The sequence below is a fragment of the Micromonospora sp. C51 genome (assembly GCF_018070435.1).
Lineage (GTDB): Bacteria > Actinomycetota > Actinomycetes > Mycobacteriales > Micromonosporaceae > Micromonospora > Micromonospora sediminimaris.
The window spans coordinates 54075-169417 of record NZ_JAGPXQ010000007.1 but is presented as its reverse complement, the minus strand read 5'-3'; the positions used below and the strand labels follow the sequence as shown (position 1 = coordinate 169417).

The window sequence follows — 115343 nt, the reverse complement described above, 5'->3', positions numbered from 1 at the left end:
AACGTGACGCAGCCTGGCCAGGCAAGAGTTGATCCGTCAGGTGCGGCCTCCGGTCGCTGAGCGGTCCGTTGGACCCCGCGAACGGTCGAGTGGGCCGAACCGGAGCGCCGTATCATCCGCTTTCGCGGTTTTTTGTGGCCCCGGCCCGTCCGCCCACCGACCCCGCCCGACCGCTCACCGATCGGCCCGTTCGATCAACGGTTCCGAGCGCCTAGCATCCGGACATGGCCGACACCGCATCCACCGCCGCCCCGGTTCGCCGGCGCGTCTTCCACGCCGGCAGTCTCGGCATGATCGTCGGCGGCGTGCTCGCGCTGGTCGGCTCGCTGCTGCCCTGGGTCATCACGCCGTTCGGTTCGCTCTCCGGCGCAGCCGGTCCCGGTCTCTGGACGCTGAGCATGGCGTTCCTGGCCGTCGCCGGTGCCCTGCTGCCGTACCGCAAGGTGGCCATCGCGCACAGCCTGATCCCCGGGCTGGTTGTCGCCGCGATCGTCGGCTGGCAGGTGGCCCGCTTGATCAGCCTCAGCGCCAGCACCGGTGCCTGGGGGCAACTGATGCCCGGCATCGGCCTGATCATGGCCGCCGGTGGCGCGGTGGTCCTGATCCGCACCGGCATGCGCCTGGTCAAACTGAGCTGACCGCCGGCCGCGCCGAGCCGGAGACGAGAGATCCGGCCGAGCCGTGAAACCTTCCGCCGCCCGTGCGCGTCATCCCGCTGAATCGACCGAGGATTGCCCGCCACCCGGCGGCTGACCCCGGTGCCGAACAGCTCGGGAGGAATCGTGTCGCTGGGTAGGTGGCTCGCCGCTGCGGGCCTGGTGGTGCTGACCGGCACCGCCGTCGCGGTGTACAGCATGGGTCCGGCCTCCGGCGACGAGCCGGCGCGCGCGGCGGCGACGCCCGTGGACGCTCCGGCGGAGGTGACAGCGGGACGGACGCCGCCGCCCGGTGACGCCCCGGCGGGCGCGGCGGTGGCAGCACCGCCACCCTCCACGGCGGCGGCGGACCCGCTGCTGTCCGGCAAGCGTCGGATCACCATTGTCCGGGTCGGTGCCTTCGAGTCGGGGCTGGCGCTGCTCGACGGCGGCCGGTTGGCCGAGGTGGACGACGACCGGGGCCGACAGGTGTTCGTGCCGACGCCGGTGGGCTCGGGACAGTTCCTCGTCAAGGCGTACCACGGTGGCGGTACCGGGCAGCCGGTCTGCTGGCAGGTGCGCAACCCGGGCGACAGCCGGCCGCTCCACGTGCGGGGCGCCGCCTGCCGGGCCGACGACCCCGCCCAGCGCTTCGAGATCACCGCGGTGGCCGACGGTGGTCCCCGCGAGTACCTGATCAGCAACCGGTGGGCCTACCTGCGGACCTCCGCACGATCCGGCCTGATCATGGAGGAGTTGGGGGATGCCCCGCCGGCGAGTAGCTTCCGGTTCACCGACACCGGACCGGCACCCCGGAGGTAGGGCGCCGTCACGCCCCCGGGTACCGGTCCCGGGGGTGTCGTCCGGCCACGACCAGCAGCGACAGTACGGGTGGGAACGTGAGTGAAACGCGACGCTGAGGAGTTCGACGCCTTCTACTCGGCGTCGGCGCAGCGGGTGCTGGGTCACCTGGCGGCGATGACCGGCAGCCGGGCCGAGGCCGAGGACGCGGTGGCGGAGGCGTACGCCAGGGCCTGGGACCGCTGGGCGTCGGTGCGGGAGTGCGACAGCCCGGAGGCGTGGGTGCGCCGGGTCGCGTACCGGATTGCGGTGAGCGCCTGGCGCAAGACGGTGAACCGGCTCCGTGCCCACCGCCGGGAGATGGCCGGCCAGCAGGTCGAGCCGACCTCGGTCGATCACGTGGCGGTGGTGTCGGCGCTGCGACGCATCTCCGCCGAGCAGCGGCGGGTGGTGGTCCTGCACCACCTGGTCGGGCTGAGCGTGACCGAGATCGCGGCGGAGATCGGCAGCAACGTGAACACCGTCAAGACGCGGCTCGCCCGGGGGCGTCGGGCCCTCGCCGCGCACCTGAGCGACGACGCATACGAGACCACCGGCGGGGGAGGCAGTCATGGGTCCTGAGCCGCATCTCGACGAGGCGCTGCGGGCGTTGGCCGGGCACGGCCGGCAGGGGAGGGTGCCGGCCGCCGTCGACATCCGACGTCGGGGCGACACCCGACGTCGTCGCCGACGGACCGCTTCCGCCGCCCTGGGCGCCGTACTCGTGGGTCTGCTCGGTGCCGGCGCGGTCCTGGCCCGTCCCGCCGGAGGCCCGGACTCCCTACCCGTCGGCCCGGCCGGCCCGACGACACCGCCGGCCGCCGCGTCGGCCAGTCCCGACCCGGCCGGCACGTCCGGTCCGCCGGGCGGTCCGTCGAGCAACGATCCGCTGCTGTCGGGGCGGCGGCAGCTGACGATCGTCCGAGCGGCCGAGCAGAGCGGCGGGCTCTCCCTGCTCGCCGACGGTCGCCTCGCCGAGGTCGACGGCGACGAGGGTCGCCAGCTGTTCGTGGTCACGCCGCAGGGACCCGACACCTATCTGGTCCGGGCCGCCGAGCGGGGCGACGAACCGACCGACACCTGCTGGGAGGTGCGGTCGTCGGGCAGTCAGCCGTTGCGGGTGGTCGCGGCCGCCTGTGCGCCGGAGGAGCCGAGGCAGCAGTTTGCCATCGTCCGGGACGGGCAACGCGGCGGCGAGCCGACGTACGCGATCAGCAGCCACTCGGCCTACCTGCAGAACTCACCGACCCGTGGCCTGATCCTGGAGGAGTTGGGCGACGCACCACTGACCACGCGGTTCCGGCTGGTCGACAACGGAGCGGCGCCGGGATGACCGGTCGCTGCCCGAGCGGGCAGCGCGGGTACCGGTCGGGCAGGTCGTGCCCCGAAACGGGCACCGCAATTGTGGTGGTTTGCCGTCTGTGACGGTTATGAGCTGCCCGTTCGGCGGTGGAAGCCGGTCACCAAATCCACTGGATTGAACGGCAGGTGACCGGGGTCACCTGCCGTTCATCAGTGTTACAAAAAAGCACCCGAGCCGAACGGAGGTGTGCAGGTGGACCCGACCCAGCGCCGGCAGCACATCCTCACCTTGGCTCGCCGTCAGGGCGACGTCGACGTGCGCAAGCTCGCCGCCGACCTGGGCGTGGCGCCGGAAACCGTTCGACGCGACCTGAGCCTGCTGGCCCAGCAGGGGCTGGTGCGCCGCACCCACGGCGGGGCGTACCCGGTGGAGACGGCCCGCTTCGAGACGACCCTGGAGACCCGGGCCACCCGGATGGTCGTGGAGAAGCGACGGATCGCCGCCGCGGCGGTGGAACATCTCGGCGACGCCGAGTCGGTGTTCATCGACGAGGGCTACACCCCGCAACTGATCGCCGAGGCGTTGCCCACCCACCGCCCACTGACGGTGGTGACCGCCTCCCTGCACACCGCGGCGGCGCTGGCCGCGTACCCGAGCCTCACCGTGCTGTTGCTCGGCGGCCGGGTCCGTGGTCGGACCCTGGCCACCGTCGACCACTGGGCCACCCGGATGCTTGCCGGATTCGTCATCGACCTGGCCTACATCGGGGCCAACGGCATCTCCCGCAAGCACGGGCTGACCACGCCCGACCCGGCGGTGGCCGCCGTCAAGGCCCAGGTGATGTCGGTGTCCCGGCGGGTGGTGTTCGCCGGGGTGCACACCAAGTTCGGTGGGCACAGCTTCTGCCGCTTCGCCGACGTCGCGGACGTCGACACCATCGTCACGGACACGGCACTGCCGGCGTCCGAGGCGCACCGCTACTCACTGCTCGGCCCGGTGGTGCTGCGCGTCTGAGCGCCGCCGTCCGACCCACCTTTCCCTCACCACCACACCCCACCATGGAGGTTCGCTGTGCCTGAAACACGAACTCCTCGTCGACGGCGTGGGCCGGCCGCGCTCGCCGCCGTCCTCGCCGTCACGTTGGTCTCGACCGCCTGTTCCGGAGCGGGCGGTGGTTCCTCCAGCGACGGCACCGCCATCACCGTGCTGATGGTCGGCAACCCGCAGATGGAGGACCTGGCGAAGGTCACCGCCGACAACTTCACCAAGGACACCGGAATCGAGGTGCGGTTCACGATCCTGCCGGAGAACGAGCTGCGCGACCGGGTCACCCAGGACGTCGCCACCCAGGGCGGCCAGTACGACGTGGCGACGATCGGGGCGTACGAGGCGCCGATCTGGGCGCAGAACGACTGGCTGCACGAACTCAGCTCGTACGCGGACGCCGACACCGCGTACGACAAGGGTGACCTGCTGGAGCCGATGGTCGCCTCGCTCTCCGGCACCGACGGCAAGCTCTACGCCGCCCCGTTCTACGGCGAGTCGTCGTTCCTGATGTACAACAAGGAACTCTTCGCCGCCGAGGGCCTGACCATGCCGGAGCGGCCGACCTGGCAGCAGGTGGCCGAATTCGCCGAACAGCTCGACGACGACGCCACCGGCGTCTCCGGGATCTGCCTGCGCGGGCTGCCCGGCTGGGGTGAGCTGTTCGCCCCGCTGACCACTGTGGTGAACACCTTCGGCGGCACCTGGTTCGAGCAGGACTGGACGCCGAAGGTCAACGCGCCCGAGTTCACCGAGGCGACGAAGTTCTACGTCGACCTGCTGCGCGAGCACGGCCAGCCCGGCGCGCCGCAGTCCGGCTTCACCGAGTGCCTCAACACCTTCGGGCAGGGCAAGGCCGCCATGTGGTACGACGCCACCTCCGCCGCCGGCACCCTGGAGGACCCCAACGCCAGCACCGTCGCCGGCAAGGTCGGCTACGCGTACGCGCCGGTCAACAAGACCGAATCGTCCGGCTGGCTGTGGGCGTGGGCTCTGGCCATGCCGAAGACCACGAAGAACGCCGACGCCGCCTGGAAGTTCATCTCCTGGGCCACCGGCAAGGAGTACGAGAAGCTGGTCGGCTCGTCACTCGGCTGGTCCCGGGTGCCGGCGGGCAAGCGTCAGTCCACCTACGAGATCGCCGAATACCGGCAGTCCGCCGAGGCGTTCGCCGACATCACGCTCAAGTCCATCCAGGAGGCCGACCCGGTCAGTCCCGGGGTGCAACCGAGGCCCGCCCTCGGCGTGCAGTTCGTCGGCATCCCGGAGTTCGCCGACCTGGGCACGAAGGTGTCGCAGGAGGTGTCGGCCGCGATCGCCGGCCAGACCACCGTCGACCAGGCGCTCGCCGACGGCCAGCGGTTGGCCGAGGAAGCCGCCAGCAACCACCGGTAGCCGCCCGCCGGGGCCGGTCGACCGGCCGGCCCCGGCCCTGCCCCCGAGGCGGATCGATGACCACCACCAGCACCACCGGTGCGGACGCCCCACCGCGACCCACCGTCCGTCCCACCCGTGACGACCGGCGGCACCGCTGGACCCGTCGGGCCCCGCTGCTGCCCGCCCTGGTCTTCGCCATCGTGGTGACGCAACTGCCCTTCCTGTTCACCCTCTACCTGTCCACCCAGAGCTGGAACGCGCTGCGGCCGGGCAGCCGCGAGTTCATCGGCCTGGCGAACTACGCGACCGTGCTCACCGACGGTCGACTGCGTGCCGCGTTGCTCAACACGGTGGTGCTCACCGCTTCGTCGGTGCTCGCCTCCGTACTGCTCGGCCTCGGCCTGGCCATCCTGCTCGACCGCAAGTTCCCCGGTCGGGGGATCGTCCGCACCCTGCTCATCACCCCGTTCCTGGTGATGCCGATGGCGGCGGCGCTGTTGTGGAAACACGCGATCTACAACCCGTCCTACGGCCTGATCAACGGCATCCTCGGCGGCAGCACCGACTGGGTGTCGCAGTACCCGATGGTCTCCGTGGTCGCCGCGCTGGTCTGGCAGTGGACCCCGTTCATGATGCTGATCATCCTGGCCGGCTTGCAGAGCCAGTCCCTGGAGACGCTGGAGGCGGCCCGGGTCGACGGCGCCGGCCCGTGGCAGACCTTCACCCGGATCACCCTGCCCTACCTGCGGCCCTATCTGGAACTGGGTGCCCTGCTCGGCTCCATCTACCTGGTGCAGACCTTCGACGCGGTCTTCACCATCACCCAGGGCGGCCCGGGTCGGGCCACCACCAACCTGCCGTACGAGATCTACCTGACCACCTTCCGCAAGTTCGAGTACGGCGAGGCCGCCGCGGCCGGCGTCGTGGTGGTGATCGGCACCATCATCGTCGCCACCTTCGCGCTGCGGGTGATCTCCAGCCTGTTCCGGATGGAGGACGCACGATGACCCGTACCGCGAGTCCGGCCCGGCGCAGCGCGGGCCGCACCGGGGCCGCGTGGACCGTACTGGCGTGGCTGGCCGGCCTGTTGTTCTTCCTGCCGGTGGCCTGGATGGTGCTCACCGGCTTCAAACGCGAGGTCGACGCCGCCAGCAACCCGCCGTCCTGGTTCTTCACCCCGGTGCTGGACGGCTACCGGCAGGTCTTCGACCGGGACATCACCCCGTACCTGCTCAACTCGGTGATGGCCAGCGTGCTGTCCACCCTGCTGGTGCTCGTACTGGCCACCCCGGCGGCGTACGCGCTGTCGATCCGGCCGGTCGAACGCTGGCGCGACGTGCTGTTCTTCTTCATCAGCACCAAGATGCTGCCGGTGGTCGCCGCGCTGCTGCCGATCTACCTGCTGGTGCAGGACCTCGGCATGCTTGACAACGTCTGGACCCTGATCGTGCTCTACACCGCCATGAACCTTCCGCTCGCGGTGTGGATGATGCGGTCGTTCCTGCTGGAGGTGCCGGCGGCGCTGATCGAGGCGGCGGCGATGGACGGTGCCGACCTGCTCGTCACCATCCGGCGGATCCTGCTACCGATCGTGGCGCCCGGCCTGGCCGCGACCGCGCTGATCTGCTTCATCTTCAGCTGGAACGAGTTCTTCTTCGCGGTCAACCTGACCGCCACCCGGGCCGGCACCTCGCCGATCTTCCTGGTCGGCTTCATCACGTCCGAAGGGCTGTTCCTGGCCCGGCTCTGCGCGGCGGCGACAATCGTGTCGCTACCGGTCGTGCTGGCCGGCTGGATCGCCCAGAAACAACTCGTCCGAGGACTCTCCATGGGGGCGGTCAAGTGAAGGCAGCAGTCATCGTCACGCCGGGCCAGATCAGCGTCGAGTCGGTACCGGACCCCACGCCCGGCTCCCGGGACGTGGTGGTCGAGGTCGCCGGATGCGGGATCTGCGGCACCGATCTGCACATCATGGACGGCGAGTTCGCGCCCGCGTACCCGATCGTGCCGGGCCACGAGTTCGCCGGCACGGTGGTCGCGGTGGGGCGGGACGTCACCGAGGTGCGCGTCGGTGATCCGGTGGCCGTGGACCCGTCGCTGCACTGCGGCGAGTGCTACCAGTGTCGCCGGGCCCGGGGCAACCTCTGCGAACGGTGGAACGCCATCGGGGTCACCGTCTCCGGTGGGGCGGCCGAGTACGCGCTCGCCCCGGTACGCAACTGCGTGGTGCTGCCGTCCGGTGTCGCCCCGGCCGACGCCGCACTCATCGAACCGCTCTCCTGCGCGGTACGCGGCTTCGACGTGCTGCCCCGCCGGCTGGCCGACCACTATCTCATCTACGGCGCCGGCACCATGGGCCTGATGATGCTGGAGCTGGCCAAACGCTGCGGTGCGGCAACCGTCAGCGTGGTCGACCTCAACCCCGACCGCCTCGCCACCGCCGTCCAGTTGGGCTGCTCGGCGAGCGCCGCCAACGCCGACGAACTGGACCGCCCGCGCGGCTGGGACGTCGTCATCGACTGCACCGGTGTCGAGGCGGCGATCGCCGACGGCCTGACCCGGGTGGCTCCCGCCGGCACGTTCCTCCAGTTCGGCGTCTCCGAGTACGCCACCCGGGTGCCGGTCGAGCCGTACCGCATCTACAACAAGGAGATCACCGTCACCGGCTCGATGGCCGTCCTGCACAGCTTCGACCGTGCCGCCGAGCTGTTCGCGGCCGGCGTGCTGGACCCGCAGGTCTTCATCAGCCACCGTTTCCCCCTGGCCGCCTACGCCGACGCGATGTCGCAGTTCCGCGCCGGCATCGGCCGCAAACTCCTCATCACCTGACCCCACCCGCCCACCCCCCACTGGGAACCTCGCCCCGACGGGGGGAACAGGAAGCAGCAACATCGGTGATGTTGTCCCCTCATGGACGCCCGAGGCAGCAACATCGGGGATGTTGCTGCCTCATGGCGTCCGGGCACGCGGCTGGCGAGGGACGCGGCAGGGCGAGGCAGATGGCATGCGGGCAGGCGGCATGGTCAGCTGTGCGGCATGCTCGGGTGGGTGGCGGGGTACCGGGCCGGGGTGCGGATGGACAAGGCCGAGCGTGCAGAGTTCCGTCGGCTCGTGGCGGACTTCAGACGGTGGGGTCAACTCGCCCAGGAGGTGCGGGACTGGCACCGGGCCGTCCAGCAGAGGGCCAGCAGCGCCGAAGGGGGCCTGCGGGACCGCAGCGTCGTGGTCGATCGCTCCGGCCAGGGGGCGTGGCGGGTGCTCGCGCTGCGGGCGAACGACCGTGACGCCGTCCGGCGACTCCAGGAGCGGGCCGCGCTTCCCGCGACGACATCCGCCGACCACGCTCTGCTGCGCCTGCTCACCGATGACGCCCCGCGCGCCGTCGCCGACCTCGCACCCATGCTCGACGTACGCCGTTACCTCGCTGGACCGGCCAGGAAGCAGGCAGCGGCCAGCGCCGCGATGTTCCTCCGGGCCAGGCACGCGGAGGTCATCGCCGCTGACGGCACCGAGCGCCTGGCGTACCTCGGCGTCCCCACCGCACCGACCGAGCCGACCCGGGACAGCCTCCGGGACCTGCTCGACCCGTCCCTTCGTTTCGCGCTTCTCGCCGAGCGCACCGGCGGGGAGCCCGAACTTGTCGAGCGGACGGGGCAGGAGCGCGGGCCCACGGGCCGGATCGGACCGGAGCGGGAGCCGGCCGGGTGGACCGGTCCAGAGCCGGAGCTGGTGGACCGGTCGGTCTTCGGAGGGCTGCCGGCGGCACTGGCCGCCATCGACAAGGTCGTGGCCGGCGAAGCCGCGTACCGGTCGGCGGCACGTGCGGCGGGTGAGGAGGTCAGACATCTTGAGGTGCAACGCCTCCTGCGGGACATGCCGGTGGAGGCGTTGCGAACCGCCACCCGGGACCGGCTCCGCCTCGGGCCGCTGGCCGACGCCGGAATCGTCACGGTGCAGGACGTGCTGCACCATGGCCCGTCGCTTCAGGCGCTTCCGGGTGTCGGGGAGACCTCGGCGCGTCGCCTGATCGGAGCAGCCCGCACCCTCTGGCAGACCACGTACGACGAGACGCCGGTCCGCATCGACGTCGACCACCGCCACCAGGAGACCACTCTCCTGCTGCGGCGGCTCGCCGAGTGGGACGCGCGCCGGCGTACGCGTGGCGCGGCAGCCGACCTCGAACGCGCCGCGGAACTCGCGTCGCTGGGCGGCGCCATCGACCGCAGGACCACTCACCTGCTGGTGGTGCCGACCCGAGGGCTCGCCGCCAGCGGCCTCTGCGAGAGCATCGAGATCGTCGAACGGCGAGCCGAGCTGCTCGGCAGGTCCTCCGCACCCGGTCGGCGGAACCAGCGTGCCGATCCGTGGGACGACTTTCTCACTCGCCCCGCCGACTACTTCGCGATGCTCTCCGAGCTGGGATTCGCCAGCGGCGACGAGAACGCGGCGCACGGCGATCTCCCGGACGAGATCATCGAGGCGGTACGCGACCAGGCACTCGACGGCGCACACCTGACCGCCTCTCTGCGCGGCTACCAGAGCTTCGCGGCGCGCTTCGCCCTGGTCCAGCGCAAGGTCATCATCGGGGACGAGATGGGCCTCGGTAAGACAGTCGAGGCGCTCGCGGTACTGGCGCACCTGCGCAGCAGGGGAAGCACGCATTTCCTGGTGGTGTGTCCCGCCGCCGTGGTGACCAACTGGGTCCGCGAGATCAGCGGCAAGTCGAGGCTGCGTCCATACCGGGTACACGGCCCGGAACGCGATGCCGCGGCCCGTGCCTGGCTGCGGGACGGGGGCGTGGCGGTCACCACGTACGAGACCCTCGCCTGGTGGGGGCCGCAGCTGCGGGAGTTCCCCGACCTGGCGTGTGTCGTGGTCGACGAGGCCCACTACGTCAAGAACCCACAGGCGCAGCGGTCGATCAGGACGAAGGAGATTGTCGCGCGCGCCGAACGGGCCATCCTGCTCACCGGTACGCCGCTGGAGAACAAGGTCGACGAGTTCCGCAACCTCGCCTCCTACGTACGCCCCGATCTCACCGTCGACGCCACCGACCCGTCACCCGCGCGGTTCCGGCGGCAGATCGCACCCGCGTACCTGCGCCGCAACCAGGACGACGTGCTCGACGAACTGCCCGAACTCATCGAGGTCGAGGAGTGGCTGCCGATGTCCTCGGCGGACACCACCCGTTACCGCGAGGCGGTCGAGCGGGGAAACTTCATGCGGATGCGCCAGGCGGCGATGCTTCAGGCCGCCGATTCCACAAAGGTGCAGCGCCTCGTCGAGATCGTCCGGGAGGCGGCGGAGAACGAGCGCCGAGTCATCGTCTTCTCCCACTTCCGGGAGGTACTCGAACTGGTCGCCCGTACCCTTCCCGGCCCGGTCTTCGGTCCGCTGACCGGCTCGGTGCCCGCCAACCACCGGCAGCGGATGGTGGACGAGTTCTCGGCCGCCCGCCACGGCGCCGTCCTGGTGGCCCAGATCGTGGCCGGTGGCGTCGGGCTCAACATCCAGTCCGCCTCCGTCGTCGTCATCTGTGAACCTCAGCTCAAGCCGACCACCGAGGCGCAGGCCATCGCCCGGGCACACCGGATGGGGCAGGTCCAGTCGGTGCAGGTCCACCGGCTGCTCTCCGAGGAGGGCGTCGACCAGCGGATCACCGAACTGCTGGCGGGCAAGCGCCGCATCTTCGACGACTTCGCCCGGGTCAGCGACACGGCCGACGCGAGCCCGGAGGCGGTGGACCTGTCCGAGTCCGAACTCGTCCAGGAAGTGGTGGCCGCCGAACGCCAACGCCTCCTCGCCCCCGCGCCCGACCTCCCGCCCCAGCACGCGCCGTCGTAACCCGTTGCCGAAGGATCTGTGGCAGTGAAAGCGTCAACCGCCCGGCGTGTCGACTACCGCGACTGCCACGGATCCGAAGTGTCACCGTCCCCGGTCCAGCGGGTCTGCCTGAGGGTGGTGAGGAGGTTGCGGGCGGCGGTGGCCACGGCACAGTCGGGGACGCGGCAGAGCGGGCAGCGGCCGTCGGGCCGGGCTGGTGGTCTCGCAGCGTCCAGCGGGCGGTCAGGGTGAGGCGGTTGAGGATCTGCGCCAGGGTGAGCAACGGTGCGGTCATGCGCGGGTCACCCCGAGGGTGGCGGCCAGCGCGACGATCGTGGCGGGAGCACCCGGATGGCGGACCGTGGCGGCGAGTACGTTCCGGGCGGCGGGTCGGCGGCGTACCTCGGCGGGGGCGGTCCGGTCGGCCTCCAGCAGCACCCGGGACGCGTTCACCGGGTCGGCAACCTGAAGGTACGCACGACCGGCGTCGATCAGGTGGGCGGCCCGATGCTCCGGTGGCAGCCACCGCCAGCCGTCCCGTCCGACAGCTTTCTCGTGTCGGACGATCGCCTCGTCCGGCGTACCCAACTCGATCGCGACAGCGACCCGGGCGAGCGCCACGGCCGTCGGTCCGAAGCTGGTGTGATGATGATCGTTGCCGTCGCCGACCTCGGCGGCCAGGTCGGCGGCCTCGTCGACGCGGGCGGCGGCCCGGTCGTCGCCGTGCCGGGCTGCCGCGAGCGCCGCCTGCACGAGCAACGTCCCGCAGAGCGACATGCGTGCCACGTCGAGGTCGGTCTGCCCGATCCGGTACGCCGCCGCCAGTGTCGCCGTGCCCGCCTCCCGCGCGCGACCAGCCGCCCGCAACACCTGGCCGAGCTGCACGGTGGCGGCGGCGACCAGTAGAGGATCACCGGTCGCGACCGTCATCGCCCGGTCGGCGGCGAGCCAGGCCAACTCGGTCTCGTCGAGTTTCACCAGCAGCGAAGCGGTCACCCGGTACGCCTCCACCAGCGGAACCCGGCCCGCCTGCGGATCGTGGGCGTGACCGCGCTGTGTCCCGGCCAGCAACTCGGGCAGCAGACCGATAAGCGCCGGGTACCGCGCATGCTGAGAACTGGTCCAGGCATGCGCGACGCCCCGCGCCAGCCGAGCCGCGTCCGGCGCGTCCCGGCGCGCCGCGGGCCGATCCAAGGCAATGTCGTACGCGGACAGTGCCGCCCGGATCTGCTCGACGCCCTCGACCCTGGTGGTCGCCTCGGCAGATCGACTGTCCTGGCCGAGCAGCACCGCCTGATCGATCCGCAGCGCGGCAGCGATGTCCCGCAGCGTGGAAACCCTGTCCAGGGCCCGTACCCCGCGCTCGACCTTGTCCACCCAGCTCTTGGACTTGCCGAGCCGGTCGGCGAACACCTGCTGCGACATCCGCCGCCGCGCCCGCCAGTACGCCACCCGCCGCCCGATCGGCACCTCGTCCCTCTTCACGCCGCGCTCCTGTTCAGCTGCGCGTTGACTATCCATGGCATGCCGACCGAGAGCACTTGCAGAGGCCGAACACCGGTTCCCGCCGTTCTCTCCCTGATCGTCCAGGACACTGATCTCGTCCGGAGGTAAGGCGGCATTCGACTGCATGTCAACGGGGTCGACCATGTGGCACCTTCCGCCCGGTGTCGAACAGGTGCCCACTCCGAACGTGGGCGTAGCACTGTCCGAGGTGGGTATGCGGGCCGGAACCGCGGAGTTTGCCGAAGCCAGGGAACCGACGGAGATCGACATGCCGACCGAGAGAGTCGACTACCGCCGCATAGCGAACGAGATCACGAGCAAGATCAAATCTGGCGAACTCGCGCCGGGGGAGAAGCTGCCGTCCACGCGTCAACTCGCCGAGCAGCACGGCGTGCACATCTCCACGATCCACCGTGTCATGTCGTTGCTCAAAGACAGAGAGTTGGTCGAAGGGCATCCCGGGAAAGGCGTGTACGTAGCCGAGCCGGAGCGCGGGTCCGAGTAACGCCAGCCTCCGCCGGGTCGGCAACGTCTCTGTTCCGAAGGTTGAAACAAGATCTTGGACAGTTGTCGTTAACTACTAACGGAATTTTTCCAAGATCTCGTTCCTGGTTGACCGACAGTAAGCGAGGCGCTGGCGGTGCCGACGCAGGTCAGTCGACTCGGAGTGAACGGACGATCGCTTCGGCGACTGCCGGGTTGCTGGACACCGCGACGAGGAGTACCTGTCGGTCGGGGACCACCACCACCTGCCGCGTCCGGCCATCCGGCAGCACGTCGCCGCCCCCCAGGACGGGGTGGCCGAATGCCTCGCCCGCCTCGGTGGCGAGCTGGGCGACCGGGTCGAGATCGAGATTCGCGCGCTTTATCTCGGCGTAGTCGACGCGAGGCTGCGGCAACACGGCGCAGCCCGCGATCACATCGAGGTCCACGATGTAGGTGTCGCGCATCGGCGTACCGCATTTGAGGGCATTGCGTGGCCACTCAGCTGGCACCGAGATCCGTACGCCCTCGCTGGCCACCTCCTGTTGGGGAGTTGGACCTCGATCACGTATGGCCGCAGTCACCACCGTGGCGAGGGCGAGAACCGCCCCGATCGCGACAGCGGCGACCGCCATCCGTAAGCCCGGGCGGCTCCTCAGATCGAGGCTCATCCATGCCCCTCACCAGTTGTCCCGTCACTCATGCGAACTTGGAATCGGCCCGAACCGAATCTATCCGTAGGCCGAGACGAGACCTGTGCTCAGAGGTCGAGCATGCCGACCGTCTCGCCGCCGCTCTGCTCGCCGGTGGGGCGGAAGCCGAGCTTGAGATAGAAGGCTTCCGGGCCGCCGGCCCGAGGCTTCCAGGTCACGTACGCCCGGGTGCCGCCCCTGGCCCGAATCTCCTGGCACACGGCTGACAGGGCGAAGCGACCGTAGCCGCGTCCCTGGGCGTCGGCGGCGATGTTCAGCCGCCAGAGGCCGGACCGTCGGTCGTCGGGATCGCGACCGGCGTTCCACTGGATGTCCAGGAAGGCCATCAGGAACCCGACGAGCGTGTCTCCGTCGTAGATCAGTCTCGGCCAGGCGTTGTCGGCAAAGACGTACGCCTCGGCGAGCGACTTGACCACCGGCCCGACCAGGTCCTCCTGTTCGGGGCGCACGGACAGCGCCAGCGCCGCCTCGTAGTTCTCCGGCGTGATCCTTTCCAACCGCATACGGCGGACCGTAGCGGGCTGGCGACGGCACTGGCGACCCCGTTTCCACCGGCCGTGACCTCCGCCCCGAAAGCCGCTCGCCTCACGATTGGAGCAACGCGCCGGACGAGGAGCCGCGCGGCGACGAGGCCCGAGAAAGGCTGGCGGCGACGAGGGTGGCGGCCAGGACGGAGACGGCGGCGACCGGGCCGATCCAGGCCGGGCCGAGGCCGACCGCGAGCACCGTGCCGCCGAGCGCGGCGCCGAGGGCTCCGGCGGCACCGGCGACGGAGATGTTGACGGCGGCGACCAGGCCGGTGGTGGCCGCGTCGACCTGACCCATCAGCCAGGTCTGGACCAGCGGCACGACCAGGAACGCCGCCGCGCCCAGCAGGGCCAGCCCGGCCAGCGCCAGCGGGGCCACCGGCAGCAGGACTGGCTGCACCAGCAGGATCGCGGTCAGCGCGCCGACGGCGAGGGGCAGCCGGCGGGTGATCGCCTCGGGGCGTACCCGGCCGGCGAGCAGGTTGCCGGCGATGGTGCCGAGGCCGTAGCCGACCAGTCCGACGCTGACCCAGCCGGGACTCAGCCCGGTGACGGTGCGCAGCATCGGCGCGACGTAGGTGAACGCGGCCACGAAGCCGGTCAACGCCAGCAGGGTGACGCCGAGTCCGGCGTAGATGCCGGGGCGCAGCAGCGCACCGACGCTGTCGCGGACGCCGGCCGGCGGCGGGGTGGGAATGCGGGGGCAGAAGACGAGCACGCCGAGCAGCCCCAACGCGGCCATGCCGGCCACGGCCACGAAAGTGACCGGCCAGCCGTACGCCTCACCGATCAGGCTGCCCAGCGGCAGGCCGAGCACGGTGGCCAGGGCGAATCCGCCGAACAGTCGGGCCACCGCGACGGTCTGCCGCTGCGGCGGAACCGAGGCCATCGCCACCTGGGAGGCCACCGCCATGAACAGCGCCTGCGCCAGCGCCGAGCCCAACCGGGCCGACAGCAGCATCGGGTACGAGGTGGCCATGGCGCTGGCCACCGCGGACACCGTGGCCAGCGCCATGGTGCCGGCGAGCAGCTCCCGGCGCGGCAGGCGGCGGGTCAGCACGGTGGCGACCGGGCCGCCCACGGTGACAACGATCATGTACGCGGTGACCAGTTGGCCGGCGGCGGCAACCGACACGTCCAGGTCGGTGGCGACCTGGGGGAGCAGGCCGACCAGCACGAACTCGGCGGTGGCCACGGCGAACGAGCAGACGAAGAGTACGTAGATGATCACAGAGGGGACGCTAAAGCCTCACACCGACGTTAGAGTCAAGTGATGCGGATCGGTGAGTTGAGCGCGCGGACCGGCGCGTCGGTGCGGATGCTGCGGTACTACGAGGAGCAGGGTCTGCTGACGCCGGTACGCACCGAGTCGGGCTACCGGATCTACCAGGAATCCGACGTCGACCGGGTGGCCCGGATCCGGTGCATGCTGTCGGCCGCGCTGCCGTCCGGAGTGGTCGGACAGGCGCTGCGGTTCCTGCTGGACGGCCGGGCCGCGATCCCGGACGAGCCGGCCGACCGGGCCCGCCTGGCCGACACCCTCCAGGGCGAGTTGGACCTGCTGACCGAGAAGATCGAGTCGCTGCGGTCCAGCCGGGACCTGCTCGCCACCATCGTCGCCGACGTACGCGGCGACGTGGTGGGGCCCGGCCATCCCGGTGACCCGGGCGGCGGGGTGGCCCGCCGGTCGGTCCGCAAAGCGGGCCCGGCGCTCGGTCTCGCCCGCTGAGCTGCCGCTCAGGCCCTGCTTGGCGGCGTGGGCAGGCGGAGGCCGTGCATGCCGCCGTCGACGGCGAGCACGCTGCCGGTGGTCGATCCGGACAGCGGACTGGCGAGGTACGCGACGGCCGCAGCGACCTCCTGCGGGGTGGTGAGGCGACCGGTGGGCTGGCGGGCCCGCAACGCGGCCAGTTCCGCCGCCGGATCGTCGGCGGCGTCGAGCAGTCGACGTACCCACGGGGTGTCCGCTGTGCCGGGGTTGACACAGTTCACCCGGATGCCGGCGGTGACGTGGTCGGCGGCCATCGCCAGGGTGAGCGCCTGCACCGCTCCCTTGCTGGCGCTGTAGAGGGCCCGCTGCGGCAGCCCGAGCCAGGCGGCGATGGAACCGATGTTGACGATCGCGGCGTGCGCGGAGGCGCGCAGGTGCGGCAGCGCGGCCCGGGTCACCCGGACGATGCCGACCACGTTGACGTCGAGAACCTGGTGCCATTCGTCAACGGTGCCGGCCTCGATGGTGCCGACCGCACCGACGGCGGCGTTGTTGACCAGGACATCCAAGCCGCCGAACGCGGCATGGGCGGCGGCGATCGCGGCCCGTACCGACGCGTCGTCGGTCACGTCGGCGGCCAGGCCGAGCAACGGCTCGGGTACGTGCTGCGGGTTCAGGTCCAGGCAGGCCACCCGGGCGCCCCGCTCGGCGAGCAGGGTGGCCGTGGCCAGGCCGATGCCGGAGGCGCCGCCGGTGACCACCGCCGCCAACCCGGTGAACTCGCCCCGGCCGGCGACGGGTCCGCCAGCGAACCCCGGCCCGTCGCCGGTCACGCGGCTGCCAGCGTCTGACGTTGCCGGCCCAGGCCGTCGATCTCCAACTCGACCACGTCCCCGGCGACCAGGTACGGCTTGGGCTCCGGCTGCCCGAGGGCGACGCCGGCCGGGGTGCCGGTGTTGATGACGTCGCCGGGGTAGAGCACCATGAACTGGCTCAGGTAGCGGACGATCTCGGCCACCGGGAAGACCATGTCCTTGGTGGCGCCGTCCTGCCGCAGCACGCCGTTGACCCAGAGCCGCAACCGCAGGTCCTGCGGATCGGGAACCTCGTCGGCGGTCACCAGCCACGGGCCGAGCGGGTTGAACGTCTCGCAGGACTTGCCCTTGTCCCACTGGCCGCCCCGGTCGAGCTGGAATTCCCGCTCCGAGACGTCGTGGGAGATGGCGTACCCGGCGACGCAGTCCAGCGCCGCCTCGGTCGACGGCAGGTAGCGCGCCTTGCGGCCGATGACGACGGCGAGTTCGACCTCCCAGTCCGTCCTGGTGCTGCCGCGGGGCACCAGCACGGGGTCGTCGGGACCGACCACCGTGTCCGCCGCCTTGAGGAAGACCACCGGCTCGGTGGGCAGGGCCGCCCCGGTCTCGGCGGCGTGGTCGCGGTAGTTCAGCCCGATGCAGACGATCTTCCCGGGCCGCACTGGGGGGCCGATCCGTAGCCCGGTGCCGTCGATCGGCGGCAGGTCGTGCGGGACGATGTCGGCCAGTCGGGCTAGGCCGTCGGCCGCCAGGAAGGCGGCGTCGACGTCGTCGGTCACGCCGCTGAGGTCACGCAGTTGGGCGGCCTCGTCGAGCAGTGCCGGCGTTTCCCGCCCCGGCGGTCCTACTCGCAGCAGCTTCACCGTCACCCCCAGATACCGCGGCGCGAACGAGCCGCAAGACATGTGATGTCTACCAGGTGATCGTGACGCGTCACAAGGCCCATGATCGACGGCGATCTTCCTCGGGGTTGGGCAACTCGACCGGGCCGCAGGTCCTGCCCGGCCCAGGGCCGTCCGACCCGTCCGGAGGGGACTCCGGCCGCTGGTCCGCGCCACGTCCGGGCGCTGCACTGGAAGCAGGACGGAGAGAGGTGGGAACGATGACTTATCTGATTGTCGTAGGCGTCGATGGTTCGGACGGTGGGCGGCGTGCCCTGCGGTGGGCGGTCGGTGAGGCGGCCGAACGCAACGGCACCGTGCAGGCGGTGACCGCCTGGCGGTGGGACGGCCTGGACGGTGGTGCCATGGTCGCGCCCAACCCGATCGAGGAGGAGGAGCGGGCCACCGCCCTGCTGGCCCGGGAGATCGGCGAGGTCACCCGGGGCACGTCGGCGACACCGGTCTCGGCCGAGGTCGTCGAGGGCCGGCCGGCCGACGTGCTCACCGCCGCCGCCCGTGGCGCCGACCTGCTGGTGCTGGGCAGCCACGGGCACGGCCGGCTGCGGCACACCGTGCTCGGCTCGGTCAGCGAGGAGTGCGTACGCAAGGCGACCTGCCCGGTGGTGGTGCTCCCGGTGCCGGTGCCGGCGCCGAGCGGTCCTGCCGTGCCGGCGGTGCCGGCCTGAGGGCGCCCGACGGGGGTTGCCGGTCTCTGACATGCTCTGGGCCGTGACGACCGGCCACCCCCGTTCCCACCGCCGCGCCCGCCGTACCCGGTTCGGGCTCCTGTTCGGCCTCGGCATCGTGATCGCCCTGGCCGTGGCGGCCGTGATCGTGCTGCGCCCGCCGGGGCCCCGCCCGCTGTTCCAGATGCCGGTCGGCTGCGGTGAGACCTGGCAGGTCGGCACCTACCCGGGGCACGGCGACTACGACGTGGATTTCTTCCCGCTCTCCGGCGACCCGTGGGGACAACCGGTGCTCGCCTCATACGAGGGCACCGTCACCGTGGCCGGGATCAACGGGTCGCTTGGTGGGCGTACCCCGGACAATCCGGACGGCCCGCGGGGTCGTGGCGGTGGTTACTGGGTGAAGATCGACCACGGCGGCCGGTGGGAGACCCAGTACCTGCACCTGTTGGAGCCGCCGCTGGTGCAGGCCGGCCAGCGGGTCGTCCAGGGCCAGCAGATCGGCCGGATCGGCAGCACCGGCAACTCCGGCGCCCCGCACCTGCACTACGAGCAGCGGCGCGGCTGGCAGAAGGTGGAGACCTACTTCGACGGCGCCCCGTCGGGCATCACCCAGGACGACGCCGAGTACACGCTGCGGCTGACCAGCAACAACTGTCCGTAGCGCGAAGTGCTGTCGTACCCACCTGATGGGGTACGTCCCATGGGTGTTCTGTATGACTACTTCCGGGCGGCGGACGACGCCGCCGCGATCGGGCTGATGGCGGAGCTCGACGGCGGTCCGGTCGCCGTGTCCGGGGGCCGCCCCGGGGTGGACGCGATCGACCTCAAGGGCATTGAGCCGGCGGTGACCCTCGGCAAGCTGATCGGCTTCGTGCGCGGGGTGGCCTGGTCCACTGACCTGATCGAGCAGCGGCTGATCTGGAGCGGTGGCGACGAAGGGCCATGGTTGATCGTCCTCGACGACGCCACCAGGGACACCCTGGCGTCGGTCACCGCCGCCCAGTCTCCCGAGCTGTCGGCGCGGTGGGGGCAGATCGAGGAGCTGGCCTGGGGTGAGCCGCTGCCGCCCGGTGAACTGCTGCCGGTGATCGAGGAGATCAGCGCCCTGGCCCGCCGTGCCCAGGCCGCCGGTCACCACCTCTACTGCTGGTGCTGCCTCTGACCGCCCGGGTCACAGCTTGACGGCGAACGTGTCCGCCCGCCGGTCCGAGCCCTGCCGGCCGGCGGATTTGCGGTTAGCGTGGGCGAGCAGGGCAGCGGCGACCAGGGCAATTTGCCACGTTTTGTGTTGACATCGCTAGGTCGGGGGACCAGACTCGCAAGATCTTTCGACTGCCGGGGAAGAATCCAGGGGGAGGACCATGTCCAGGACCAGATTCAGGTTGGCCGGCGCGACGATCGCCCTGATGCTCGCCGCCGTGGCGGGATGCAGTGGGGGCGAGGGCGTCGACGTCGACGGCAACGACACGGCGGGCGCCGGAGGCGTGCTCAACGCCGCGATCGGCGGCGAGCCCGACCAACTCGATCCACACAAGACCTCCGCCTACTACAGCTTCCAGGTGCTGGAGAACGTCTTCGACACGCTCGTCGAGCCGGACGCCAACCTGGAGATGAAGCCTTCCCTGGCGACCGAGTGGACCACCAGCGAGGATCAGCTGACCTGGACGTTCACCCTCCGCGAGGGCGTCAAGTTCTCCGACGGTTCGCCGCTGACCGCCGAGGACGTCGTCTACTCCTACAACCGGATCATCGACGAGAAGCTGAACAACGCGTACAAGTTCGGCACCGTGAAGTCGATCGAGGCCACCGACCCGAAGACCGTGGTGGTGACCCTCAACGCGCCGACCCCGAACCTGCTGGCCAACCTCGGTGGCTTCAAGGGCGTGGCGATCGTCCAGAAGGCCAACGTGGAATCCGGTGAGATCACCACCAAGCCGGTCGGCAGTGGCCCGTTCGCCCTGGAGAACTACAGCTCCGGCGACAGCATCCGGCTGGTCCGCAACGACAACTACTGGGGCGAGAAGCCCAAGCTGGACGGCGTCCGATTCACCTTCGTCAGCGACCCCACCGTCGCCCTGCAGAACCTGCGCGGCGGTGAGGTGCACTGGACCGACAACCTGCCACCGCAGCAGGTGCCGGCGCTGCTCGACGGGGACGACCCGACGGTGCAGTCGGTGCCCTCGACCGACTACTGGTACCTCGCGCTCAACCAGGCGCGCAAGCCGTACGACGACGTCAACGTCCGCCGGGCCATCGCCTTCGCGCTGGATCGTGAGGCGATCACCAAGGCCGCCAAGTTCGGGCTGGCCACGGTCAACCAGACCGCCATCCCCCAGAACAGCGCCTTCTACTACGAGTACGCGCCGTACAGCCACGACGTCAACCAGGCCAAGCAACTGCTCGACCAGGCCGGGGTGAGCGGCCTGACCATGGACCTCATGGTCACCAACGAGTACCCGGAGACGGTCACCGCCGCCCAGGTCATCGCCTCCCAGTTGGAGGCCGTCGGGATCACCGTCGAGATCCGTACGCTGGACTTCGCGCAGTGGCTCGACGAGCAGGGCGCCGGCAAGTTCGACTCGTTCATGCTCGGCTGGCTGGGCAACATCGACCCGGACGAGTTCTACTACGCCCAGCACCACAGCGACGGCACGTTCAACTTCCACGAGTACGCCAACCCGAATGTGGACCGGCTGCTCGACCAGGCCCGGACGGAGACCGACCAGGCCGCCCGCAAGCAGCAGTACGAGCAGGTGGCGAAGCAGATCGTGGACGACGCCAGCTACATCTACCTCTACAACCCGGACGTGGCCCAGGGCTGGTCCAAGCAGGTAAGCGGCTACGAGGTACGCACGGACCGGGCGATCCGGTTCCGCGACGTGGCTCTCGCTCGGTGACCCGGCGGGGGACCTCAGGTGGCCCGCTTCGTCATCCGTCGGCTGTTGCAGTCGGCCGTCGTGCTGCTCGGCGTGACCCTCGTGGTGTTCCTGCTGCTCCAACTGGTGCCGGGTGACCCGGTCCGGGTCGCCCTCGGCACCCGCTTCGACCCGCAGACGTACGAGGCGTTGCGGGCCCGGGCGGGGCTGGACCAGCCACTGGTGGTGCAGTACTTCGACTACCTGCGGCGGGCGCTGACCGGCGACCTCGGGGTCAGCTTCCGCAGTGGACGCCCGGTCACCGCGATCGTGCTGGAGCGGCTGCCGGCGACCCTGTCGCTGGCGGTCACCGCGGTGGTGTTCGCCATGGCGATCGCCTTTCCACTGGGGATCGTCTCGGCGATCCGCAGCGGCTCGCTTGTCGACCACGCGGCCCGGGTGTTCAGCCAGTTCGGTGTCTCGGTGCCGGATTTCTGGATGGGAATCATGGGCATCCTGCTCTTCTCCGGGGTGCTCGGCTGGCTGCCGCCGTCGGGATACGTCGCGCTCACCGAGGATCCGGGGCGCTGGGCGTCCCACGTGGCGCTGCCCGCCGCCACGGTCGGCCTGGTCACCGCCTCGATCCTCACCCGGTTCATCCGCTCGTCGATGCTGGAGGTGCTCTCCGAGGACTACGTGCGCACGGCGGAGGCGAAGGGACTGCGTACCCGGGTGGTGGTGCTGCGGCACGTGCTGCGCAACGCCCTCATTCCGGTGGTGACCGTGGTGGCGGTGCAGTTGGCCAGCCTGCTCGGCGGCGTGATCGTGATCGAGGTGCTGTTCGCCTGGCCCGGCATCGGGCGGCTCACCTACGACGCCGTCGCGGCTCGGGACTATCCGGTCCTCCAAGGGGCGGTGCTGCTGGTGGCGGCGCTGTTCCTCCTGGTCAACCTGTTGGTCGACATTCTCTACGCCCGTCTCGACCCGAGGATCACGGTCAAATGAGCGAGCAGACGGTCAACCGTGAGGGACAGCTGCGCCGGGTGCTCGCGGTGCTGCGCCGCGATCCGCTGGCCCTGACCGGCAGCCTGGTGCTGGTGGTGCTGGTCGTGGTGGGTCTGGGTGGCTCCTGGCTGGCGCCGTCGGGGATCAACGAGGTGAACGTCGACCAGATGCTTCAGCCGCCGAGCTGGGCACATCCGTTCGGCACCGACGAGCTGGGCCGTGACGTGCTCAGCCGGGTCATGGTCGCCGCCCGGGTGTCGTTGCAGGTCGGTCTGGTCAGCGTCGGCATCGCGCTGGTGGTGGGGGCGACCCTCGGGCTGTTCGCCGGCTACTACCGGGGCTGGCTCGACAACGTGCTGATGCGCTGCATGGACGTGCTGTTCGCGTTCCCGGTGCTGCTGCTGGCGGTGGCGATCGTGGCGGTGCTCGGTCCGGGACTGGTCACCGCGATGGTGGCGATCGGCGTGGTCTACACGCCGATCTTCGCCCGGGTGACCCGGGCCGGCGTGCTCTCCGTGCGGGAACAGGTCTTCGTCCGGGCCGCGGTCTCCGTCGGCGCGTCCGACCTGCGGATCATGCGCCGGCACGTGCTGCCGAACATCGCGGCGCCGCTGATCGTGCAGACGTCGCTCTCGCTGGCCTTCGCGATCCTCTCCGAGGCGGCGCTGTCCTTCCTCGGCCTCGGCGTCCAGCCACCCGATCCGGCCTGGGGCCGGATGCTGTTCGACGGGCGCGGGTTCGTCACCGACGCCTGGTGGCTGGGCTTCTTCCCCGGTGCGGCGATCTTCCTCACCGTCCTGGCGTTCAACCTGGTCGGTGACGCCCTGCGGGACGTGCTGGATCCCCGCCAGCTGACCGTCAGCGAAGCCCGGAGGAGCACCGCATGAAGCCCGTACTGGCCGTCGAGGACCTCACCGTCACCATCGGCACCCGGCGTGGGCCGGCCCACGCGGTCGCCGGGGTCGACTGGGCGGTGCAGCCCGGGGAGACGCTGGCGCTGGTCGGCGAGTCCGGCAGCGGCAAGAGCATGAGCGTGCTCGCCGCCACCGGGCTGGCGCCCCGCACCGCGCGGGTGACCGGCCGGGTGCACCTGCTCGGCACGGAACTCACCGGGCTGACCGGGGAACGCCGTCGACGACTGCGGGGGCGGCACATCGGGTTCGTCTTCCAGGATCCGATGACCTCGCTCAACCCGGTGCTCACCGTCGGCCGGCAGGTCACCGAGGCCGCCGAGGAACACCTCGGGCTGACCCGGCGGGCCGCCCGGTCCCGCGCCGTCGAACTGCTGGACATGGTCGGCATCCCGTCCGCCGGGCAGCGGGTGGACGCGTACCCGCACCAGTTCTCCGGCGGCATGCGCCAGCGGGTGGTGATCGCCATGGCGCTGGCCTGCGAGCCGGACCTGCTGATCGCCGACGAACCGACCACGGCCCTCGACGTCACCACCCAGGCCCAGATCGTCGAGCTGGTGGGCGACCTGCAACGGCGGCTCGGCACCGCGGTCGTCTGGATCACCCACGACCTGGGTGTGGTCGCCGGTATCGCCGACACCGTGGCGGTCATGTACGGGGGCCGGATCCTCGAACAGGGGCCGGTCGACGCCGTCTTCGGTGCGCCGTCGCACCCGTACACCGGGGCCCTGCTGGCCGCCCGTCCGGACCCGGCGGCCGGCAGCGCGGAACTGGTCACCATCGCCGGTGCGCCGCCCAGCCCGCTGGATCTGCCGGCGGGCTGCGCGTTCTGGCCCCGTTGCCCGGTGCGGGGTGACGCCCGCTGTGAGCACGAGCTGCCGCCGCTGGTACCGGTCTCGGCCGGGCATCAGGTCCGCACCTTCTACCCGCAGCCGACCGACGGGGAGCGCCGATGAGCGAGCGGCAGCGAGCGGATCATCAGCTCGGCGCGGTCGGGTCCGCGGCCGGCACGGCGCACGGCGGGGTGCCGAAGCAGCGGGAACCGGGCGAGGTGGTGGCCGAACTCGACGATCTGGCGGTGTGGTTCCCGACGCCGGCCGGTGTGGTGCGGGCTGTCGACGGGGTGTCGCTGCGGGTACGGCGGGGGGAGACGCTGGGGTTGGTCGGTGAGTCGGGCAGCGGCAAGTCCACCACCGGGCTGGCGCTGCTCCGGCTGGTGGATCCCACCTCCGGCACGGTCCGGGTGGGCGGCGAGGACGTCACCCGCTGGTCCCGGCGACGGCTGCGGGCGCTGCGTCGCCGGGTGGCCATGGTGTTCCAGGACCCGCAGGCGTCCCTGGACCCCCGGCTCACCATCGGGGCGAGCATCGCCGAGCCGTTGATCGTGCACCGGCTCACCGACGGCGGTGCCGCCCGCCGTCGCCGGGTCGACGAACTGCTCGACATGGTCGGGTTGCGCGGCGAGCTGGCCGACCGGCATCCCCACGAACTCTCCGGCGGCCAGCGGCAGCGGGTCGGTATCGCCCGTGCCCTGGCCGGCGAACCGGACCTGATCGTGCTGGACGAACCGATCGCCTCGCTCGACCTGAGCGTGCAGGCGCAGATCATGAATCTGCTCCGCCGGCTGCAACGGGATCTGGGCCTGACCTACCTGTTCATCGCCCACGACCTGGCCGCTGTGGAACACATGAGCGATCGGATGGCGGTGATGTACCTGGGGCGGATCGTGGAGAGCGGCACCCCGGCGCAGATCTGGCGGGATCCGGCCCACCCGTACACCGCCGCGCTGCTGTCCGCGGTGCCGGTCGCCGACCCGCAGGCCGAGCGGGAACGCCGACGGATCATCCTCAGCGGTGACATTCCCAGCCCGGTGGATCCGCCGGGCGGCTGCCGGTTCCGCACCCGCTGCCCGCAGGCCCGGCCGGAGTGCGCCGAGACCGATCCGGTGCTGGCCGAGGTCGACCCCGACCACCGGGCGGCGTGCCTGTTCGCCAAGGAGGCCGTGCGCGCCATGCGGTCGACGTGACCCCGGTGCCCGCCGGCAGTTGGCGGGTCAGGGCTGTCGCAGCGGCCGGAACGCGGCCTGTACCTCGGCGGCGAAGAGTTCCGGCTCCTCCCAGGCCGCGAAGTGGCCGCCACGGTCGACCTCGTTGAAGTACGCGAGGCCCGGGTAGACGGTCTCGGCCCAGCTGCGGGGCGCGGCCCAGATCTCGCCGGGGAACGCCGTGAAGCCGACCGGTACGGCGACCGGTGGCGGAGGCTGGCCGGCCGCGTCGGCGGCTGCCTGGAAGCGCCCGAACTCCCAGTACCACCGGGCGGACGAGGCGCCGGTTCCGGTCAGCCAGTACAGGGTGATGTTGTCGACGACGGTTTCCCGGCTGAGACCACCCACCGGCTCGCCGTCGACGAAGGCGCGGGAGATCTTGTAGTAGCTGTCCGTGTCGTGGTCAAGCATCCAGGCCGCCAGCCCGACGGGTGAGTCGAGCAGCGAGTAGCCGATCGTCTGGGGTCGGGTGGTCTGTTCCAGGAAGTAGCCGAAACCGTCCATGGTGAACGTGGCGAGCGCCTCGTGCGCCGCGCGTTCCGGCTCCGATTTCGCCGGCAGCTGGTCCTTGAGACCGATCGCCGCGGCGAGCAGGTTGACGTGGATGCCGACCAGCCCGTCGGGTGCCTGACGGCCCATCGCGTCCGTGACGGAGGCGCCCACGTCGCCGCCTTGCGCGACGTAGCGCGGGTAGCCGAGGCGGTTCATCAGCTGTGCCCACGCGCGTGCCATTCGGGCGGAGTCCCAACCGGGCTCGGCCGGCTCGCCGGAGAAGCCGTAACCGGGCAGGGACGGCAGCACCAGATGGAAGGCGTCCTCGGGCCGCCCGCCGTGCGCCGTCGGATCGGTGAGCGGGCCGACCACCCCGAGCAGTTCGACGACCGAGCCCGGCCAGCCGTGCGTCATGATCAGAGGCAGGGCGTTCTCATGCGGGGACCGTACGTGGATGAAATGGATCTCGACGCCGTCGATCTCGGTCGTGTACTGCGGCAGGGCGTTCAACCTGGCCTCGCACGCGCGCCAGTCGTACTCGGTGGTCCAGTAACGGGCCAGTTCCTGGACCGTCGCCAGCTGCACGCCCTGGGAGCGGTCGGCGACCAACTCCCGGGTGGGCCAGCGGGTGGCCGTGATCCGGCGACGCAGATCCGTGAGCGCCTCCTCCGGCGTGTCGAGACGGAAGGGACGCACCTCGTCGTCCTGGGACATGCTCACCACCTGTCGGGTCGGATCGCGCGGCACCGGCCCGGCCGAGCCGTACGCGCTCATCCTCACATCGGGGTGCCGACGGGGGGACCGGAACAGGATTTGTGGATGGCCCCCGCCTTTCGGCATCCCGGGCCCGCACGTCGCACTAGGGTCGATGGCGAAGGACGCCGACCGGACCGGTACGGGGCAGGCAGGGACGAGGTCGGGGAGCGGGGGCGGTGTTGGCCGACGGGTGCGGCGCACAAGATGTACGGCGTGGCCCGCGACCGGTTCCGCGCGGCTGAGTGCCGGGGCTGACGGGGTGGCGGTGGTGGCGGGTACGTCCTACCGGCCGCGACGTGCCGACGGTCACGCCGTTCGAGATCTTCTTCGACCTGGTCTTCGTCTTCACCCTCACCCGGATCGTCGCGTTCATGGGGAAGCCACCGGATCCGGTGGCGATGGGTCGCGGGTTGCTGTTGCTGATGCTGCTCTGGTTCGCCTGGTCGGGGTATCTCTGGCTGGGTAACCAGACCCGGGTCGATCGACCGCCGGTACGCGTACTGGTGCTGGCCGCGATGGCCGGGTTCTTCGTCGCCGCGCTGGTCATGCCGGGCGCCTGGGACAGCGCGTCGGGTCTGGACGGGCCGCTGCTGCTGGCCCTGTCGTACGTGCTGCTGCGCGCGGTCCACCTGGCGCTCTACCACTGGGCGGGCGAGCCGGCGCTGCGGCGGCGGATCCGGCGTTTCGCCGTGGCGAGTGTGCTGGCCTGGTTTCCGCTGCTGGTCGGTGCCGCGCTCGGCGGATGGGCGCAGACCTGGCTGTGGGCCCTGGCCTTCCTGGTCGAGATCGGCGGGCAGCGCGGCGTGGTGCAGAACCGCCTGGGCGGGTGGCCGGTGCGCAGCCCCGAGTACTTCGCCGAACGGCACGGGCTGGTCCTGATCATCGCGCTGGGCGAGTCGTTCCTCGCCGCCGGCGTGGGCGTCGGCACCATGGTCATCAAGCTTCCGGTGCTCGCCGGCGCGGTGATCGGTTTCATCCTGATCGCGTGCCTGTGGGCGGTCCACTTCGACCGGGTCAGTCCGCTCGCGGAGCAGGCGCTGTTGCGGGCCGACGGTGAGCGGCGGGACCGGATCGGCGCGGACGCCTACTCGCTGGGACATTTGCCGCTGATCGCCGGGGTGCTCTATACGGCGCTGGGGTTCGAGGACGTGCTGGCGTTGATCTCCGCCGCCGACACGCCGGGTGGGGAACCCCTCGGCTGGCCGGGAGTGGTGGCGCTCTACGGGGGCACCGCGTTCTATCTGCTGGGCACCCTGCTGGTGCGCTATCTGTCCGGGTGGGGCACCCGGGCGGGCCACCTGGTCGTCGCCGTCGTACCGCTGCTTCTGCTGCCGGTCGGCCGGGCGCTACCGGCCCTGCTCGCCATCGGGCTGCTCGCCGCCTACCTGGTCGGCCTGGTCCTGCTGCCCCGGCTGACACCCGGCGGGCGTCAGCCGGCGTGGTCGCCAGCGGCCCGGTGACACGGTCAGCGGAAGGACCAGGTCACCGGCGCCGGGCCGGCGGACTGATCAGGCGTTTCCGGTACCTGACTCACCGACCGTCACCGCGACCCTGGGGATCAGCCCGACGGCGGGGTCGTAGCGGACCGGAACGGGATCGCTGAGTTCCCCGACGAACTCGCCGTCGGCGTGCTCGACGAAGCCGATGAGGGACCAGCCGTCGCCGTCGGGGACCAGGCGGGGCGCGTACAGGTGCGGTTGCGCGACCGGCCGGGCGGCGGCGATGTCCCAGGGCCCGCGCACCGTGGGTCCGGTGGCGACCCAGAGCCGCGACTCGGGTTCCCGGCCGGCGGCGAAGGCGTTGGTGCAGAACAGCAGCAGCGGCTGTCCGTCGATGACGGCGACCTGTGGCACCTCCAGGTGACCGAAGCCGCCCGGCATGGACAACGGCGGCCGAACCGTCCAGTTGACCAGGTCGGGGGAGGTCGCGTGGCCGACGACACCGCGCGTGTCGCCCGGTCCCTGGTTGGTGCGGGCGGTGATCAGCATGTGCCAACCGTCGCCGTCGGGGTCCGGGAAGACCCATGGGTCGCGCCAGGCCTGCTCGTACCACAGCTCGCGGTCGAGCAGCTCGTACCAGGTCGGGTCGGCTTCGAGCAGCAGCCCGTCGCCGTGCCGCTGCCAGGTGACCAGGTCGTCGGAGACGGCCAGGCCGATGCGCTGCACCAGGCCGTCCTCGGCCCGGGCGACCCCGGTGTAGAAGAGGTACCAACGCTGGTCCGGGCCGCGGACCGTGCAGCCGGTCCAGGTCGCCAGGTCGTCCCAGGCGGGTGCGTCGGCGGGTACGAGCGCGTCGGCGCGCAGTTGCCAGGAGCGCAGGTCGGTGGAGACCGCGTGGCCGATCGAGGCGCGCCGGTGGCGGCGGTGGGGGTCGAGCAGGGCCCGGGAGGCACGCAGGAAGAACGCGTGCCAGTGGCCGTCGTCGTCCTGGGTGTACCAGCTGTCCCACACCCAGTGGTCGGGCAGTCGAAGCATGGCCGGAAACGTACCAGTGAATCGGTTTAGCGACTACAGCGGGTGCGAGGGCGCCGCCGGGGAGACGGTGAAGCTCAGGCGGCGGGGGCGGCCACCGACCGCCGCCGGCGGAGCGGCATCGGCACGAGCGACGCGCCGCCGTCACCCCCGTCGAGCAGCACCTCCACCGCACGGCGGCCCATCTGTTCGTGTGGCAGTGCCGCCGTGGACAGACCCGGCCGCAGCCACGCGGCGATCGGGTCGTCGTCGAAGGAGATCACCGAGAGGTCGCCGGGGATGCTCAGGCCGGCCTCGCCGAGCGCCTGGTACGCGCCGAAGGCGAGTCGGTCGTTCATGCAGATCACCGCAGTGGGCCGGGTCGGGCGGTCCAGCAACGTCCGCATGGCGGCGTAGCCGTGCTCCGGTAGCCACTCGGGGCAGAAGCCCTCGGTGAGCAGTGCGACACCGGCGGCGGCGAGGGTGCTCCGGATGCCGCGCAGCCGGGCGTCGGCGGCCAGCGAGATCTCCGGGTCGATTTCCTTCTGCCGGTTGCGGCCGATCAGGGCGATCCGGTCCCGGTGGCCCTGGGCGAGCAGCGTCTCGGCGATCATCGCGCCGGCGCCCTCGTCGTCGGGCAGCACGCAGGGCAATGGCTCCGGACTGGTCGCGTTGAGCAGCACCACCGGACCGCCGAGGATGGCCGGCGGCACCGCCAGCCGGCGGGTCGCCATGGCCGCGTAGATCACGCCGTCGACCTGACGGTCGAGGATGGCCTCGATGGCGTACCGCTCGAATGTCGCGTCGCCCTGCGTCTCGGTGATCAGCAGGACATGGTCGCGCTCGCGGGCGGCGTCCAGCGCCCCGCGGATGAGGCCACCGGCGAACCGGGTGGTGGCGACGATGTCGGAGACGAACGCGATGGTCGCGGTCTTGCGGGTCCGCAGGCTGCGGGCGGCCACGTTCGGTCGGTAGCCGAGTTCCTCCGCTGCCGCGAAGACCCGCTGGTGCGCCTCGGCGGAGAGCCGGGTGCCCTCGCGCCCGTTCAGCACCATCGACGCGGCGGTCTTGGACAGACCGGCCCGTCGCGCCACGTCGGCCAGTGTCGCTCTCTCACGGCCCATTACGTCCTCCGATCACGGCGGCCATCCCGACGCCGCCGTCGTCCCATCATGCTGGGTCGAGTCACTTCCGTGGTCACCGGCGGTGCGTCCGGCCTGGCCGGGGGCCGGTGAACCAGTTGTTTCCAGACCGTTGCGAACTCGTCCTTGACAGTCCCCGGCGACGCGCGCATGCTCTGCTAAATCAGTTTAGCGACGTGGTTTCGCCTCTGCGGTGGACGCCTTCGCGTCTTCCGACGTCATATTGGGTACCGCGGGCCGCGAGCCGGGGTTCGGCACGCGACGTGCGACACGTGGCGGCCGGCGGGCCGGGCTCGTGGCGGTCGCCACGGACGGCCGGCAGCCGGTCCGGCGCGCGGATGAGTCAAGGAGCATGAGGTGCCGGAGTTCTCGACAAGATTCACCCGACGCCGGTTGGCACTGCTGGTGCCCCTACTGGGCGTCAGCCTGGCCATCACCGCCTGTAGCGCACCGGGTTCGGAGGAGACCCCTGCGGGGGACTCCGACGCTCCGGTGAGCACCGAGCTGGGTACCGACCCGATCACCCTGGAAATGTACGCCGAGACCGGCTTCCCGCTGGCCAAGGCCCTCGCGGACGAGTTCACCAAGCAGCACCCGAACGTCACGTTCAACGTCCGCGAGGACCAGTTCACCGTCATCACGGAGAACGCGCCCCGGGTGCTCGCCTCCGACAACGCGCCCGACATCATCCGCCTGCCCACCATGGTCGACCTGGTCAAGGACGGGCTGCTGAAGAACCTGGACCCGTACTTCGACGCGTACGGCTGGGACAAGTTCCCCGCCTCGTCCCTGATCCAGCTGCGCCTGTCCGACGGCGGTGCGGTGCGGGGCAGTGGCTCGCTGTACGGCATGGGGCTGGGCTACAGCGTGACCGGCGTCTTCTACAACAAGAAGCAGGCCGAGCAGGTCGGCATGACCCAGCCGCCGGCCACCATCGCCGAGTTCGAGGAACTGCTGGCCAAGGCGAAGGCGGCCAACCTCCAGCCGATCATGCAGTTCAACAAGAACACCGCAGGCATCAACTTCCCGCACCAGGCGCTGCAGAACCAGTACGGCGACCCGACCGCCATCGCCGACTGGATCTTCCAGAAGCCGGGCGCGACCTTCGACACGCCGGCGGCGCTCAAGGCCACCCAGACCATCCAGAAGTGGGCGGAGGCCGGCTACTTCCCGAAGGACGCCAACGCCATCGACTACACGGCGATGATGGGCGAGTTCCAGAAGGGCAACGGCCTGTTCATGTTCAACGGCGACTGGGAGTCGGGCAACCTGGACAAGAACATGGCCGGCGAGGTCGGCTTCTTCCTCTTCCCGGGTGAGACCGCCGACGCCAAGCGGGTCGCGATGTCCGCGCCGAACACGTTCGGCGTCGGCGCCAAGGCCAAGAACCCCGACGCCGCGGCCTTCTTCCTCAACTGGGTGCACACCAACGACAAGGCCCGGGAAATCTCGGTCACCATCGGCGGTTCGCACCCGGGCGGCCCGGCCGACCTGGCCCTTCCGCCGGTGTCGGAGGGCACCGTGCTCGCCGAGACGCTCAAGGCGTCCCAGCAACTCGGCGCGGACAACGGCGCGGTCGACTTCACCGCGAACGCCACCGGCGGCATCTTCGCCGCCGCGATCACCCCCGAGATGCAGAAGCTGATCGCCGGCCAGCAGACCCCCGAGGGGTACGTGAAGGCGGTCCAGGCCGAGTACGAGAAGGAATTGTCCCGATGACGTCTGCCCTCGGCAGCGCCCCGGCCGGGTCGGGCACCGCGTCCCGACCCGGCCGGGGGGACACCCGGTCACCCGCGCGGCCCCACCGGAAGCGGTGGGGCCGCACGGTCCGGTGGTCCGGGTGGCTCTGGGTCCTGCCCGCACTGATCATGTACGGCGTCTTCGTGCTGCGTCCGCTCGTGCTGACCATGCAGTACTCGCTGTACCACTGGAACGGCATCGGCGCGGCCCGCTGGGCGGGGCTGGACAACTACCTCACGGTCTTCACCGACCGCGACCTGCTGAAGATCATCTCGAACGCGTTCATTCTGATCATCTTCTTCAGCTTCATCCCGGTCCTGCTCGGCCTGCTGGTGGCCAGCCTGGTCCGGCGGATCACCACCGGCCCGGCCGGCACCATGGTCCGGACCGTGCTGTTCCTGCCCCAGGTGATCCCGCTCGTCGCGGCCGGCATCGCCTGGAGCTGGGTGCTCTCCACCAACGGCCTGGTCAACCAGGCGCTGCGGGCCGTCGGGCTGGACGGCGTCACCCGCGCCTGGCTCGGCGAGTTCGACACCGCGCTGCCGGCGGTGGGCGTCATCGGCACCTGGGTCATGCTCGGTCTCTGCACGATCCTGCTGATCACCGGCATGAGCAAGATCGACCCGTCGCTCTACGAGGCCGCCCGCATCGACGGCGCCGGCCCGGTACGGGAGTTCTTCGCGGTCACCCTGCCCAGCCTGCGCCAGGAGATCGGGATCTGCCTGACCGTGACCATCATCGCGGCGCTGGCCAGCTTCGACATCGTCTACATCTCCACCAGCGGTGGCCCGGGGATCCAGACCACCGTGCCCGGCCTGGAGATCTATCGGCTCGCCTTCTCCCAGCGTCAGGTCGGCCTCGCCTCGGCCCTCGCGGTGGTGCTGATGGCGCTGGTGCTGGTGTGCGTACTGCCGATCCAGCGGCTGACCCGGGGAGAGAAGTGATGAACCTGACCACCCGCAGCGAGCGGCTGACCGGACGGATCTTCCTGATCGCGCTGGTCGTGGTCACCCTGCTGCCGTTCCTGAGCATGCTGTCGGCGGCGTTGCAACCGCGCGGCACCGTGCCCACCGGCCTGGCCTGGCCCACCGATCCGCAGTGGGGCAACTTCGTCGACGCGTTCACCGCCGCGAACATGGGCGCGCTGCTGAAGTCCAGCGCGCTGATCGTTGCCGGGGTGGTGCCGGTCGGCGTACTCATCGCGACCATGGCCGGGTTCGGCCTCGGCCACCTGCGGGTGCCCGGCGGTCACCTCGCCTTCGGGCTGCTGCTGCTCGGCCTGACCCTGCCCTTCGAGGCGGTGGTCACCCCGCTGTACTACCAGATGCGGGACCTGGGCCTGCTCAACACCCGTTGGGCGATCGTCCTGCCGTTGATCGGCCTCTACATGCCGTTCGCGGTCTTCTGGATGCGCGCCCACTTCATAAACGTGCCCCGGGAACTGTCCGAGGCGGCACGGGTGGACGGCAGCAACACCTGGCAGCTGTTCTGGCGGGTGCACGTACCGCTGGCCCGGCCGGCCATCGCCTCGCTGACCATCCTGCTGTTCCTCTGGACCTGGAACCAGTTCCTGCTCGCCATCGTGCTCGTCGACGATGCGACGAAGCGGACGATGGCGGGTGCCCTCGGCGCCTTCCAGGGGCAGTGGGGAACCGATCTGGTGCTGCTCTGCGCTGGCTCGCTGCTCATCCTCACGCCTACCCTGATCGTGTTCCTGATCTTCCAGCGACAGTTCATCAAGGCCCTGCTCCAGGGCTCCGTGAAGGGATAGCGGGTTGAGCGACAGCCAGATCCACGGTGACGTCGACGAGGGCTTCGGCCTGGTCGCCGACGTGTTTCGGGACAACTTCGCCCACCGGCAGGAGGTGGGCGCGGCGGTCGCCGTCTACCTGCGCGGCCGTAAGGTCGTGGACCTGCACGGCGGGCTGGCCGACGTCCGGTCGGGACGCCCCTGGACCGCAGCCACGCCTGCCGTCGTCTTCTCCTGCACCAAGGGGATCATGGCGATCTGCGCGTACCTGCTGGTGCAGGAGGGGCGGTTGGACCTCGACGCGCCGGTCACCCGCTACTGGCCGGAGTTCGGCCAGCACGGCAAGGCGGAGATCCCGGTCCGGTGGCTGCTCACCCACCAGTCCGGCCTGCCGGCGCTGGACAAGCCCTTCTCCCGCGAGGAGGTGCTCGCCTGGGAGCCGGTGATCAAGGCCATCGAGGCGCAGGCTCCCTTGTGGAAGCCGGGCACCGCGCACAGCTACCACGCGATCACCTACGGCTGGCTGATCGGCGAGGTGATCCGGCGGATCACCGGTGAGATGCCCGGTGCCTACTTCGCGCGGGCCCTCGGCGAACCGCTCGGCCTGCGTACCTGGATCGGACTGCCGGCCGCCGAGCGGGATTCGGTCGCCTGGATGCTGGCGCCCATCGGCGAACCTGTCCCGGCCAGCGACCCGGTCGCCGAGCGCGGCATCACCATGGGCGGCGCCTTCGCCTTCCCTGCCGACGAGAACGGCCTGGTCAGCTTCAACGACCCGGCCATTCAGGCCGCCCAGATCCCGGGCGCGGGCGCGGTCAGCACGGCCGAGAGCCTGGCCCGGCTCTACGCCGCCTGCGTCTCCGAGGTGGGTGCCGCGCGGCTGCTCAGCCCGGCGTCCGTCGATGACGCCGTCACGGTCCGGGTGAGTGGTCAACAGGTCTACGGGCTGCCCGATGCGGGACATCGCTGGGGCACCGGTTTCCTGGTGCACTCGGTGCCCCGCCCGATGCTCGGCGTACGCAGCTTCGGGCACGACGGCGCTGGTGGGCACCTGGCCTTCGGCGACGACGCCCACCAGGTCGGCTTCGGCTACGTCGTCAACCAGATGGGCGGCTTCGACGACGAGCGGGCCAACCTGCTCTCCGCTGCCGTCCGGGACTGCCTCGGGCGATAGGTGACCGACGGGGTGGCCCCGGCGAAGCCGCTCGACTGAGCCGGGGCACACCCGCGACCGAATCGCCGTACGGTGGTCGAATGTCGCTTGTCGATGCTGATCTCGCGATCCGGGCGGCGCAGGCCGGTGCCGAGGTGGTGCGCTCGCACCACGGCACAGCGGTGGCCCAGTTCGCGAAGTCGGGCTGGGACTTCGCCACCACCGCCGACGTTGAGGCGGAGCAGGCCATCCTCGGCGTGCTGCGGTCCGCGCGGCCCGACGACGCCGTGCTGGCCGAGGAGAGCGGACGCAGCGGCTCAGGCGGGAACGGGCGCGTCTGGCTTGTCGATCCGCTCTGCGGGACGCTCAACTTCGCCGTACACACCACGCTGGTCTCGGTCAACGTGGCCCTGCGGGTCGGCGCGCAGGTCGTGGTGGCGGCCGTCGTGGACCCGTTCGCCCAGGAGGTCTTCTGGACCGACGGCACCGACGCCCGGGTGCGGCACGCCGACACGGATCTGCAACTCACGCCGTCGACGGCGTCCGGGTTGGTGGACGTCAATCTTGATCCGCCCTATCCGAACGAGCGGGTGTTCCGGGCCGCCCGGCTGTTGGCTGACGAACGGTTCGTCGAGCGCTTCCGGCCCCGGGTCGTGTCGACCACGTTGGCGGTGGCCTGGGTTGCGGCCGGTCGGCGTGCCGCGTACATCACCGATGGCCGACTGCACGACAGCGTGCACTTCGCGGCCGGCATCGCGCTCTGTGAGGCGGCCGGCTGCGTGGTGACCGGGCTCGACGGCCAACCCTGGCGCAGCGGCCTGGGCGGGCTCGTCGCGGCGGCCGACGCGGCTACGCACGCCGACCTGTTGACGCTGGTCGCGGAGCAGGGGGAGTCGGAGTAAGGCCGGCCCGGTCAGTCGAGGCAGAACTCGTTGCCCTCGGGGTCGGTCAGCACGATGAAGCCGGCCTCAAGTGGCGGCGCGGGCTCGACCCGGCGCAGCTGCCTGGCGCCCAACGCGACCAGCCGATCACACTCGGCCTGCAATGCTGCCATCCGGGCCTCGCCGGTGAGCCCGGGCGCGGCCCGTACGTCGAGGTGCACCCGGTTCTTCACGACCTTGTCCTCCGGCACCTGCTGGAAGAACAACCGCGGACCGAGCCCGTCCGGGTCCTCAATTGCCGACCTGGTGTTGCGCTGCTCCGGCGGTACGCCGATCCGGGCGAGGAAGTCGTCCCATGCGGCCAGCGGGTCGGCGCCCTCGGGCAGGTCGACTCCGGGCGGGCCGGGATGTACGTAGCCCAGTACGTCCCGCCAGAACGTGGACAGTGCTGTCGGGTCATGAGCGTCGAAGGTGACCTGGATCTGGCGGCTCATCGGGTGCTCCAATCGGTTCGCGTTCAGGCCAGCCAATGTGCCAGGCAGGACCGACAATCTGGTGCACGACCGTGGCGGGCGGACGGTGACGCCGACGGCTCAGAATCTCCTGATCGCGTCCGCAACAAGCTAGCAATCTCAGCGTCATCGATGTTAGCGTTCGCAGCTAGCGCTTCCGCACCCGGGAAGGTGGCCAAGGTCAGGCCGATGTGATCGCCAACATCGGCGGTCGAGGTCCCCGCTCGATGGCTGTCGCGCGCCGTGTCCGTCGGCCGCTCGCAAGTCGCTGACCCCGGGTGCCCGTGCTGGCGGGCCTTCGGCCGTCTCGTGGCCGGGGTGCTGCTCGTTGGCGTAACCAATCTGATGTCTGAGGCGATTCAGCCTGCACATCTGCGGTGTTTGCGCGATCCCGGGCGTTGACGTCACATGTCTGCAAGCCCTAACGTCTGATGTCTAAGTCACGTGAACTCCACCACCCGCCACCGTGTCTTGGAGGGATCGCCATGTCCCGTACCCCGATCTTTCGTCGCACGCTGTCGGCCGTTCTTGGCGCGGCGGATCACCAGGCGCCCTGGAACGGCGGCGGTCGGCTCGCCTCGGGCCTGATGGTTAATCAGTGCCTCAGGGACGGCGGTACGAAGCTGCGGTGCCCCATCGCCACCACATGAACCCTTCGCACATCACGTCCGACGAGTGCGTCGTCGCGGCCCGACCCGGTCACGGCGCCGCGCTTCGACGCGACGTTCCGGATATGGAGGAACGACCATGAAAAACAGGGCATTGACGAGCGTGGGGCTGACGCTGCTACTCGGCGCGTCGGCCACCTTCGCGGCCGGCTGCGGTGACGGCGCGGCCGACGGGACCGGATCGGGCGGCTCGCAGGTCGTCGGGGTCGACTATCCCCGCTCCGACACGGACTTCTGGAACTCCTACATCAAGTACGTCCCGCAGTTCGCCGACGAGTTGGGCGTCGAGATCAAGACGACGAACTCGCAGAACGACATCGCCAACCTGATCTCGAACACCCAGACCTTCATCAGCCAGGGCGTCAAGGGTGTGGTGATGGCACCGCAGGACACCGCCGCCATCGCGCCGACCCTGTCCCAACTGGACAGCAAGAAGATCCCGGTGGTCACCATCGACACCCGGCCGGACACCGGCAACGTGTTCATGGTCGTTCGCGCCGACAACCGCGCCTACGGCATCAAGGCGTGCCAGTTCCTCGGCACCAAGCTCGGCGGCAAGGGCAAGGTCGTGATGCTCCAGGGCGGCCTCGACTCGATCAACGGCCGGGACCGTACCGAGGCGTTCAACGAGTGCATGCAGCAACAGTTCCCCGACATCACCGTCTTCGGAGAGGCCACCGACTGGAAGGCCGACGTGGCGGCGTCGAAGCTACAGACCCGATTCGCGTCGGACCCGGACATCAAGGGCATCTACATGCAGTCCTCGTTCGCCCTGTCCGGGACCCTTCAGATCCTCAAGCAGCGCGGTCTCCAGGTGCCGCCGAGCGATCCGAAGCACGTCTTCGTGGTCTCCAACGACGGCATTCCCGAGGAGCTGAAGAACATCGGCGAAGGGCTGATCGACGCCACGGTCAGCCAGCCGGCCGACCTCTACGCCAAGTACGGGCTGGAGTACGTGCAGGCGGCGATCGAAGGCAAGACGTTCCAGCCCGGCCCGACCGAGCACGGCAGCAACATCATCCAGGTGCGCGACGGCCTGCTGGAGGATCAACTGCCGGCGCCGCTGGTGACGCTTGACGGTGCGCCGATCGCGGGGGAACCCACCCTGAAGTTCGACGACCCGTCCCTGTGGGGCAACAACGCATGAGCGCCACCCCGCGAGGGTCGACCGACGGGCTGGGCGATGCCGGCCAGCCCGTCGTCGAGGCCGTGCGCATCACCAAACGGTTCGGGTCGACGGTGGCGCTGGCCGACGCGGGGATCGTGGTCCGCCGCGGCGAGACCCACGCCCTGGTCGGGCGTAACGGCGCCGGCAAGTCCACACTGGTCAGCATTCTCACCGGTCTGCAGGCCGCCGACGATGGCGCGGTGGCCTTCGACGGGCGTCCGGCACCGCCGCTCGGCGACCGCGACGCCTGGCGCAAGCGGGTGGCCTGCGTCTACCAGAAGTCCACGATCATCGGCACGCTCACCGTGGCGGAGAACCTCTTCCTCCACCGGCACGCCCGTGGCCGGGCCGGGTTGATCCGCTGGTCGCGGCTGCGCCGCGCGGCCGAGCAGTTGCTGGCGGAGTGGTCGGTGGAGGTCGACGTGCGCCAGCCCGCGTCGACGCTCTCCGTCGAGCAGCGGCAGTTCGTCGAGATCGCCCGGGCGCTCTCCTTCGGCGCCCGGTTCATCATCCTCGACGAGCCGACCGCCCAGCTCGACGGGGCTGGCATCAATCGGCTGTTCACCCGGATCCGGCAGCTGCGAGCGCAGGGCGTGACCTTCCTGTTCATCAGCCATCACCTTCAGGAGATCTACGAGATCTGCGACCAGGTGACGGTCTTCCGCGATGCCCGGCACATCGTCACCGCCCCGGTGGCGCAGCTGAGCCGGCCCGCACTGGTGGCCGCGATGACCGGCGAGGACGTGACCATGCCCGAGGCCGACCACCGGCCGCTGCTCGCCGACGCGCCGGTGCTGCTCGCCGTACGCGACCTGGTCACCACCTCCGGCGCCGAGCTGTCCGTCGAGGCCCGGGCGGGCGAGGTGGTCGGCATCGCGGGCGGCGGTGGCAGCGGCAAGGTCGAGGTGGCCGAAGCGATCGTCGGCCTGGCCCGGCCAGCGGGCGGGACGGTCGTTGTCGACGGGCGTGCGCTGCGGCCCGGCAGCGTGCCCGACGCCCTCGACGCGGGTGTCGGGCTGGTGCCGCAGGACCGGCACCGCGAAGGGCTGGTACCACTGCTGTCCATCGCCGAGAACGTCACCATGACCGTGCCGGATCGGATCGGTCGGCGGGGCCTCATCTCGCCGGCCCGGCGTGACGCCCTGGCCCGGGACACCATCACCGAACTGGCGATCAAGGCCGGCGGGCCACAGGTGCCGGTCTCCGAGCTGTCCGGGGGCAACCAGCAGAAAGTGGTCATGGGTCGGGCACTGGCCAGCGATCCGAAGCTGCTGGTGCTGATCACCCCGACCGCCGGGGTGGACGTGCGCTCCAAACAGACCCTGCTCGGTGTCGTCGAGGAGGTACGCCGTCGCGGTACCAGCGTGCTGGTCGTCTCCGACGAACTCGACGACCTACGGATCTGCGATCGCGTACTGGTGATGTTCCAGGGCCGGGTGGTCCGCGAGATGGCCCACGGCTGGAGCGACAACGAGCTGGTAGCTGCCATGGAAGGGGTGGATCTCCACCATGTCTGAGACGCTCTCCACCACCGCGCGGCCGGCAGAGACGCCACCACCACCCCGGGCCGCCGCATCGCGGAGCCTGGCCATCGCGCGGCTACGGGACCTGGCGCTGGTGCCGGCGATCATCGCGGTCGCGATCGTCGGGTCCATCGTCAGCCCGGTCTTCCTCAGCACCGACAACATCATCAACGTGCTGCAGAGCATGTCGGAGATCGCGATCGTGGTCCTCGCCCAGACCATCGTGCTGATCACCGGCAAGATGGACCTGTCGCTGGAGTCCACCTTCGGCCTCGCCCCGGGTGTCGCCGCCTGGCTGGTGGTGGATCCCGCGTTGACCCGGGGTCTCGGCCTCGACGTGCTACCGGACGCCTGGGCGGTCCCGGTCGTGCTGCTCGTCGGCGCTCTCGTCGGCGCCTTCAACGGGCTGCTCATCGTCCGCTTCGGCCTCAACGGCTTCGTCGTCACGCTGGGCATGCTGATCGTCCTGCGTGGCCTGCTCACCGGGATCTCCGGTGGTCAGACCTTCTTCATGCTGCCCGAGTCGATGACCTATCTCGGCTCCGCGACCTGGGCCGGCGTGCCGGCCTCGATCTGGCTGTCGCTGCTGCTGTTCGCCGCCGGGATCGTCGTTCTCGGTTACACCCGGGCGGGTCGGGCCTTGTACGCGATCGGCGGCAACGCCGACGCGGCCCGGGCGGCGGGTATCCGTACCGACCGGGTGCTCTGGTTGACGCTCATCGTGGCCAGTGTGCTCGCGGCGCTCGCCGGTCTGCTGATCAGCGGCCGGCTCGCGGCGGTGCCGTCGGCCCAGGGCAGCGGCGCCATCTTCCAGGTCTTCGCGGCGGCGGTGATCGGTGGCGTCAGCCTCAACGGCGGTAAGGGCAGCGTCTTCGGCGCCTTCACCGGCGTCCTGCTGCTGTTCATGATCATAAACGTGTTGACCCTGGCCGGGGTGCCTGCGCAGTGGACGAACTTTCTCAACGGCACCGTCATCCTGGTGGCCCTGGTGGTCTCCCGCATCACCGGAGGCAAGGTGCAGACGTGAGGCGGCCTGCCCGTCGGCCGGGCCCAACGCGAGGCAGCCAACAAGGCCCACCTGCTCGACCCTCAGGAGTTACTGGTGAGTGAGCGCATCTCGTCCGTAGAGACCATCGACGTACGGTTCCCCACCTCCCGGCATCGCGACGGGTCGGACGCGATGAACCCGTTCCCCGACTACTCCGCCGCGTACGTGGTGCTGCGGACCTCGGCCGGCGCCGAGGGTCACGGGCTGGTCTTCACCGTGGGCCGGGGCACCGACCTCCAGGTGGCGGCGGTGCAGGCGCTCGCCCCGATGGTGGTCGGCCAGCCGGTCGACGAGCTGATCGCCGATCCGGGCTCGCTGGCCCGCCGGCTCGTCGGCGACAGCCAGATCCGCTGGCTCGGGCCGGAGAAGGGGGTCGTGCACATGGCCGCCGGCGGTCTGGTCAACGCGGTGTGGGACCTCGCGGCCCGGCGGGCGGAGAAGCCACTGTGGCAGCTGCTCGCCGACCTCACCCCGGAGCAACTGGTCGCCCAGGTCGACTTCCGCTACCTGCGCGACGCCCTCACCGAGGACGAGGCGGCGGCGTTGCTGCGGGCCGCCGAGGGTGGGCGGGCCGAGCGCGAGCAGCGGCTACGGGCCGAGGGCTACCCGGCGTACACCACCACCCCCGGCTGGCTGGGCTACGACGACGAGAAGCTGGCCCGGCTCTGCCGGGAGGCGGTCGAGGCCGGCTACCGGCTGATCAAGCTCAAGGTGGGCGGGAACCTGACCGACGACATCCGCCGGATGGGCATCGCGCGTCGGGCCGTCGGCCCGGACATCCGGATCGCGGTCGACGCGAACCAGATCTGGGGTGTGCCCGAGGCGATCCGCTGGATGCGGGAGCTGGCCGAGTTCGACCCGTACTGGATCGAGGAGCCGACCTCGCCGGACGACGTGCTCGGGCACGGTGCCGTCCGCAAGGCGCTCGCCCCGGTCAAGGTGGCCACCGGTGAGCACGTGCACAACGCGGTCATGTTCAAGCAGTTGCTCCAGGCCGACGCCGTCGACGTGGTGCAGATCGACGCCTGTCGCGTCGCCGGGGTCAACGAGAACCTGGCGGTTCTGCTGCTCGCCGCGAAGTTCGGGGTGCCGGTCTGCCCGCACGCCGGGGGAGTGGGGCTGTGCGAGCTGGTGCAGCACCTGGCCATGTTCGACTTTGTCGCGCTCAGCGGCAGCACCGAGAACCGTGCCATCGAGTACGTCGACCACCTGCACGAGCACTTCGTCGATCCGGTACGCGTCAGTGGCGGACGGTACCTCGCGCCCGACGCGCCCGGCATGAGCGCCCGGATCCTGCCCGACTCGCTGGCGCGGTACCGCTTCCCGGACGGCCCGGCGTGGGCGGACGCGTCGCTCATGGCGGGAGCACGGCAGACATGATCAGCGTTGCGGCCGGACTGTACGGCACCGTCCTGGTGCCGGCGGGTCGCTGCCGTCCCGACGAGGCTGCCGAGTTCCTCAGCCACATCACCGTTCAGCGCGGGTCGTCTGATGTCTGGCTGAACCCAGTCGATCCGCCTGATCCGATCCGGCTGACCGAGGATCGTCGGACACCGCCGACGAAGCAGAACCGGCGGGGCGTGCCGGCGGCCGGCCTCCGCCCCGGGCCGGACGACCGCGCCGGGCGGTGCCTACCCGTCCGTCGACGTCGCGGCGAGCACGGTGCGCAGCCACGCCTCGGAGGTGTTGACGTGCAGCAGGGCGCTGGCCTGCGCCAGCAACTGGTCACGCGCGCGCAGCGCGAGGTAGATCGTGTGGTGCTCCTCGATGGTCTGGTGCGCCGCGTTGCCCTCTATCAACCCGCGCCACACCCGGGCCCGCAGCGTGCGGCCGGAGAGCCCGTCCAGCAGCGAGGTGAGGGTCTCGTTGCCGGTGGTGGCGATGACGGTGTGGTGGAAGGCGGCGTCGAACTGGATCAGCTTCTCGGCGTCGTCGGCCGCCGCGCGCATGTCCTCCAGGATCTGGCCCAGCTCGTCGAGGTCGGCGTCGGTCATCCGCAACGCCGCCAGGCCGGTCGCCATCGGCTCCAGCATCCGGCGTACCTCCATGACCTCCAGGAGGGTGTCGTCACGCAGCAGTTCCACCGCGACGCCGAGCCCTTGCAGCAACAGCCGGGGGGCGAGGCTTGTCACGTACGTCCCGTCGCCGCGTCGCACGTCGAGCACCCGAGCCGATTCGAGCACCTTGACGGCTTCCCGGACGCCACTTCGGGAGAGCCCCATCTGGGCGGCCAGTTGCGGCTCCGGTGGCAACCGCGTCCCCGGGGGCAGCTCACCGCTCTGGATCATGCTCCGGATCTTCGCGATCGCGTCGTCGGTCAGTGCCATGCACGCCCCCTTCGGACGGGTCAGCCGGACGCCGGCCGGCACCCGACGCCCGGGACAGGCGCCGGCGACCCTCACCACTATAGAGACATCGGACGTTTGCCGGCGACGCTGCTCGCTCGCCGTGCGGCTGCCGGGACCAGGATCAATCGACCTCACCGGAGGATGTGACGTGCGACGTTACGGCATGGTGATCCGGCTCAGGCCGGAGCACCGGGACACCTACCTACGGCTGCACGCCGCGGTCTGGCCCGCTGTCGAGCAGACGCTGCGCGAGGGGAACATCCGCAACTTCACCATCTTCCTCCACGGCGACCTGTTGTTCGGCTACTACGAGTACGTCGGCGACGATCACGACGCGGACCAGCGTCGGATGGCCGACGACCCGCAGACGCAGGCGTGGTGGAAGCTGACCGACCCGTGCCAGGAGTCGATCGCCGAACCCGGATCGGGGCACTGGTGGGCCCCGATGCAGGAAATCTGGCACCTGACCGAGGAGGTGCCCTGACCTGTCCGACCAGCACCCCTGACCGGTGGCCGGCTGCTCGTGCTCGCCGTGTCGCCTGAGCGCGCCGCAGCGGACCGGCGCTGACGCCGATCCGCCGGTAGCTCCGACTACATCTGATGAATATGGTTAATCGAGCTTCCCGCTCGGTGTGTGGTCCGGTCTGCCCGGGCGGCCGACCGGGTGCGGTAGCGCCTTGCCTTGAGGCCGTCTAACCCCTGATGGAAGCGACATCGACCGGCTGGCGAACACGTCGACCCGGTGCCTGGATCGACCGTTGCCTATCGGCTTGGTCGGCGGTAACCTACGCGAAACACATCAGACGTCTGGGCCGTTCTGGGTCTGCCGGCGATCAGTGAGGCTTCGCATGGCCGGATCGGTCTCGGTTGGAGGATCGATGTCAGACCTGACTCGACGGCAGGCCCTCAAGATCGGTGCGGCGGGTGCGGGCGGCAGCCTGCTGCCGCTGCCGTGGACCGCCGCGGCCCGAGCGGACTCGGCGGCACCGCCACAGGTGTTGGCCGCCGGTGACCTCGCGCTCTGGTACGACGAGGCCGCCGGCACCGACTGGTTGCGGGCGCTGCCGATCGGCAACGGCCGGCTCGGCGCCATGGTCTTCGGCAACGTCGACGCGGAGCGGTTACAGCTCAACGAGGACACCGTCTGGGCCGGCGGACCGCACGACCCGAGCAACCCCCGTGGGCTGGGCGCGCTGGCCGAGATCCGGCGTCTGGTCTTCGCCAACCAGTGGACCCAGGCTCAGAACCTGATCAATCAGAACATGCTCGGCAACCCGGTCGGGCAGTTGGCGTACCAGACCGTCGGCAATCTCCGGCTGGCCGTCCCGACCTCGGGCGGAGCGTCGCAGTACGAGCGGCAGTTGGACCTCACCACCGCGACGACAAGCGTGTCGTACGTGATGAACGGCGTGCGGTACCAGCGGGAGACGTTCGCCAGCGCGCCGGATCAGGTCATCGCGATGCGGCTGACCGCCGACCGGGCCGGCTCGATCACCTTCACCGCCACGTTCGACAGTCCGCAGCGGACCTCCGTCTCCAGCCCGGACGGCAGCACGATCGCCCTCGACGGGGTCTCCGGCAATCAGGAGGGCGTCAACGGCGCGGTGCGTTTCCTGGCGCTGGCCAACGCTACCGTCAGCGGCGGCACCGTGAGCAGTTCCGGTGGCACGTTGCGGGTCACCGGTGCCACCAGCGTGACCCTGCTGGTCTCGATCGGTTCCAGCTACGTCAACTACCGCAACGTCGGCGGCGACTACCAGGGCATCGCGCGGCGGCACCTCTCCGCCGCGCGGGCCAGCAGCTACGACCAGCTGCGCGCTCGGCACGTCGCCGACTACCAGGCGCTGTTCGGGCGGGTCAGCCTCGACCTGGGCCGCACCTCCGCCGCGGACCAGCCGACCGACGTGCGGATAGCGCAGCACAACAGCGTCAACGATCCGCAGTTCTCCGCGCTGCTGTTCCAGTTCGGTCGGTACCTGCTGATCTCGTCCTCCCGGCCGGGCACCCAGCCGGCCAATCTCCAGGGCATCTGGAACGATTCCCTCACGCCGGCCTGGGACTCGAAGTACACCATCAACGCCAACCTGCCGATGAACTACTGGCCGGCCAACACCACGAACCTGTCCGAGTGCCACGCACCGGTCTTCGACATGGTCCGGGATCTCGCGGTGGCCGGGGCCCGCACCGCCCAGGTGCAGTACGGCGCGGGCGGCTGGGTCACCCACCACAACACCGACGCCTGGCGAGCCACCTCGGTGGTCGACGGTGCCTTCTGGGGCATGTGGCAGACCGGCGGCGCCTGGCTGGCCACCCTGATCTGGGACCACTACCTGTTCACCGGGGACGTCGAGTTCCTCCGGGCGAACTACCCGGCGATGAAGGGTGCGGCGCAGTTCTTCCTCGACACCCTGGTGACCGAGCCGAGCCTCGGCTACCTGGTGACCAACCCGTCGAACTCGCCGGAGATCGGGCACCACGCCGACGCCAGCGTGTGCGCCGGGCCCACGATGGACAACCAGATCCTGCGGGATCTCTTCGACGGGTGCGCCCGGGCCAGCGAGATTCTCAACACCGACGCCACCTTCCGGGCGCAGGTCCGGGCCACCCGGGACCGGCTCGCGCCGAACCGCATCGGGTCGCGCGGCAACATCATGGAATGGCTGTACGACTGGGTCGAGACCGAGCGGAACCACCGGCACATCTCGCACCTCTACGGGCTGGCGCCCAGCAACCAGATCACCCGGCGGGGTACCCCTCAGCTGTTCGAGGCGGCCCGGCGCACCCTGGAGATCCGGGGTGACGACGGCACCGGCTGGTCGCTGGCCTGGAAAATCAACTTCTGGGCCCGGATGGAGGAAGGCAACCGCGCCCATGACCTGATCCGCTTCCTCGCCACCCCGGCCCGGCTCGCGCCGAACATGTTCGACCTGCACCCGCCGTTCCAGATCGACGGCAACTTCGGCGCCACCGCCGGCATCGCCGAGATGTTGCTGCACAGCCACGTCGGTGAGCTGCACATCCTGCCGGCCCTGCCGGCGGCCTGGCCCAATGGACGGGTCAGCGGCCTGCGCGGTCGGGGCGGTCACACCGTCGGCATCACCTGGAGCAACGGCCAGGCCACCGAGATCCTCGTCCGGCCGGACCGGGCCGGCACCGTCCGGCTGCGAGGCCGGATGTTCACCGGTAACCACACCGTGGTCGATGCCGCCGACGGCACCCCGGCCCGGACCACGAAGGTCGAGAGTGACCTGATCGAGGTCACCGTCGCGGCGGGGCGCACCTACCGGGCCACCGGGTCCGGCGGCACGCCCACCGCACCGCCGCTGGAGCAGAGCTTCACAAACGTCAGCACCACAAACGACAGCAACACCGGCGTCGGCAACTTCGACGGCAACGGGGCCACCCTCTCCGCGCAGGCCCTGGCCCAGGCCGGGGTGACGCCGGGCAGCACGGTGAGCCGCAACGGGGTCACCTTCCGCTGGCCCAACGTCGCACCGGGCGGTGCGGACAACGCCATCGCCTCTGGGCAGTCGATCGGGCTGACCGGCACTGGCCGTACGCTCGGCTTCCTCGCCACCGGCACCTACGGGGCCGTGTCGGGCACGGCCGCGGTGGTCTACGCCGACGGCACCCGGCAGACGTTCACGCTGAGCACCCCCGACTGGTACGGCGGCCCCCACGCCGGTGGCACCGCGGCGGTCGTGATGGCGTACCAGAACCGGCCCGGCAACCAGCGGCACAACACCGCCGCCTGCGTCTACTACGTCGGGGTGGCGTTGCAGAACAAGCCGGTGGCCCGGGTGGAACTGCCGAACATCAGCGCACGTCCCGCGGCCAACGTACCGACCATGCACATCTTCGCCATCGCGATCGGCAGCTGACGGCCGAGGGCGGGTCTCCGACTCGTCACCGGGCGGCAACAGATCGGGCTCGCCGGCGCGACAGGATGTCGCGACCGGCGAGCCCGGTGTGCTCAGTACCGGCCGGCTACCGGGCCGGCACTCACTTTCGTTGGGCCAGCAGCCACTGCAGGATGCTCTGGTCGTCGTACGTCGGACCGTAGGCCGCGTGGTAGTCGGGCAGCGTGAACGCCTCGTTGCCGTACTCGGTGTAGTGCAGCAACTCGGCGATCTGCTCGGGCGTCTTGCCCTGCGCCTCGTACGCCGATCGCAGCGCCGCCCGCGAGTTGCGGGCCAGCGAGATGTTCAGCAGGTGGTCGTTGACGCCGTGGGTGATCCACAGCGGGATCTCGGCGGCGGCGATGGCCGCCGCCTGGCTGGCGCTGACCTGGAACCCGCCGGTGACCAGGCCGGCGGTGAACAGGTCGGGGCGCTTGGCGTACGCCTCCCACAACAGCCGCGAGCCGTACGAGACGGTGGTGGCGTACACCCGCTCGGTGTCCACCGCGTGGTCCTCGCTGAACTGCTCCACCAGCTTGACCAGCAGCTCCGCCTCGGCCACGTCGCCCACCCGCTGGTTCTGCGGGGCGAGCACGATGACGTCCTCACGGCTGCCGGTGACGCTCGGCTGGAGCCAGGCCGTGGCCGGGATGTCGGCGGCGATCTGCACGCCCGTGTTGTCGCCGTCCCAGCCCATGCCGTGCCCGGGCAGGACGACCATCAGTGGGTACTTCCGGCCGGGCTGGTAGTTCTTCGGCAGGTGGTAGTGGTACGGCAGCACCATGCCGCCACTGAGGTACGAGCCGTAGCGGAACTCGTCGACAAGCAGATTCACCGGTGCCTCGGTGACACCGTGCGAGGTACGCGGCGCGCCCTTGGCCAGCACCGGCCCGGCACCCTTGCCCTTGCCCGGCTGGGCGTGCACGTCCTTGCGCTGGGTCACCCGGGTCGGCAGCTCCGGGTTCACCTTGACCGTGCACAGGAACGTCGGGCACTTGGAGACGATGACCGTCCAGCCGGCGTTCTGGTCCGGGTCCAACTCGACGATGACGTACCGGCCCGGTACGGACCGGCGGTCGGCGCGGACGGTGGCGCTGCTGTTGGTGTAGGTGTGGGTGATCTTCCGCTCGGTCAGCTTGGGCAGATCTTCGATCGGGTTGAAGCGGAAGTTGTAGCTGGTGTCGGAGACCGCGAAGGTCGAGTTGTCGAGCTTGCGGGGGTTGACCGTCGCACCGTACTCGACGGCGACGGCCGAGACCTTCTGGCCGTAGGTGTAGACCGTGGTGATGGGGGTGACGCTACGGATGCCACCGGTGCCGCCGTGATCCCTGGTCGCGGCATAGGCAGCCGTGCCGGACGTGGCCAGCAGCAGCACCGCGGCGACGGAGACGAGCGTCCTGCGCAGTCTCATCGGCCCTCCTCGTTGGACGCGTCCGTCTGGTCCGGCTTCGCGCCGGAGCGGCTCTGTCGAACTCCGAATCAGCGGGCGCTAAACTGATTTAGCAGAGCATCGGCGTCGGTTGGGCTGATGTCAAGGCCGCCTTGGTGACGGCGTCGAAACCGAGTGTTCACCTCACCGGGCGAATCGCCGGCTCGCCGCCGGCCCACCCGACGACCACGGTCGGGTGTGGACGGAACTCGGCCCCCCGGGGTTTTCGCCGCCCCTGGCTTGCCGTATTCTCTGACGTCGATGAGCGTCGTCCGGTCGGTCCGCGCGACGCCCTGGTCGCACCTCGTGATCGCCGCCCTGACCTGCGACGATTCGGCCGGACGGGGGAGCGCGGCGTTCGTTACGAGACCGTGACCGCAGTATTTCCAACCAGGTGTTGACCTAGGCATTGTGAGCGCTAACACTTGGGCCCCAAGTGCGACCCGCGCAGCCGGTGCGACGGCGCGAGTTCCAGATTGGGGAAGCCAGTGAACAGACGAGTCCTGGCCGCTCTCGGTAGCGCCGCCCTGGCGCTGAGCATGGCGGCCTGTAGCGGCGACGGCGCCGGCAGCGGCGGAAACGACAGCGACCAGCCCGGCGACCTGACCATCGGCGTCTCGATGCCGACCCAGACCTCCGAGCGGTGGATCGCGGACGGCAACTCCGTCAAGGAGAAGCTCGAAGCCAAGGGCTACCAGGTCGACCTCCAGTACGCCGGTGACGACATCCCCACCCAGTCCCAGCAGGTCGACCAGATGATCACTCGGGGTGCCGACGTGCTCATCATCGCGGCGATCGACGGCACGGCGCTGAGCGGGCAGTTGCAGGCGGCGGCCGACGCCGACATCCCGGTCATCGCCTACGACCGGCTCATCCGGGACAGCCCGAACGTCGACTTCTACGTCAGCTTCGACAACTACAAGGTCGGTGTCGCCCAGGCGACCGCACTGCTGGTCGGTCTCGGCGTGCAGACCAAGGACGGCGCGCGGGGCGAGGCGAAGGGCCCGTTCAACATCGAGCTGTTCGCCGGATCGCTCGACGACAACAATGCCCACTTCTTCTTCGACGGGGCGATGGACACCCTCAAGCCGTTCATCGACGACGGCACCCTGAAGGTGGCCTCCGGGCAGACCAACATCGAGCAGGTGGCGATCCTGCGCTGGCAGCAGGAGGCCGCGCAGAAGCGGATGGAGGACCTGCTCACCTCCAGCTACACCGGCGGCAAGAAGGTCGACGGCGTGCTGTCGCCGTACGACGGGCTGTCGCGGGGCATCATCACCGCCCTGCAGAACGCCGGCTACAAGGGGGCGGACTTCCCCGTGGTCACCGGCCAGGACGCCGAGATCGCCTCGGTGAAGCTGATCGACGACGGGGTGCAGAGCTCCACCATCTTCAAGGACACCCGGCTGCTGGCCGAGCAGGCCGTCGTCGCCGCTGAGGCGTTCCTGACCGACAAGGCGCCGGAGGCCAACGACACCGAGACGTACAACAACGGCGTCAAGGTCGTTCCGTCGTACCTGCTGCCGGTCCAGACGGTGTTCAAGGACGACATCAAGCCGGTCCTGATCGACTCGGGCTACTTCACCGCCGAGGAGGTCGCCGCCGGCCAGGCCGGCTGACGGCACCGCCGGGCTCGGCGGCGCAACCGCGGCCGAGCCCGGCACCACCGCTGACACCCACGACGATCTGGAGGCTCAGGATGGTGAGCACCGACGACAACATCCTCGAGATGCGTCGCATCACCAAGACCTTCCCGGGCGTGGCCGCGCTCCAGGACGTCACACTCGCCGTACGCCGTGGGGAGATCCACGCCATCTGCGGCGAGAACGGCGCCGGTAAGTCCACCCTGATGAAGGTGCTCTCGGGGGTCTACCCGTCCGGCAGCTACGACGGCGAGATCCTCCTCGACGGCAACCCGGTGCACTTCCGCGGCATCCGCGACAGCGAGCAGCGGGGCATCGTCATCATCCACCAGGAACTCGCCCTGGTGCCGTACCTGTCGATCGCCGAGAACATCTTCCTCGGCAACGAGCAGCGCGGGCCGGGCGGGCTGATCGACTGGAACCGCACCAACGCCGAGGCGGCGAAACTGCTCGCCTCGGTGGGGCTGGCCGAGAATCCGATGACCCCGGTGGTGCAACTCGGCGTCGGCAAGCAGCAGTTGGTGGAGATCGCCAAGGCCATCTCCAAGAAGGTCCGGTTGCTCATCCTCGACGAGCCGACGGCCGCGCTCAACGACGTCGACTCGGCCCACCTGCTCGACCTGATGCGACGCCTGCGTGACGAGGGCATCACCTGCATCATGATCTCGCACAAGCTCAACGAGATCACCGCGATCGCCGACTCCACCACCGTGCTGCGGGACGGGCGGACGGTGGAACGGCTCGAGATGGCCTCCGGCGAGGTCACCCAGGAACGGATCATCCGGGGGATGGTCGGCCGCGACATCGACAGCTTCTATCCCGACCGGGTCTCCACGCCGGGGGAGGAGGTGCTGCGCATCGAGGACTGGTCGGTGCGGCACCCGACCCAGGACCGCCTGGTCGTGGAGGGCGCGAGCCTGAACGTGCGGGCCGGCGAGGTCGTCGGCATCGCCGGACTGATGGGCGCCGGTCGTACCGAACTGGCGATGAGTGTCTTCGGGCGCTCGTACGGTCGGGACATCACCGGTCGACTGTTCGTGCACGGCCGGGAGGTCAGGGCGCGCACCGTGGCGGAGGCCATCGGCAACGGCATCGCGTACGCGACGGAGGACCGCAAGCGCTTCGGCCTGAACCTCATCGAGGACATCCGGCGCAACGTCTCGGCCGCCGGGCTGCGCCGGCTCGCCCGGCTCGGCTGGGTGAACGACAACGAGGAGATCAAGGTCGCCGAGTCCAGTCGGCGCGACATGAACATCAAGGCGCCGAGCGTGATGTCGGTCGTGGGCAAGCTCTCCGGCGGCAACCAGCAGAAGGTCGTGCTGTCGAAGTGGCTGTTCACCGACCCGGAGGTGCTGATCCTGGACGAGCCGACCCGGGGGATCGACGTCGGGGCGAAGTTCGAGATCTACACGATCATCAACCGTTTGGTGGCCGACGGCAAGGCCGTCATCATGATCTCCTCGGAACTGCCGGAGCTGCTCGGCATGTGTGACCGCATCTACACGCTGTCGGCCGGGCGCATCACCGGCGAGGTGCCGGTCGCCGAGGCGACCCAGGAAAAGCTCATGGAACTCATGGCGAAGGACAAGGAAAGCGTCGGATGACCAGCACCAAGCCCTCCTCGACCGACCGGAAGTCGGCCGAGAGCGCCTCCGCCGCCGCACTGCACGTCGGCACCAGCGACCCACGTACGCTGATCCTGAACAATCTGCGGCAGAGCGGCATCTTCGTCGCTCTCGTCGTCATCGTCGCCCTGTTCGCGTTCCTGACCGACGGTCTCTCGCTGAGCCCGGGCAACATCACCAACATCGTCCTTCAGTATTCGTACATCCTGGTGCTCGCCATCGGCATGGTCATCGTGATCATCGGCGGGCACATCGATCTTTCGGTCGGTTCGGTGGTGGCGCTGACCGGCGCGGTCTCCGCCGTGGTCGTGATCCGGCAGGGACAACCATGGTGGGTCGGCGTGCTGGCCGCCCTGGCGGTGGGGCTCGCGGTCGGTGCCTGGCACGGCTTCTGGGTGGCGTACGTCGGCATCCCGGCCTTCATCGTGACCCTCGCCGGCATGCTGCTGTTCCGCGGCCTCACCCTGCGGGTGCTCGACAACATCTCGCTGTCGCCGTTCCCGGCCGAGTACAACCGGATCGCGGCCGGATTCCTCAACGGACTCATCGGTGGCGACGGCTACGACGCCTTCACCCTGCTCATCGGGGGCATCGCGGTGGCCGGGTACGTGGTGAGCGGCTTCCGTACCCGCGCGGCCCGCGTCCGCTACCAGCAGCCCGTCGAGTCCTTCGCGTTGTTCGTCGCACGGCTGGTGCTGGTCGGTGCCGTGGTCATGTGGTTCGCCTGGCAACTGGCCCACGCACGTGGTCTGCCGATCGTGCTGATCATCCTGGCCGCGCTGGTTCTCGTCTACGGGCTGCTCACCCGGCGTACGGTCTTCGGCCGGCAGGTCTACGCGATCGGCGGCAACCTGTCCGCGGCGATGCTGTCGGGCGTCAAGGTTCGCACGGTGAACTTCTGGATCTTCGTGAACATGGGTTTCCTGTCCGCGGTGGCCGGCATCATCTTCTCCTCCCGCTCCAACGGAGCGCAGCCGGCGGCGGGCAACATGTTCGAACTCGACGCGATCGCCGCCGCGTTCATCGGCGGTGCGGCGGTCACCGGCGGTGTCGGTACCGTCGTCGGCGCGATGGTGGGCGGGCTCATCATGGCGGTGATGAGCAACGGGATGCAGCTGATGGGTGTGGACCAGTCGTTGCAGTCGGTGGTCAAGGGCCTCGTGTTGCTGGTCGCCGTGGCCTTCGACGTCTACAACAAGCGCCGCGCCGGCGCGAGCCGCTGAGCGACCGCCAGCTCCGGGTGCGAGCCGGCGCTTGACGTCGGGTCGCGGGTGTGGAAACACTTCCTCGGGCCAGCTCCGCGTCGCTCGGAGCTGGCCTGCGGAGGTCGGATTGGTCCAGGAGGAGATTCGCCGGCGCAACGCCGGCGCGCTGCTGCGGCACGTGCATCTCCGCGGCCCGCTGTCCCGGGCCGAGCTGGGCGAGCGGATGGGCCTGAACCGCAGCACCATCATGGCGTTGACCACCGAGCTGAGCCGGCTCGGTCTCGTCGGTGAGGAGTCGCCGGTGGACACCGGCCGCGCCGGACGCCCGTCACTGGTGGTCCGACCGGCGTCCGAGCGCTGCTACGTCCTGGCCTTCGACGTCGCCGTGGACCGGTTGGTCGCTGCCCGGGTCGGGCTCGGCGGGAGGATCCTGGACCGGCGGGAGGCGGTGCGTCCGCGCGCCGGGCCGGACCTGCACGACGTGGTCGCGGTCCTCGCCCGTTTCGGCCGTCAGCTGCACCGGGCGGCACCGCCGGGCGCCAGCTGCGTCGGCCTGGGCGCGTCGTACTGCGGAATGATCCGGCCGGGCGACGGGATGGTGCGGTACGGGCCCGACCTGGGTTGGGTCGACCAGGCGTTCGGCGACGAACTCGCCCGCCGTCTCGGGCTCGGCCTGCCGGTGTCGGTGGGCAACGAGGCGCACCTCGGTGCGCAGGCGGAACAGCAGCGCGGCGCGGGTGTCGGCCTCGACGATCTCGTGTACCTGCACGGTGACGTCGGCGTCGGCGGCGGAATCATCGTCGGCGGGCGGCTGCTCGGCGGCGACAGCGGCTACGGCTGCGAGTTGGGGCACATGGTGGTCAACCCGTACGACGGCCGGCCCTGTGGTTGCGGCTCGCGCGGCTGCCTGGAGGCGGAGGTCGGGGAGCGGGCCCTGCTCGATGCCGCCGGTCGGCCCGCCGAGCTGTTCGGGCGTGCTGCTGTCCGGACGGTGGCCGACGACGCCGACCGTGGGGATCCGGTGGCGCGGGAGGCGCTGCGCCGGATCGGCGACTGGCTCGGCATCGGGGTCGCGAATCTGATCAATCTGTTCAACCCGGGTGTGGTGGTCTTCGGCGGGATGCTGTGCGACCTCTATCCGGGGGCCGCGGACCAGGTACGCGGTCGCATCGCCCGTCACGTGCTGCCGGTGGCCCGGGAGACGGTCCGGCTGCGCACCGCGGCCCTCGGCGACGACGCCACCCTGGTCGGCGCGGCGGAACTCGGTTTCGCCCGGCTGCTCGACGATCCGTTGGCGGCGCTGACCGCACCGGTGTCGCCGGAGGTCGGCGTGCCGACGTCCGCGCCGGTGCCGGGTTTCCGGCGGCGACAACGGGTCTGAGCAGGGCGGCCGGCGCCGACGACGCGGTCGAGCCGGTGGCATGGGGTAGCCGACCGGTGGGTGGGCCTGCGACCATGCAGTCCGTTACGGAGCTGTTGCCGGGAGGTGTCTTGACGACATCGGATGTGAGCGTTAACACTGAGGTCCGTCATCGGCCGGAGGTGAAGATGAGCGGTGTGGCAGCGGGCGACAAGTACGTCGTCGGCGTCGACTACGGCACCCTGTCGGGGCGGGCCCTGGTGGTCCGCGTCCGCGACGGTGCCGAGCTGGGGACCGCGGTGCACGAGTACCGCAACGCGGTGATCAGCTCAGCGCTGCCGGACGGGGGTACGCCGCTGCCGCCGGACTGGGCGTTGCAGGACCCGGAGGACTACCGCGACGTGCTGCGCCACGCGGTGCCGGCGGCGGTGGCCGCCGCCGGGATCGACCCGGGCGACGTCGTCGGTATCGGCACCGACTTCACCGCCTGCACGGTGCTGCCGACGCTGGCCGACGGTACGCCGTTGTGCGAGGTGCCGGAGCTGCGGCAGCGACCGCACTCCTGGGTGAAGCTCTGGAAGCACCACGCCGCCCAGCCGCACGCCGACCGGATCAACGCGTTGGCCCACGAACGTGGCGAGCCCTGGATCGGTCGCTACGGCGGGAAGATCTCCGCCGAGTGGCAGTTCGCCAAGGGCTTGCAGATCCTGGAGGAGGATCCGGAGGTATACCACCGGGCCGAGCGGTTCATCGAGGCGGCGGACTGGATCATCTGGCAGTTGTGCGGGGTCGAGACCCGCAACGTCTGCACCGCCGGCTACAAGGGCATTCACCAGGACGGCAGCTACCCGTCGGCGGACTACCTCACCGCGCTCAACCCCGGTTTCGGTGACTTCGTGGCCAAACTGGACGGCCCGCTGATGCCCCTCGCCGCCCGGGCCGGTGGACTCACCGCCCGCGCCGCGGCCTGGACGGGGCTGCCGGAGGGGATCGCCGTCGCGGTCGGCAACGTCGACGCGCACGTGACCGCGGCCGCCGCCCAGGCGCTCGATCCGGGCCGACTGGTGGCGATCATGGGCACCTCGACCTGCCACGTGGTCAACGGCACCGATCTCGCCGAGGTGGCCGGGATGTGCGGGGTGGTCGACGGTGGCATCAGCTCCGGTGCGTGGGGCTACGAGGCCGGGCAGAGCGGCGTCGGCGACATCTTCGGCTGGTTCGTCAAACACGCCGCGCCGGCCGGCGTCGACTCGCACGAGCGACTCACCGAACTGGCCGCCGCGCAGCCCGTCGGCGCGCACGGCCTGGTCGCGCTGGACTGGTGGAACGGCAACCGGTCGCTGCTGGTCAACCACGACCTCAGCGGGTTGATCGTCGGGCTGACCCTGGCCACCCGCCCGGAGGACATCTACCGGGCTCTGCTGGAGGCGACGGCGTACGGCACCAGGATGATCATTGAGGCGTTCGTCGACGCCGGCGTGCCGGTCGACGACCTGGTGATCGCCGGCGGCCTCACGTCGAACGAGCTGCTGATGCAGATCTACGCCGACGTCACCAACCGGCCGTTGGGCATCATCGGCTCCGCGCAGGGGCCGGCGCTCGGTTCGGCGATCCACGCCGCCGTGGCCGCTGGCGCCCACCCCTCGATCCATCACGCGTCGCAGGCGATGGGACGGATATCGGCGGCGGTCTACCAACCGGACCCGGACCGGGTCCGCGCCTACGACGCCCTCTACGCCGAGTACCGGGCGTTGCACGACCACTTCGGTCGCGGGGCCAACGACGTGATGCTGCGGCTGCGGGCCATCCGCAACGCGGCCGTGGAGTCGGCGACGTCGCAGCAGGAGGTCTTCGCGTGAACGTCGAAGTGAGCCGACAGATCAGCGAGTTGCGCGAGAGCGTGGCCCGGCTGCACGGCGAACTGACCCGGTACGGTCTGGTCGCCTGGACGGCCGGCAACGTCTCCGCCCGGGTACCCGGTCACGAGCTGATGGTGATCAAGCCGAGCGGCGTCGACTACGACGACCTGTCGGCCGACAACATGGTGCTCTGCGACCTCGACGGCGTGCCGGTCGAGGGAGAACTGTCGCCGTCGAGCGACACCGCGGCGCACGCCTACGTCTACCGCGCCATGCCCGAGGTGGGCGGCGTCGTGCACACCCACAGCACGTACGCCACCGCCTGGGCGGCGCGGGGCGAGTCGATCCCGTGCCACCTCACCGCGCAGGCCGACGAGTTCGGCGGGGAGATCCCCGTGGGCCCGTTCGCCCTGATCGGTGGCGACGACATCGGCAAGGGGATCGTCAGCACCCTCACCGGGCACCGTTCGCCCGCGGTGCTGATGCGCAACCACGGCGTCTTCACCATCGGGCGCAACGCCCGGGCCGCGGTCAAGGCCGCGGTGATGTGTGAGGACGTCGCCCGAACCGCGCACCTGGCGCGCGCGCTCGGGCAACCGGTGCCGATGGCGCAGGCCGACATCGACGCCCTTTACGACCGCTACCAGAACGTCTACGGCCAACGTTCTTCGCCCCCGGCGAACTCCTGACCGGCCCGGTGATCCGGGTCGCCTGGCACCACCTGACGCACAGATTCCGCACCACCAGCGCTGGCTGCTCGTGTACCTCCGTGGCCGGCGTGGACAACCGCACCCCACCCGAGGAGATCCGATGAGGAACATGCGAATGCCCATGGCGCGTCGGCGCGCCATCGCGGTCGTCGCCGCCGTGCTGCTCGCCGGCGGCGTGGCGGCCTGCGGCAACAGCGACACCGGCGGCGGCGACGGCGGCGACGACGGCAAGCTCGTCCTGGGCTTCTCCCAGGTCGGCGCCGAGAGCGGCTGGCGTACGGCCAACACCAACTCCATCAAGGAGGCGGCGGCCGAGGCCGGCATCGAGCTGAAGTTCGACGACGCGCAGCAGAAGCAGGAAAACCAGATCAAGGCCATCCGCAACTACATCCAGCAGAAGGTCGATGTGATCGCCTTCTCGCCGGTGGTGGAGTCGGGCTGGGACACGGTGCTCAAGGAGGCCAAGGACGCCGGCATCCCGGTCATCCTGACCGACCGCGCTGTGGACTCCGCCGACAAGTCGCTCTACAAGACCTTCCTCGGCTCGGACTTCGTCAAGGAGGGCCGGCTCTCCGGTGAGTGGCTGGTGGAGAACAAGAAGGACGCGACCGGCGACGTGAACATCGTCGAGTTGCAGGGCACCACCGGCTCCGCCCCGGCCAATGACCGGAAGAAGGGCTTCGCCGAGGCGATCGCGGCCGACCCCAAGCTGAAGGTCATCGCTTCCCAGTCCGGTGACTTCACCCGCGCGGGCGGCAAGCAGGTGATGGAACAGTTCCTGAAGGCCCACCCGAAGATCGACGTGCTCTTCGCGCACAACGACGACATGGGTCTGGGCGCGCTGGAGGCGATCACCGCGGCGGGCAAGGAGCCGGGCAAGGACATCACCATCATCACCATCGACGCGGTCAAGGACGGCATGCAGGCCCTGGCCGACGGCAAGTTCAACTTCATCGCGGAGTGCAGCCCGCTGCTCGGCCCACAGCTGATGGACCTGGCCAAGAAGGTGCACGCCGGCGAGGAGGTGCCGCCGCGGATCGAGACCGAGGAGACCACCTTCACCCAGGAGCAGGCCAAGGAGGCCCTGCCCAACCGCAAGTACTGATGACGCAGGGGGCCGCCGCACCGACGTGGCGGCCCCGCCGCGTCGCCCATTCCCGACGGACTGGGCGTCCGGCCCGACGTCCCGTGCCACGCCGCCCGGCCGGCCCGCTGGCCGGGCGGGCGGCGTGCCGGGACAACTGGCCCTTCCGCATCGATGAAAATTAGAAGAGGATCGATGGGATGACGGATAGTCGTCCGGTCCTGACGATGACCGGGATCAGCAAGTCCTTTCCCGGGGTGCGCGCACTCCACAATGTCGACTTCCGGCTCCTTCCTGGTGAGGTGCACGCCCTGATGGGCGAGAACGGCGCCGGCAAGTCGACCCTGATCAAGGTGTTGACAGGCGTCTACGGCATCGACGAGGGCAGCGTCACCCTCGACGGCGAGCAGGTGGCCTTCAACGGACCGATGCAGGCCGCCGCAGCCGGGGTCAGCACGGTCTACCAGGAGGTCAATCTCTGCCCGAACCTGTCCGTGGCGGAGAACATCTTCATCGGTCGGGAGCCGCGCCGCCTCGGCGCCGTCCACTGGGGCGAGGTGCGCCGGCGGGCCCGGCAGCTGCTCGCCCGGCTGGACCTCGACATCGACGTCACCGCACCGGTGGCGAGTTACTCGCTGGCCGTGCAGCAGATGGTCGCGATCGCTCGGGCGATCGACGTACAGGCCCGGGTGCTGATCCTGGATGAGCCGACCTCCAGCCTGGACGCCGGCGAGGTGGCGCAGCTGTTCCGGATCATGCGGCAGTTGCGTGACGAGGGCATCGCCATCCTCTTCGTGACCCACTTCCTCGACCAGGTCTACGGCATCGCCGACCGGATCACCGTGCTGCGTAACGGCACGCTGGTGGGGGAGTACCCGATCGACGAGCTGCCGCAGCTGGCGCTGGTGGAGAAGATGATCGGCAAGGAGCTCGACGTCCTCGAACGGATCGACGAGCAGCCTCGGCCGGCGACGGCGGCCATCGAGAGCGGCGCGCCGTTCGTCCAGGTGTCGCAGCTCGGCCGCAGGGGCGCGGTCGCCCCGTTCAGCCTGACCATCCACGCCGGTGAGGTGGTCGGCCTGGCCGGGCTGCTCGGCTCCGGGCGTACCGAGGTGGCGCGGTTGTTGTTCGGTGCCGATCGGGCCGACCGTGGCGAGATCCAGGTGGACGGCGCCCGGACCGGCCTGCGCAACCCGGTGCAGGCGATCGAGCAGGGCATCGGTTTCTGCTCGGAGAACCGCCGGGCGGAGGGGATCATCGGGGATCTGTCGGTCCGGGAGAACATGATCCTGGCCATGCAGGCCGCCCGGGGCTGGCTGCGCCCGATCCCACGTCGCCGCCAGGACGAGCTGGTCGACCGGTACATCAAGGCGTTGAGCATCCGTCCGGCCAACCCGGACATGCCGGTGCGCAACCTTTCCGGCGGCAACCAGCAGAAGGTCCTGCTGGCTCGTTGGCTGATCACCGAGCCGCGACTGCTCATCCTCGACGAGCCGACCCGGGGCATCGACATCGGCGCGAAGGCCGAGATCCAGCGGCTGGTGGTGGAGCTCTCCGACGGTGGCATGGCGGTGCTGTTCATCTCCGCCGAGCTGGAGGAGGTACTGCGCCTCAGCCACAAGATCGCGGTGATGCGCGACCGGGAACTGGTTGCCCAGCTCGACAACGACGACACTGTGGATGCCGACCGCGTCATGCAGACCATCGCCAGCGGGACCGAGCGTGAGGAGGCGAGCCGATGAGCGACGCCGGGAACCGCTTCCGTGCCATGCTCGGCCACCGGCTGTTCTGGCCGGTCGCCGTGCTCGTGGTCATGTTGGCGGCCAACACCATCTACCGTCCGGGGTTCCTGGCCATCGAGGTCAACAACGGGCACCTGTACGGCACCCCGATCGACATCCTGCGGTTGAGCGCCCCGCTGATCCTGGTCGCGCTGGGCATGACCCTGGTGATCTCGACCGGCGGCATCGACCTGTCGGTCGGCTCGCTCTGCGCGATCAGCGGTGCCATCGCCTGCCTCTACATCAGCCGGGCACCGGACCAGAACAACCTCGTCACCGTGCTGACCGCGCTCGCGATGGCGCTCGGGGCCGCGCTGGTGCTCGGTGCCTGGAACGGGATCCTGGTCTCCGTCATCGGCATCCAACCGATCATCGCCACCCTCATCCTGATGGTGGCCGGCCGGGGTCTCGCACAGCTGATCGCCGAGGGCCAGATCATCACCATCAACTCCGGTCCGTACCGGGCGATCGGGCTGGGGCACCTGTTGACCCTGCCCCTGGCGATCTTCATCGCCTTGGCCGCGGCCCTGCTCGTCGCGGCGTTCACCCGCCGTACCGCGCTCGGCATGATCGTCGAGTCGGTCGGCGGCAACCGGGAGGCCAGCCGGCTGGCGGGCATCCGGTCCGGTCGGGTCGTCTTCCTCGTCTACGTGGTGAGCGCCGCCTGCGCCGCGATCGCCGGGTTCATGATGACCGCCAACGTCTCCAGCGCCGACGGCAACAACACTGGCCTGTGGGTGGAGCTGGACGCGATCCTCGCGGTCGTCATCGGCGGTACCTCACTCGCCGGTGGCCGGTTCTACCTCGGCGGCACCATCCTCGGCGCCCTGATCATCCAGACCCTCACCACCACGGTGTACGCCATGAACATCTCACCCCAGACGGCGCTGCTGTTCAAGGCGGTCGTCGTCATCGCCGTCTGCCTCATCCAGGCACCGGCCTTCCGGGCGAAGTTCCGCCGCCGACGGCCTGGAGCACCGCCGCCGCCCCAGCCGTCTCCGCAGCGGCAGAAGGAGCAGGTGCCGGCATGAGTGAGCGTCAGCGAGCGAATCGTCAATGCAGGGTGTTGGTGCCTCATGGCGGCACGGAGCGGAGCGGAGTGCCGGCATGAGTAGTCTCCCGATCTCCGCTCCGAGTTGGGCCAAGCTGCCTCGACGGCACATGCCGGTGCTGGCGACGTTGGCGCTGCTGCTGGTGATGTACGGCATCGGTGTGTCCCAGTACCGGGCGTTCGCCAACGTCCAGGTGGTTTTCAACGTCTTCATCGATAACGGTTTCCTTCTCGTCATCGCCGTCGGGATGACCTTCGTGATCCTCACCGGCGGTATCGACCTGTCGGTCGGCTCGGTGGCGGCGATGACCGCGATGGTCTCGGCCTGGTTGTTGCAGTCCGGGCTGCCCGCGTTGCTGGTGCTGGTGATCGCCCTGCTGATCGGGCCGACGCTCGGCTTCCTGATGGGCTGCGCGATCCACTTCTTCGACATCCAGCCCTTCATCGTCACCCTGGCCGGGATGTTCTTCGCCCGGGGCATGTGCACGTTCATCAGCGACGCGTCGATTCCGATCACCGACGGGTTCTGGACCACGATGTCGCAGTACCGGATCGGCGATCCCCGGGGCAACTTCGTCTCGATCAGCGTGCTGGTGGCGTTCGCGGTGGTCCTGATCGCCGCGTACGTGCTGGCGTACACGCGACTGGGACGCAACGTCTACGCGATCGGCGGCAACCCGCAGTCGGCGCTGCTGATGGGGTTGCCGGTGGGTCGGACCCGGATCGGGGTCTACACCATCAGTGGCCTGTGCGCGGCGATCGGCGGGATTCTGCTCTCCTTCTACACGCTGTCCGGCGCTCCGCTGATCGCCATCGGGATGGAACTCGACGTGATCGCGGCCGTGGTCATCGGTGGCACGGTGCTCACCGGTGGCTCGGGGTACATCTTCGGCACGGTGCTCGGTGTGCTGGTACTCGGCGTGATCCAGACCCTGATCACCTTCGACGGCAGCCTCAACTCCTGGTGGACCAAGATCGTGATCGGAGGCCTGCTCTTCGCGTTCATCCTGCTCCAGCGCCTCATCGGCATCCGCTACAAGTGACCGCCCCTCTCGCGGAAGGCAACTCCCATGGCAACACACCCTGAACCCGAGGTCTGGTTCCTCACCGGAAGCCAGGCAATGTACGGCGAGGACACGCTCCGGCAGGTGGCCGACCAGTCCCGTCAGATCGCCGCTCTGCTCGACGAATCGCCGCACATTCCCGCCCGGGTGGTCTGGAAGCCGGTCCTGACCACCAGCGCCGACATCCTGCGGACCTGCCGGGATGCCGCGTCGCAGGGGGCGGTCGGGGTGATCGCCTGGATGCACACCTTCTCGCCAGCGAAGATGTGGATCTCGGGCCTGGACGCGTTGCAGACGCCGCTGCTGCACCTGCACACCCAGGCCAACGTCCTGCTGCCGTGGGACGAGATCGACATGGATTTCATGAACCTCAACCAGGCCGCGCACGGCGACCGGGAGTTCGGGTACATCCAGACCCGGCTCGGGGTGGCCCGCAAGACGGTCGCCGGGCACGTCTCCGACCCCCGCGTGGTCTCCCGGGTCGGTGCCTGGACCCGGGCGGCGATCGGCTGGTCGGCCATGCGCTCGCTGCGGCTGGCGCGATTCGGCGACAACATGCGCGACGTGGCCGTCACCGAGGGGGACAAGGTCGAGGCGGAGCTGCGCTTCGGCGTCTCGGTGAACACGTACGGGGTCAACGACCTGGTGCGGGTGGTCGACGAGGTGTCCGAGGCGCAGATCGACGACCTGGTCAAGGAGTACGACGACACCTTCCGGGTCGCCGCCGAGCTACGACCCGGCGGTGAGCGGCACGACTCGCTGCGGTACGCCGCCCGGCTGGAACTGGGGCTGCGTACCTTCCTGGACGCCGGTGGCTTCCGCGCCTTCACCACCAACTTCGAGGACCTGGGCGGGCTGCGTCAACTGCCCGGCATCGCGGTGCAGCGACTCATGGCCGACGGTTACGGCTTCGGCGGTGAGGGCGACTGGAAGACCTCGGTGCTGGTGCACACCCTCAAGGCGATGGCCGTCGGCACCGAGGGCGGCACCTCGTTCATGGAGGACTACACCTACGACCTCACCCCGGGCGAGGAACTGGTACTCGGTGCCCACATGCTCGAGGTCTGCCCGACGATCGCCGGTGACGTGCCGAACGTGGAGATCCATCCACTGAGCATCGGCGGTCGTGAGGATCCCGTCCGGCTGGTCTTCGACGCCGCGCCGGGGCCGGCGGTGGTGCTCGGCCTGGCGGACATGGGCGAGCGTTTCCGGCTGGTGGCCAACGAGGTCGACGTGGTCTCCCCGCCGCAACCATTGCGCCGGTTGCCGGTCGCCCGGGCGGTCTGGCGGCCGCGACCGCACCTGCCCGGCTCCGCCGAAGCGTGGATCACCGCCGGCGCTCCCCACCACACCGTGCTGTCCCAGGCGGTAGGTGTGGAGGAGTTGCACGACCTCGCCGAGATGAGCCGTACCGAACTCGTCGTCATCGACGCCGAGACCGATCCCCGGCGGTTCGCCGACGAGCTGCGCTGGAACCAGGCGTACTACCGGCTGGCCCGCGGGTTCTGACCGCCCTCCTCCGACGCTGGCGTGGCGGATCGGCCGTGGTGGCCGCGTAGCCCCGCCAGCGGCTGCCCGCGCCCGCGGGTGGCAGGGTCCCCGGCCGGTGCGCCACCCCGCCGGCCGGGGACCGCGAGCAGGCTTCTGCGAGCCGTACGGCGTCGTTGATGTTACGTCTTGACGAAGGCCGTGTTATCGCTCACAGTCGTAGTGAAGACGGACGATATCTGTGGCCGTCCGGGACGCGCCACGTTGCTCTGAAGCTGGTGGTCACCTGATCCCTCCCTTGGGCAGAGCGGTCATGTTAGCGATCACACGCCGCACCGGATCAGCGACGGCGTAGGCCGCAGAGGAACCGTCCTGTTCGTTCTGCTCGCATCCCGAAGGAGAATCATGATTGCCAATGGTGAGGTCCCACGGACCGCGCCGGGCCGGCGCGGCTGGCTGTCGCGCGCGGCGGCCATCCTGACGGCGATGGTCGTGGGCGGCTCCCTCGCCGCGGTGGCGCCATCGCCCGCGGCCGCGGCCACGGTGGACACCAACGCCTGGTACGTGCTGGTCAACCGGAACAGCGGCAAGGCTCTCGACGTCTACAACCAGGCCACCAACGACGGGGCGCGGATCACCCAGTGGGCGCGCAACGACGGCGCGTGGCAGCAGTGGCAGTTCGTCGACTCCGGTGGCGGCTACTACCGGCTCAAGTCGCGGCATTCCGGCAAGGTGCTCGACGTCTACAACTTCTCCACGGCCAACGGCGCGTCGATCGTGCAGTGGAGCGACCACAACGGGAGCAACCAGCAGTTCCGGCTGGCCGACTCGGCAGGTGGCTACGTGCGGCTGATCAACCGCAACTCCAACAAGGTGATGGAGGTGCAGAACGCCTCGACCGCCGACGGCGGCAACATCGTGCAGTACGACGACTGGGGTGGCGCCAACCAGCAGTGGCAACTCGTCCGCGTCGACGGCGGCGGCAACCCCACCGACCCGCCCCCCGGCGGCAGCTTCACCAACCCCGTCGTCTGGCAGGACTTCGCCGACGTCGAGGTCATCCGGGTCGGCGAGGTGTACTACATGACCGCCTCCACGATGCACTACTCGCCCGGCGCTCCGATCCTGCGCTCGTACGACCTGGTGAACTGGGAGTTCGCCGGGCACTCGGTACCCCGTCTGGACTTCGGCACCAAGTACGACCTGCCCGCCGGGCAGCAGGCGTACGTGGAGGGCATCTGGGCCTCGACGCTGAACTACCGGCCGAGCAACCAGACCTACTACTGGGCCGGGTGCATCAACTTCGCCCAGACCCACATCTACACCGCGACGGCCGTCGACGGCACCTGGAGCCGGCACGCGACCCTGCCGCAGTGCTACTACGACGCCGGGATGCTGATCGACGACAACGACACCATGTACGTGGCGTACGGCAACGGCACCATCAGCGTGGCTCAGCTCTCCGCCGACGGGCGCAGCCAGGTCCGGGCCCAGCAGGTCTACCAGACGCCGTCGAGCATCGGCACCCTGGAGGGCGCGCGCTTCTACAAGCGCAACGGTGCCTACTACATCTGGCTGACCCGCCCGGCCAACGGCCAGTACGTGCTCAAGTCCACGAACGGCCCCTTCGGCCCGTACGAGCAGCGCCAGGTGCTGCTCAACATGCAGGGCCCGATCTCCGGCGGCGGGGTGCCCCACCAGGGCGGGCTGGTGCAGCTGCCGAACGGTTCCTGGTACTACATGGCGTTCACCGACGCGTACCCGGGCGGCCGGATGCCGACCCTCGCGCCGATCACCTGGACCGCGGACGGCTGGCCGCAGGTGCAGACGGTCAACGGCGCCTGGGGGGTCAACTACCCGAACCCGCTGCCGCTGCGCCCGGTCAAGCCGCTCACCGGCGTCGACACGTTCACCGGCACCACCCTCGGTCCGCAGTACGAGTGGAACCACAACCCCGACAACAGCCGGTGGTCGGTGAACAACGGGCTTCGTCTGCAGACCGCCACCGTGACCAACGACCTCTACCGGGCCCGCAACACGATCACCCACCGCATCCAGGGGCCGACCTCGACCGGCACGGTCGAGATCGACTACTCGACGATGCGCGACGGCGATCGCACCGGCCTGGCCATGCTGCGGGACGTCTCGGCGTGGATCGGCGTACGGCGGGACAACGGTGCCACCCGGGTGGTGATGACCAACGGGCTGAACATGAACAGCAACTGGGACACCAGCAGCACCGGTAGTGAGATCGCCAGTGCCGCGGTCTCCGGTGGGCGGATCTGGCTGCGGGCCAACGCCGACATCCGGCCCGGTTCCGGTCGGCAGGCGCGTTTCTCCTACAGCACCGACGGGGTCAACTTCGTCCCGCTGGGCAACGCCCTGACGCTCAACAACAACTGGACGTTCTTCATGGGCTACCGGTTCGCCATCTTCAACTACGCCACCCAGGCGTTGGGCGGATCGGTGACGGTGCGCCGTTTCGAGTTGGCCACGCCATGAGGTGACGGTTGACGGTCCGGCGTCGTACCGATGCCGGGTCGTCACCCACGGACCGGGGCCTGTCGCCTGCCCGCCGAGCGGGCGGCAGGCCCCTCCTCCGGTCCGGCGATTGCCGCCGCCGGCAGCCGGGGGACATGCGGGTGCCGGGTGGGATGTCTCCCACCCGGCACCCGTCCGTCTCGGCTACCTGTGGCTCAGGCGGCGCGGGACCACTGCATGCTCGACGCGGAGCCGCACGTACGCTGCTCCAGGGCGGCACCGGGAGAGGTGGAGCCGCCGGCCACGTTCAGGCACTTGTTGCTGTTGACGTTGACCAGCTGGTGGTACCCGTCGCCGGTCGATCGCCAGGTGAAGACCTGGTTCAGGCCGTCGTGGCAGGTGTACTGGATGATCTGCGCCCCGTCGGCCGTGGAGACGTCGCGCACGTCGACGCACTTGCCGCTGTGCACGCTCTGCAGCCGTACGTTGCCGTTGCCGGCGTCGAGGAAACGCCACTGCTGCCAGGCGTTGCCGTTGCTGCTCCACTGACCGATCACCGCTAGGTTGTCGAGGTTCGGCTGCTGGACGTCGATGACCTGTCCGCTGTTGCGATTGGTGATCCGGTAGGCCGTCGGTGCGCTACCGCCACCGGCGAACTGCCACCAGTTGACGTTGAACAGGCTGCCGCTGCCGCCGACGAAACGCAGGTAGAGATCGCGTGTGCCGGTGGCGCCGCTCACCCCGCAACTGGTGGTCGTCCAGGTCTGCCAGCCGCCGGTACCGGCGACCGTGCAGGTGCCCACGAGCGGGCCGCTGGCGCTGTCCAGCCGTACCTCGATACGGCCGCCGCTGGTGGCCGAGGCGACCCGCGCGGAGAAGGTGGTCGCTCCGGCGCCGAAGGCAACCCCCTTGACCTTGATGTGATCGCCGTTGTCGATCCAGCCGACGTTCATGCCGCCCTCGCTGGCCGGCTCGGTCTCGATCCCGGATCCCCAGGCGATCGTCTCGGCCTCCTGTCGCACGTACGGGTTCAACGTGCCGACCTGGGGTGCCCCGGCGGTGGTCATGTTCATGGTGGGGATGGTTCCGTTGGAGTTGTAGGTGAACTTCTCCACCGCGACCGACCGGGTGTAGCCGCCGCCGCCGGGCAGCGCACCGTTGTGGTAGAAGAAGTACGACCCACCGGCGAAGTCGATCACGCCGGGGTGGTTGGTGAAGCTGGCGCCCTGCCGGGGCATGACCGTTCCCCGGTACGTCCACGGGCCGGTCGGGCCGGGTGCCGTCGAGTAGCCGATGAACTCCGAGCAGCACTCCGCCGCGAACACGTTGTAGTAGAGACCGTTGCGCTTGTAGACCCACGGCCCCTCCTCGTAGAGGGTGGGCCGGCTGGCGTTGCCGGTCCGGGTGCCGAAGCCCGCCGTGGTGAGCGGGATCTGGGTCGGGCCGCCGGAGAACGAGATCATGTCAGGGTTGAGCCGTACGTACCACAGGTTCGGGTTGCCCCAGTACAGGTACGCCTGACCGTCGTCGTCGATGAACGCGTGCGGATCGATCTCGCCGTTGCCGACGAGGGGACGGCCGAGCGCGTCCCGGAACGGCCCGGTCGGGCTGTCCGCGACCCCAACCCCGATGACCATCTGCCCGTTCGAGCGTTGTCGGACCGGCACGTACCAGTAGAACTTCCCGTTACGGGCGATGACGTGCCCGGCCCACGCGTTGGCGTCCGCCCAGGCGAACGTGGCCAGACTCATCGGCGTGCCGTGGTCGGTCCAGTTCACCATGTCGGCCGAGGAGAAGACCCGCCAGTCGCGCATGGTGAAGTAGGTGGAGCCGTCCTCGTCGTGGCCGGTGTAGAGGTAGACCCGACCGTCGTGCAGCATCGGTGCCGGGTCGGCGGTGTAGATGTGCTGGACGATCGGGTTGTCGGCCCGCGCCGCGCCGGGTAGCAGGGCGATCGCGCAGGTCATGCTCACGAGCACGGCGACGACGCGGCGGAGCGCCGTGGTGCTCATGCCCGGCTCCACCGCTGGTTGGCGTTGCCGTGGCAGGACCAGAGGATCACCGCGGTCCCGTTGGCCGTACCGGCGTTGTTGACGTCCAGACACAGTGACGGGAAGCGGCCGTTGCTCACCGTGCCGTTGCCGTTGAACGTCCACTGCTGGTTGGTGCCGCCGTTGCAGTCCCAGACCTGCACCCGGGTGCCGTTTGTCGCGTTCGTCGGGACGTCCAGGCACTTGCCGAGGATCCGCAACGTCTGGCCGTCCTGGGTGATCTGCTGGTTGGGGTTGCTGTGGCAGTCCCAGATCAGGGTGCCGGTGCCGTTGGCCGTGTTCGAGTTGTCGAGATCGAGGCAGCGTCCGGCCGACTCGCTGCGCAGCCGGAAGGTGCTCGGCACCGGCGGGTTGGTGGTGCCGCCGCCGCTGACCCGGTACACCACCGTGCCGTGCGCCGGCACGCTCGCGGAGATGGTCCCGGTGGTCGTGGAGGTGCCACCGGTCCACGCGTTCTGCAACGTGAACGAGCTGCCGGTCTTGCCGATCGCCGCCGCCGTGGTGGAGATCGTCGTGGTGGAGTTGCCCTGGTTGAACAGCGCGACCGCGACGTCACCGTTGGCCAGCCGCTTGGCCAGCACCCGCCGGGTGCCGTCGTGCGAGACCTGCACGGCCTGGAGCCCCAAGGTGTCCTGGTTGATCGCGATCAGGTGCTGGTTACGCAGGATGTCGAGCGTCGCGGCGCTGGCCGAGCGCAGGTCGTTGCCCATCATCAGCGGCGCGGCCATCATCGACCACAGCGCGAAGTGGCTGCGCATCTCGGTGTCGTTCATGCCGCCGTTGCCGACCTCCAACATGTCCGGGTCGTTGAATCCGCCCGGTGCGGCGTAGCCGGCGAGTGGCACGTTCACGTTGACGATGTTCTGGATGCCCATCGGGTAGCCGTTGGTCTGGCCGCTGTCCCAGGTGTTGGTGATGTCCTCGGTGGTCCGCCAGAGATTCGCCACGTCGCTCCAGTTGCGTTGCGGCCCGGTCTTCTCGTGGATGCTGTTCGAGTTGATGCTGTAGACGATCGGCCGGCCGGTGGCCGCCAGCGCGTCGCGCATGATGCTGAACCGCGCCACCTGGTCGTTGATGGTGCCGGTGGGGGAGCACCAGTCGTACTTCAGGTAGTCCACGCCCCAGGCGGCGAACTGCCGGGCGTCCTGGTACTCGTGTCCGAGGCTGCCCGTGGAGCCGGGGAAGGAGTCGAAGTACTGGGCGCAGGTCTGGTCCAGCGGCCCCTGGTAGATGCCGAACAGCAGCCCGCGGGAGTGCAGGTAGTCGCCGAGGGCCTTCATGCCGCTGGGGAACCGCTGCGGATGGGCCTGGAGGTTGCCCTGCGCGTCCCGGTTCGGATCGAACCAGCAGTCGTCGACGACGACGTACTTGTATCCGAGGTCGCGCAGCCCGTGATTGACGATGGCGTCGGCCATCTGGCGGATCAGGGTCTCGCTGATGTTGCAGCCGAACGTGTTCCAGGTGTTCCAGCCCATCGGCGGGGTACGGGCGACGCCGTTGTTCAGCGCCTGCGCCGGCTTGGGGGAGATGACCCCGTCGGCGAAGCTCGCGGTGAGCGTCACCGCCAGGATGCCGAGGGCGGCGGTCAGCCACCTTCTTGCGCTACGCACGTCGAATCCTCCTTGCGTCGGTGTGGTGGTCGGTCCGGTCGCCGGCATCGCGGCGTTCGGCGGGGCGCGGCCCGGGTGGAACTCTGCGGGCGGATCCTGCGCACGCCGCCCAGGTACGCGTGCAGTAGTCCGGGACGCCGATGTGCAAGCCCGGATGTCGCCGGTCGTCACGCTTTTCCGGGCCCGCACGCTTCCCGCCGCGCCGTGTCGGCAGGCACCGTTCCGATGACAGGAATGTTATCGCTATCATCAATGCCTGTAAATTGTCTGTTGCTTGCCCACACAGCCTCGCGGAGCAACAGATCTGCGTCGAACCGAACGGAGTGGAATCCGGGTGTGACCGCTAACAGACAGCGATGAAGGATGCTGTGTGGCGTACGCGGACGGCCCGGCGGCCACCGGGGCGGCTACTGGCGCTAGACTGTGCGTGATCTAGCGCTCTCCACCCGGACGGCACGGGCCGGCGTGGGCACCGCGCGAGGGGATCTTTGTACCTGAGCCGTGCCAGTCATCGCCGACGGGCTGCGGCGAGCGACTGGATTGCGGGGAGTGTGAGATGGCCGTACGCGATCCTGCGATGACGGACGTGGCCCGCCTCGCCGGTGTTTCCCATCAGACGGTCTCGCGGGTGCTCAACGGGCACCCGAACGTACGCGAGCAGACCCGACTGCGCGTCCAGGCGGCCATCGCCGAACTCGGCTACCGGCCGAACCGGGCGGCCCGCGCGCTGGTCACCGGCCGTTCGCAGGTGATCGGGGTGGTCGCGCAGAACACCACTCTCTACGGTCCGGCCTCGCTGTTGGCCGCGCTGGAGCAGACGGCCGCCGAGTCCGGTTTCGCGGTAAGTGTGGGCAGCGTGCGTGACCTCGATCATCGGTCGATCTCGGCGGTGGTGGAGCGGCATCTGGCGCACCGGGTCGCCGGCATCGTGGTGATCGCGCCGGTGGAGTCGGCCGGCGAGGCGTTGGAGCGCCTGCCGAAGGACGTGCCGCTGGTGACCGTTGACGGGGATCCGCATCGACCGATGCCGCTGGTGACGGTGGATCAGGCGGCCGGTGCCCGGGCCGCCACCCAGCACCTGCTCGACGCCGGCCATCGTACGGTCTGGCACGTCTCCGGTCCGTCGGACTGGTTCGACAGCGCCGGCCGGATCGAGGGCTGGCGGGCGGCGCTGACCTCGGCCGGCGCGGAGATCCCGCCACTGGTGCCAGCGGACTGGTCTGCGGCGGCCGGCTACCGGTGCGGGCAGATGCTGGCCCGGATGCCTGACGTCACCGCGGTCTTCACCGCCAACGACCACCTGGCCCTCGGGGTGCTGCGCGCCCTGCACGAGCACGGCCGGCGGGTGCCGGACGACATCAGCGTGGTCGGCTTCGACGACGTGCCGGAGGCCGCCTACTTCATTCCGCCGCTGACCACCGTGCGACCGGATTTCGGCGCGGTGGCCCGGGCGAGCCTGGAGATGCTGCTCACCCAGATCGAGTCGGTGAGCGGTGGTGCCCTGCGCCGGACCATCGCCCCGACCCTGGTCGCCCGCCGAAGCGTAGCCCCCCCACCCCGCCGCTGACCCCACCCCCCGCCCACCCCCCTTAACCCTCCGATGGGTTGATCAAGAAGTTTTGGTCGGCCTTCGCGCTGGACGCGACCAAAACTTCTTGATCAACCGCGATTCCTACCCGGGCCGGGGCACGGGTGGGGGTGGGTCAGGCTGCGGTGCAGGTGGGGGTGCCGGAGGGGCCGACGCCGGTGCCCTGGAAGCCGAACTCGGTGCTACCGCCCGCGCCGACCTGACCGTTGTAGCTGACGTTGCCGAAGCTCACCGTCCCGGTGCTGCCGTTGGCCTGTGCGTTCCAGGTGCCGGTGACCGCTGCGCCGCCGGGCAGCGTGATCCGCACGGTCCAGCCCCGGATCGCGGCGCCGCCGGCGGTGACCCGTACGGTGGCCACGAAGCCGCCGTTCCAGGAGTTCAGCGACACCGAGGCCGAGCAGGCGCCGCCGCCCGGCGGGGGTGCGGTGGTGGTCGGCGGCGCGGTGGTCGGGTTCGGCCCGCTGACGCTGTTCAGCGCGTTGAGCACCGAGGTGTACGCGGGCTTCTTGTTCCCGTTGCCGTCGAACAGCAGCGGGTTGTCGTCTCGCCAGGAGGCGGCGTCCCAGACACCCCAGACCGTGATCCCGGTGCAGCGCGTCACGGCCAGACAGGCCCGGGTCACCCGCTCGTAGATGCTCGCCTGGTTGGCGCCCTGGGCGACGTCCAGCTCGGTGATCTGCACGTCGACGCCGAGGTCGGCGAAGCGTTGCAGGTTGGCCTGGTAGTCGCTGGCGAGGGTGGTGCCGAGGTGGGACTGGAAGCCGACGCAGTCGATGGGGACGCCGCGTTGCTTGAAGTCGCGCACCATGTTGTAGATGCCTGTCGACTTCGCGTTGATGCCGTCGGTGTTGTAGTCGTTGTAGCAGAGCTTGGCGCCGGGGTCGGCCGCGCGGGCGGCCCGGAAGGCGGCCTCGATCCAGTCGTTGCCGGTGCGTTGCAGGTTCGAGTCGCGCCGGGCACCGCTGCCGCCGTCGGCGAACGCCTCGTTCACCACGTCCCAGGAGTGGATCTGCCCCCGGTAGTGGGTGGCTACCCGCGTGACGTGGTTGATCGCCGCGTTACGCAGCGCGGTGCCGGACAGGTTCTGCGCCCAGCCGGGCTGTTGCGCGTGCCAGAGCAGGGTGTGGCCACGGACGGACATCCCATTGGCCCGGGCGTGCGCGACGAGCCGGTCACCCGCGCTGAAGCTGAAGGAGTTCTGCTGGGGCTCGTTGGCGTACCACTTCATCTCGTTCTCGGCCACGATCGAGTTGAACTCACGATTGAGGATCGTGGCGTAGGCGGAGTTGGAGAGCTGGAACGAGTTGGTGGCGGCGCCGAAGTAGCGACCGCTCTGCGCCGCCGCCGCGCCGAGGGTGCTGGCGGCGGCGTGCGCGGATGGCGCGACAAGCGCGGTGGAGACGAGTAGCGCGGCACCGGCCGCGACGGACATCAGCACGGTACGCGGTCGGATGCCCACGACCCTGCCTCCGGTGGTTCTGGGTTTCATCGACGTGCCCTTTCGATGGTGGTGGTGGTTCGGGATGCCACCGCGGATCCGCCTGCGACGGCCGCCTTCCGGCGCGGAGGTGTGGATCCGGGCATGGCGAGGCGACCCGAGCGCGGATCGCACGGGTTGCGCGGTTGGTCGGGATGTGGCGGTCGCCGATGATAGCGGCCGTTTCGAGGTGACGCGACGATCGGTGCCGTCGAGGCGTGCCCTTCCGCGCGGAATGACGGCGCGCGGCGTCTCGCGGATGCCGGCCCGGACAGGCCGCCAGGCGGGGGTCGGCCGGGTGGCCGCCTCGGCCCGGTGGCCGGTGACCTGAACGGGAGCGTGCCCGTGGCTCCCTGCCCCGAAGCTAGCATGTTATCGATAACATGCTCAAGCGATGACGGTGGATGTGATGGCGGTTCGGAGCGACGGCCGAGGCCGCCGGAGACGACCCGTGGTAGATCGCGTCCGGCGGCCTTGGTGACAGCTGTCAGGCTCAGATGAAACGCCAGCGGTGGTCGCCCGCGCCGTTGTCGTCCCAGATCACGATCTGGGTGCCCTGGCTGGACGAGGCGCCGGTGACGCCGAGGACCCGCCCGCCGTTTGCGGACTGGATCCGGAAGTAGCCGTTCGCGGCGTACCGCAACCGCCACCGGTTGCTGGCCGCCCCGTTGTCGGCCCACTGCACCACCCGGGCGCCGTTGCCGCTGCTGCCGTTCTCCACGCCGAGGACCTTGCCGCTGTGGGAGTTGCGCAGCCGCAGGTAGCCGCCACTGTCCACGATCGCGGTCCAGAGGTGGTCGGCGGTGCCGGTGTCGCCCCACTGGATCACCAGGCCGCCGTCAGCGGTGGACATGTTCTGCACGCCCAGCACGAGACCGGTGGCCAGGTTCTGGATCCGGCGGGCACCGTTGGGCACGAACCGCCACTGGTTGTCCGGCGTGCCGTTGTCCGGATCCTGGACGACCCGGGCGCCCTGCGCGGTGGACCCGTTGAGGGTGGCGAGCAGCTTGCCGGTGTGCCCGTTACGGATCTTGTGTGACCCGTCGCCGACGTCCACGATCGTCCACCGGTGGTCGGCCGTGCCGGTGTCGGACCATTGCAGGACCTGGGCGTTGTCGGCGCTCGACATGTTCTGCACCCCGAGCACCTTGGCGCTGTTGGCGTTGCGGAACTTCACCGCGTTGCCGTCGACGACCAGCTGCCAGTCATGGTCGGCGGTGCCGTTGTCGCCCCACTGCAACGCCGGCGCCCCGTCGGCGGTGGACATGTTCTCGATACCGAGCACCAGGCCGCTGGCGGCGTTGGCGAGCCGGAACGTCGCCGTCCCGGTGCCCGGGGACTGGCCGTTGGCGTTCCAGTAGACGGTGTAGTTGTGCCCGTGCGCGTCGTAGAACGGGCCCAGGTTGACCGTGGCGCCGTTGGCGGTGGCGGTGAAGGCCAACGCCGAGGTGCTGGTCCGGTTGACCGAGGTGGTGGCCAGGGCGGGCAGGGCGGAGAGCGCGGTGTTGCCGTAGTTGCCGGAGAGCACCGCGGGCCCGTAGGTCAGTGCCACCACGTTCGGATCGTCGTTGGCCGGCTGCACGATCACGCGCATCGGTAGCCGTACGGTCACCGTGTCGCCCGAGGTCCAGGATCGGGTGAGGGTGGCGTACGTGCCCGGTGTGGTGGTGATGTCCTGCGCGGCGCCGTTGACGCTGACCGTCGCGCCCTGCGTCCAGGCCGGGATGCGGATCCGCATCGTCCACGACCCGCCGACGTCGCCGGTCACGGTGAGGGTCGTGGTGTCGCTGACCGGGTAGGTGGTGCTCTGGGTGACCGTGATGCCGCGCTGCGACCAGGTCAGCACCGAGGGCAGGAACAGGTTCACCGTGAGCGTGGTGTCGTTGTGGAAGTAGATCGAGTTCATCAGCGTGGTGTTGGTTTCCAGTTGCGAGCCCTGGCAGCACCAGAAGGAGTTGTAGTCGGTGCTCCAGGTGCCGCCGCCCCACGCCGGTCCGACGCCTCGCCGCCCGCCGGGATTCAGCGGGGTGAAGTACGTGATGTGGCCGTGGTTGTCGGCCGGATTCTGCGCTCCGATCAGGTGGTTGAGCAGTGCCCGCTCGTAGAAGTCGAAGTACGCGACCCGGTTCGGGTCCAGCAGCCACAGCTCCCGGGTCAGCTTGAGCATGTTGTACGTGTTGCACGCCTCGCAGGTGTCGTTGCGCAGGTAACCGGCGATGGCGTTCGGCGCCCGGAAGTGTTCGGCCTGGCTGTTGCCGCCGATCACATAGGTGTGGGCGTTGACCGTCATGTTCCACGCGTTGCTGGCGATGTCCCGGTACCGGGTGGTGCCGGTGGCCTTGAACTCGCGGGCCGCGCCGATCCACTTCGGTACCTGGGTGTTGGCGTGCAGCCCGTTGAGCTGGTCGGAGTTGGCCGCCAGGGGGTTGAACACGGCGTTGTGGTCGAACCGCTGGGCGGCAGTCAGCCAGCGGGCGTCACCGGTCTGCTGGTACAGATCGGTCAGCACGGCATTCATCCCGCCGAACTCGGTGCCCAGCATCGCCTGCATCTGCGCCGAGCTCAGTCGGCTGGTGCGCCAATCCACCCAGCCGGCGAACGCCAGTAGGACGTCGCGGGCCTGGTTGTTGCCGATGTACCGCCACACGTCGAGCAGCCCGGCCAGGGTCTTGTGGATGGCGTAGTACGGCACGTTGCCGTTGTTGAGCGTGCGGTTCTCCACGGCGGTGAAGTCGGACTCGGGAAAGCCGCTCAGGTAGCCGGTGTTGAAGCCCGCGGCGCCGTTGTTGGCCTGGCACTTGGCCAACTCGGCCACCATGTAGTTGGCCTTGTCCCGGCAGGTGGTGTCGCCGAGCACGGCCCACAGGTACGACCAGGCGCTCAGGAAGTGCCCCTGCGAGTGGGTGCGGAACGGGAAGTTGGGGGCCTCCCAGCCGCCCAGGGCCGCCGCACCGGCGGTGGACAGCCGGTGGTTGGCGCGGAAGTTGTAGAGCAGCCGGTTGACGTCGACGAAGCGCAGGTAGTTGACCGTGCGGTTCTGGTTGTCCAGCCAGCGGCTGGCGGTCAACCGCACCTGGCCCGGCTCGAAGGCGTACGCGGAGACGCCGAGGTCGGGACGCGCCGGGGGAAGCCCCGCACTGGCGGTGCCGTTGGCCAGTGCGGGGCCGACGGCGGCGGCGACGGCGGCCGCGCCGGCGGCCCGGAGCACGTGTCGACGGTTGAGGGACGGGTAGGGCATCACGACCTCCGTGGTGGCATGGGGGAGCGCCGCCCGACCCGGCGGGAGTGGTGGCCGACCGGGCGGCGAGGAGTGGTGCGATGACGTCGATGCGCGGCGCGCGGCGCGCAACGATCGGACCCGGCACGTCTTGCTGCGGTGGCGGCTGCGCCAAGCCCATCAATGTTATCGCTAACATACGCGGCTCTATATGGCGACCGCAAGACGCTGATGACGGGGCTGCGGGGGTGACCGGGATTGACCCTCGACCCGGTCGAGGCCGGAGGGTGCCGAGGGCAGCCGGCCGGCGTCCTCACCGAGACCGGTCGGGCGATCGGCGATGGCAGGGGTGCTGGTGGTGGCAGGTGGTGGCCGGGCGACGATGCCAGGTGCGTACCGGGTGTGGTTGGGCGGTAGCGCGCTGAGTCTGGTCGGCGTACAGGCGATGGCGTTCGCGATGGCCTGGTCGGCGGCCGGGCAGGGGGCTCGGATCGCGGCCCTGGTGCCGACCGCGATCGTGCTGCCCCGGGTGCTGCTGCTGTTGGTGGGCGGTGCGGTGGCCGACCGGTTCGGTGCCTGGCTCGTCCTGCTCGCCTCGAATGCGGCGATGGTGGCGGTCACCGTGGCGTTGGCCGCCGTCACGTGGTCGCCGCTCGACCTGCGGCTGCCGCTGCTGGTCGCCGCGCTGGCGATCGGCACCGTGGACGCCTTTCAGCTGCCGAGTTCGGGCTCGATGCCACGGCGGCTGGTACCGCCGGAGGTGCTGGCCCGCGCGATGTCGGCCCGGCAACTCGTCGGGCAGTTCGCGATGTTCACCGGCCCGCCGCTGGGTGGCGTGCTGCTCGGGATGGCCGGGCTCGCCGGGGCAGCTCTGGCCAACACCGCCACCTTCCTGGCGATGCTCGCGGTCCTGCTGGTCGTCCGGCCCGCCGCCGAGCGACCGCCGAACACCGGGCAGGGCCACGTACCGTCGCTGGACGCCGGGGTGGCTCGCGGGCGGTCGACGATGTCGGCCGCGTTGGACGGGCTGCGCCTTGCCTGGTCGGTGCCGGTGCTGCGGGTGGCGCTGCTGGTGACCGGCGTCGCGGCCGGGTTCCTCCTGCCGGTCGGCACGCTGCTGGTGCCCCTGCTGGCCCGGCAGCGCGACTGGTCGGCGTCGGCCACCGGCGCGGTCGTCGCGGCGATGGCACTGGGCACCGCCGCCGTCGCGGTGGGGGTCCTGCTGCGCGGCGGGTCCTCCCGTCCCGCGGCGGTGGCCGGCATCGGCCTGCTGGTCGCCGCCGCTGGCGTGGTCGCGCTCGCGGTCGCCCGCGCTCCGCTGCCGGCCGTCCTGGCCGGTGTGCTCGTCGGTGTCGGCAGCGGCTGCTTCGCCACGCACGTCGCTCCACTGGTCCTGGCCGCCACGCCGCTCACCCACCTGGCTCGGGTGCAGTCCGTGCTGGTGTTGGCGCAGAGCCTGCCGTTGCTGGTGACGGCCAACGCGTTCGGCCTCGTCGTCGAGATCGTGGACGTCCCGGCGGTGCTGCTCGGCTGCGCGGGCGTACTCGCCGTGACCGGGCTGGCGGCCCTGGCCGCGCCGGCCCTGCGCCGCTCATCGGCCCCGGCGACTGTTCGTCAACCAAATCTCTGACTAAAGTCAGCAATCGTGGATCGTGCACTTGTGGACGTGGTGCGGCGCTTCAACCGCACGGTGACCCAGCGTGTCGGCGCGCTTGACGACGGCTATCTCGCCCGGGATCGGCCCCTGGCGCAATCGCGGCTGCTCTGGGAGATCGGCCCCGACGGTGCCGAGGTCGCGGCCCTGCGGACCCGGCTGGATCTCGACGCCGGCTACCTCAGCCGGCTGCTGCGGACGTTGGAGGGCGCGGGCCTCGTCGTGGTGGGACCCGCTGGGGGAGACGGTCGGGTGCGGACCGTCCGCCTCACCGACGCCGGCCGCGCCGAGTGGCACCTGCTGGACGGTAGGTCCGACGAGCTGGCCTGGTCGGTCCTCGCGCCGCTCACCGCCGGCCAACGCGCCCAGCTCACCTGCGCCATGGCCGAGGTCGAGCGCCTGTTGATGGCGTCGCTGGTGACCATCGAACCCTGCCATCCCGGTGAGCCGCGTGCCCGCGCCTGCCTGCGGGCGTACGCACGGGAACTCGCCGCCCGGTTCGACTCCGGTTTCGAAATGGGTCAGGGCGGCACCGACGAGCAGGAATACGTGCCTCCGGCCGGTCTTTTCCTGGTCGCCACCCTCTCGACCGAGGCGGTGGGCTGTGGTGGGCTGCGGCTGTCCCCGGGCGAGCCCGCCGAGATCAAGCGCCTCTGGGTGTCGGCCTCGGTGCGCGGGCTCGGCGTCGGGCGTCGCCTGCTGGGCGAGTTGGAGCGGCACGCCGTGGCGGCCGGCGCGGCCAGCATCCGCCTCGACACCAACCGCACTCTCACCGAGGCGATGCGGCTCTACCGCGCCGAGGGTTACCAGGAGATCCCGCGCTACAACGACAACCCGTACGCCCACCACTGGTTCGCCAAGCCGCTGCCCTGAGACGCACCCGGCGCGGGCCGTGCCGGGCGGCGGTGCCGGTCGCCGGGCGGGTGCTTGCCGGCAAGAAATGAATGATGGTCCAATCCTTTGGTGGCGTACCGGAGCACGGAGCGGGTGAAGGCGCGGCTGACCGCCTCGCGGGAGCGCATCGTGGCCGCCGCGATCGGCATCCTGGCCGAACACGGCTATGCCGGCTGCTCGGTCGCGGCCGTCGCCGCGCGGGCCGGGGTGGCGACCGGCAGCGTGTACCGTCACTTTCCCGCCAAGGCCGACCTCTTCGCCGAGGTGTTCCGCTCCGCCAGCCAGCGCGAGATCGACGCCGTCATCCGGGCCGCCGCGGCCGAGAGCACGGCCGGAGCGCGGGTCCGCGCGGTCATCGAAACCTTCGCCGGCCGGGCCCTACGGTCGCCACGGCTGGCGTACGCGCTGCTCGCCGAGCCGGTCGATCCTGCGGTGGAGGCGCAGCGGCTGGTATTCCGGCGGGCCCACGCGGCGCTGCTGGCCGGCTACATCGCCGACGGGGTGGCCAGCGGTGAACTGCCGGCGCAGAATCCCGAGCTGACCTCCACCGCCGTGGTCGGCGCGCTGGCTGAGGCGATGGTGGGCCCGTTGGCCGCCGGTGTCGCCGGCCCGGACACCGTCGGCGGCCTGATCGCCTTCATCCACCGCGCGTTGGGAGTCCCGTCGTGAGCACACACGAGGTGTTCAATCAGGTGCCGCCGCTGGTCGGCCACGACACGGCGGACGAGCCCGCGCTGCTCGACGCGCTGGCCCGGGAGGGGGCCGACTGGGCCGCGGCCGAGGTGCACGAACTCGGCCGGTTGGCCGGCACCGAACAAGCGGTCGAGCACGGCCGGCTGGCCAACGAACATCCGCCGGTGCTGCGTACCCACGACCGGTACGGACACCGGGTCGACGAGGTGGAGTTCCACCCCTCCTGGCACGAGTTGATGCGTACCGCCGTGGCGCACGGCCTGCACGCCGCTCCCTGGGCCGACGAGCAACCCGGCGCGCATGTCGCCCGGGCCGCGAAGTTCCACGTTTGGCGACCCGACGCCGGCCACGGTTGCCCGATCTCGATGACGTACGCGGCGGTGCCCGCGTTGCGGCACGCCCCCGACCTGGCCGCTCGCTACGAACCGCTGCTCACCGCCCGCAGTTACGACTTCGGGCTGCGGGCACCGCAGGGCAAGCAAGGGCTGCTCGCGGGCATGTCGATGACCGAGAAGCAGGGCGGGTCGGACGTGCGGGCGAACGCCACCACGGCCCGCCCGACGCCCGACGGCAGCTACCGGCTGGTCGGGCACAAGTGGTTCACCTCGGCGCCGATGTGCGACCTCTTCCTCACCCTCGCCCAGGCGCCGGGCGGGCTCACCTGCTTCCTGGTCCCGCGGGTGCTGCCTGACGGCACCCGGAACCCGATGCGGTTGATGCGGCTGAAGGACAAGCTCGGCAACCGCTCCAACGCCTCCAGCGAGGTGGAGTACGACGAGGCGGTGGCCTGGCGGGTCGGCGACGAGGGCCGGGGCGTCCGCACCATCATCGACATGGTGAACCTGACCCGGCTGGACTGCGTGATCGGTGCGGCCTCCGGCATGCGTCACGGGGTCGTCACCGCCACCCATCACGCCGCCCACCGGCGGGCGTTCGGTCGGTACCTCGTGGATCAGCCCCTGATGCGTAACGTCCTGGCCGACCTGGCGGTGGAGTCCGAGGCCGCCACGGTGTTGATGATGCGCCTGGCCGGGGCGACCGACCGGTCGGCACGTGGTGACGCGGCCGAGACGGCGTTCAAGCGGATCGCCCTCGCGGTGGGCAAGTACTGGGTCTGCAAGCGGTGGCCCGGTCACGCCGCGGAGGCCCTGGAGTGCCTGGGCGGCAACGGCTACGTGGAGGAGTCCGGGATGCCGCGGCTGTTCCGCGAATCGCCGCTGAACTCCATCTGGGAGGGCTCGGGGAACGTCGCCGCGCTGGACGTGCTGCGGGCGCTGGCCGGCCAGCCCGAGGTGATGGCGGCGTTCGAGTCGGAGGTGGACGCCGCCGCGGGCGCCGACGCCCGGCTCGACGCCGCGGTCCGCCAGGTGCGGGCGGCCCTGGCCGATCCGGCCGATCTGGAGGTACGTGCCCGCCGGGTGGTCGAACAGCTGGCGCTGGTGTTGCAGGGGGCGCTGTTGGTGCGTCACGGCCACCCGGCGGTCGCCGACGCCTTCTGCGCGTCCCGGCTCGGCGGCGACCGGGGGCATGCCTACGGCACGTTGCCGGCCGGCGTCGACTTCGCCGCGATCATCGACCGGGCCACCCCGAAGGTGGGCTGACCGGTCCGGCGCCGCCGCGGTGGTCGGCGACGCCGGAGCCGGGGATCAGCAGTAGAGGTTCGCTCCGGCGGGCACCCCGAGGATGCCCACGAACTGCTGGTACCGGGTGACCCGACTCTGCACCTGGGCGGGGTTGCCGCCGTTGCACTCGATCGAGCCGTTGATGCTGCGGATGGTCTGCCCGAAGCCGGCCCCGGTGACCATCGCGGTGTGCGCGGTCATCGTGCCGGGCCCGTGCTGCGTCATCCAGTACCAGATGGCGGTCTTCCAGGCCACGGCGGCGTCGTTCTGCACCAGCCACGGGTTGGTCAGCAGCGGCAGTCCGAGGGCGGCGCCGGCCGCGTTGTAGTTGAAGTTCCAGCTCAGTTGGATCGGCCCCCGCCCGTAGTAGGCGGCCTGGCCGGCCGGGCAGCCGTACGGCTGGCCGCTGTCGCAGTAGTGCGGGTAGTTGGCGGTGTTCTGCTCCACGATGTGCACCAGGCCGCCGGTCTCGTGGTAGACGTTCGCCAGGAAGGCCGCCGCCTCCTGCCGCTGCACGGTGGCACTACCGGTGCGCGCGAACGCCGGGTAGGCGCTCAGCGCGTTGATCAGCCCGGAGTACGTGTAGAAGGAGTTCCGGTTCGGGAACATCTGACGGAACTGGGCCTCGCTGACCACGAAGCCACCCGGGTTGGTCGGCGGCGGGCTGCTGGTGGGCGGCGTGCCCGAGCAGGTGTACGGGTTCCAGTACCAGGTGCTGATGATCGGGTCGTAGCCGGGATTGTCGTGCTCGGCGATGTAGTACTGGCCGTTGGTGTACCGCACGATGCTGCCGGCCGGGTACCAGGTGCCGGCGATCCAGTTCGGATGGTTGCAGGTGCCGCCCGGGGGTGGCGGGGTGCTGCCGCCGCAGGCGCCGAGGTCCTGCCAGACTCCGGTGGTGCCGGGCGGGGCCTCGCTCTGCGTCCACCACTTCGCCTGGTAGTTGCGGCCGTTGTGGGAGACCTGCATGCCTGAGGTGTAGACCGCGGCGGACTGCCACGGGGTGGCGCAGGCTGCGGCGGAGGCGGCGGTCGACGGGATGACCGCCAGCAGCGCGCCGGTGAGCGTCAGTGCCGCGAGCGCGGCCAGGGCGCGCAATCTCGACATGCGATCACTCCTTTCCAGGGGGAGCGGTACGTCGAAAGCCGGAACGGTCATCGACGGCTGTGATGGTAACACCGACTGTTCATAAACCTTACTATTAGTTCCGAGCAGTGAACCGGGCGTTGAGCCAGACCGATTGCTGTGGGATTCTTGGACGCCGATGCGTTGTCGCGCGTGTGAGTGACCGTCGCCCGATGGGCAACCGGGACCGCCACGGTTCCGGGGGACGACGGCCGAAGACGGATTCGTCTCCGATCCACCGGCCCCGAGTCCGGCACGTCGGGCTCGGGGCCGGTGGATCTCCGCGTGACCAACGAAGGAAGATCATGAAACTCTCGGACCGGCACGGGGTTCGCCACCTGGCCCCACCTCGACCATCCGTCCGACGCGCGCACTCCCTCTTCGCGGTCGGCCTGCTGCTCGCCGCGGCCGCACTGGTCGGGATCGACCAACCGAACGCCGTGGCGGCGAGCACGTCGGCGACGGTCACCGTGAATGCCCGGGCCGGGCTGGCCACCGTGCCCGACACCGCGCTCGGCGTCAACCACGCCATCTGGGACTCGCAGCTGGGCACCACCGAGACGTCGGACCTGCTGCGGGCGGCCGGTGTGCAGATGATGCGCTATCCCGGCGGCTCCTACGCCGACATCTACCACTGGGAGGACCACACCGCGCCCGGCGGCTACGTCGCCCCCGGCACCGACTTCGACACCTTCATGGCCGGTGTGCGGCGGGCTGGCGCCCAGCCGATGATCATCGCGAACTACGGCACCGGCACCCCGGAGGAAGCGGCCGAGTGGGTCCGGTACGCCAATGTGACCAAGGGCTACGACGCCCGGTACTGGACGGTCGGCAACGAGAACTACGGCAACGGGCACTACGGATCGGCGTGGGAGGCCGACCACCACCCCGACAAGAGCGCCACCTACTACGCGAACCTGGTGGTCGAGTACGCGGACGCGATGAAGGCCGTGGACCCGAGCATCAAGGTCGGCGCGGTGCTCACCATGCCGGCGAACTGGCCCGACGGGCTGACCGCGGGTGACGATCCGGGCCCGTGGAACCAGACCGTGCTGGACATCGCCGGCCAGAAGATCGACTTCGTCGACGTGCACTGGTACCCGGGTGGCAGCGCCGCCGAATCGCTGCCCCGGACCAGCCACATCACCGACGCCGTCCACCTGCTCCGGGAGCAGATCACCAGGTACGCCGGCCCGGACGCCGGTCGCATCGGCATCAGCCTCACCGAGGTGAACGTCACCTCCCAGGGCATGACCAGCCAGCCGGCCGCGCTGTTCCTCGCCGACGCGTACAGCGGGCTGTTGGCCAACGGTGTGTTCACCGTCCACTGGTGGAACGTGCGCAACGGCATCGGGCAGGTGTCGACAGTGGCCGGGCAGACCGACTACGGAGACTTCGGCATGCTCTCCAGCGGCACCTGCACCTCGGACGGATCGGTCTGCGAGCCGCCGTTGAACACCCCCTTCGCCGCGTACCACGGGCTGTCCATGATGAGCCGCTTCGCCCGCACCGGCGATCAGTTCATCCGGGCGGCCAGCGACGAGCCGATGGTCGCCGCGCACGCGGTACGCCGGGCCAACGGCGAGGTCGCGGTGCTGCTGGTGAACCGGGATCCGGACAACGCCCACGAGGTGACCATCGACTACGCCGGCTTCGCCCCGTCGAGTGGGGAGCCGACGGTCCACACCCACACCAACGGCGCCACCGCCATCACCACCAGCCGGTCGGGCAGCGCGACCAGTCGCACCCTGCCGCCGTACTCGCTGACCACGCTCGTGGTGGAGTCGACCGCTCCGGCCACCGGGCACCCCGGTGCACCGGGGCAGCCCACGGCCACCGAGGTCACCGACCGGACCGCGACGATCTCCTGGCCGGCGGCGACCCGGGGCGCGAGCCCGATCGCCAAGTACGAGGTGCACCGGCAGTACGGCGCGGTCAGTGAGCAGCTCGGCGAGACCTCGGGGACCTCGCTGACCGTGGCCAACCTCGTCCCCGGGCGCAGGTACACGGTCAACGTGCTGACCCGGGACACCGCGGGCCGGGTCTCGTGGGCGTCGCCGCCGCTGACCTTCACCACCGGCGGCCCGGCCACCAGCAGCTGCGGCGTCCGCTTCACCCGCACCACGGACTGGGGCAACGGCTACGTGGCGAACGTCGACATCGTCAACAACGCCGACACCGACATCGACGGCTGGACGCTGACCTGGACCTGGCCGACGACGTGGCAGCGGGTGGGCAGCGGTTGGAGCGCGAACTGGGAGCAGGTCGACACCACCGTCCGGGCCACCAGCACCGACGACAACCATCGGATACCCGCCGGAGGTGGCACGAGTGCCGGCTTTGTCGGAGAGTACAGCGGGCCGAACGTGACACCTACCGCCTTCCGGCTCAACGGCGCCCTCTGCGCCGTCCTGTGAGGCCACCGGCGTCGTCGGTGGCGGCAGTGCGCCCCACCGACGACGCCGGGACTGGTGATTTTGCCGATGCGGGGCCGGTGGGGCGCCCCAAACACTGATCGCAGTCGATACCACTCCAACCCAAGGGAGTATCCGACGTGCGATCTACCACCACCACCCGTCCCCGTTCCCTCTCCCTGCTGGCCCGGCTGGCGATGGCCGCCGTCGTGGCCACCGGTGGCGTCGTCGCCGCCTCGTCCCCGGTCCAGGCCGCCAACCCGTACGAGCGGGGACCGGCGCCGACAAACGCCATCCTGGAGGCCAGCCGCGGCCCCTTCGCCACCTCGTCGACGAGCGTCTCCTCGCTGGTCAGCGGCTTCGGCGGCGGCGTCATCTACTACCCGACGACCACCACGGCGGGCACCTTCGGCGCGGTGGCCATCTCGCCCGGCTACACCGCCTCCTGGTCGAGCCTGGACTGGCTCGGCCCGCGGATCGCCTCGCACGGCTTCGTGGTCATCGGCATCGACACCATCACCCGGTTCGACCAGCCGAGCAGTCGAGGCCGGCAGTTGCTGGCCGCGCTGGACTACCTGACCGAGCGCAGTTCGGTGCGCGGCCGGATCGACGCCAGCCGGCTGGCCGTGGCCGGACACTCGATGGGCGGTGGCGGCAGCCTGGAGGCCGCGGCGAGCCGGCCCTCGTTGCAGGCCGCCGTGCCGCTGGCACCGTGGAATCTGGACAAGAACTGGTCGGGCCTGCGGGTGCCGACGCTCATCGTCGGCGGCGAGTACGACACCGTGGCCTCGGTCTCGTCGCACTCCGAGCCGTTCTACAACAGCATTCCGGCTTCGGCGGAGAAGGCGTACCTCGAACTCAACGGCGAAGGTCACTTCTTCCCCAACACGGTCAACACCCCCACCGCGAAGCAGATGGTGGCCTGGCTGAAGCGGTTCGTCGACGACGACACCCGGTACGAGCAGTTCCTCTGCCCGGGTCCGAGCGGCCTGGCGATCGAGGAGTACCGCGACACCTGCCCGCACTGAGGTCGGCCCGGGGCGGTCGCGTCGCGTCCGCCCCGGCCGTCTGGCCGCCGGTCTTCCGTCCCGTGGACCGGCGGCCTTATATTGCATCAGCAGTGCAATAACATTGGAGGTGGCGAGTGTCCGACCACACGGCCGACGGGCTGCGCGGGCTGGTCGCCGCGTTCCTGCGGACGCACGATCCGAGCGGTGACCGCACCGGTTTCCTGCGCGCCCGCTTCGACGCCGGGCTGGCCTGGGTGCATCACCCACCCGGGCGCGGTGGCCTGGGCGCACCGCCGCATCTTCAGGCGGTGGTGGACGACGCCTTCGCCGAGGCCGGCGCGCCGGACAACCAGCCCCGCCGCAACAGCATCGGGCTCGGCATGGCCGCGCCCACCCTGCTGCGGCACGCCAGCGAGGCCCAGTGCCAGCGCTGGCTGCGACCCCTGTGGACCGGCGAGGAGGTGTGGTGCCAGCTGTTCAGCGAGCCCGATGCCGGCTCCGACCTGGCGAGCCTGCGTACCCGGGCGGTGCCCGACGGCGACGGCTGGGTGGTCGACGGCCAGAAGGTGTGGACGTCGCTGGCCCACGAGGCGCGCTGGGCGATCCTGCTGGCCCGCACCGACCCGGCCGCACCGAAGCATCACGGCCTCACCTACTTCGTCTGTGACATGGCGGTGCCGGGGGTGCAGGTGCGGCCACTGCGGCAGGCGACCGGCGAGGCGGAGTTCAACGAGGTGTTCCTGACCGGCGTCCGGATACCCGACGCCCACCGCATCGGCGAGGTGGGGCATGGTTGGCGGATCGCCCGCACCACCCTGATGAACGAACGCGTCGCCATCGGCGGCCGGCCGCTGCCCCGGGAGGGTGGGATGGTCGGGGTGCTGGCCCGGCTGTGGCGGGAGCGACCGGACCTGCGCACCGGTGGCCTGCACGAGGAGGTCCTGCGCGCGTGGGTCCGCGCCGAGGCCGCCCGGCTGGCCGCGCTGCGTCTGCGTCAACTGGTCGCCGCTGGCCAACCCGGCCCCGAGGGTTCGGCGGTGAAGCTCTCCTTCGCCGAGCTGAGCCAGCGGATCAGCGGCCTGGAGGTCGAGTTGCGCGGCGCGGAGGGGCTGCGGCACGACGACTGGACGATGCGTCGGCCGGTGGCCCCGGACCTGCTCGGCCGCACCGCCACCTATCGATACCTGCGCGCCCGGGGTAACTCCATCGAGGGCGGCACGTCGGAGATCCTGCGCACCATCATCGCCGAGCGGGTGCTCGGCCTGCCCGCCGAGCCCCGGGTGGACCGATGACCGACCTGCTCTACGACTCCGACGAGGAGGCGCTGCGCGGCAGCGTCCGCGCCCTGCTGGCCACGCACGCACCGTGGCAGCGCGTCCTCGCCGCCGTCGACGCCGATGCGCCGTACGACGCGGCGCTGTGGCGTCGGCTGGTCGACCAGACCGGGGTGACCGGCCTGGTGGTGCCGGCCGAGCACGGTGGCGCCGGAGCCGGGTTCCGCGAGGTCGCGGTGGTGCTGGAGGAACTGGGCCGCGCGGTCGCGCCGGTGCCTTTCCTGGGCACCGTCGTGGCCACCCGGGCGCTGCTCGCCTGCGGCGAGTCCACGCTGCTGCGCCAGCTCGCGGCCGCCGAACGCGACGTGGCGCTGGCCGTCGGTCTCGCCACCGCGCCCGACGCGGCTCCCGGCGCGGTCACCGCCGGCCCCGGGCCGACGTTGTCCGGCCGGGTGGCCGGCGTCGCCGACACCGCACCGCGTGGCCTGCTGCTGGTCCCGACCGGCGACGGGCTGTACGCGGTGGACGCCGCGGATCCGGCGGTGCGGACGACTCCCGTGGTGTCGCTGGACGCCACCCGGCCGCTTGCCGACATCGAGTTCACCGCCGCGCCCGCCCGCCGGGTCGCGGCGGGCGAGGTGGCCGCCACGGCGGTGCGGGCGGCGCTGACCGCGGGTGCGGCGCTGCTCGCCTCCGAGCAGGTCGGAGTGGCGCAGTGGTGTCTGGACACGACGGTGGACTACGTGCGGCAGCGCCGACAGTTCGGCCGACCGGTCGGTTCGTTCCAGGCGGTCAAGCACCGGCTGGCCGACCTCTGGGTGGAGCTGACCGAGGCTCGGGCGGTGGCCCGGTACGCGGCCGCCAACGCCGCCGGTTCCGAGGCGTCGCTGGCAGCCGCGTTGGCCCAGGCGTACTGCGGCCCCGTGGCGGTCCGGGCGGCGGAGACCTGCGTCCAGTTGCACGGTGGCCTGGGCTTCACCTGGGAACACCCGGCCCATCTCTACCTCAAGCGGGCCAAGAGCGCCGCGATCGCCTTCGGCACCGCCGACCGGCACCGGGCCGCCCTGGCTCGGCTGGTCGACCTGCCCGGGCCGGGCACCGCCGACGGCGGCACGAATCGCAGTACCGACAGGTAACAACCAGGCATCGAGGGTGTTGACGAAACACGCGAGAAACGTACACTCCGAGTGTAATAATGTGGCGGCGAGGCGAGGAGCGGGCTGATGGCGGACGGTCTCGCACTGCACCAGGTCGGCGTCCGCTTCGGCGGCCTCATCGCCCTCGACGACGTCTCGTTGACGGTCGGGCCGGGCGAGGTGGTCGGGGTGATCGGTCCCAACGGGGCCGGCAAGACCACGCTGTTCAACGTCGTCTGCGGCTTCGCCACCGCGCACACCGGCACGCTCACCCTCGACGGCCGGCCCTTTCGACCACGGCCGCACCGGCTGACCGGGCTGGGCATCGCCCGGACGTTGCAGGGCACCGGCCTGTTCGCCGGGCTCACCGTGCTGGAGAACGTGATGGCCGGGGCCACCCACACCGCCCGGACCGGGCTGATACCGGCCCTGCTGGGTCTGCCGCGCAGCGACCGCGACGAGCGCCGGCTGCGCGAGCACGCCCGCGCCGTCCTGGCCGACCTGGACATCACGGAGTACGCCGACGCCGCGCCGGACACCCTTCCGTTCGCGGTACGCCAGCGGGTCGCGCTCGCCCGCGCGCTGGCCGCGCGCCCCCGGCTGCTGCTGCTCGACGAGCCGGCCGGCGGCCTCGGCGCGGACGACGTGGACAGCCTGGCGGAGCTGATCCGGGGGCTGCCGCACCGGGCCTCCGACCCCTGCGCGGTACTGCTTGTGGAACACCACATGGACCTGGTCATGGCGGTCTGTGACCGGATCGTGGTGCTCGACTTCGGGCGGGTCGTCGCCACGGGTCCGCCCGAGGCGGTCCGCGAGGATCCGGCCGTGGTGGACGCCTACCTCGGCGCGGCACTCGACGAGGCCGCGTAGTGGGCGGCGACCTGCTCACCGCCGAGGCCCTGGCCGCCGGTTACGGACCGGTGCCGGTGCTGCACGACGTCGACCTGCGGGTGCCCCCCGGCACCATCGCCGCCGTCATCGGCGCCAACGGCGCCGGCAAGACCACCCTGTTGCGCACCCTGTCGGGCATGCTGCGCCCGACCGCCGGTCGGATCCTGCTCGACGGCCGTGACCTGCGCGGCACCCCGGTCGAGCAACTCGTCCGGCGCGGTGTCGCGCATGTGCCGGAGGGGCGCGGCGTGATCGGCGAACTCACCGTGGAGGAGAACCTGCGCCTCGGCGCGTTGTGGCGGCGGGACCGCAGCGACGCCGCGCGCGCCCTCGACGAGATCTATCAGCTGTTCGAGCCGCTGGCCTCGCGGCGGCGACACCTCGGCCACCAGCTCTCCGGTGGCGAACGGCAGATGCTGGCCCTCGGTCGGGCGCTGGTCGGCCGGCCCCGCCTGCTGCTGCTGGACGAACCGTCACTCGGCCTGGCGCCGCGGGTGGTGGCCCAGACCATGGCGTTGCTGCGCCAGCTGCGCGACGACACCGGGCTGACCGTGCTGCTGGTCGAGCAGAACGTACGCAGCGCCCTGGCCGTCGCCGACCAGGGCATCGTGATGTCGCTCGGCCGGGTCGCGCTGGCCGCCCCGGCCGCCCGGCTGCGCGACGACGCCGACCTGCGCCACGCCTACCTCGGATTCTAGAAGCGCAAGGAGGACCGTGGACCGCTTCCTGTTCCTCACCCTCGACGGCCTGTCGAGGGGCGCGGTCTACGCCGCGTTCGCACTCGCCCTGGTGCTCATCTGGCGGGCCGGCCGGATCGTCAACTTCGCCCAGGGCGCGATGGCGGTGGCCGCCGCGTACGTGGCGTACAGCGTCACCGCCGTGACCGGCTCGTACTGGCTCGGCTTCGGCGCGGCGCTGCTCGCCGGGCTGCTGCTCGGCGCGGTCGTGGACGTCGCGGTGATGCGGCTGGTGGACCACCGGTCACCGCTCAATCCGGTGATCGTGGCGCTCGGGCTGGTCCTGCTGATCCAGGCGATCCTCGGCATGGTGTACGGCAACGAGTACCTGCCGGCCCGGACACCGTTCAGCCGGACCGCGCTGACGGTCGGCGGCACCGCCGTGCTGTCCCCGTACGACCTGTTCGTCTTCGCCACCGTCGGGGTGGTCGGCGCGGCCCTGGTCTGGGTCTTCACCCGGACGGCGATCGGGTTGCGGATGCGCGCCGCGGCGTTCGCGCCCGAGGTGTCCCGGCTGCTCGGGGTGAACGTGGGCGGCATGCTCACCCTCGGCTGGGCGCTGGCCTCGGGTGTCGGCGCCCTGGCCGGGATGCTGGTCATCCCCACCGAGCTGGGGCTGCATCCGCACGCGATGGACCTGGTCTTCGTCTCCGCGTTCACCGCCGCGGTGCTCGGCGGGCTGGACAGCCCGCCCGGCGCGGTCGTCGGTGGTCTCGGTGTCGGGCTGCTGCTGTCCTACGTCAGCGGGTACGCCGGCGGCGATCTCATTCCGCTCGCGGTGCTCGCGCTGCTGCTGACGGTGCTGCTGTTACGCCCAGGTGGGCTGTTCGCCCCGGTCGCCGCGAGGCGGGTATGAGCGCCACCCGGGCGGCGACGCCGTCCGCCCGGCACGCCGCCGTCGATCCCGTTCGCCCCGGCCGGTCACTGCCGACCCTGGTGCGCCACCTCGCCGTCGCGGCCGGCGTCGCCCTGCTGGTGCTGATGGTCAGCTACCAGCTCGACTCGTTCCGGAACTTCCAACTGGCCACCGTGGCCGCCTACCTGTGCGCCACCGCCGGGCTGACCGTCCTGACCGGGCTCTGCGGGCAGCTCTCGCTGGGACACGGCGCGCTGATGGCCACCGGCGCGTACAGCCTCGCGCTGGCGCAGAACGCCTTCGCCGAGCGCGGTCTCACCGCCGGTGGGTGGCTGGCCGTGTCGCTGGTGGTGGCGGTGCTGGCCACCGTCGTCGTCGGCGCGGTCGTCGGGGTCGCCGCCGCCCGGCTGCGCGGGCCGTACCTGGCCGGGCTCACCCTGGCCGTGGCGGTGGTGGTGCCGGCGTTGACCGTCACCTTCGACGGGGTGTTCAACGGCGAGCAGGGCCTGGCGGTGCCGGTGGCCCCGGCTCCGGCCGCGCTGGGGAGTTATTTCCCGCACGAGCGGTGGCAGCTCTGGGTGGCCGCCGCGGCGTCCCTGATCTGCCTGGTGCTGCTGGCGAACCTGGTCCGCAGTCGCTACGGCCGCTCGTTCCGGGCGGTACGCGACGACGAGGTCGCCGCCCGGTTGGCCGGCATCCACGTGGCCCGTACCCAGGTCGTCGCGTTCGTGGTCAGCGCGGCCAGCGCCGGCCTCGGCGGGGCCCTGCTGGCGGTGCTCGCGCAGAGCGTGTCGCCCGGCGCGTTCGGCCTGACGTTGTCGCTGTTCCTGCTGATGGCCGTGGTCATCGGCGGTCTCGGTCGAATCGCCGGGGCGGCCTGGGGCGCCTTCCTACTGGTCGCGCTGCCCGATCTGACGCATTCCCTGACCAACCTGTTCACCCTCTCGCCGGCCGCGGCACAGCGACTGGAGGGCAACCTGCCGCTGGCGATCTTCGGCAGCACGCTGATCGCGGTCATGATCGTCGCGCCGGGCGGTGTGCAGGGGTTGTTGTCCCGGCTGGCCCGGGCGTTGCGCGCCCGCTTGCCGGTCGGGCGGTCGTAACCGTCACACCTACTCACCCCAACCATCCATTTCGCACTACCGGACCGATGAAAGGTCGGTGTCCCATGCGAAGCACGGCACGGCGCGGTCTCGTGATCGCCACCACTATCACCCTGTTGCTCACCTCTGCCGCGTGCGGCTCGGACGACGGTCCCGGTGCGGGAGCGCCGGTGCCCGGCGTCACCGACTCGGAGATCGTCGTCGGGACCCACATGCCACTGACCGGTCCGGCGTCCGCCGGCTACTCGAAGATCGCCCCGGCGACGAAGGCGTACTTCGACTACGTCAACGCCAACGGCGGCGTGCACGGCCGCAAGATCACTTATAAGATCATGGATGACGGCTACAACCCCGCCACCACCCAGCAGGTCGTCCGGCAGCTCGTCCTCCAGGACAAGGTCTTCGCCATCCTCAACGGCCTCGGCACGCCGACCCACACCGGCGTGCTGGACTTCCTGCACACCAACCGGGTACCGGACCTCTTCGTCGCCTCCGGCAGCCGCAGCTGGGACCAGCCCGACCGCTATCCGAACACCTTCGGCTTCAACCCCGACTACACGGTCGAGGGCAAGATCCTGGCGAACCACGTGAAGACCACCCTGCCTGGTCGCAAGGTCTGCTTCCTCGGGCAGGACGACGACTTCGGCCGGGACGCGTTGGCCGGCGTGGAGAAGGTGCTCGGTGCCGACGGCGTGACCGACCGCCAGACCTACGTCACAAGCAACACAAACGTCGCGCCGCAGATCGGTGCGTTCAAGGCGGCCGGTTGCGAGGTGGTCATCCTCGCCACCGTGCCCGGCTTCACCGCCCTGTCCGTCGGCACCGCCGCTCGGCTGGACTTCCGCCCGCAGTGGGTGGTGTCGAACGTGGGCGCCGACCACCCGACGCTGGCTCGGCAGCTCGGCGACGCCGCCGGGCTGCTGGAGGGCATGGTCGGTCTGAACTACCTGCCGATGCAGAACGACGCCGACGATCCGTGGATCCAGTTGTTCACCAAGGTCAACACGGAGCACAACGGCGGCGCGGAGTTCGACGGCAACACCGTCTACGGGATGGCGGTGGGCTACCTGTTCGTGCAGGTGCTCCAGGCCGCCGGCAAGGACCTCACCCGGGAGTCGCTTGTCGAAGCCGTTCGCAAGGGTGGTTACCAGGGGCCCGGCGTGGCGCCGTTGCGGTTCTCCGCCACCGACCACTCCGGCTACGGCGGCGGCCGGCTGAGCCGGGTCGAAGGGGGCGAGCAGCGCTACTTCGGTCCGACGTACGAGACCGACGAGTCCGACGGGCCGGTCAACGAGTACACCGCACCGCCGGTGCCGCCACCGGCCAACGGCGTGCCGAGCGCCTGATCCGCTCGCCCGGTGTGCACCGCCCGGCCCGATCCCGGGCGGTGCACACCGGCGAGATGAGCCGGCCCCGCCGGGCCGCCGCGATCCGCGGCGGCACCGGGTGCGATCGGGCCGGCTCGTCCGGGCAAGGTCTCGGCAAACGCCTAGACTCGGCTCGCACGAACGCGACGCCAGGGGTGAGGGGGACGGCGGGGATGGTCAGTGCCGAGGCAGCCGGTCGGGTCGACGGGCGCACCGCCCGGGCCGAGCGCACCCGGGCGGCGATCGTCGAGGCGCATCTGGCGCTCATCTCCGAGGGAGACCTGCGCCCGACCGGTGAGCGCATCGCCGAGCGGGCCGGCATCTCCCTGCGTACGCTCTGGACCAACTTCAAGGACATGGAGACCCTGTTCGAGGCCAGTGGGGCGGAGCTGCTTCGCCAGCAGGACGCCGCGTGGCGGCCGATCTCGCCCAGCTTGCCGCTGGCCAAGCGGGTCGACGCGTTCTGCCGGCAGCGGGCGAAACTGCTGCAACTGATCGCGCCGTCGGCTCGGGCGGCACAGATGCGCGAACCGGTCTCCGCCCAGCTGCGCCGCAACCGGCTCAAACACATCGCCCGGGTACGCGACGAGGTCGAGCAGCTGTTCGCCGACGAGCTGGACCGCACCGGGCCGGCCCGGGAGCAGGTGGTCAACGCCGTGGTGGCGGCGAGCACCTGGCCGGCGTGGTCGACCCTGCGCGACAGCCTCGGGTTGGGCGTGGACGCCGCCCGCGCGGTGATGGCCCGCACCGTCGGCGCGCTGCTCGCCGAGCCGGCCGACCGCTGACCCGGATCCGCCGCCACCCGACAATTCCCTCTTCTCAAGCGCCGACGGGTAGGCGAGACTCGATGCATGGTTAATGCATCGACCGTGCAAATATCTGTGCTACGGGGCCGGCAGGCGGAGTGCCGGGAGATCCGGAGCCTGCTCGCCGCACCGGCCGGGAAGGCGCTGCTGCTGCACGGTGAACCCGGCTCCGGGCGGAGCACGCTGCTGGCGTACGCCCATCGGCACGGCCGGGGTCGTCGGCTGCTCGCCGCCACCGGCCTGCCCGACGAGGCGATGCTGCCCTACGCCGGGTTGCAGCGGCTGCTCGATCCGGTGCTCGACGGCACCGGCGCGCTGCCCGAGCGGCAACGACAGGTGCTGCGCCGGGCGGTGGCCGGTGAGGGCTGTCGCGACCAGGACCAGTTGCTGCTCTCCCACGCCGTACTCGGGCTGCTCGCCGAGGCCGCCCACGACGGCCCGCTGCTGTGCACCATGGACGACCTCGACGTGGGCGACGCCCCGACGGCGCGGTTGCTGACCCTGGTGGCCCGGCGACTGCCGCAGCTGCCCGTCGTCCTGCTGCTCACCGCCGGCAGCGACAGCGGCGCGGACGCGATACCCGCCCGCCGGCTGCTGCCGCTCGACGAGCCGGACAGTCACGCCCTGCTGGCCGCGTGTCGCCCGGGGCCCCCACCACCCGGCCCGGTGCTGGCCGGGCTGAGCGCCCTCGCCGCCGGCAACCCGCAGGCCCTGGTCGACCTCGCGGACTCGCTGACGCACGGTCAGTGGCACGGCGTGGAACCGCTGCCCACGACCCCGCCGGCCGACGGCGGCCTGGGCCGGGCCTACCGTGGCGTGCTCTCCCGCCTGCCCGGCGAGACGCGGCGCGCGCTGCTGCTGGCCGCGCTCGCCGCGCCCGCAGATCCCGAGCTGGCCGACCAGGCTGACGTGGCGGATCCGGTAACGCTGGGCCGGGCGCTGCGAGCGGCCGGCGACGGTCTCGCGGCGCTCGCGCCGGCCGAGGCCGTCGGCCTGATCCGACTCACCGCACCGGGCGGTGTCGCCTTTCCCCGGTCGCTGGCCCGCGCCATGGTCGAGGCCACCGCCTCCGTGACCGCGCGCCGCGACGCGCATCTACTCCTCGCCGCCGCGCTCGACGGCACCGGGGCCCGGTTGCGTCGGGCCCTGCATCTGGCGGCGGCGACCGATGGACCGGCACCGGCGTTGGCCACGGAATTGGCCGACGCGGTAGGCGACCGCGCGGACCGCTCCACCGCGGCGACGGCGCTGGCCCGGGCCGCCGAACTCAGCGACGATCCGGTGCTCGCCGCCAGTCGACAGGTCGCCGCCGCCCGCTACGCCTGGCAGGCGGGGGATCCCGGTCGTGCCCGCGTGTTGCTGCCCCGCGTCGCGGACGTGCCGGTCACCTCTCCCACCGGCGGTCTCGCCGAACTGCTGCGTGGCGAGATGCGACTGCGCTGCGGCTCGGCGCCGGCCGCGTTGCCGAGCCTGCTGGCCGCCGCCAGCGCACTGGCCGAGGTGGACCCTGAGTCGGCACTGGTCGCGCTGGTCCGCGCCGGTGAGGCGGTCTGCTTCTGCGGCGACCAGTACCGCTACGCCGAGGTGGCCCGCCGGATGGCGGCACTTCGCCGCGACGGGGATCCACCGTGGGCGGACCTGCTGACCACCCTGGTCGCCGGGGTGGCCGCCACGCTGCGCGGTGACCACACCCACGCCGGCCCGCTGCTACGTCGGGCGGTGGTGCTCGGTGGCCGGTTGACAAGTGCGGCAGTGACCCCGACCGCGTTGACCGGCGCGGCCGTGGCCGGCCTGCTGGTCGCGGTGGACGCCGCGGCGTACCGGCTCGCCGACCGTGCCGTCGAGCTGGCGGCCGACCGGGGCGAGGTGTCCCTGTTGCCCAGAGCGCTCGAACTACGCGCGATGAGCGAGTACTGGCTGGGTCGCCACGAGGCCGCGACGCAGAGCTGCCGGGAAGGGCTGCGGGTGGCGCGGGCCGCCGGCCAGCACACCACCGCCGGCGTGCATCTCGGCCTGCTCGCCGTGCTCGCGGCCGTGCGGTCCGACCACGACGCCAGTCTCGGCCACGTCGCCGAGTTGGGCGACGTCGCCGTGCCGGGCAGTCGCCCGCATGCCCTCGCCGAGTGGGCCCTCGCGTTGCTGGACCTGGTCGACGCCAGGTACGCCGATGCCGCAGACCGCCTGGCCGCGTTGGCCCGACCCGGTACGGGGCGCGGCCAGGTCCTCGTCCAGGTGATGGCCACGCCCCACCTCGTCGAGGCCGCCGCGCACGATGGTCGGCACGCCCGGGCCCGTGCCGCGCTCACCGTTTTCGACCGCTGGGCCGGCAGCACCGCCAGCCCGCTGCGCCGGGCGTTGTCGGCCCGCTGCCACGCGTTGCTGGCTCCGCGCGGTAGCGCCGAGGCCGAGCGGTATTTCCGGGCCGCGCTGTCCCTGCACCCGTGCGACGCCGCCACCTTCGAACGGGCGCGCACCGAGCTGCTCTTCGGTCGGGAACTGCGCCACGCCCGCCGCCCCCGCGAGGCTCGCGGTCACCTGCACCGAGCCCGGCAGACCTTCATCCTGCTCGGTGCCGAGGCGTGGGCTCGGCAGTCCACAGTGGAGCTGCGCGCGGCGGGGGAGTCCGTCGGTACGCCGGACCCGGACGCCGTGCGGCTGCTCACCGGTCAGCAACTGCGCGTCGCCCACCTGGTCGCCTCCGGTGCCACCAACCAGGAGGTGGCCAGGCAGATGTTCCTGTCCACCCGGACCGTCGACCATCACCTGCGCAACATCTACCACCGGCTCGGCATCCGCTCCCGCACCGAGCTGGTCCGCGCGTTGGGCTGATGTGGCCAAACCGATATTCAACTGATTCATGACGGGCGTCAGAATTTCTTGACATTTGAGGGTCGGTGGCCCACGATGGCCAACACGGCCGGGTGATCTCACTCACATCCAGCCCGCCGCAGGTCCCAAGGCACCTGTCGGTGTTGACGCGCCCACCACTCCCGCCCCAGGAAGGGCCTTGTCGATGAAGAAGCTATTCACGCTCGGGCTGATCGCCAGCGTCGCGATCGCGCTCGCTGGATGTACGGACTCCGATGCCACCCCCTCGGGAGAGAATAGCGGCGAACTTCGCCAGGTTCGTGTCGCGGCCCTGCCGATCACCGAGACCGCCGCGTTGTGGGGCGGCATGAAGGCCGGCATCTTCGAAAAGCACGGACTGTCGGTCGAGGTGCTGCCCGCGCAGGGTGGCGCCCAGGCCATCCCCGCGCTCATCAACGGCGACATCGACTTCGCCATCGGTCAGCCGTTCGGCCCGTTCCGGGCCGACCTGCAGGATCTCGGCGTCGTGATCATCGGTAACTACGCGTCGTCCTACGCCGAGGGCGACGACATCAACGCCGTGGTGGCCTCGGCCAAGTCGGGCATCACCAGGCCGGCGGAGCTCGCGGGCAAGCGGGTGGCGGTCAACAGCCTGGGCGCGGCCGGCGACGTGACGATCATGGCTGCGGTGGAGAAGGACGGCGGTGACCCCTCGACCATCAAGTTCGTCGAGGTCGCCTTCCCCGACGTCCCGGCGCAGCTCGAGGCCGACAACATCGACGCCGCCTGGGTGCCGGAACCCTTCGTCACCCAGCTGCGCAACCGTGGCGACACCTTCGTCGTCGCGCCCTACCAGGCGGTCGCCCCCGGGCTCGCGACGCTCACCGCCATCACGACGAAGGAGCAGATGGACTCCGAGGCCGAGCTGGTCGCCGACTTCACCGCGGCGATGAAGGAGACCCTCGCGTGGGCGCAGGACTCCGCCAACGAGGCGGCCGTCCGCCAGGCGATCAAGGACAACCTGGAGCTTCCGGAGGCGGTCGCGGACTCGGTGAAGCTGCCGGAGTTCGGCTGGGAGCTGGACCGGGCGAGCCTGGAATCGCTGGCCACGCTCGCCGGCAAGTACAAGGTGCTCGATCAGCAGCCCAACTTCGATCGCCTCATCCAGCAGCAGTAGCCGGCGCGGTCCCGCCCTTCCCGGTGACCGGCCGGGAAGGGCGTCGCCGCCGACCACGGGAGCAACATGCACGTCTTGTCCCTCCGACGTCTCCGTTCGCTGCGCAAGGTGATGCTGGGCGTTGTCGGGCTGACCGGGTTCCTCGTCATCTGGCAGCTGGTCCCGACCCTGGGCCTGATCAACTCGCAGTACCTGCCGTACGTCACGGACGTGCTCGCCCGGCTCGCCGAGGAGTTCCGTGACCTCGCCTTCTGGCGCCGGCTCGGGTACACCATGACCTCCTGGGCGATCGGGTTGGCCGTGGCCACCGCCGCCGCGGTCGTCCTCGGTACGATCGTCGGCCTGGTGCCCTTCCTGCGCCGCGCCACCCACACGGTGGTGGAGTTCCTGCGGCCCATCCCGTCGGTGGCGCTCATCCCGCTCGCCGTGCTGTTGTTCGGCATCCAGATGCAGGCCGCCCTGCTCATCATCATCTACGCGTCGTTCTGGCAGGTCTTCGTCCAGGTGATCTACGGTGTCGCCGACGTCGACGCGGTCGCCCGGGACACCGCCCGCAGCTTCGGACTCACCCGCCGCGAGCGGCTGTCATACCTGGTGCTGCCGACCGCCCTGCCGTACCTCATGACCGGCGTCAGGCTGGCCGCGGCGGTCGCCCTCATCCTCGCCATCACCGCCGAGATGGTGATCGGCAACCCCGGTCTGGGGCGGATGATCGAGCTGTCCCGGTCCGCCGGTGACGCCGTCGGCCTGTACGCCTTCGTGGTGGTCACCGGTCTGCTCGGGCTCGTGGTGAATCTCGTCTTCCGCTTCATCGAGCGGCGTTCGTTGTCGTGGCACCAGTCCGTACGCGGTGAGGAGGTCCTGTGACCACGTATACCGGCCGGATCGCCCAGCGCTCGCGCGGACGTGGCCTCGGGCGTCGTGTCGCCGCGGGTTTCCTCTACCCGCTCGGGTTGCCCTTCCTGCTGCTGGTGCTCTGGGGAGTGGCGTCGACCTCGTCGACCAACCGGTTCTTCCCCGGCCCCCTCACCATCTTCGAAGCCTTCCGGGAGACCTGGATCGGCCCCGCGTTCGTCGACGACGTGCTGCCGAGTCTCTACCGGCTCGCCCTCGGGATCGCGGCCTCGATCGTGATCGGCATCGCCGCCGGCACGCTCATCGGGCTGTTCCAATGGCTGCGGGAACTGCTCGAACCGCTGCTGGAGTTCTTCCGGGCCATCCCGCCGCCGGTGCTGATCCCGGTCGTGATGCTGCTGCTCGGCATCACCGACACGATGAAGGTGGTCGTGATCGTCTCCGGCGCGGTCTGGCCCATCCTGCTGAACACGATCGACGGTGTCCGGGCCACCGACAGCGTGATGTCCGAGACCGCCGACTCGTTCCAGATCACCTGGTGGGAGCGGCTCCGGTTCCTCGTGCTCCCGGCCGCCAGTCCGCGGATCATGACCGGGGTCCGGCAGGGGCTCTCGGTCGCGCTGATCCTGATGGTCATCTCGGAGATGTTCGCCTCGTCCGCCGGACTGGGCTATCGGATCGCCTACTTCCAACGCAACTACCTCATCGCCGAGATGTGGAGCGGCATTCTCCTGCTCGGCCTCGTCGGCGTGCTCCTCGCCGCGACCTTCGGTGTCGTCGAGCGACGGGTGCTGCGCTGGTACCACGGAATCAGGGAGGTCAACCGTGCCTGACCGGAGCACCCTGCTGCGGGTGGAGCACCTGCGCAAGGTCTACGAGTCCGCGAACGGCGATGTCGAGGCGATCGGGGACATCAGCTTCACCATGCGCTCCGGTGAGCTGGTCTGCATCGTCGGGCCGTCGGGCTGCGGCAAGACGACCCTGTTGAAATGTCTCGCCGGCCTGCTCCGCCCGACCAGCGGGCTGGTCGAGATGGACGGGGCGCCGGTGACCGGCCCGAGCCCGGCGATGGCCGTCGTCTTCCAGGAGTACGGCCGCAGCCTTTACCCGTGGTTGACCGTCCGGGGCAACGTCGAGCTGCCGCTGCGGCACAAGCGGCTGTCTCGCCAGGAACGCGACAAGCTCGTCACCGACGCCATCGAGGCGGTCGGGCTGGCGCACGCGGCACGCAGCCACCCGTGGCAGCTCTCGGGCGGCATGCAGCAGCGGGTGGCGATCGCGCGGGCCATCGCGTACCAGCCCGAGGTGCTGATCATGGACGAGCCGTTCGCCGCGGTCGACGCCCAGACCCGCGCGGACCTGGAGGATCTCGTCCGCGAGCTGCACGCCAACCGCAAGATTTCGGTTCTCTTCGTCACCCACGACATCGACGAATCGGTTTACCTGGGGGAACGGGTGCTGGTGTTGTCCGCGTCGCCGACCTGGGTACAGGAGGACCTGACGGTCGACCTCCCGCCGGAGCGCGACCAGATCAGCACCCGGGCGCTACCGCGCTTCACCGAGCTGCGTACGCATGTCTACGACCAGATCCAGCGTGCGAAGCGCGGGCAGACCGTCGCCCCGTGATCGTGCCGAGGGGTGGATTCGCTCGAGAGGGAAAGCTGTGCGCAGTCGTCAGCCGAAGCAGCTGCTGCTCGCGTTCTTCGGCGAGCACGTCGTCGACGATGCGGTTGGCCCGATTCGCGCCAGCGTCCTGATCGGGGTGCTCGAAGGAGCCGGTGTCGCCGCACCGGCGACGCGGGCGACCCTCGACCGGCTGGTGCAGACCGGCATGCTGGAACGGAGCAAGAGCGGTCGGGAGATCCTGTTCTCGCTTACCGAGCACGGCGTGGCGGTGTTGCGGGAGGCCACCGCACGCGTCCGTGGCCCGCGCCCGTTCGACCCGCAGGGCACCGGCTGGACTCTCGTCACGTTCACGATCCCCGAGGGACAGCGGACCCTGCGCCACCGGTTGCGTTCCACCCTGACCTGGGAGGGTTTCGCGCCGCTGCGCGACGGGCTCTGGCTGGCGCCCGGCGAGGTCGACCTCGCCGGGTCGCTGGAACCGTTGTGTGAGGACCTTCCCCCCAAGACGGTCATCGCCTTCCACGCCCGGGAACTCGCCGGCTTCCCGATCGCCGACAGTGTCCGCGCGGCCTGGGACATCGAGGCGATCCGCCGTGAGCACCTGGCGTTCATCGAGGTGTGGGGCGACCCGGGCGCCGCGACCCAGGCGGCGAGCGCGCTGACCGTGCGGACGATGCTGGTGGCCGACTGGCTCGCGTTGCTGCGCGCGGACCCGAGGCTGCCCCGCGAGTTCATGGACGCGGAGTGGCCGGCCGGGCGGTCGACGCAGGTCTACCGGCGGATGCACCAGCGGCTGGCCGCGGCCTCCGCTGAGGAGTTCGCCGCCCTCGTCACCGGTGGCGCCGGTGCGGTGGCCAGGAACGTCGGTGGTGTCGCGGCGAGGTCGGGCGGTGATCCGGCCCGGCGCAGCCGGGCCTAGCCGGCGAACCGGTTCCGCAGGTCGCCCTTGCGCACCTTCCCGGACGCGGTCCGGGGCAGCTCGTCGACGATGACCACGTTCTTGGGCACCTTGTAACGGGCGACCCGGCCGTCGAGGAACTGGTGGACCGTGGCCAGGTCCACGGTGGCGTCCTCGCGCACCGTCATGATCGCCCACGGCACCTCGCCCCACCGCGCGTCCGGTACGCCGATGACCGCCACCCCGGTCACCCCGTCGATCTCGCCGAGCAGGACTTCGATCTCGGCCGGGTAGATGTTCTCGCCCCCCGAGATGATCATGTCCTTGAGGCGGCCGGAGATGTAGAGGTAGCCGTCGGCGTCGAGGTATCCGAGGTCGCCGGAGCGGAACCAGCCGTCCGGGGTGAATGCCTCGGCCGTCGCCTCCGGCAGCCGGTGATAGCCGGGGAAGACGTTCGGGCCGCAGATCTGGATCTCACCGATGCCGTCGTCGGCGATCGGCTGGCCGTGTTCGTCGGCGATCCGCACGCTTGTGAAGAAGTGCGGCAGGCCCACGCTGCCCTGCTTGGCGCGGGTCATCGCCGGGGGCAGCGACGTCGCGCCCGGCGACGCCTCGGTCATGCCGTAGCCCTGCGAGAACGACAGGCCGCGTTCCTCGTAGGCGTTGAGGATCCGGGTGGGTACGGCCGAGCCGCCGCAGGTCAGCTTGCGCAACGTCGACAGGTCGGTGGTGGCCCAGTTCGGGTGGTCGGCCATCAGCTGGTACGTGGTCGGCACGCCGCTGAGCATGGTGACGCCGTGCCGCTCGATCTGGGCCAGCGCGCGTCCCGGCTCGAAGCCCTTCTCCAGCACCAGCGTGGCGCCCTTGAGGATGACCGGCAGCGCACCCATGCCGAGGGACGCGACGTGGAACAACGGCGAGATCATCAGCGCGACGTCGGTCGACACGACGTCGTAGTCGACCACGCAGTTGAGCGCGACCCAGGTGAGGTTGCCGTGGGTCAGCACGGCGCCCTTGGCCCGTCCGGTCGTGCCTGAGGTGTAGATGATCGCGGCCGGGTCGTCCAGGCTCACCGCCACGGCAGCGCCGTCCACGGCGGTCGTGCTCAGCAGCCGGGTCAGTCCCGGCCGGTCGGGCGTACCCTCCCCGGTGACCACGACGCGCGGGGCCGGCCCGGTGCCGATGGCGGCGGCCACCCGCTCGTCGAACTCGGGATCGTGGATCAGCACCCGCGCGCCGCAGTCGGTGAGCACGTGGGCGACCTCGGGCGGCGCCAGCCGGGTGTTGATCGGCACGAAGACGGCGCCCAGCCGCGCCGCGCCGAACATCACCTGGAGGAAATCCGGACTGTTCTCGCCCAGATAGGCCACCGCGTCGCCCTTGCCGAGGCCGAGCCCCCGCAGCAGCGCGGCGACCCGGTCGGTGCCGTCGGCGAACTGGCGGTACGTCACGGTGGAGCCCTCGCCGTGGACGAGGGCGAGCTTGTCGGGGGACTTGAGCCGGCGCTTGGCCGGCCAGGCACCGATTCCTTGTTCGTGCATCAGCGGTCTCCCGGTGGTGGCGGACGGTGCGTCGACGCGTGGCCGGTCGGCCCGGCCGGTGGCCGTCAGGCGTAGAAGCGGTACAGGCCGCGGGCCACCACTGCCGGCTTGGTGCCGCCGTCGATCTCGATCGTCTGGTCGACGGCGATCTGGTAGCCCCCGGCCACCTCGACGACCTCGGCGACCGTCGCGGTCATGCGTACCCGCGAGCCGACCGTGACCGGGGCCGGGAAGCGCACCTTGTCCAAGCCGTAGTTGACCTTCGTGGTGACCCCCTTCACGTCGAGCAGTTCGGTCCAGAAGGGCACCGCCAGCGAAAGCGTGAGGAAGCCGTGGGCGATGGGCGCGCCGAAGGGGCCGTTCTTCGCCCGCTCCGGGTCGACGTGGATCCACTGGTGGTCGTCGGTGGCGTCGGCGAAGAGGTTCACCTGGTCCTGGGTGACCGTCCGGTAGTCGGTGTAGCCCAGGTCGGTGCCGGCGAGGTCGGCGAGCTGTTCGTAGGTGATCGTCGTCGTCATGAGCGTCCTCTCGTCGTCAGCTGGACAGGCGCAACAGCCGGACGGCGTTGTCCTTCAGAATGCCGGGGAGCACCTCGGGCTTGAGGTCGGTGGCGCGCACGTCCCGCAGCCAGCGGTCCGGGGTGAGCAGCGGATAGTCGGTGCCGAACAGCACCCGGCGCTTGAGCAGCGAGTTGGCGTACCGCACCAGCTCGGCTGGGAAGTACTTCGGGCTCCAGCCGGACAGGTCGATCCAGGTGTTCGGCTTGTGGGTGGCCACCGACAGCGCCTCGTCCTGCCAGGGCACCGACGGGTGGGCCATGATGATCTGGAGGTCGGGGAACTCGGCCGCGACGGGGTCGAGCAGCATCGGGTTCGACAGGCCGAGCCGGAATCCGTAGCCGCCCGGCATCCCGGCACCGATGCCGGTCTGCCCGGTGTGGAACAGCGCCGGCACGCCGGCCTTCTCCAGCAGGCCCCACAGCGGCGCGTACTGCTCGTCGCTCGGATCGAAGCCCTGCACGGTGGGATGGAACTTGAAGCCGCGTACGCCCTCGTCCTCGATCAGCCGACTGGCGAGGTCGAGCGCCGCCGCCCCGGTGCGCGGGTCGACCGACCCGAACGGGATCAGGACGTCGGCGTGCTCGGCCGCGGCGCGGGCGATCTCCACGCTCGACAGCGGCTGGTGCGCCAACTGGGTGCGGGCGTCCACGGTGAACACGACCGCCGCCATCTGGCGTTCCCGGTAGTACTGCGCCACCGCCTCGATCGCCGGGCGCGGCCCGTCGGCCTTGAAGTACTTCGACACCGCCGCCACCAGGTCGTCGGGCAGCGAGTTGTGGCCGTGCTCGTCGACCTCGATGTGCACATGCATGTCGATCGCGGTGACGGCGTCGAGGTCGATGGCGGGTTGGTACATGATGGGGAACTTTCGTCCGGCGGGTCAGGAGCCTGCGGTCTTGAACTCCTCGGGGAGTTCGGGGAACCGCTCGCCGACGCTCTGCAGCGCCCCGGCGAACGTCGCCGGCCAGGCTTCGAGCAGAGCATCGTACGTCCAGCCGCCCTCACGGTGGGCGGTCAGCGCCGCCTCCGGGTGGGTCCAGACCTGGAGCCGGTCGCCGCCCACCCCGATCACCTGACCGGTGACGCCGCCGGCCGCGTCGGAGCCGAGGAACGCGATGAGACCGGCGACGTCCTCAGCCGTGCCGAAGCCGAGATCGTGCCGGAAGAACGCCGGCATCGGCTCGCCCTGCTCGGCCGCCTGCACGGCAGCGGCGAAGTAGGGAACCGTGGCGGTCATGGCGGTCGCGGCCACCGGGACCACGGTGTTGGCGGTGATGCCGGCGCGCTTGAGCTCCAGCGCCCAGGTACGCGTCATGCCGACGATGCCCGCCTTGGCGGCGGCGTAGTTGGTCTGGCCGAAGTTGCCGCGCTGGCCGGTGGGGGAGCCGATGCAGATGATGCGCCCACCCTCGCCGGCCGCCCGCATGTGTTGCACCGCCGCGCGCACGGTGGTGAAGGTGCCGCGCAGGTGCACGTTGATGACGGTGTCGAAGTCCTCGTCGGTCATCTTCCACAGCACGGTGTCGCGCAGCACACCGGCGTTGGTGACCAGGATGTCGAGTCGACCGAAGGTCTCGACGGCGGTGGCGACCAACCGCTCGGCGGTCTCGGTCGGGCCGACCGGGGCGACCACCGCGGCGGCTCGGCCACCGAGCGCCTCGATGGACGCGACGGCGTCGGCAGTGGTCTGCGCGTCGACATCGTTGACCACCACGGCGGCGCCCTGCCGGGCGAGCTCCTGCGCGTACGCGAGGCCGAGACCGCGTCCGGATCCGGTGACGATGGCGACCTTGCCGTCCAGGGACATGGAGAACTCCTTCGTGTTCACCCGATCTGAGCACGGACCGTTGAAAATGTCAATCATTGGTGAAACGCGCTACCATCGTCGCCATGTCCGCTAGCGGGAAGACCCGGCTGCCGGGGCGGGACGCCCTGCGGGACAGCGTGCTCGGCGGTGACCTGGTCTTTCTGCTGGCCCGTGCCAACGCGCTCACGCTCGCGGCGGCCAACGCCGCCCTCGCCGAGCACGGGCTCAAGGCACGGTCCTACTCCGTGCTCGCGCTGGCCGCCGACGGGGTTCGACCCACCCAGCGGGAACTGGCCGAGTTCCTCCGCCTCGACCCGAGCCAGGTCGTCGCCCTGGTCGACGGCCTCGAACAGCGTCAGTTGGTGGAGCGCCGCACCGACCCCGCCGACCGGCGGGCCAACGTCCTCGTCGCGACCGACGCCGGTCGGGACCTCTTCGCCCGCGCCCAGCAGGCCGCCCGTGCTGTCGAGCGGGGCCTGCTGGCCCCGGTGACCCCCGAGGAGCACGAGCGGCTGGCCGGTCTGCTGCGCCTGCTCGCCTTCCCCGACTGAGCGTGGTCGGGAGGCTCGCCCGTGGCGAGCCTCCCGACCTGGCGCTGAGCCTCAGAAGCGGATCCAGGTGCCGGCGAGTGGGCGCTGCCCGACGCCCGGTTTCGACCAGTCGCAGACGCCGCCGGGGAAGACCGCGCGCAGCCGCTGCCACTGCTCGGCGGTGAAGCGCACCCCGTACCCCGACCTGCGCAGCGGCTGAAGCTGGCACTTGAGCACTGCCGAGGTGGTCGGCCCGCCCGCCACCACCCGGGGATTGCGGTGGTACGGGTAGAGCTGGTTGCACCGGGCGGTCGGGTCGAGGGTCAGCCGCTCCACGATCCGCTCACCGTCGGGCGTGACGCAGTTGTCGGCCAGGCCACGCGGCCGGGACAGCCGGGTGAGCGCGACGGCGTCGAGGTGCGGACGGGCCGCCGCGAGCCTGCCGCGCGCGGTCAGCCAGGCATCCATGTCGACGAGCGCCTGCTCCTGGATCGCCGCGCTGGCCGCGCCCGGCGGGCCGGTCACGCTGACGTGGTTGTCGGCGTTGCCGTTGGCCCGCACCAGCCGCTCCCGCATCGTCCACGAGCGGAACCGGTCGTGGAAGTCGCCTGTCGGGTCGGTGTAGCCGCGCGTCTCGATGACCGGGGTCCAGCGCAGCCCGCCGTCGAACTGGTTGACCCGGCCGGTCGCGTACGCCCTGCTGATCGCCGCGACGTTCGCCGAGGTGCGCTGCGGCGTGCGGTTGCCCTCCACGTCCAGGCCGCCGATGCCCTCGTTGAGCCGGACGAACTGCTCCGGGCTGATGACGCCCGCCCTGAGCGTCGCCAGGCCGTACTGCACGCCGACGGTGTCCGGGATGATCGGCCGGCCGGCACCGGTCCTCGGGTCGACGCCGTAGACGTTCGAGACGAAGTCCGCCATGGCGCAGCGGATGCCCTCCGGGTTGGTGTCCGGGTGGTAGCGCCGGTCGGCGGGGATGTGGGCGGGGCAGGCGGTCGGCCAGTCCACACTGTCGAAGAACTGGTAGCCGAAGCAGGTGTTCGGGCTGCCGAAGCCACTGACGGCGTGCTGCTGGGCCGCCGACAGCCCGGCGGCGGTGGCCGCCTGGGAGATGAACCGGCACTCGTGGCCGGAGATGGTCGTGGAGCGCTCGTCCGGGTAGCCGATGCTGCCGATGACGCCGTCCAGGATGCCGGGATAGGCGTTCGAGATCAGCAACTGCTGCATGGTGCCGGCCGATCCACCCCAACCCATGGTGAAGGCCGGTACGCCGAGCGTCTCGACGAAGTGTTCCTTGACCATCATGGCCGTCTCGGCTGACGTGACGTCGTTGCAGTTGTGCGCGTACACGTTGAAGGTCGCGCTGGCGACCGCGTAGCCGCGGCTCAGCAGCGTGTGGTCGAGTACGCCGCCGGTGCTGGTGGCCTGGGTGTGCCCGATGCCGCAGGCGCCGCCGAAGGTGTAGACCAGCCGCTCGTTCCAGCCACGCGTGGTCGCCCAGGGGCTCGGGGCCGGGGTGCCGGGCTGGTGCAGCATGGCGATCTCGTACACCGCCCGGTTGATGGTGCCGCGTTCGATCCGCACCACGTACGGGACGGTCCGGCCGGCCGTGGTGGTGCTGGCCACGTCCGCCGGCAGCGGACCGTCGGGCAGGTCGACGAAGCTCCCGGCGGTGCTGCGGTACCGGTAGCTGACCTGAGCCTCGGCGACGTGGCAGTTCTCATCGACCGGGCCCAGGTGCCACGGACTGCCCGAGGCGGTGCAGAACAGCGGGATGTGCGGCCCGGAGAAGACCGGGCCGGCGGCCGGATGGTTGACAAGCGTCAGGCTGGCGCCGGGGCGTCCCCATCCTGGCCCGTGCGCGCGGACCTCGATCCGGTTGCGGCCCAGCTTCAGCCGGTCCACCAGGCCGAGCAGGGTCCGCTTGTCGCCCGCCGGCCGGAAGCGTCCGGTCACGTCCCGGCCGTCGAGGCGGACCTTCACCCGGTGCGGTGCGACGGTGCGCGGCACGGTGACGCGGACCAGGGCGTCGCCGCCGCTGACCATGTCCGCGCGGCCGGAGACGACCGACACGTCGAAGCCGCGGTCGATGCCCTTGCCGGCCACGGGCGCGGCCCCGGCCGGTGCGGAACTGCTGACCAGTGCGATGGCGACGAGCGCGGTCAACGCCACCCGGAGGGGTCGGTGCCGGGTGCTCCTCCGAGATCGGTGGATGGGCATGGCGGGACCCCTTTCAGCCGGGGACGGGCGGCTGGGCCTCCGGGGTCGAAGGCACGGGGAGAACGTAATGCGAAAACTGATCGACAGTCAATGGAAGTGCAATGCATCGATGCCGTGAGGTGGCCCCGGGCCGGGCTCGGCACGGATGTACGGTGCGGTCAGACCGGTTCGAGCCGTTGGACGAGGTCCTCGAAGCGCTTCTGGGCCAGCGGTGCCAGTGCCTCGGAGATGCTCAGGAACATCGCCCGTGCCTCGGCGCGTGGAAACGACGGGGGTAGGAACTCGACCGGCAGGTCAGGGTCGGCCCCCACCAGCGCCCGCCAGTCGCTCACCAACTCGGTACGCGCGACGAGCGCCTCCGCCGCCGGCACCCCACCGGCCTCGGCCCGACCGGCCAGGTCGCGGTAGCGGCGCAGGAAGTCCCGGTACCCGGCGGCCACCTCGTCGATCCGCCAGGCAGCCTCCAGCCGCGCCCTGCCGTCCGGCAGCAGCTCAAGGTCCGTGGAGCGCAACAGCACCGCGTCGGTGACGCCGAGTTCGCTGAGTTGCTCGCGTGCCTCGTGGAGCCGGTCGTGCGGGGTGACCCAGGTGGCGTCGTACAGCGGCCAGAACGTCAACCAGCGCAACCGGGCCCGGATCAGCCGCCGCTGGTTCGCGTCCTCCAGCGGCACGGTGAACGCGATGAGCGTCCAACTGCCGTCCCAGGTGCTCCCGTCGGTGGTGGCGAAGATGCGCTGGGCACCCCGCTGAAGGATGTGCCAGGCCGGCTCGGTCAACCGGTAGCTGGTCCGTCGGCCCTGCTTGGTCCGGCGCAGCATGCCCCGCTGGGTCAGCCGGGCGAGCGTGGCGCGGGCGTTGGCGGGCGCGATGCCGAACTCCGCGAGGACCGCTACCAGACCCCCGGACGGCAGTGGAGCACGACCGGCGTGCCAGTGATCTCCGAGCAGGGTCACCAGCAGACGCTGGGCGCGGGCCCGCCCGACCGCCGTCCGCTCCGACGGCGAACCCGGCGGCGACAACTCGCCCAGCGCGTCGCTCACCACGACGACGCACCGGTGGCGTTTCGGTCGGTGCGGGGCTGACCAGAGCGCATCAACACCCGGTCACGCTACTGCGCCAGGTGACCGGGCGGTACCGCCTCACCCGACCGGCCGGTCCGCCAGCTCACGCCGGCGGGCCGGGCGCCGTCCGTCACTTCTCGCTGTCGAGCAGCGCCATCATCGGGGCTGCGTACCGCTCCCCGGCGGCGGAACCACGCGGCACCGCCTGCTCGATCTCGTCGAGCAGGGCCTGATCGAGGGTCAGCTCGGCGGCGGCCAGGGACTCGGCCAGGCGGGTACGGCGACGCGCGCCGACCAGCGGCACCACGTCCGTGCCCTGTGCGGCGACCCAGGCGATCGCCACCTGGCTGGTGGTCGCGTCCAACCGCTTGGCTACCCGGCCCAGCGCGTCGACCAGGCGCAGGTTGGCCTGTAGGTTCTCACCCTGGAACCGGGGGCTGCCGGCCCGGAAGTCGGTGCCGGTGAGCTGACGGTCGGGCTGCCAGTGCCCGCTCAGCAGGCCCCGGGAGAGCACACCGTACGCGGTCAGACCGATGCCCAGCTCGCGCAGCGTCGGAAGGATGGACGTCTCGGGGCCTCGGGACAGCAGCGAATACTCGATCTGCAAATCGCTGATCGGTGCCACCGCCGCCGCCCGGCGGATGGTCTCCGAGCCCACCTCGGAGAGGCCGATGTGCCGGATCCAGCCGGCCTCCTGCATCTCCCGCAGGGCACCGATGGTCTCCTCCACCGGGATCTGGGGATTGAGCCGTGACGGGCGGTAGATGTCGATGTAGTCGGTTCCGAGTCGGCGCAGCGAGTATGCCAACCGGTCCTTCACGGCTGGCCCTGATACGTCGTACGGCACGGGCTGGAAGGCGCCGTCGGGGGTGCGGCGGGAGCCGAACTTGACGCTGAGCACCACGTCTTCCCGAGAACGTTCCTTGAGGGCCCGCCCGATCAGCATCTCGTTGTGCCCTGACCCGTAGAAGTCCCCGGTGTCGATCAGGTTGATCCCGGCGTCCAGCGCGGCGTGCAGCGTCGCGAGGCTCTCGGCCTCGTCAGCGGGGCCGTACAGGTCCGACATGCCCATCGCGCCGAGGCCGAGGGCGGAGACCGTCGGGCCGGTCGTGCCGAGCGTGCGTCGCTCAATGGTCGTCATCTTGTCCATCCTCCACAGGTGGTTCCTTACCGGCAGCCGATCGCTGCTGTATACACTACGTCCATATAACTCTCTCGGAGACACTGTGTCCATATGAGTGGAGGGGCAGTGAGCCAGCCCACGTCGGAAGCCGGCGAGCCGCGCCAGCGCGGTCGCGGTCGCCGCCCGGCAGACCAGGTGCGTCAGGAGATACTCGCGGCGGCCGGAAATCTCCTCCTGGAGGAGGGCATGGCCGGATTCACCATCGAGAAGGTTGCCGCGCGCGCCGGTGCCAGCCGAATGACGATCTACAAGTGGTGGCCGTCCAAGGGCGCCCTCGCCCTGGACGGCTACTTCGCCGTGGTCGCGCCCACGCTGGCCTTTCCCGACACCGGGGACATCGTCGCCGACCTGACCAGCCAGCTCGTCGCGTTCGTCCACCTGATGAACGACACCACCGCCGGGCGGGTGATCAGTCAGCTCATCGCCCAGTCGCAGACCGACTCCGACCTGGCCGCCGCCTACCGTCAGCGTTACTCCGGGCCTCGTCGGGCGCTCGGGGTGGAAACCCTCAACCGGGCGGTGTCACGGGGACAGTTGCGGGCCGACATCGATCCGGAGTCCGTCATCGATCAACTCTGGGGAGCCTGCTATCACCGCCTGCTCATCCCGGACCAGCCGCTCACCGAGGAGTTCGTCCGGACACTTGTGGACAACCTCATCCGCGGCCTTCGCTGACGCCCAGCGTCCCACGGGGCGACATCGGCCTCACCCGGCCGACCGCTGTGACCCGTACGAGGTGCCGAGCGATCGGGAGATGGTCCGGCCGGCCGCCTGGACCAGCGGCGCCAGCGCCACCGGGTCCGCCCGGTGCTGCGCGACCACGAGTGAGATCGCGGCGACCACCGCGCCCTCCGGTCCGCAGATCGGCGCGGCGACCGAGAGGGCGTCCATGGTGACCTGCCGGTCGCTTACCGCGTACCCGGTGCGCCGCACCTCGGCCAGACCTCGGCGCAGCCGGCCGGGATCGGTGATGGTCAGCGGGGTGTACCGCTCCAACGGCGCGGCCAGCACCTGCTCCTGAACCTCGGCCGGCGCGTACGCCAGCAGCACCAGACCGACGCCGGTGGCGTGCAACGCGAAGCGGCCACCGACCCGGGTGAGCACCGGCACCGCGTGCCGACCGGCGATCCGTTCGATGAAGACGAGTTCGACGTCCTGCCGGACGGCGAGCTGGACGTTCTCGTGGGTCACCTCGTACAGGTCCTCCATGGTCGGCAGCGCCAGCTCGCGCAGTCCGAGCCCCCGGGGAGCGAGCGAACCCACCTCCCACAGCCGCAACCCGATCCGGTACCGCCCGTCGTCGCCGCGCTCCAACGCGCCCCAGGCGACCAGCTCGGCGACCCGGCGGGACGCGGTGGGCAACGGCAGTTCGGCCCGCCGGGCCAGCTCGCTGAGGGTCAGCGCCGGGCTGGCCGGGGTGAACGCGTCGAGCAGGGCCAGCACCTTGCTGGTGACCGACCGTCCGGGTTGTGCGTCCACCCCGCCATCATGCCGATCCCGGCCCGCCGGTCACAGCTCCAGCGTCAGCCGGGGAGTGACCGACCGGGAAACGCAGATCATCATGGTGTCGCCGGCGGCCCGTTCCGCCTCGGTGAGCAGGCTGTCCCGATGCTCCGGCACGCCGTCCAGCACGCCTGTCTCGCAGGTGCCGCAGGTGCCCTCCCGGCACGAGGAGAGCACCTGCACACCGGCCGCCTCCACCGCCTCCAGGATCGACGTGCCCGGCGGCACGGTAAGCGTCCGGCCGCTGAGAGTGAGTTCGACCTCGACGGCGGCGTCCACGGCCTCGGTGGGGGCCAGCGGGGTGAAGCGCTCGACGTGCAGGGCCCCGGGAGGCCAGGTCCGGCAGCGCTGCTCCACCGCCGCGATCAACGACTCCGGCCCACAGCAGTAGACCAGCCCGTCGACCGGCTGTCCCAGCAGGTCGTCCAGGTCGAGCAGGCCGGCCTCGTCCTGCGGATACAGGCCCACCCGATCGCCGTACTTCTCCCGCAGGGCGTCGGCGAAGGCCATCGTGGCGCGGCTGCGCCCGCCGTACACCAGCCGCCAGTCGGCGCCGGCGGCGTCGGCGGCGGCGACCATCGGCCTGATCGGGGTGATGCCGATGCCACCGGCGACGAAGAGGTAGCGCGGCGCCGCCACCAGCGGGAAGTTGTTCCGTGGGCCACGCACCCGGACGGTCGCGCCCGGGGTGAGCCGCTCGTGCACGTGCCGCGAGCCGCCGCGCCCCTCCGCCTCCAGTTGCACCGCGACCCGCAGGGTGGCGCGGTCGGCCGGGTCGCCGCAGAGCGAGTACTGGCGCACCAGCCCCGGCCCGAGTTCCAGGTCGAGGTGGGCACCCGGGGTCCAGGCGGACAGGTCGCCGCCGTCGGGGCGGCACAGGCTCAGCACGGCGACACCCGTCGCCGCCGGGTCCCGGTCGGTCACCACCAGCTCCGCGCCGGCCAGGTCGTCGTCGGTCATGCCGGCACCGCCGACCGGGTCGGTGCGGCGTGCGGGGTCGGTGCGACCGCCTCCGGCGGCTGATGACCGTACGGGTGAGCGAGCAGCCACTCCCACAGCTCGACCGGTTCCTCGGCGACCCGCTCGGCACCGCAGTGGCAGATTCCGCGCAGCGTGTCGGTGCCCGGCATCCAGTGGATCCGGTAGATCCGGTCGCCGGTGAGCATGCTGGCCGGCTCGGTCATCGGGGCGCCCCCACCGTCCCCGCCTCGACCATCCGGGCGATCAGACGGCGAGCGGCGAGCCCGCCGGTGTCAATGTTGATGCTGAGTTCCTGGTACTTGTCCGGCTCGGAGGCGATCACCTGCTCCAGGATGTTCAGCGCCGTCACGTCCTGCATGACAACGGTGCGGTTGCTCTGGTGCAGGTACTCGCTCACCGACTCGTCGTCGGTGGCGAAGTCCCGGGCCACCGCCCAGAAGTCGTAGGTGGTGTTCTCCGTCGACGGCGTGATGGCGTACACGATCTCGGCGTGGAAGGCGTCGCTGTCCTCGCCCTCGGCCGGCGGGTAGAGGCCCTGCGGCGCGATCCGGCTGTGCAGCAGGTACAGGCACGGCGGGTGGTACTCGATGTCCTGCCAGCGGGTGATCCGGCCCTGGATGCCTGTCGACTTCGCGTAGAACGGTGGGCACTCGGCGTCGTCCATGTGCCGGCTGACGTAGACGATGCCGCGTTCCTCGTCCACCTCGGTGGTGATCGGCGTGTTCGCCACCTCCGGCGTGCCGATGTAGCCGCCGTGCAGGTAGGTCTCGTGGGACAGGTCCATCAGGTTGTCCACCAGCAGGCTGTACCGCGCGTTCAGCGGCTCCATCCCGCGGACGACCGCGTACCGGGGGTCGTCCAGCCAGGGCGCGCGGGGAATGGTGGCCGGGTCGGCCCGGTCCCGGTCGCCGATCCACACCCAGATCAGCGAATCCTGCTCCACCACCGGGTACGCGGCGACCCGCGCGGTACGCGGGATCCGTTGCTGGCCCGGCACGAAGACGCAGGTGCCGGTCTGGTCGTAGGTGAAGCCGTGGTAGCCGCAGACGATGGTGTCGCCGTCGAGGCGGCTCTCCGACAGCGGGTAGCGACGGTGCACGCACCTGTCGGCGAGCGCCACGGCCTCCCCGGACTCGGTGCGGTAGAGGACCAGCGGCTCACCGAGCACGGTGCGGGCGAGCAGATCCCGCCCGACCTCGTTGCTGTAGGCCGTCACGTACCACTGGTTGCGGGCGAACGCCATGGTGACCCAACCTCTCTCGGGACGGGAGCGGGGTGCAGCCGGATGATCCCGTGACCCGACCGCTGATCGGCAGCGTCTATTTCACTCAGTGAAAGGCCGTGCGGCCTTTCGCCGGTCGCCGCGACGCTGCGATGATCGGCGGCGTGACGGGGGTCGAGGAACCAGTGCGTACCGATGCAGCTCCCCGCCCGGCCGAGGGCGGGCTGGGGGGCCGGTTCTGGCGGCTCTGGTCCGCGTCGGCGGTGTCCAACCTGGCCGACGGGATCGTCAAGATCGCGCTGCCGCTGGTCGCCGTCGGCTACAGCCGCTCACCGCTGCTGGTGGCCGGGGTCGCCGCCGCGTACAGCCTGCCCTGGCTGCTGTTCGCGCTGCCGGCCGGCGCCCTCGCCGACCGGCTCGACCGGCGGCGGGTGATGCTCGCCGCCAACACCCTGCGCGCGGCGCTCATCGGCGCGCTGGCCCTGGCGGCGGCCTTCGACGCCGGGTCGATCTGGCTGCTCTACCTGGTGGCGCTCGGCCTCGGCATCGCCGAGACCCTCTACGACACCTCAGCCCAGTCGATCCTGCCGCAGGTGGTCACCCGCGACCAGCTGCCCCGGGCCAACGGCCGGCTCGCCGCCGTGGAACTGGCCGCCAACCAGTTCATCGGCCCGCCACTCGCCGGCTTCCTGATCGCCGCCGGGGTGGCCCTGGCGCTCGCCGGGCCGGCGGTGCTGTGGGCGCTGGCGGTCGCCGCGCTGCTCCTGGTCGCCGGCCGGTTCCGGATCGAGCGCGACGAGCCGACGACGATGCGCGCCGACATCGCCGAAGGGCTACGTTTCCTGTGGCGGCACCGGCTGCTGCGCACCCTGGCCACCATGGTCGGGACCAGCAACTTCATCACCAGCGGCATCTTCGCCGTGCTGGTGCTCTACGCGGTCGGCCCGGACTCGGCCATCGGCCTCACCGAGCCCGGCTACGGGCTGCTGCTCACCACCATCGCCGCCGGCATCGTGCTCGGCTCGGTGGCCACCGCCAAGATCGAAGAACGGCTCGGGCGGTCCCGCACCCTGGCGCTCTCCGTGCTGGCGATGGCCGCCGTCGTCGGCGTACCGGCGCTGAGCACCAACCCGTTCGTGATCGGCACGGTCTTCTTCGTGGGTGGGCTCCTGCTGGCCACCTGGAACGTCATCACCATCTCGCTACGCCAGCGGATCACCCCGGACCGGCTGCTCGGCCGGGTCAACAGCGGCTACCGGATGCTGGCCTGGGGAAGCATGCCGGCCGGCGCACTGGTCGGGGGTCTGCTGGCCGAGGCGTTCGGCCTCCGCGCGGTCTTCGCCATTCTGGGGTCGCTGACGCTGACCCTGCTGCTCGGCATGTTCGTCGTCACCGACGCCAACATCGACGCCGCCGAGAGAGACGCCACCGAACGCGACGCCGCGACCTGATCGCACCGGCACAGCCATCCTTGGCCTTCGTGGCATGACGATGTGAATGAGGGGTTCTCGGGTGTCGCTCACCGGCTGGTTGGCCTGTCCGCAGTGCGCCACGTGTATGGCACTGGGCACCGCGTACCGGCTGGGCGACCAGCGGATCGGCTATTTCCAGGACGGTTACACCGCCAACTCCGGCCAGCCGGAGTTGACCCGGGCGTTGTGGAAGTTCCTGGCCGACCACGCCACGCACCCCCTGCGGGTGCTGCTGCCCGATACTCCGGGCTACGACGACCTGAACCAGTTCCGGGAAATCGGCGGCGACGAGCGGGGCACCGTTTCCCTTGCTGATTACCTCGATGGGTGGCCCGGCTGAATCCAGGCCCACCACCTCACCGTGCGGCACGGCAACCATGACAAGTGCCAGCCGGAGTCAGTGGCCTGCGGATAGGACAATAACGGGGAAGTTGTCGCCTCGAAGCGAACGGAGACGACAACAACAGGGAAGTTGCACGCCTAGCCAAGCGCCACGCCCAGGGCCGCAGAGGGCGAAGACAACCAGCAGCGACGGCAACCCAAGACGGAGCGCGACCTGTCGTCCGGTGGCGGACTGTAAAGCCGCTGGCAGTCAGGGGTACCGTCGGTGGTGGCGTGGTTGCCGGTTGTCGTACTCGCTGCCTGCCGAAGCTGATCGTTGGTCGAGAGGATCGTTGTGCCTCGCCGAGCCATTCCTGCTGACCCGTCGGTGGGTGAGCGCATCCGGGCCCGGCGCGAGTTGCGGGGCTGGAGCATCCGGTACGCCGCGAGTCGCGCGGGTATATCGCATACGACCTGGTCACGTATCGAGCGCGGGGTGCAGCGCACGGACCGGTACATGGTGGTCGATCTGGCGGCGGCCCTGGAATGTTCGGTCTTCGATCTCACCGGCCAGCCCTATA

The 115343-nt window shown here is 70.6% G+C and carries 98 protein-coding genes (1 of these 98 only partly in view); 70 read left to right on the top strand and 28 right to left on the bottom strand.

What is annotated here, in order from left to right; genetic code table 11:
• Positions 1–224 precede the first annotated feature (224 nt).
• From KBX50_RS11395 to KBX50_RS11350, 10 genes are all read left to right on the top strand, one after another.
• Entirely contained in the window at positions 225–638 is a 414-nt protein-coding gene (locus KBX50_RS11395; protein WP_210936936.1) for a hypothetical protein, read from the top strand.
• 144 nt (positions 639–782) lie between these two features.
• Complete coding sequence (locus tag KBX50_RS11390; RefSeq protein ID WP_210936934.1) at positions 783–1457, top strand: hypothetical protein; 675 nt, start codon at positions 783–785, stop codon at positions 1455–1457.
• An 81-nt stretch (positions 1458–1538) separates the two neighbouring features.
• A complete protein-coding gene (locus KBX50_RS11385; protein ID WP_093402170.1) occupies positions 1539–2057 on the top strand; it encodes a sigma-70 family RNA polymerase sigma factor in 519 nt (172 codons plus the stop codon).
• Positions 2047–2808, top strand: coding sequence for a hypothetical protein (locus tag KBX50_RS11380; protein ID WP_210936932.1), 762 nt, complete (start codon positions 2047–2049; stop codon positions 2806–2808). Before KBX50_RS11385 ends, KBX50_RS11380 begins: the two co-directional genes overlap by 11 nt.
• A gap of 222 nt (positions 2809–3030) precedes the next feature.
• Complete coding sequence (locus KBX50_RS11375; protein WP_210936930.1) at positions 3031–3792, top strand: DeoR/GlpR family DNA-binding transcription regulator; 762 nt, start codon at positions 3031–3033, stop codon at positions 3790–3792.
• Positions 3793–3849: 57 nt separating this feature from the next.
• Positions 3850–5217 (top strand): sugar ABC transporter substrate-binding protein, encoded by a 1368-nt coding sequence (locus KBX50_RS11370; RefSeq protein WP_210936928.1) that lies wholly within the window; start codon positions 3850–3852, stop codon positions 5215–5217.
• Between the two features lie 56 nt (positions 5218–5273).
• A complete protein-coding gene (locus KBX50_RS11365; RefSeq protein WP_210936926.1) occupies positions 5274–6206 on the top strand; it encodes a carbohydrate ABC transporter permease in 933 nt (310 codons plus the stop codon).
• Complete coding sequence (locus tag KBX50_RS11360) at positions 6203–7045, top strand: carbohydrate ABC transporter permease (protein WP_210823365.1); 843 nt, start codon at positions 6203–6205, stop codon at positions 7043–7045. The genes KBX50_RS11365 and KBX50_RS11360 overlap by 4 nt, the downstream gene beginning before the upstream one ends.
• A complete protein-coding gene (locus tag KBX50_RS11355) occupies positions 7042–8028 on the top strand; it encodes a zinc-dependent alcohol dehydrogenase family protein (protein WP_210936924.1) in 987 nt (328 codons plus the stop codon). Before KBX50_RS11360 ends, KBX50_RS11355 begins: the two co-directional genes overlap by 4 nt.
• A gap of 219 nt (positions 8029–8247) precedes the next feature.
• A complete protein-coding gene (locus KBX50_RS11350; protein WP_307870917.1) occupies positions 8248–11043 on the top strand; it encodes a DEAD/DEAH box helicase in 2796 nt (931 codons plus the stop codon).
• A gap of 270 nt (positions 11044–11313) precedes the next feature.
• Here the strand turns inward: KBX50_RS11350 and KBX50_RS11345 are convergent, their stop codons facing one another.
• Complete coding sequence (locus KBX50_RS11345) at positions 11314–12507, bottom strand: helix-turn-helix domain-containing protein (protein ID WP_307870916.1); 1194 nt, start codon at positions 12505–12507, stop codon at positions 11314–11316.
• A gap of 193 nt (positions 12508–12700) precedes the next feature.
• Here KBX50_RS11345 and KBX50_RS11340 point away from each other — a divergent pair, with 193 nt between their 5' ends.
• Positions 12701–13033 carry a winged helix-turn-helix domain-containing protein gene (locus KBX50_RS11340; protein WP_307870915.1) on the top strand — a complete coding sequence of 111 codons (333 nt, stop codon included), beginning with the start codon at positions 12701–12703 and terminating at the stop codon, positions 13031–13033.
• 148 nt (positions 13034–13181) lie between these two features.
• On the opposite strand, the gene KBX50_RS11335 is transcribed toward KBX50_RS11340, so the two are convergent.
• From KBX50_RS11335 to KBX50_RS11325, 3 genes are all read right to left on the bottom strand, one after another.
• On the bottom strand, positions 13182–13550 hold the full coding sequence (locus KBX50_RS11335) for a hypothetical protein (RefSeq protein ID WP_210936920.1): 369 nt from the start codon (positions 13548–13550) through the stop codon (positions 13182–13184).
• Positions 13551–13771: 221 nt separating this feature from the next.
• Positions 13772–14227, bottom strand: coding sequence for a GNAT family N-acetyltransferase (locus tag KBX50_RS11330; RefSeq protein ID WP_210936918.1), 456 nt, complete (start codon positions 14225–14227; stop codon positions 13772–13774).
• A gap of 82 nt (positions 14228–14309) precedes the next feature.
• Entirely contained in the window at positions 14310–15482 is a 1173-nt protein-coding gene (locus tag KBX50_RS11325) for an MFS transporter (RefSeq protein ID WP_210936916.1), read from the bottom strand.
• 42 nt (positions 15483–15524) lie between these two features.
• On the opposite strand from KBX50_RS11325, the gene KBX50_RS11320 reads away from it, so the two are divergent.
• Positions 15525–15980 (top strand): MerR family transcriptional regulator, encoded by a 456-nt coding sequence (locus KBX50_RS11320; RefSeq protein WP_210936914.1) that lies wholly within the window; start codon positions 15525–15527, stop codon positions 15978–15980.
• An 8-nt stretch (positions 15981–15988) separates the two neighbouring features.
• On the opposite strand, the gene KBX50_RS11315 is transcribed toward KBX50_RS11320, so the two are convergent.
• Complete coding sequence (locus tag KBX50_RS11315) at positions 15989–16795, bottom strand: SDR family NAD(P)-dependent oxidoreductase (RefSeq protein WP_210936912.1); 807 nt, start codon at positions 16793–16795, stop codon at positions 15989–15991.
• Positions 16792–17640 carry a fumarylacetoacetate hydrolase family protein gene (locus KBX50_RS11310; protein ID WP_210936910.1) on the bottom strand — a complete coding sequence of 283 codons (849 nt, stop codon included), beginning with the start codon at positions 17638–17640 and terminating at the stop codon, positions 16792–16794. The genes KBX50_RS11315 and KBX50_RS11310 overlap by 4 nt, the downstream gene beginning before the upstream one ends.
• A gap of 239 nt (positions 17641–17879) precedes the next feature.
• On the opposite strand from KBX50_RS11310, the gene KBX50_RS11305 reads away from it, so the two are divergent.
• The 8 genes from KBX50_RS11305 to KBX50_RS11270 all read left to right on the top strand — a co-directional run bounded on the left by KBX50_RS11305 (position 17880) and on the right by KBX50_RS11270 (position 25144).
• On the top strand, positions 17880–18344 hold the full coding sequence (locus tag KBX50_RS11305) for a universal stress protein (protein WP_210936908.1): 465 nt from the start codon (positions 17880–17882) through the stop codon (positions 18342–18344).
• A gap of 31 nt (positions 18345–18375) precedes the next feature.
• The gene (locus KBX50_RS11300) at positions 18376–19008 is read left to right on the top strand and encodes a M23 family metallopeptidase (protein WP_210936906.1); all 633 of its coding nucleotides are present in this window, start codon (positions 18376–18378) and stop codon (positions 19006–19008) included.
• 39 nt (positions 19009–19047) lie between these two features.
• The gene (locus tag KBX50_RS11295; RefSeq protein ID WP_210936904.1) at positions 19048–19509 is read left to right on the top strand and encodes a hypothetical protein; all 462 of its coding nucleotides are present in this window, start codon (positions 19048–19050) and stop codon (positions 19507–19509) included.
• A gap of 199 nt (positions 19510–19708) precedes the next feature.
• A complete protein-coding gene (locus KBX50_RS11290; protein WP_210936902.1) occupies positions 19709–21244 on the top strand; it encodes an ABC transporter substrate-binding protein in 1536 nt (511 codons plus the stop codon).
• 18 nt (positions 21245–21262) lie between these two features.
• A complete protein-coding gene (locus KBX50_RS11285) occupies positions 21263–22207 on the top strand; it encodes an ABC transporter permease (RefSeq protein ID WP_164447131.1) in 945 nt (314 codons plus the stop codon).
• Entirely contained in the window at positions 22204–23094 is an 891-nt protein-coding gene (locus KBX50_RS11280) for an ABC transporter permease (protein ID WP_210936900.1), read from the top strand. The genes KBX50_RS11285 and KBX50_RS11280 overlap by 4 nt, the downstream gene beginning before the upstream one ends.
• The gene (locus tag KBX50_RS11275; RefSeq protein ID WP_210936897.1) at positions 23091–24074 is read left to right on the top strand and encodes an ABC transporter ATP-binding protein; all 984 of its coding nucleotides are present in this window, start codon (positions 23091–23093) and stop codon (positions 24072–24074) included. The genes KBX50_RS11280 and KBX50_RS11275 overlap by 4 nt, the downstream gene beginning before the upstream one ends.
• Positions 24071–25144: an ABC transporter ATP-binding protein gene (locus KBX50_RS11270; RefSeq protein ID WP_210936895.1), complete on the top strand. Its 1074-nt coding sequence runs from the start codon at positions 24071–24073 to the stop codon at positions 25142–25144. Before KBX50_RS11275 ends, KBX50_RS11270 begins: the two co-directional genes overlap by 4 nt.
• A gap of 27 nt (positions 25145–25171) precedes the next feature.
• On the opposite strand, the gene KBX50_RS11265 is transcribed toward KBX50_RS11270, so the two are convergent.
• Positions 25172–26368, bottom strand: coding sequence for an epoxide hydrolase family protein (locus KBX50_RS11265; protein WP_210937038.1), 1197 nt, complete (start codon positions 26366–26368; stop codon positions 25172–25174).
• A gap of 338 nt (positions 26369–26706) precedes the next feature.
• Here KBX50_RS11265 and KBX50_RS11260 point away from each other — a divergent pair, with 338 nt between their 5' ends.
• Entirely contained in the window at positions 26707–27870 is a 1164-nt protein-coding gene (locus tag KBX50_RS11260; protein WP_210936893.1) for a low temperature requirement protein A, read from the top strand.
• A gap of 48 nt (positions 27871–27918) precedes the next feature.
• On the opposite strand, the gene KBX50_RS11255 is transcribed toward KBX50_RS11260, so the two are convergent.
• Positions 27919–28884, bottom strand: coding sequence for a glycoside hydrolase family 68 protein (locus KBX50_RS11255; protein WP_210936891.1), 966 nt, complete (start codon positions 28882–28884; stop codon positions 27919–27921).
• A 74-nt stretch (positions 28885–28958) separates the two neighbouring features.
• Positions 28959–29984, bottom strand: a complete 1026-nt coding sequence (locus KBX50_RS11250; protein ID WP_210936889.1) for a LacI family DNA-binding transcriptional regulator — start codon at positions 29982–29984, stop codon at positions 28959–28961.
• Positions 29985–30359: 375 nt separating this feature from the next.
• Here KBX50_RS11250 and KBX50_RS11245 point away from each other — a divergent pair, with 375 nt between their 5' ends.
• The 5 genes from KBX50_RS11245 to KBX50_RS11225 all read left to right on the top strand — a co-directional run bounded on the left by KBX50_RS11245 (position 30360) and on the right by KBX50_RS11225 (position 35547).
• Positions 30360–31721, top strand: a complete 1362-nt coding sequence (locus KBX50_RS11245) for an ABC transporter substrate-binding protein (RefSeq protein ID WP_210936886.1) — start codon at positions 30360–30362, stop codon at positions 31719–31721.
• Positions 31718–32686: a carbohydrate ABC transporter permease gene (locus KBX50_RS11240; RefSeq protein ID WP_210936884.1), complete on the top strand. Its 969-nt coding sequence runs from the start codon at positions 31718–31720 to the stop codon at positions 32684–32686. Before KBX50_RS11245 ends, KBX50_RS11240 begins: the two co-directional genes overlap by 4 nt.
• On the top strand, positions 32686–33513 hold the full coding sequence (locus tag KBX50_RS11235; RefSeq protein ID WP_210936882.1) for a carbohydrate ABC transporter permease: 828 nt from the start codon (positions 32686–32688) through the stop codon (positions 33511–33513). The genes KBX50_RS11240 and KBX50_RS11235 overlap by 1 nt, the downstream gene beginning before the upstream one ends.
• Before the next feature lie 4 nt (positions 33514–33517).
• Positions 33518–34666 carry a serine hydrolase domain-containing protein gene (locus KBX50_RS11230; protein WP_210936880.1) on the top strand — a complete coding sequence of 383 codons (1149 nt, stop codon included), beginning with the start codon at positions 33518–33520 and terminating at the stop codon, positions 34664–34666.
• A gap of 80 nt (positions 34667–34746) precedes the next feature.
• On the top strand, positions 34747–35547 hold the full coding sequence (locus KBX50_RS11225) for an inositol monophosphatase family protein (RefSeq protein ID WP_210936879.1): 801 nt from the start codon (positions 34747–34749) through the stop codon (positions 35545–35547).
• An 11-nt stretch (positions 35548–35558) separates the two neighbouring features.
• Here the strand turns inward: KBX50_RS11225 and KBX50_RS11220 are convergent, their stop codons facing one another.
• Positions 35559–36020 carry a VOC family protein gene (locus tag KBX50_RS11220; RefSeq protein ID WP_210936877.1) on the bottom strand — a complete coding sequence of 154 codons (462 nt, stop codon included), beginning with the start codon at positions 36018–36020 and terminating at the stop codon, positions 35559–35561.
• A gap of 765 nt (positions 36021–36785) precedes the next feature.
• Here KBX50_RS11220 and KBX50_RS11215 point away from each other — a divergent pair.
• The 4 genes from KBX50_RS11215 to KBX50_RS11200 all read left to right on the top strand — a co-directional run bounded on the left by KBX50_RS11215 (position 36786) and on the right by KBX50_RS11200 (position 41825).
• Positions 36786–37853 (top strand): sugar ABC transporter substrate-binding protein, encoded by a 1068-nt coding sequence (locus tag KBX50_RS11215; protein ID WP_210936875.1) that lies wholly within the window; start codon positions 36786–36788, stop codon positions 37851–37853.
• Complete coding sequence (locus tag KBX50_RS11210; RefSeq protein WP_210936873.1) at positions 37850–39391, top strand: sugar ABC transporter ATP-binding protein; 1542 nt, start codon at positions 37850–37852, stop codon at positions 39389–39391. Before KBX50_RS11215 ends, KBX50_RS11210 begins: the two co-directional genes overlap by 4 nt.
• Positions 39384–40424 (top strand): ABC transporter permease, encoded by a 1041-nt coding sequence (locus tag KBX50_RS11205; RefSeq protein ID WP_210936871.1) that lies wholly within the window; start codon positions 39384–39386, stop codon positions 40422–40424. Before KBX50_RS11210 ends, KBX50_RS11205 begins: the two co-directional genes overlap by 8 nt.
• A 75-nt stretch (positions 40425–40499) precedes the next feature.
• Complete coding sequence (locus KBX50_RS11200) at positions 40500–41825, top strand: enolase C-terminal domain-like protein (RefSeq protein ID WP_374224603.1); 1326 nt, start codon at positions 40500–40502, stop codon at positions 41823–41825.
• Positions 41826–42076: 251 nt separating this feature from the next.
• Here KBX50_RS11200 and KBX50_RS11195 read toward each other — a convergent pair whose 3' ends face one another.
• Positions 42077–42772 (bottom strand): FadR/GntR family transcriptional regulator, encoded by a 696-nt coding sequence (locus tag KBX50_RS11195; protein WP_210936869.1) that lies wholly within the window; start codon positions 42770–42772, stop codon positions 42077–42079.
• Positions 42773–42941: 169 nt separating this feature from the next.
• Between KBX50_RS11195 and KBX50_RS11190 the strand changes: the two genes are divergently transcribed.
• Both KBX50_RS11190 and KBX50_RS11185 read left to right on the top strand, forming a co-directional pair.
• Positions 42942–43277 carry an L-rhamnose mutarotase gene (locus KBX50_RS11190; RefSeq protein ID WP_210936867.1) on the top strand — a complete coding sequence of 112 codons (336 nt, stop codon included), beginning with the start codon at positions 42942–42944 and terminating at the stop codon, positions 43275–43277.
• A gap of 394 nt (positions 43278–43671) precedes the next feature.
• Entirely contained in the window at positions 43672–46674 is a 3003-nt protein-coding gene (locus tag KBX50_RS11185; RefSeq protein ID WP_210936865.1) for a glycoside hydrolase N-terminal domain-containing protein, read from the top strand.
• 121 nt (positions 46675–46795) lie between these two features.
• Here KBX50_RS11185 and KBX50_RS11180 read toward each other — a convergent pair whose 3' ends face one another.
• Positions 46796–48103: a hypothetical protein gene (locus tag KBX50_RS11180; RefSeq protein WP_210936863.1), complete on the bottom strand. Its 1308-nt coding sequence runs from the start codon at positions 48101–48103 to the stop codon at positions 46796–46798.
• Positions 48104–48609: 506 nt separating this feature from the next.
• Here KBX50_RS11180 and chvE point away from each other — a divergent pair.
• The 12 genes from chvE (at position 48610) to KBX50_RS11120 (ending at position 65493) form a co-directional block, all read left to right on the top strand.
• Complete coding sequence (chvE, locus tag KBX50_RS11175) at positions 48610–49740, top strand: multiple monosaccharide ABC transporter substrate-binding protein (RefSeq protein ID WP_307870913.1); 1131 nt, start codon at positions 48610–48612, stop codon at positions 49738–49740.
• A gap of 80 nt (positions 49741–49820) precedes the next feature.
• Complete coding sequence (mmsA, locus tag KBX50_RS11170; protein ID WP_210936861.1) at positions 49821–51368, top strand: multiple monosaccharide ABC transporter ATP-binding protein; 1548 nt, start codon at positions 49821–49823, stop codon at positions 51366–51368.
• Entirely contained in the window at positions 51365–52612 is a 1248-nt protein-coding gene (gene mmsB / locus KBX50_RS11165) for a multiple monosaccharide ABC transporter permease (RefSeq protein WP_210936859.1), read from the top strand. The genes mmsA and mmsB overlap by 4 nt, the downstream gene beginning before the upstream one ends.
• A 109-nt stretch (positions 52613–52721) precedes the next feature.
• Complete coding sequence (locus KBX50_RS11160; RefSeq protein ID WP_210936857.1) at positions 52722–53975, top strand: ROK family transcriptional regulator; 1254 nt, start codon at positions 52722–52724, stop codon at positions 53973–53975.
• 167 nt (positions 53976–54142) lie between these two features.
• A complete protein-coding gene (gene araB, locus KBX50_RS11155) occupies positions 54143–55813 on the top strand; it encodes a ribulokinase (RefSeq protein WP_210936855.1) in 1671 nt (556 codons plus the stop codon).
• Positions 55810–56502, top strand: coding sequence for an L-ribulose-5-phosphate 4-epimerase (locus KBX50_RS11150; protein ID WP_232511079.1), 693 nt, complete (start codon positions 55810–55812; stop codon positions 56500–56502). The genes araB and KBX50_RS11150 overlap by 4 nt, the downstream gene beginning before the upstream one ends.
• A gap of 121 nt (positions 56503–56623) precedes the next feature.
• Positions 56624–57628, top strand: a complete 1005-nt coding sequence (locus KBX50_RS11145; RefSeq protein ID WP_373870606.1) for an ABC transporter substrate-binding protein — start codon at positions 56624–56626, stop codon at positions 57626–57628.
• Positions 57629–57807: 179 nt separating this feature from the next.
• Positions 57808–59349, top strand: a complete 1542-nt coding sequence (locus tag KBX50_RS11140) for a sugar ABC transporter ATP-binding protein (protein WP_210936853.1) — start codon at positions 57808–57810, stop codon at positions 59347–59349.
• Positions 59346–60419: an ABC transporter permease gene (locus KBX50_RS11135; protein ID WP_210936851.1), complete on the top strand. Its 1074-nt coding sequence runs from the start codon at positions 59346–59348 to the stop codon at positions 60417–60419. Before KBX50_RS11140 ends, KBX50_RS11135 begins: the two co-directional genes overlap by 4 nt.
• A gap of 76 nt (positions 60420–60495) precedes the next feature.
• Positions 60496–61482, top strand: coding sequence for a galactofuranose ABC transporter, permease protein YjfF (yjfF, locus tag KBX50_RS11130; protein WP_210936849.1), 987 nt, complete (start codon positions 60496–60498; stop codon positions 61480–61482).
• A 27-nt stretch (positions 61483–61509) separates the two neighbouring features.
• Positions 61510–63012: an L-arabinose isomerase gene (gene araA, locus KBX50_RS11125; protein WP_210936847.1), complete on the top strand. Its 1503-nt coding sequence runs from the start codon at positions 61510–61512 to the stop codon at positions 63010–63012.
• 384 nt (positions 63013–63396) lie between these two features.
• Entirely contained in the window at positions 63397–65493 is a 2097-nt protein-coding gene (locus tag KBX50_RS11120) for a family 43 glycosylhydrolase (protein ID WP_210936845.1), read from the top strand.
• Positions 65494–65687: 194 nt separating this feature from the next.
• Here KBX50_RS11120 and KBX50_RS11115 read toward each other — a convergent pair whose 3' ends face one another.
• Both KBX50_RS11115 and KBX50_RS11110 read right to left on the bottom strand, forming a co-directional pair.
• Positions 65688–67484, bottom strand: a complete 1797-nt coding sequence (locus KBX50_RS11115) for a family 43 glycosylhydrolase (protein ID WP_210936843.1) — start codon at positions 67482–67484, stop codon at positions 65688–65690.
• A complete protein-coding gene (locus KBX50_RS11110) occupies positions 67481–69133 on the bottom strand; it encodes a ricin-type beta-trefoil lectin domain protein (protein WP_374224602.1) in 1653 nt (550 codons plus the stop codon). Before KBX50_RS11110 ends, KBX50_RS11115 begins: the two co-directional genes overlap by 4 nt.
• Before the next feature lie 577 nt (positions 69134–69710).
• Between KBX50_RS11110 and KBX50_RS11105 the strand changes: the two genes are divergently transcribed.
• Positions 69711–70700, top strand: a complete 990-nt coding sequence (locus KBX50_RS11105; RefSeq protein WP_210937035.1) for a LacI family DNA-binding transcriptional regulator — start codon at positions 69711–69713, stop codon at positions 70698–70700.
• A 136-nt stretch (positions 70701–70836) separates the two neighbouring features.
• Here the strand turns inward: KBX50_RS11105 and KBX50_RS11100 are convergent, their stop codons facing one another.
• Positions 70837–72210, bottom strand: a complete 1374-nt coding sequence (locus KBX50_RS11100) for an endo-1,4-beta-xylanase (RefSeq protein ID WP_210936839.1) — start codon at positions 72208–72210, stop codon at positions 70837–70839.
• Between the two features lie 481 nt (positions 72211–72691).
• Entirely contained in the window at positions 72692–75436 is a 2745-nt protein-coding gene (locus tag KBX50_RS11095; RefSeq protein WP_210936837.1) for a beta-L-arabinofuranosidase domain-containing protein, read from the bottom strand.
• Positions 75437–75755: 319 nt separating this feature from the next.
• Between KBX50_RS11095 and KBX50_RS11090 the strand changes: the two genes are divergently transcribed.
• The 4 genes from KBX50_RS11090 (at position 75756) to KBX50_RS11075 (ending at position 80257) form a co-directional block, all read left to right on the top strand.
• A complete protein-coding gene (locus KBX50_RS11090) occupies positions 75756–77045 on the top strand; it encodes an MFS transporter (RefSeq protein ID WP_247673486.1) in 1290 nt (429 codons plus the stop codon).
• A gap of 15 nt (positions 77046–77060) precedes the next feature.
• Positions 77061–77942: a helix-turn-helix domain-containing GNAT family N-acetyltransferase gene (locus tag KBX50_RS11085; protein WP_210936835.1), complete on the top strand. Its 882-nt coding sequence runs from the start codon at positions 77061–77063 to the stop codon at positions 77940–77942.
• A 90-nt stretch (positions 77943–78032) separates the two neighbouring features.
• The gene (locus KBX50_RS11080; protein ID WP_210936833.1) at positions 78033–78632 is read left to right on the top strand and encodes a TetR/AcrR family transcriptional regulator; all 600 of its coding nucleotides are present in this window, start codon (positions 78033–78035) and stop codon (positions 78630–78632) included.
• Complete coding sequence (locus KBX50_RS11075) at positions 78629–80257, top strand: isovaleryl-CoA dehydrogenase (protein WP_210936831.1); 1629 nt, start codon at positions 78629–78631, stop codon at positions 80255–80257. The genes KBX50_RS11080 and KBX50_RS11075 overlap by 4 nt, the downstream gene beginning before the upstream one ends.
• Positions 80258–80302: 45 nt before the next feature.
• On the opposite strand, the gene KBX50_RS11070 is transcribed toward KBX50_RS11075, so the two are convergent.
• Entirely contained in the window at positions 80303–81385 is a 1083-nt protein-coding gene (locus KBX50_RS11070) for a glycoside hydrolase family 19 protein (RefSeq protein ID WP_210936829.1), read from the bottom strand.
• Positions 81386–81708: 323 nt separating this feature from the next.
• Between KBX50_RS11070 and KBX50_RS11065 the strand changes: the two genes are divergently transcribed.
• The 16 genes from KBX50_RS11065 to KBX50_RS10990 all read left to right on the top strand — a co-directional run bounded on the left by KBX50_RS11065 (position 81709) and on the right by KBX50_RS10990 (position 100382).
• A complete protein-coding gene (locus KBX50_RS11065; protein WP_210936827.1) occupies positions 81709–83820 on the top strand; it encodes a cellulose binding domain-containing protein in 2112 nt (703 codons plus the stop codon).
• A 194-nt stretch (positions 83821–84014) separates the two neighbouring features.
• Positions 84015–84845 carry an alpha/beta hydrolase gene (locus tag KBX50_RS11060; protein WP_247673513.1) on the top strand — a complete coding sequence of 277 codons (831 nt, stop codon included), beginning with the start codon at positions 84015–84017 and terminating at the stop codon, positions 84843–84845.
• Between the two features lie 116 nt (positions 84846–84961).
• Entirely contained in the window at positions 84962–86119 is a 1158-nt protein-coding gene (locus KBX50_RS11055; protein WP_210936823.1) for an acyl-CoA dehydrogenase family protein, read from the top strand.
• Positions 86116–87237: an acyl-CoA dehydrogenase family protein gene (locus KBX50_RS11050; RefSeq protein ID WP_210936821.1), complete on the top strand. Its 1122-nt coding sequence runs from the start codon at positions 86116–86118 to the stop codon at positions 87235–87237. Before KBX50_RS11055 ends, KBX50_RS11050 begins: the two co-directional genes overlap by 4 nt.
• Before the next feature lie 87 nt (positions 87238–87324).
• A complete protein-coding gene (locus KBX50_RS11045; RefSeq protein WP_210936819.1) occupies positions 87325–88107 on the top strand; it encodes an ABC transporter ATP-binding protein in 783 nt (260 codons plus the stop codon).
• Positions 88107–88826 carry an ABC transporter ATP-binding protein gene (locus KBX50_RS11040; RefSeq protein ID WP_210936817.1) on the top strand — a complete coding sequence of 240 codons (720 nt, stop codon included), beginning with the start codon at positions 88107–88109 and terminating at the stop codon, positions 88824–88826. Before KBX50_RS11045 ends, KBX50_RS11040 begins: the two co-directional genes overlap by 1 nt.
• Positions 88827–88842: 16 nt before the next feature.
• Positions 88843–89721 (top strand): branched-chain amino acid ABC transporter permease, encoded by an 879-nt coding sequence (locus tag KBX50_RS11035; protein ID WP_093402232.1) that lies wholly within the window; start codon positions 88843–88845, stop codon positions 89719–89721.
• Positions 89718–90824 carry a branched-chain amino acid ABC transporter permease gene (locus KBX50_RS11030; protein ID WP_210936815.1) on the top strand — a complete coding sequence of 369 codons (1107 nt, stop codon included), beginning with the start codon at positions 89718–89720 and terminating at the stop codon, positions 90822–90824. Before KBX50_RS11035 ends, KBX50_RS11030 begins: the two co-directional genes overlap by 4 nt.
• Before the next feature lie 65 nt (positions 90825–90889).
• Positions 90890–92170, top strand: a complete 1281-nt coding sequence (locus KBX50_RS11025) for an ABC transporter substrate-binding protein (protein ID WP_210936813.1) — start codon at positions 90890–90892, stop codon at positions 92168–92170.
• Between the two features lie 194 nt (positions 92171–92364).
• Entirely contained in the window at positions 92365–92976 is a 612-nt protein-coding gene (locus tag KBX50_RS11020; protein WP_210936811.1) for a TetR/AcrR family transcriptional regulator, read from the top strand.
• A gap of 84 nt (positions 92977–93060) precedes the next feature.
• Positions 93061–95826 (top strand): LuxR family transcriptional regulator, encoded by a 2766-nt coding sequence (locus tag KBX50_RS11015; RefSeq protein ID WP_307870912.1) that lies wholly within the window; start codon positions 93061–93063, stop codon positions 95824–95826.
• A gap of 184 nt (positions 95827–96010) precedes the next feature.
• Positions 96011–96982: an ABC transporter substrate-binding protein gene (locus KBX50_RS11010; protein ID WP_210937033.1), complete on the top strand. Its 972-nt coding sequence runs from the start codon at positions 96011–96013 to the stop codon at positions 96980–96982.
• 75 nt (positions 96983–97057) lie between these two features.
• On the top strand, positions 97058–97849 hold the full coding sequence (locus KBX50_RS11005; protein ID WP_247673484.1) for an ABC transporter permease: 792 nt from the start codon (positions 97058–97060) through the stop codon (positions 97847–97849).
• Positions 97846–98670, top strand: a complete 825-nt coding sequence (locus KBX50_RS11000) for an ABC transporter permease (protein ID WP_210936807.1) — start codon at positions 97846–97848, stop codon at positions 98668–98670. The genes KBX50_RS11005 and KBX50_RS11000 overlap by 4 nt, the downstream gene beginning before the upstream one ends.
• Positions 98663–99463 (top strand): ABC transporter ATP-binding protein, encoded by an 801-nt coding sequence (locus tag KBX50_RS10995; RefSeq protein ID WP_210936805.1) that lies wholly within the window; start codon positions 98663–98665, stop codon positions 99461–99463. The genes KBX50_RS11000 and KBX50_RS10995 overlap by 8 nt, the downstream gene beginning before the upstream one ends.
• A gap of 37 nt (positions 99464–99500) precedes the next feature.
• Positions 99501–100382 (top strand): PaaX family transcriptional regulator C-terminal domain-containing protein, encoded by an 882-nt coding sequence (locus tag KBX50_RS10990; RefSeq protein ID WP_210936803.1) that lies wholly within the window; start codon positions 99501–99503, stop codon positions 100380–100382.
• On the opposite strand, the gene KBX50_RS10985 is transcribed toward KBX50_RS10990, so the two are convergent.
• The 4 genes from KBX50_RS10985 to KBX50_RS10970 all read right to left on the bottom strand — a co-directional run bounded on the left by KBX50_RS10985 (position 100379) and on the right by KBX50_RS10970 (position 104269).
• On the bottom strand, positions 100379–101902 hold the full coding sequence (locus KBX50_RS10985; protein ID WP_247673483.1) for a long-chain fatty acid--CoA ligase: 1524 nt from the start codon (positions 101900–101902) through the stop codon (positions 100379–100381). The two genes, KBX50_RS10990 and KBX50_RS10985, sit on opposite strands and share 4 nt — an antisense overlap.
• 65 nt (positions 101903–101967) lie before the next feature.
• A complete protein-coding gene (locus KBX50_RS10980) occupies positions 101968–102420 on the bottom strand; it encodes a MaoC family dehydratase (protein ID WP_204001095.1) in 453 nt (150 codons plus the stop codon).
• 16 nt (positions 102421–102436) lie between these two features.
• Positions 102437–103318 (bottom strand): amidohydrolase family protein, encoded by an 882-nt coding sequence (locus tag KBX50_RS10975; RefSeq protein WP_210936801.1) that lies wholly within the window; start codon positions 103316–103318, stop codon positions 102437–102439.
• A gap of 24 nt (positions 103319–103342) precedes the next feature.
• A complete protein-coding gene (locus tag KBX50_RS10970) occupies positions 103343–104269 on the bottom strand; it encodes an SDR family NAD(P)-dependent oxidoreductase (RefSeq protein WP_210936799.1) in 927 nt (308 codons plus the stop codon).
• A gap of 83 nt (positions 104270–104352) precedes the next feature.
• On the opposite strand from KBX50_RS10970, the gene KBX50_RS10965 reads away from it, so the two are divergent.
• Entirely contained in the window at positions 104353–104820 is a 468-nt protein-coding gene (locus KBX50_RS10965) for a MarR family winged helix-turn-helix transcriptional regulator (RefSeq protein ID WP_210936797.1), read from the top strand.
• Between the two features lie 51 nt (positions 104821–104871).
• Here the strand turns inward: KBX50_RS10965 and KBX50_RS10960 are convergent, their stop codons facing one another.
• The 3 genes from KBX50_RS10960 to KBX50_RS10950 form a co-directional block, all read right to left on the bottom strand.
• Positions 104872–107019, bottom strand: coding sequence for a DUF6351 family protein (locus KBX50_RS10960; protein WP_210936795.1), 2148 nt, complete (start codon positions 107017–107019; stop codon positions 104872–104874).
• 158 nt (positions 107020–107177) lie between these two features.
• Positions 107178–108059 (bottom strand): PaaX family transcriptional regulator C-terminal domain-containing protein, encoded by an 882-nt coding sequence (locus tag KBX50_RS10955; protein WP_210936793.1) that lies wholly within the window; start codon positions 108057–108059, stop codon positions 107178–107180.
• 151 nt (positions 108060–108210) lie between these two features.
• Positions 108211–109221, bottom strand: coding sequence for an aldo/keto reductase (locus tag KBX50_RS10950; RefSeq protein WP_210936791.1), 1011 nt, complete (start codon positions 109219–109221; stop codon positions 108211–108213).
• A 108-nt stretch (positions 109222–109329) separates the two neighbouring features.
• Between KBX50_RS10950 and KBX50_RS10945 the strand changes: the two genes are divergently transcribed.
• Positions 109330–109938: a TetR/AcrR family transcriptional regulator gene (locus KBX50_RS10945; protein WP_307870911.1), complete on the top strand. Its 609-nt coding sequence runs from the start codon at positions 109330–109332 to the stop codon at positions 109936–109938.
• Positions 109939–109968: 30 nt separating this feature from the next.
• On the opposite strand, the gene KBX50_RS10940 is transcribed toward KBX50_RS10945, so the two are convergent.
• From KBX50_RS10940 to KBX50_RS10925, 4 genes are read right to left on the bottom strand one after another with little or no spacing between them, the layout of a single operon-like run.
• The gene (locus KBX50_RS10940) at positions 109969–110742 is read right to left on the bottom strand and encodes an IclR family transcriptional regulator (RefSeq protein ID WP_210936787.1); all 774 of its coding nucleotides are present in this window, start codon (positions 110740–110742) and stop codon (positions 109969–109971) included.
• A gap of 30 nt (positions 110743–110772) precedes the next feature.
• Positions 110773–111726 (bottom strand): PDR/VanB family oxidoreductase, encoded by a 954-nt coding sequence (locus tag KBX50_RS10935; RefSeq protein WP_247673482.1) that lies wholly within the window; start codon positions 111724–111726, stop codon positions 110773–110775.
• Positions 111723–111950, bottom strand: coding sequence for a hypothetical protein (locus KBX50_RS10930; RefSeq protein WP_210936785.1), 228 nt, complete (start codon positions 111948–111950; stop codon positions 111723–111725). The genes KBX50_RS10935 and KBX50_RS10930 overlap by 4 nt, the downstream gene beginning before the upstream one ends.
• A complete protein-coding gene (locus KBX50_RS10925; RefSeq protein ID WP_210936783.1) occupies positions 111947–112990 on the bottom strand; it encodes an aromatic ring-hydroxylating dioxygenase subunit alpha in 1044 nt (347 codons plus the stop codon). The genes KBX50_RS10930 and KBX50_RS10925 overlap by 4 nt, the downstream gene beginning before the upstream one ends.
• Before the next feature lie 143 nt (positions 112991–113133).
• Here KBX50_RS10925 and KBX50_RS10920 point away from each other — a divergent pair, with 143 nt between their 5' ends.
• The 3 genes from KBX50_RS10920 to KBX50_RS10910 all read left to right on the top strand — a co-directional run.
• A complete protein-coding gene (locus KBX50_RS10920; RefSeq protein ID WP_307870910.1) occupies positions 113134–114420 on the top strand; it encodes an MFS transporter in 1287 nt (428 codons plus the stop codon).
• Positions 114421–114466: 46 nt separating this feature from the next.
• A complete protein-coding gene (locus tag KBX50_RS10915; RefSeq protein WP_210936781.1) occupies positions 114467–114781 on the top strand; it encodes a hypothetical protein in 315 nt (104 codons plus the stop codon).
• A gap of 369 nt (positions 114782–115150) precedes the next feature.
• A protein-coding gene (locus tag KBX50_RS10910; RefSeq protein WP_210936779.1) for a helix-turn-helix domain-containing protein crosses the window boundary here: on the top strand, positions 115151–115343 show its start. Its footprint extends 959 nt past the window's final position; the window shows 193 of its 1152 coding nt (coding positions 1–193); its start codon is at positions 115151–115153; the stop codon falls past the right edge of the window.

Excerpts from the sequence above, each read along its gene's own strand:
- KBX50_RS11045 (WP_210936819.1), top strand. The coding sequence starts at position 87,325 with ATGGCGGACGGTCTCGCACTGCACCAGGTCGGCGTCCGCTTCGGCGGC.
- KBX50_RS11220 (WP_210936877.1), bottom strand. The coding sequence starts at position 36,020 with ATGAGCCGCCAGATCCAGGTCACCTTCGACGCTCATGACCCGACAGCA.
- araB (WP_210936855.1), top strand. The coding sequence starts at position 54,143 with ATGAGCGGTGTGGCAGCGGGCGACAAGTACGTCGTCGGCGTCGACTAC.
- KBX50_RS11095 (WP_210936837.1), bottom strand. The coding sequence starts at position 75,436 with ATGCCCTACCCGTCCCTCAACCGTCGACACGTGCTCCGGGCCGCCGGC.
- KBX50_RS11365 (WP_210936926.1), top strand. The coding sequence starts at position 5,274 with ATGACCACCACCAGCACCACCGGTGCGGACGCCCCACCGCGACCCACC.
- KBX50_RS11140 (WP_210936853.1), top strand. The coding sequence starts at position 57,808 with ATGACGGATAGTCGTCCGGTCCTGACGATGACCGGGATCAGCAAGTCC.
- KBX50_RS11360 (WP_210823365.1), top strand. The coding sequence starts at position 6,203 with ATGACCCGTACCGCGAGTCCGGCCCGGCGCAGCGCGGGCCGCACCGGG.
- araA (WP_210936847.1), top strand. The coding sequence starts at position 61,510 with ATGGCAACACACCCTGAACCCGAGGTCTGGTTCCTCACCGGAAGCCAG.
- KBX50_RS11145 (WP_373870606.1), top strand. The coding sequence starts at position 56,624 with ATGAGGAACATGCGAATGCCCATGGCGCGTCGGCGCGCCATCGCGGTC.
- KBX50_RS10930 (WP_210936785.1), bottom strand. The coding sequence starts at position 111,950 with ATGACCGAGCCGGCCAGCATGCTCACCGGCGACCGGATCTACCGGATC.
- KBX50_RS11050 (WP_210936821.1), top strand. The coding sequence starts at position 86,116 with ATGACCGACCTGCTCTACGACTCCGACGAGGAGGCGCTGCGCGGCAGC.
- KBX50_RS11275 (WP_210936897.1), top strand. The coding sequence starts at position 23,091 with ATGAAGCCCGTACTGGCCGTCGAGGACCTCACCGTCACCATCGGCACC.
- KBX50_RS11065 (WP_210936827.1), top strand. The coding sequence starts at position 81,709 with ATGAAACTCTCGGACCGGCACGGGGTTCGCCACCTGGCCCCACCTCGA.
- KBX50_RS11235 (WP_210936882.1), top strand. The coding sequence starts at position 32,686 with ATGAACCTGACCACCCGCAGCGAGCGGCTGACCGGACGGATCTTCCTG.
- KBX50_RS11030 (WP_210936815.1), top strand. The coding sequence starts at position 89,718 with ATGAGCGCCACCCGGGCGGCGACGCCGTCCGCCCGGCACGCCGCCGTC.
- KBX50_RS11305 (WP_210936908.1), top strand. The coding sequence starts at position 17,880 with ATGACTTATCTGATTGTCGTAGGCGTCGATGGTTCGGACGGTGGGCGG.
- KBX50_RS11215 (WP_210936875.1), top strand. The coding sequence starts at position 36,786 with ATGAAAAACAGGGCATTGACGAGCGTGGGGCTGACGCTGCTACTCGGC.
- KBX50_RS11395 (WP_210936936.1), top strand. The coding sequence starts at position 225 with ATGGCCGACACCGCATCCACCGCCGCCCCGGTTCGCCGGCGCGTCTTC.
- KBX50_RS11265 (WP_210937038.1), bottom strand. The coding sequence starts at position 26,368 with ATGTCCCAGGACGACGAGGTGCGTCCCTTCCGTCTCGACACGCCGGAG.
- KBX50_RS11070 (WP_210936829.1), bottom strand. The coding sequence starts at position 81,385 with ATGTCGAGATTGCGCGCCCTGGCCGCGCTCGCGGCACTGACGCTCACC.
- KBX50_RS10925 (WP_210936783.1), bottom strand. The coding sequence starts at position 112,990 with ATGGCGTTCGCCCGCAACCAGTGGTACGTGACGGCCTACAGCAACGAG.
- KBX50_RS10975 (WP_210936801.1), bottom strand. The coding sequence starts at position 103,318 with ATGTACCAACCCGCCATCGACCTCGACGCCGTCACCGCGATCGACATG.
- KBX50_RS11270 (WP_210936895.1), top strand. The coding sequence starts at position 24,071 with ATGAGCGAGCGGCAGCGAGCGGATCATCAGCTCGGCGCGGTCGGGTCC.
- KBX50_RS11115 (WP_210936843.1), bottom strand. The coding sequence starts at position 67,484 with ATGAGCACCACGGCGCTCCGCCGCGTCGTCGCCGTGCTCGTGAGCATG.
- KBX50_RS11280 (WP_210936900.1), top strand. The coding sequence starts at position 22,204 with ATGAGCGAGCAGACGGTCAACCGTGAGGGACAGCTGCGCCGGGTGCTC.
- KBX50_RS11180 (WP_210936863.1), bottom strand. The coding sequence starts at position 48,103 with ATGAGACTGCGCAGGACGCTCGTCTCCGTCGCCGCGGTGCTGCTGCTG.
- KBX50_RS10970 (WP_210936799.1), bottom strand. The coding sequence starts at position 104,269 with ATGTCCCTGGACGGCAAGGTCGCCATCGTCACCGGATCCGGACGCGGT.
- KBX50_RS11185 (WP_210936865.1), top strand. The coding sequence starts at position 43,672 with ATGTCAGACCTGACTCGACGGCAGGCCCTCAAGATCGGTGCGGCGGGT.
- KBX50_RS11020 (WP_210936811.1), top strand. The coding sequence starts at position 92,365 with ATGGTCAGTGCCGAGGCAGCCGGTCGGGTCGACGGGCGCACCGCCCGG.
- KBX50_RS11060 (WP_247673513.1), top strand. The coding sequence starts at position 84,015 with ATGGCCGCCGTCGTGGCCACCGGTGGCGTCGTCGCCGCCTCGTCCCCG.
- KBX50_RS11295 (WP_210936904.1), top strand. The coding sequence starts at position 19,048 with ATGGGTGTTCTGTATGACTACTTCCGGGCGGCGGACGACGCCGCCGCG.
- KBX50_RS11300 (WP_210936906.1), top strand. The coding sequence starts at position 18,376 with ATGCTCTGGGCCGTGACGACCGGCCACCCCCGTTCCCACCGCCGCGCC.
- KBX50_RS11205 (WP_210936871.1), top strand. The coding sequence starts at position 39,384 with ATGTCTGAGACGCTCTCCACCACCGCGCGGCCGGCAGAGACGCCACCA.
- KBX50_RS11025 (WP_210936813.1), top strand. The coding sequence starts at position 90,890 with ATGCGAAGCACGGCACGGCGCGGTCTCGTGATCGCCACCACTATCACC.
- KBX50_RS11250 (WP_210936889.1), bottom strand. The coding sequence starts at position 29,984 with ATGGGCCGTGAGAGAGCGACACTGGCCGACGTGGCGCGACGGGCCGGT.
- KBX50_RS10950 (WP_210936791.1), bottom strand. The coding sequence starts at position 109,221 with ATGACGACCATTGAGCGACGCACGCTCGGCACGACCGGCCCGACGGTC.
- KBX50_RS11290 (WP_210936902.1), top strand. The coding sequence starts at position 19,709 with ATGTCCAGGACCAGATTCAGGTTGGCCGGCGCGACGATCGCCCTGATG.
- KBX50_RS10965 (WP_210936797.1), top strand. The coding sequence starts at position 104,353 with ATGTCCGCTAGCGGGAAGACCCGGCTGCCGGGGCGGGACGCCCTGCGG.
- KBX50_RS11320 (WP_210936914.1), top strand. The coding sequence starts at position 15,525 with ATGCGGATCGGTGAGTTGAGCGCGCGGACCGGCGCGTCGGTGCGGATG.
- KBX50_RS10960 (WP_210936795.1), bottom strand. The coding sequence starts at position 107,019 with ATGCCCATCCACCGATCTCGGAGGAGCACCCGGCACCGACCCCTCCGG.
- KBX50_RS10980 (WP_204001095.1), bottom strand. The coding sequence starts at position 102,420 with ATGACGACGACGATCACCTACGAACAGCTCGCCGACCTCGCCGGCACC.
- KBX50_RS11105 (WP_210937035.1), top strand. The coding sequence starts at position 69,711 with ATGACGGACGTGGCCCGCCTCGCCGGTGTTTCCCATCAGACGGTCTCG.
- KBX50_RS10935 (WP_247673482.1), bottom strand. The coding sequence starts at position 111,726 with ATGACCGACGACGACCTGGCCGGCGCGGAGCTGGTGGTGACCGACCGG.
- KBX50_RS11225 (WP_210936879.1), top strand. The coding sequence starts at position 34,747 with ATGTCGCTTGTCGATGCTGATCTCGCGATCCGGGCGGCGCAGGCCGGT.
- KBX50_RS11210 (WP_210936873.1), top strand. The coding sequence starts at position 37,850 with ATGAGCGCCACCCCGCGAGGGTCGACCGACGGGCTGGGCGATGCCGGC.
- KBX50_RS11330 (WP_210936918.1), bottom strand. The coding sequence starts at position 14,227 with ATGCGGTTGGAAAGGATCACGCCGGAGAACTACGAGGCGGCGCTGGCG.
- KBX50_RS11240 (WP_210936884.1), top strand. The coding sequence starts at position 31,718 with ATGACGTCTGCCCTCGGCAGCGCCCCGGCCGGGTCGGGCACCGCGTCC.
- KBX50_RS10985 (WP_247673483.1), bottom strand. The coding sequence starts at position 101,902 with ATGCACGAACAAGGAATCGGTGCCTGGCCGGCCAAGCGCCGGCTCAAG.
- mmsB (WP_210936859.1), top strand. The coding sequence starts at position 51,365 with ATGACCAGCACCAAGCCCTCCTCGACCGACCGGAAGTCGGCCGAGAGC.
- mmsA (WP_210936861.1), top strand. The coding sequence starts at position 49,821 with ATGGTGAGCACCGACGACAACATCCTCGAGATGCGTCGCATCACCAAG.
- KBX50_RS11380 (WP_210936932.1), top strand. The coding sequence starts at position 2,047 with ATGGGTCCTGAGCCGCATCTCGACGAGGCGCTGCGGGCGTTGGCCGGG.
- yjfF (WP_210936849.1), top strand. The coding sequence starts at position 60,496 with ATGAGTAGTCTCCCGATCTCCGCTCCGAGTTGGGCCAAGCTGCCTCGA.
- KBX50_RS11135 (WP_210936851.1), top strand. The coding sequence starts at position 59,346 with ATGAGCGACGCCGGGAACCGCTTCCGTGCCATGCTCGGCCACCGGCTG.
- KBX50_RS11120 (WP_210936845.1), top strand. The coding sequence starts at position 63,397 with ATGATTGCCAATGGTGAGGTCCCACGGACCGCGCCGGGCCGGCGCGGC.
- KBX50_RS11090 (WP_247673486.1), top strand. The coding sequence starts at position 75,756 with ATGGCAGGGGTGCTGGTGGTGGCAGGTGGTGGCCGGGCGACGATGCCA.
- KBX50_RS11195 (WP_210936869.1), bottom strand. The coding sequence starts at position 42,772 with ATGGCACTGACCGACGACGCGATCGCGAAGATCCGGAGCATGATCCAG.
- KBX50_RS11010 (WP_210937033.1), top strand. The coding sequence starts at position 96,011 with ATGAAGAAGCTATTCACGCTCGGGCTGATCGCCAGCGTCGCGATCGCG.
- KBX50_RS11100 (WP_210936839.1), bottom strand. The coding sequence starts at position 72,210 with ATGAAACCCAGAACCACCGGAGGCAGGGTCGTGGGCATCCGACCGCGT.
- KBX50_RS11255 (WP_210936891.1), bottom strand. The coding sequence starts at position 28,884 with ATGCTTCGACTGCCCGACCACTGGGTGTGGGACAGCTGGTACACCCAG.
- KBX50_RS10915 (WP_210936781.1), top strand. The coding sequence starts at position 114,467 with ATGAGGGGTTCTCGGGTGTCGCTCACCGGCTGGTTGGCCTGTCCGCAG.